The sequence below is a fragment of the Haloprofundus sp. MHR1 genome, from assembly GCF_005155585.1.
Classification (GTDB): Archaea; Halobacteriota; Halobacteria; order Halobacteriales; family Haloferacaceae; genus Haloprofundus; species Haloprofundus halophilus.
Genome location: NZ_CP039833.1, coordinates 893645 through 1001340, shown reverse-complemented (window position 1 = coordinate 1001340; position 107696 = coordinate 893645). Strand labels below are relative to the sequence as shown.

The 107696-nt window shown below is 66.1% G+C and carries 122 protein-coding genes and 7 tRNA genes; 49 read left to right on the top strand and 80 right to left on the bottom strand.

The annotated features are described in order from the left end of the window. From FCF25_RS05070 to FCF25_RS15930, 4 genes are all read left to right on the top strand, one after another. Positions 1-1062: an inositol monophosphatase family protein gene (locus FCF25_RS05070; RefSeq protein ID WP_157972747.1), complete on the top strand. Its 1062-nt coding sequence runs from the start codon at positions 1-3 to the stop codon at positions 1060-1062. A gap of 60 nt (positions 1063-1122) precedes the next feature. Continuing rightward, complete coding sequence (locus FCF25_RS05065; protein WP_137047524.1) at positions 1123-1926, top strand: MBL fold metallo-hydrolase; 804 nt, start codon at positions 1123-1125, stop codon at positions 1924-1926. A gap of 21 nt (positions 1927-1947) precedes the next feature. Next, positions 1948-2889, top strand: coding sequence for a DMT family transporter (locus FCF25_RS05060; RefSeq protein ID WP_137047523.1), 942 nt, complete (start codon positions 1948-1950; stop codon positions 2887-2889). A gap of 73 nt (positions 2890-2962) precedes the next feature. Next, positions 2963-3097 carry a hypothetical protein gene (locus tag FCF25_RS15930; protein ID WP_256360030.1) on the top strand — a complete coding sequence of 45 codons (135 nt, stop codon included), beginning with the start codon at positions 2963-2965 and terminating at the stop codon, positions 3095-3097. An 88-nt stretch (positions 3098-3185) separates the two neighbouring features. On the opposite strand, the gene FCF25_RS05055 is transcribed toward FCF25_RS15930, so the two are convergent. The 3 genes from FCF25_RS05055 to FCF25_RS05045 are packed head-to-tail and all read right to left on the bottom strand — an operon-like array spanning position 3186 to position 5797. Further along, on the bottom strand, positions 3186-3947 hold the full coding sequence (locus tag FCF25_RS05055) for an isopentenyl phosphate kinase (RefSeq protein WP_137047522.1): 762 nt from the start codon (positions 3945-3947) through the stop codon (positions 3186-3188). Further along, positions 3944-4993, bottom strand: a complete 1050-nt coding sequence (mvk, locus tag FCF25_RS05050; RefSeq protein ID WP_117595062.1) for a mevalonate kinase — start codon at positions 4991-4993, stop codon at positions 3944-3946. Before mvk ends, FCF25_RS05055 begins: the two co-directional genes overlap by 4 nt. A gap of 45 nt (positions 4994-5038) precedes the next feature. Beyond that, entirely contained in the window at positions 5039-5797 is a 759-nt protein-coding gene (locus tag FCF25_RS05045) for an acetoacetate decarboxylase family protein (RefSeq protein WP_168191208.1), read from the bottom strand. An 88-nt stretch (positions 5798-5885) separates the two neighbouring features. On the opposite strand from FCF25_RS05045, the gene FCF25_RS05040 reads away from it, so the two are divergent. Continuing rightward, on the top strand, positions 5886-6725 hold the full coding sequence (locus FCF25_RS05040) for a VOC family protein (protein WP_137047520.1): 840 nt from the start codon (positions 5886-5888) through the stop codon (positions 6723-6725). Between the two features lie 4 nt (positions 6726-6729). On the opposite strand, the gene FCF25_RS05035 is transcribed toward FCF25_RS05040, so the two are convergent. The 14 genes from FCF25_RS05035 to FCF25_RS04970 form a co-directional block, all read right to left on the bottom strand. Beyond that, positions 6730-7248 carry a hypothetical protein gene (locus FCF25_RS05035; protein ID WP_137047519.1) on the bottom strand — a complete coding sequence of 173 codons (519 nt, stop codon included), beginning with the start codon at positions 7246-7248 and terminating at the stop codon, positions 6730-6732. Between the two features lie 76 nt (positions 7249-7324). Further along, positions 7325-8113: a 30S ribosomal protein S2 gene (gene rpsB, locus FCF25_RS05030; protein WP_117595058.1), complete on the bottom strand. Its 789-nt coding sequence runs from the start codon at positions 8111-8113 to the stop codon at positions 7325-7327. Beyond that, the gene (eno, locus tag FCF25_RS05025) at positions 8110-9315 is read right to left on the bottom strand and encodes a phosphopyruvate hydratase (protein ID WP_137047518.1); all 1206 of its coding nucleotides are present in this window, start codon (positions 9313-9315) and stop codon (positions 8110-8112) included. Before eno ends, rpsB begins: the two co-directional genes overlap by 4 nt. Beyond that, the gene (locus FCF25_RS05020; protein ID WP_117595056.1) at positions 9316-9492 is read right to left on the bottom strand and encodes a DNA-directed RNA polymerase subunit K; all 177 of its coding nucleotides are present in this window, start codon (positions 9490-9492) and stop codon (positions 9316-9318) included. Beyond that, on the bottom strand, positions 9489-9683 hold the full coding sequence (locus tag FCF25_RS05015) for a DNA-directed RNA polymerase subunit N (RefSeq protein WP_137047517.1): 195 nt from the start codon (positions 9681-9683) through the stop codon (positions 9489-9491). The genes FCF25_RS05020 and FCF25_RS05015 overlap by 4 nt, the downstream gene beginning before the upstream one ends. A gap of 12 nt (positions 9684-9695) precedes the next feature. Continuing rightward, positions 9696-10094, bottom strand: a complete 399-nt coding sequence (locus FCF25_RS05010) for a 30S ribosomal protein S9 (RefSeq protein ID WP_117595054.1) — start codon at positions 10092-10094, stop codon at positions 9696-9698. After that, positions 10088-10525, bottom strand: a complete 438-nt coding sequence (locus FCF25_RS05005) for a 50S ribosomal protein L13 (protein WP_117595053.1) — start codon at positions 10523-10525, stop codon at positions 10088-10090. The genes FCF25_RS05010 and FCF25_RS05005 overlap by 7 nt, the downstream gene beginning before the upstream one ends. Continuing rightward, a complete protein-coding gene (locus FCF25_RS05000; protein WP_058582897.1) occupies positions 10522-10875 on the bottom strand; it encodes a 50S ribosomal protein L18e in 354 nt (117 codons plus the stop codon). Before FCF25_RS05000 ends, FCF25_RS05005 begins: the two co-directional genes overlap by 4 nt. Positions 10876-10902: 27 nt before the next feature. Then, positions 10903-10987 (bottom strand) — tRNA-Leu (locus tag FCF25_RS04995). 194 nt (positions 10988-11181) lie between these two features. After that, positions 11182-11931: a DNA-directed RNA polymerase subunit D gene (locus FCF25_RS04990; RefSeq protein ID WP_117595052.1), complete on the bottom strand. Its 750-nt coding sequence runs from the start codon at positions 11929-11931 to the stop codon at positions 11182-11184. 5 nt (positions 11932-11936) lie between these two features. Next, entirely contained in the window at positions 11937-12326 is a 390-nt protein-coding gene (locus FCF25_RS04985) for a 30S ribosomal protein S11 (RefSeq protein WP_117595051.1), read from the bottom strand. Next, entirely contained in the window at positions 12323-12850 is a 528-nt protein-coding gene (locus FCF25_RS04980; protein WP_117595050.1) for a 30S ribosomal protein S4, read from the bottom strand. Before FCF25_RS04980 ends, FCF25_RS04985 begins: the two co-directional genes overlap by 4 nt. After that, complete coding sequence (locus FCF25_RS04975; protein ID WP_137047516.1) at positions 12847-13371, bottom strand: 30S ribosomal protein S13; 525 nt, start codon at positions 13369-13371, stop codon at positions 12847-12849. The genes FCF25_RS04980 and FCF25_RS04975 overlap by 4 nt, the downstream gene beginning before the upstream one ends. A 17-nt stretch (positions 13372-13388) precedes the next feature. After that, positions 13389-13471, bottom strand: a tRNA-Ser gene (locus tag FCF25_RS04970). A gap of 573 nt (positions 13472-14044) precedes the next feature. Here FCF25_RS04970 and FCF25_RS04965 point away from each other — a divergent pair. Beyond that, positions 14045-14725, top strand: coding sequence for a DsbA family protein (locus FCF25_RS04965; protein ID WP_117595048.1), 681 nt, complete (start codon positions 14045-14047; stop codon positions 14723-14725). A 69-nt stretch (positions 14726-14794) separates the two neighbouring features. Here FCF25_RS04965 and FCF25_RS04960 read toward each other — a convergent pair whose 3' ends face one another. From FCF25_RS04960 to FCF25_RS04940, 5 genes are all read right to left on the bottom strand, one after another. After that, positions 14795-15931 (bottom strand): ABC transporter permease, encoded by a 1137-nt coding sequence (locus FCF25_RS04960; RefSeq protein ID WP_137047515.1) that lies wholly within the window; start codon positions 15929-15931, stop codon positions 14795-14797. Beyond that, the gene (locus FCF25_RS04955) at positions 15924-16604 is read right to left on the bottom strand and encodes an ABC transporter ATP-binding protein (RefSeq protein ID WP_117595334.1); all 681 of its coding nucleotides are present in this window, start codon (positions 16602-16604) and stop codon (positions 15924-15926) included. Before FCF25_RS04955 ends, FCF25_RS04960 begins: the two co-directional genes overlap by 8 nt. A 96-nt stretch (positions 16605-16700) precedes the next feature. After that, on the bottom strand, positions 16701-17900 hold the full coding sequence (locus FCF25_RS04950) for a hypothetical protein (RefSeq protein ID WP_137047514.1): 1200 nt from the start codon (positions 17898-17900) through the stop codon (positions 16701-16703). A gap of 160 nt (positions 17901-18060) precedes the next feature. After that, positions 18061-19020 (bottom strand): GTP 3',8-cyclase MoaA, encoded by a 960-nt coding sequence (moaA, locus tag FCF25_RS04945; protein ID WP_137047513.1) that lies wholly within the window; start codon positions 19018-19020, stop codon positions 18061-18063. Between the two features lie 173 nt (positions 19021-19193). Continuing rightward, positions 19194-20330: an acyl-CoA dehydrogenase family protein gene (locus FCF25_RS04940; protein WP_137047512.1), complete on the bottom strand. Its 1137-nt coding sequence runs from the start codon at positions 20328-20330 to the stop codon at positions 19194-19196. Positions 20331-20527: 197 nt separating this feature from the next. Here FCF25_RS04940 and FCF25_RS04935 point away from each other — a divergent pair, with 197 nt between their 5' ends. From FCF25_RS04935 to FCF25_RS04925, 3 genes are all read left to right on the top strand, one after another. Further along, a complete protein-coding gene (locus FCF25_RS04935) occupies positions 20528-21571 on the top strand; it encodes an Mrp/NBP35 family ATP-binding protein (protein ID WP_137047511.1) in 1044 nt (347 codons plus the stop codon). Next, the gene (locus tag FCF25_RS04930; protein WP_137047510.1) at positions 21568-21855 is read left to right on the top strand and encodes a hypothetical protein; all 288 of its coding nucleotides are present in this window, start codon (positions 21568-21570) and stop codon (positions 21853-21855) included. Before FCF25_RS04935 ends, FCF25_RS04930 begins: the two co-directional genes overlap by 4 nt. 75 nt (positions 21856-21930) lie before the next feature. Continuing rightward, the gene (locus tag FCF25_RS04925) at positions 21931-22566 is read left to right on the top strand and encodes a uracil-DNA glycosylase family protein (protein ID WP_117595041.1); all 636 of its coding nucleotides are present in this window, start codon (positions 21931-21933) and stop codon (positions 22564-22566) included. A 65-nt stretch (positions 22567-22631) separates the two neighbouring features. On the opposite strand, the gene FCF25_RS04920 is transcribed toward FCF25_RS04925, so the two are convergent. Beyond that, entirely contained in the window at positions 22632-22829 is a 198-nt protein-coding gene (locus FCF25_RS04920) for a hypothetical protein (protein WP_117595040.1), read from the bottom strand. A gap of 189 nt (positions 22830-23018) precedes the next feature. On the opposite strand from FCF25_RS04920, the gene FCF25_RS04915 reads away from it, so the two are divergent. The 5 genes from FCF25_RS04915 to FCF25_RS04900 all read left to right on the top strand — a co-directional run bounded on the left by FCF25_RS04915 (position 23019) and on the right by FCF25_RS04900 (position 25371). Continuing rightward, positions 23019-23429, top strand: coding sequence for a HalOD1 output domain-containing protein (locus FCF25_RS04915; RefSeq protein WP_137047509.1), 411 nt, complete (start codon positions 23019-23021; stop codon positions 23427-23429). Between the two features lie 172 nt (positions 23430-23601). Continuing rightward, complete coding sequence (locus tag FCF25_RS04910) at positions 23602-24357, top strand: DUF2064 domain-containing protein (protein WP_137047508.1); 756 nt, start codon at positions 23602-23604, stop codon at positions 24355-24357. A gap of 43 nt (positions 24358-24400) precedes the next feature. Beyond that, positions 24401-24483 (top strand) — tRNA-Ser (locus FCF25_RS04905). Between the two features lie 313 nt (positions 24484-24796). Next, complete coding sequence (locus FCF25_RS15515) at positions 24797-24973, top strand: hypothetical protein (protein WP_168191207.1); 177 nt, start codon at positions 24797-24799, stop codon at positions 24971-24973. Between the two features lie 80 nt (positions 24974-25053). Further along, entirely contained in the window at positions 25054-25371 is a 318-nt protein-coding gene (locus FCF25_RS04900; RefSeq protein ID WP_117595037.1) for a DUF5785 family protein, read from the top strand. 1 nt (position 25372) lies between these two features. Here FCF25_RS04900 and udk read toward each other — a convergent pair whose 3' ends face one another. Continuing rightward, the gene (gene udk / locus FCF25_RS04895; RefSeq protein ID WP_117595036.1) at positions 25373-26068 is read right to left on the bottom strand and encodes a uridine kinase; all 696 of its coding nucleotides are present in this window, start codon (positions 26066-26068) and stop codon (positions 25373-25375) included. A 159-nt stretch (positions 26069-26227) separates the two neighbouring features. Here udk and FCF25_RS04890 point away from each other — a divergent pair, with 159 nt between their 5' ends. Both FCF25_RS04890 and FCF25_RS04885 read left to right on the top strand, forming a co-directional pair. After that, positions 26228-26815, top strand: a complete 588-nt coding sequence (locus FCF25_RS04890; protein WP_137047507.1) for a cyclic nucleotide-binding/CBS domain-containing protein — start codon at positions 26228-26230, stop codon at positions 26813-26815. Between the two features lie 116 nt (positions 26816-26931). Further along, positions 26932-28308: an ABC transporter substrate-binding protein gene (locus tag FCF25_RS04885; protein WP_137047506.1), complete on the top strand. Its 1377-nt coding sequence runs from the start codon at positions 26932-26934 to the stop codon at positions 28306-28308. A gap of 26 nt (positions 28309-28334) precedes the next feature. On the opposite strand, the gene FCF25_RS04880 is transcribed toward FCF25_RS04885, so the two are convergent. From FCF25_RS04880 to FCF25_RS04860, 5 genes are all read right to left on the bottom strand, one after another. After that, on the bottom strand, positions 28335-28640 hold the full coding sequence (locus tag FCF25_RS04880) for a MazG nucleotide pyrophosphohydrolase domain-containing protein (protein ID WP_117595333.1): 306 nt from the start codon (positions 28638-28640) through the stop codon (positions 28335-28337). A 102-nt stretch (positions 28641-28742) separates the two neighbouring features. Beyond that, on the bottom strand, positions 28743-29447 hold the full coding sequence (locus FCF25_RS04875; RefSeq protein ID WP_137047505.1) for an ABC transporter ATP-binding protein: 705 nt from the start codon (positions 29445-29447) through the stop codon (positions 28743-28745). Further along, positions 29444-30307, bottom strand: coding sequence for an ABC transporter ATP-binding protein (locus FCF25_RS04870; RefSeq protein ID WP_117595332.1), 864 nt, complete (start codon positions 30305-30307; stop codon positions 29444-29446). Before FCF25_RS04870 ends, FCF25_RS04875 begins: the two co-directional genes overlap by 4 nt. 73 nt (positions 30308-30380) lie before the next feature. Next, a complete protein-coding gene (locus FCF25_RS04865; protein WP_117595032.1) occupies positions 30381-31751 on the bottom strand; it encodes a branched-chain amino acid ABC transporter permease in 1371 nt (456 codons plus the stop codon). Next, positions 31748-32686: a branched-chain amino acid ABC transporter permease gene (locus tag FCF25_RS04860; RefSeq protein ID WP_174786391.1), complete on the bottom strand. Its 939-nt coding sequence runs from the start codon at positions 32684-32686 to the stop codon at positions 31748-31750. Before FCF25_RS04860 ends, FCF25_RS04865 begins: the two co-directional genes overlap by 4 nt. Positions 32687-33073: 387 nt before the next feature. Here FCF25_RS04860 and FCF25_RS04855 point away from each other — a divergent pair, with 387 nt between their 5' ends. The 6 genes from FCF25_RS04855 to FCF25_RS15510 all read left to right on the top strand — a co-directional run bounded on the left by FCF25_RS04855 (position 33074) and on the right by FCF25_RS15510 (position 36216). Then, positions 33074-33532, top strand: coding sequence for an N-acetyltransferase (locus tag FCF25_RS04855; protein ID WP_137049359.1), 459 nt, complete (start codon positions 33074-33076; stop codon positions 33530-33532). Positions 33533-33542: 10 nt separating this feature from the next. Then, positions 33543-33616 (top strand) — tRNA-Thr (locus FCF25_RS04850). Positions 33617-34028: 412 nt separating this feature from the next. Next, on the top strand, positions 34029-34223 hold the full coding sequence (locus FCF25_RS04845) for a cold-shock protein (protein WP_058582868.1): 195 nt from the start codon (positions 34029-34031) through the stop codon (positions 34221-34223). Positions 34224-34361: 138 nt separating this feature from the next. Then, the gene (locus FCF25_RS04840) at positions 34362-34988 is read left to right on the top strand and encodes a class I SAM-dependent methyltransferase (protein WP_137047504.1); all 627 of its coding nucleotides are present in this window, start codon (positions 34362-34364) and stop codon (positions 34986-34988) included. Between the two features lie 262 nt (positions 34989-35250). Beyond that, entirely contained in the window at positions 35251-35874 is a 624-nt protein-coding gene (locus FCF25_RS04835; protein ID WP_137047503.1) for a hypothetical protein, read from the top strand. A gap of 183 nt (positions 35875-36057) precedes the next feature. Further along, positions 36058-36216, top strand: coding sequence for a hypothetical protein (locus FCF25_RS15510; RefSeq protein ID WP_168191206.1), 159 nt, complete (start codon positions 36058-36060; stop codon positions 36214-36216). 4 nt (positions 36217-36220) lie between these two features. Here FCF25_RS15510 and FCF25_RS04830 read toward each other — a convergent pair whose 3' ends face one another. The 7 genes from FCF25_RS04830 to FCF25_RS04800 form a co-directional block, all read right to left on the bottom strand. Beyond that, entirely contained in the window at positions 36221-36445 is a 225-nt protein-coding gene (locus FCF25_RS04830; protein ID WP_117595028.1) for a helix-turn-helix domain-containing protein, read from the bottom strand. A 249-nt stretch (positions 36446-36694) separates the two neighbouring features. Then, positions 36695-36792 (bottom strand) — tRNA-Pro (locus tag FCF25_RS04825). A gap of 70 nt (positions 36793-36862) precedes the next feature. After that, complete coding sequence (locus tag FCF25_RS04820; protein ID WP_137047502.1) at positions 36863-38719, bottom strand: FAD-binding protein; 1857 nt, start codon at positions 38717-38719, stop codon at positions 36863-36865. 45 nt (positions 38720-38764) lie between these two features. Next, positions 38765-39661, bottom strand: coding sequence for a succinate dehydrogenase/fumarate reductase iron-sulfur subunit (locus FCF25_RS04815; RefSeq protein WP_137047501.1), 897 nt, complete (start codon positions 39659-39661; stop codon positions 38765-38767). A gap of 1 nt (position 39662) precedes the next feature. Then, positions 39663-40034, bottom strand: coding sequence for a succinate dehydrogenase hydrophobic membrane anchor subunit (locus FCF25_RS04810; RefSeq protein ID WP_117595025.1), 372 nt, complete (start codon positions 40032-40034; stop codon positions 39663-39665). 1 nt (position 40035) lies between these two features. Next, the gene (gene sdhC, locus FCF25_RS04805) at positions 40036-40428 is read right to left on the bottom strand and encodes a succinate dehydrogenase, cytochrome b556 subunit (RefSeq protein ID WP_117595024.1); all 393 of its coding nucleotides are present in this window, start codon (positions 40426-40428) and stop codon (positions 40036-40038) included. A gap of 139 nt (positions 40429-40567) precedes the next feature. Then, entirely contained in the window at positions 40568-41593 is a 1026-nt protein-coding gene (locus FCF25_RS04800; protein ID WP_117595023.1) for a succinylglutamate desuccinylase/aspartoacylase family protein, read from the bottom strand. Positions 41594-41789: 196 nt separating this feature from the next. Here FCF25_RS04800 and FCF25_RS04795 point away from each other — a divergent pair, with 196 nt between their 5' ends. From FCF25_RS04795 to FCF25_RS04775, 5 genes are all read left to right on the top strand, one after another. Then, positions 41790-43151: a RimK/LysX family protein gene (locus FCF25_RS04795; RefSeq protein ID WP_137047500.1), complete on the top strand. Its 1362-nt coding sequence runs from the start codon at positions 41790-41792 to the stop codon at positions 43149-43151. Positions 43152-43292: 141 nt separating this feature from the next. Then, positions 43293-43886, top strand: a complete 594-nt coding sequence (locus tag FCF25_RS04790; protein ID WP_137047499.1) for a DNA-3-methyladenine glycosylase — start codon at positions 43293-43295, stop codon at positions 43884-43886. Between the two features lie 268 nt (positions 43887-44154). Further along, on the top strand, positions 44155-46128 hold the full coding sequence (locus FCF25_RS04785; RefSeq protein ID WP_137047498.1) for a 3-hydroxyacyl-CoA dehydrogenase/enoyl-CoA hydratase family protein: 1974 nt from the start codon (positions 44155-44157) through the stop codon (positions 46126-46128). Positions 46129-46188: 60 nt separating this feature from the next. Then, a tRNA-Glu gene (locus FCF25_RS04780) sits at positions 46189-46263 on the top strand. Positions 46264-46511: 248 nt separating this feature from the next. Beyond that, positions 46512-47039 (top strand): hypothetical protein, encoded by a 528-nt coding sequence (locus FCF25_RS04775; RefSeq protein WP_232819747.1) that lies wholly within the window; start codon positions 46512-46514, stop codon positions 47037-47039. Positions 47040-47083: 44 nt separating this feature from the next. On the opposite strand, the gene FCF25_RS04770 is transcribed toward FCF25_RS04775, so the two are convergent. From FCF25_RS04770 to FCF25_RS04745, 6 genes are all read right to left on the bottom strand, one after another. Continuing rightward, a complete protein-coding gene (locus FCF25_RS04770) occupies positions 47084-47599 on the bottom strand; it encodes a hypothetical protein (RefSeq protein WP_137047497.1) in 516 nt (171 codons plus the stop codon). 128 nt (positions 47600-47727) lie between these two features. After that, positions 47728-48273 (bottom strand): hypothetical protein, encoded by a 546-nt coding sequence (locus FCF25_RS04765; protein ID WP_117595017.1) that lies wholly within the window; start codon positions 48271-48273, stop codon positions 47728-47730. Positions 48274-48401: 128 nt separating this feature from the next. Further along, on the bottom strand, positions 48402-50426 hold the full coding sequence (locus FCF25_RS04760) for a SpoVR family protein (protein ID WP_137047496.1): 2025 nt from the start codon (positions 50424-50426) through the stop codon (positions 48402-48404). Continuing rightward, positions 50423-51745, bottom strand: a complete 1323-nt coding sequence (locus FCF25_RS04755) for a YeaH/YhbH family protein (RefSeq protein ID WP_137047495.1) — start codon at positions 51743-51745, stop codon at positions 50423-50425. Before FCF25_RS04755 ends, FCF25_RS04760 begins: the two co-directional genes overlap by 4 nt. Continuing rightward, positions 51736-54009: a PrkA family serine protein kinase gene (locus FCF25_RS04750; protein ID WP_137047494.1), complete on the bottom strand. Its 2274-nt coding sequence runs from the start codon at positions 54007-54009 to the stop codon at positions 51736-51738. Before FCF25_RS04750 ends, FCF25_RS04755 begins: the two co-directional genes overlap by 10 nt. A 4-nt stretch (positions 54010-54013) precedes the next feature. Further along, positions 54014-56086, bottom strand: coding sequence for a PrkA family serine protein kinase (locus FCF25_RS04745; RefSeq protein WP_117595013.1), 2073 nt, complete (start codon positions 56084-56086; stop codon positions 54014-54016). Between the two features lie 545 nt (positions 56087-56631). On the opposite strand from FCF25_RS04745, the gene FCF25_RS04740 reads away from it, so the two are divergent. Together FCF25_RS04740 and FCF25_RS04735 are read left to right on the top strand one after the other, a co-directional pair. Beyond that, positions 56632-57018: a DUF5820 family protein gene (locus FCF25_RS04740; protein WP_117595012.1), complete on the top strand. Its 387-nt coding sequence runs from the start codon at positions 56632-56634 to the stop codon at positions 57016-57018. A gap of 69 nt (positions 57019-57087) precedes the next feature. Next, positions 57088-57537, top strand: coding sequence for a UPF0179 family protein (locus FCF25_RS04735; RefSeq protein ID WP_117595011.1), 450 nt, complete (start codon positions 57088-57090; stop codon positions 57535-57537). A 45-nt stretch (positions 57538-57582) separates the two neighbouring features. On the opposite strand, the gene FCF25_RS04730 is transcribed toward FCF25_RS04735, so the two are convergent. From FCF25_RS04730 to FCF25_RS04720, 3 genes are all read right to left on the bottom strand, one after another. Then, positions 57583-58386 carry a succinylglutamate desuccinylase/aspartoacylase family protein gene (locus tag FCF25_RS04730; protein ID WP_137047493.1) on the bottom strand — a complete coding sequence of 268 codons (804 nt, stop codon included), beginning with the start codon at positions 58384-58386 and terminating at the stop codon, positions 57583-57585. Positions 58387-58477: 91 nt separating this feature from the next. Then, complete coding sequence (locus FCF25_RS04725; protein ID WP_137047492.1) at positions 58478-58957, bottom strand: DUF309 domain-containing protein; 480 nt, start codon at positions 58955-58957, stop codon at positions 58478-58480. 67 nt (positions 58958-59024) lie between these two features. Beyond that, positions 59025-60050: a DNA polymerase beta superfamily protein gene (locus FCF25_RS04720; protein WP_137047491.1), complete on the bottom strand. Its 1026-nt coding sequence runs from the start codon at positions 60048-60050 to the stop codon at positions 59025-59027. Positions 60051-60183: 133 nt separating this feature from the next. Between FCF25_RS04720 and FCF25_RS04715 the strand changes: the two genes are divergently transcribed. Continuing rightward, positions 60184-60267, top strand: a tRNA-Leu gene (locus FCF25_RS04715). 331 nt (positions 60268-60598) lie between these two features. Here FCF25_RS04715 and FCF25_RS04710 read toward each other — a convergent pair. Both FCF25_RS04710 and FCF25_RS04705 read right to left on the bottom strand, forming a co-directional pair. Next, entirely contained in the window at positions 60599-60895 is a 297-nt protein-coding gene (locus FCF25_RS04710; protein ID WP_137047490.1) for a hypothetical protein, read from the bottom strand. Positions 60896-60979: 84 nt separating this feature from the next. Continuing rightward, positions 60980-61603, bottom strand: a complete 624-nt coding sequence (locus FCF25_RS04705; protein ID WP_137047489.1) for an RNA ligase partner protein — start codon at positions 61601-61603, stop codon at positions 60980-60982. Positions 61604-62121: 518 nt separating this feature from the next. Between FCF25_RS04705 and FCF25_RS04700 the strand changes: the two genes are divergently transcribed. The 3 genes from FCF25_RS04700 (at position 62122) to FCF25_RS04690 (ending at position 64779) form a co-directional block, all read left to right on the top strand. Further along, positions 62122-62976: an inositol monophosphatase gene (locus tag FCF25_RS04700; RefSeq protein WP_137047488.1), complete on the top strand. Its 855-nt coding sequence runs from the start codon at positions 62122-62124 to the stop codon at positions 62974-62976. A gap of 83 nt (positions 62977-63059) precedes the next feature. After that, complete coding sequence (locus FCF25_RS04695; RefSeq protein WP_117595005.1) at positions 63060-63509, top strand: Lrp/AsnC family transcriptional regulator; 450 nt, start codon at positions 63060-63062, stop codon at positions 63507-63509. Positions 63510-63636: 127 nt separating this feature from the next. Next, the gene (locus FCF25_RS04690; RefSeq protein WP_137047487.1) at positions 63637-64779 is read left to right on the top strand and encodes a DUF63 family protein; all 1143 of its coding nucleotides are present in this window, start codon (positions 63637-63639) and stop codon (positions 64777-64779) included. Between the two features lie 29 nt (positions 64780-64808). Here the strand turns inward: FCF25_RS04690 and FCF25_RS04685 are convergent, their stop codons facing one another. The 13 genes from FCF25_RS04685 to FCF25_RS04625 form a co-directional block, all read right to left on the bottom strand. After that, positions 64809-65237, bottom strand: coding sequence for a universal stress protein (locus tag FCF25_RS04685; RefSeq protein WP_117595003.1), 429 nt, complete (start codon positions 65235-65237; stop codon positions 64809-64811). A gap of 146 nt (positions 65238-65383) precedes the next feature. Further along, entirely contained in the window at positions 65384-66757 is a 1374-nt protein-coding gene (locus tag FCF25_RS04680) for a bifunctional UDP-sugar hydrolase/5'-nucleotidase (RefSeq protein ID WP_137047486.1), read from the bottom strand. A 41-nt stretch (positions 66758-66798) separates the two neighbouring features. After that, complete coding sequence (locus tag FCF25_RS04675) at positions 66799-66993, bottom strand: dodecin (RefSeq protein ID WP_117595001.1); 195 nt, start codon at positions 66991-66993, stop codon at positions 66799-66801. Positions 66994-67150: 157 nt separating this feature from the next. Beyond that, on the bottom strand, positions 67151-67828 hold the full coding sequence (locus tag FCF25_RS04670; RefSeq protein WP_137047485.1) for a hypothetical protein: 678 nt from the start codon (positions 67826-67828) through the stop codon (positions 67151-67153). Beyond that, positions 67825-68472 carry a hypothetical protein gene (locus FCF25_RS04665; protein WP_117594999.1) on the bottom strand — a complete coding sequence of 216 codons (648 nt, stop codon included), beginning with the start codon at positions 68470-68472 and terminating at the stop codon, positions 67825-67827. The genes FCF25_RS04670 and FCF25_RS04665 overlap by 4 nt, the downstream gene beginning before the upstream one ends. Positions 68473-68566: 94 nt before the next feature. Further along, positions 68567-69517 (bottom strand): metal-dependent hydrolase, encoded by a 951-nt coding sequence (locus tag FCF25_RS04660; protein WP_137047484.1) that lies wholly within the window; start codon positions 69515-69517, stop codon positions 68567-68569. Positions 69518-69616: 99 nt separating this feature from the next. Then, the gene (locus FCF25_RS04655; protein ID WP_117594997.1) at positions 69617-70165 is read right to left on the bottom strand and encodes a mechanosensitive ion channel family protein; all 549 of its coding nucleotides are present in this window, start codon (positions 70163-70165) and stop codon (positions 69617-69619) included. A 55-nt stretch (positions 70166-70220) separates the two neighbouring features. Then, positions 70221-70574 (bottom strand): hypothetical protein, encoded by a 354-nt coding sequence (locus FCF25_RS04650; protein ID WP_137047483.1) that lies wholly within the window; start codon positions 70572-70574, stop codon positions 70221-70223. A gap of 180 nt (positions 70575-70754) precedes the next feature. After that, positions 70755-71000, bottom strand: coding sequence for a DUF5816 domain-containing protein (locus FCF25_RS04645; RefSeq protein WP_117594995.1), 246 nt, complete (start codon positions 70998-71000; stop codon positions 70755-70757). Positions 71001-71036: 36 nt separating this feature from the next. After that, the gene (locus tag FCF25_RS04640) at positions 71037-71402 is read right to left on the bottom strand and encodes an iron-sulfur cluster assembly accessory protein (RefSeq protein WP_117594994.1); all 366 of its coding nucleotides are present in this window, start codon (positions 71400-71402) and stop codon (positions 71037-71039) included. A gap of 190 nt (positions 71403-71592) precedes the next feature. Next, complete coding sequence (gene hisD, locus FCF25_RS04635; RefSeq protein WP_137047482.1) at positions 71593-72912, bottom strand: histidinol dehydrogenase; 1320 nt, start codon at positions 72910-72912, stop codon at positions 71593-71595. A 202-nt stretch (positions 72913-73114) separates the two neighbouring features. Continuing rightward, on the bottom strand, positions 73115-73330 hold the full coding sequence (locus FCF25_RS04630) for a hypothetical protein (protein ID WP_137047481.1): 216 nt from the start codon (positions 73328-73330) through the stop codon (positions 73115-73117). A gap of 49 nt (positions 73331-73379) precedes the next feature. Beyond that, on the bottom strand, positions 73380-74411 hold the full coding sequence (locus FCF25_RS04625; protein WP_254425888.1) for a Gfo/Idh/MocA family protein: 1032 nt from the start codon (positions 74409-74411) through the stop codon (positions 73380-73382). 99 nt (positions 74412-74510) lie between these two features. Between FCF25_RS04625 and FCF25_RS04620 the strand changes: the two genes are divergently transcribed. Then, a complete protein-coding gene (locus FCF25_RS04620) occupies positions 74511-75059 on the top strand; it encodes a Rieske 2Fe-2S domain-containing protein (protein WP_137047480.1) in 549 nt (182 codons plus the stop codon). Positions 75060-75193: 134 nt separating this feature from the next. Here the strand turns inward: FCF25_RS04620 and FCF25_RS04615 are convergent, their stop codons facing one another. Continuing rightward, on the bottom strand, positions 75194-75388 hold the full coding sequence (locus tag FCF25_RS04615) for a cold-shock protein (protein WP_058582823.1): 195 nt from the start codon (positions 75386-75388) through the stop codon (positions 75194-75196). Positions 75389-76011: 623 nt separating this feature from the next. Here FCF25_RS04615 and asd point away from each other — a divergent pair. Then, a complete protein-coding gene (gene asd, locus FCF25_RS04610; protein ID WP_137047479.1) occupies positions 76012-77046 on the top strand; it encodes an aspartate-semialdehyde dehydrogenase in 1035 nt (344 codons plus the stop codon). Between the two features lie 357 nt (positions 77047-77403). Here asd and FCF25_RS15505 read toward each other — a convergent pair whose 3' ends face one another. After that, positions 77404-77544, bottom strand: coding sequence for a hypothetical protein (locus tag FCF25_RS15505; RefSeq protein ID WP_157972745.1), 141 nt, complete (start codon positions 77542-77544; stop codon positions 77404-77406). 278 nt (positions 77545-77822) lie between these two features. Beyond that, positions 77823-78236, bottom strand: coding sequence for a hypothetical protein (locus FCF25_RS04605; RefSeq protein WP_137047478.1), 414 nt, complete (start codon positions 78234-78236; stop codon positions 77823-77825). 359 nt (positions 78237-78595) lie between these two features. On the opposite strand from FCF25_RS04605, the gene FCF25_RS04600 reads away from it, so the two are divergent. Beyond that, complete coding sequence (locus FCF25_RS04600; protein ID WP_137047477.1) at positions 78596-79063, top strand: N-acetyltransferase; 468 nt, start codon at positions 78596-78598, stop codon at positions 79061-79063. 79 nt (positions 79064-79142) lie between these two features. Here the strand turns inward: FCF25_RS04600 and FCF25_RS04595 are convergent, their stop codons facing one another. Beyond that, entirely contained in the window at positions 79143-79751 is a 609-nt protein-coding gene (locus tag FCF25_RS04595; protein WP_137047476.1) for a class I SAM-dependent methyltransferase, read from the bottom strand. Between the two features lie 198 nt (positions 79752-79949). On the opposite strand from FCF25_RS04595, the gene FCF25_RS04590 reads away from it, so the two are divergent. Both FCF25_RS04590 and FCF25_RS04585 read left to right on the top strand, forming a co-directional pair. Then, positions 79950-80570 carry a hypothetical protein gene (locus FCF25_RS04590; RefSeq protein ID WP_117594986.1) on the top strand — a complete coding sequence of 207 codons (621 nt, stop codon included), beginning with the start codon at positions 79950-79952 and terminating at the stop codon, positions 80568-80570. Between the two features lie 184 nt (positions 80571-80754). Continuing rightward, positions 80755-81465: a fumarylacetoacetate hydrolase family protein gene (locus FCF25_RS04585; protein WP_137047475.1), complete on the top strand. Its 711-nt coding sequence runs from the start codon at positions 80755-80757 to the stop codon at positions 81463-81465. Positions 81466-81489: 24 nt separating this feature from the next. Here the strand turns inward: FCF25_RS04585 and FCF25_RS04580 are convergent, their stop codons facing one another. Then, positions 81490-82446: a D-2-hydroxyacid dehydrogenase gene (locus FCF25_RS04580; protein ID WP_137047474.1), complete on the bottom strand. Its 957-nt coding sequence runs from the start codon at positions 82444-82446 to the stop codon at positions 81490-81492. Between the two features lie 132 nt (positions 82447-82578). Here FCF25_RS04580 and FCF25_RS04575 point away from each other — a divergent pair, with 132 nt between their 5' ends. Further along, a complete protein-coding gene (locus FCF25_RS04575; protein WP_117594983.1) occupies positions 82579-83049 on the top strand; it encodes a hypothetical protein in 471 nt (156 codons plus the stop codon). Between the two features lie 122 nt (positions 83050-83171). Next, positions 83172-84557, top strand: a complete 1386-nt coding sequence (locus tag FCF25_RS04570; protein WP_137047473.1) for an NAD(P)/FAD-dependent oxidoreductase — start codon at positions 83172-83174, stop codon at positions 84555-84557. Between the two features lie 17 nt (positions 84558-84574). Here FCF25_RS04570 and FCF25_RS04565 read toward each other — a convergent pair whose 3' ends face one another. The 6 genes from FCF25_RS04565 to cofD form a co-directional block, all read right to left on the bottom strand. Beyond that, positions 84575-85084, bottom strand: a complete 510-nt coding sequence (locus tag FCF25_RS04565; protein ID WP_137047472.1) for a GNAT family N-acetyltransferase — start codon at positions 85082-85084, stop codon at positions 84575-84577. Between the two features lie 84 nt (positions 85085-85168). Beyond that, complete coding sequence (locus FCF25_RS04560; protein ID WP_117594981.1) at positions 85169-85363, bottom strand: 30S ribosomal protein S17e; 195 nt, start codon at positions 85361-85363, stop codon at positions 85169-85171. 119 nt (positions 85364-85482) lie between these two features. Further along, complete coding sequence (locus FCF25_RS04555; RefSeq protein ID WP_254425901.1) at positions 85483-86031, bottom strand: DUF447 domain-containing protein; 549 nt, start codon at positions 86029-86031, stop codon at positions 85483-85485. Positions 86032-86192: 161 nt separating this feature from the next. After that, a complete protein-coding gene (locus FCF25_RS04550) occupies positions 86193-87050 on the bottom strand; it encodes a triphosphoribosyl-dephospho-CoA synthase (RefSeq protein WP_137049357.1) in 858 nt (285 codons plus the stop codon). Further along, positions 87023-87892 carry a tRNA-dihydrouridine synthase gene (locus FCF25_RS04545; RefSeq protein WP_137047470.1) on the bottom strand — a complete coding sequence of 290 codons (870 nt, stop codon included), beginning with the start codon at positions 87890-87892 and terminating at the stop codon, positions 87023-87025. The genes FCF25_RS04550 and FCF25_RS04545 overlap by 28 nt, the downstream gene beginning before the upstream one ends. Next, positions 87889-88884 (bottom strand): 2-phospho-L-lactate transferase, encoded by a 996-nt coding sequence (gene cofD / locus FCF25_RS04540; RefSeq protein WP_137047469.1) that lies wholly within the window; start codon positions 88882-88884, stop codon positions 87889-87891. The genes FCF25_RS04545 and cofD overlap by 4 nt, the downstream gene beginning before the upstream one ends. 132 nt (positions 88885-89016) lie before the next feature. Between cofD and FCF25_RS04535 the strand changes: the two genes are divergently transcribed. The 4 genes from FCF25_RS04535 (at position 89017) to FCF25_RS04520 (ending at position 93125) form a co-directional block, all read left to right on the top strand. Then, a complete protein-coding gene (locus FCF25_RS04535; protein WP_137047468.1) occupies positions 89017-90174 on the top strand; it encodes an HD domain-containing protein in 1158 nt (385 codons plus the stop codon). Between the two features lie 110 nt (positions 90175-90284). Then, positions 90285-91508 (top strand): HD domain-containing protein, encoded by a 1224-nt coding sequence (locus tag FCF25_RS04530; protein ID WP_137047467.1) that lies wholly within the window; start codon positions 90285-90287, stop codon positions 91506-91508. Positions 91509-91589: 81 nt separating this feature from the next. Next, a complete protein-coding gene (locus FCF25_RS04525; protein WP_117594975.1) occupies positions 91590-92603 on the top strand; it encodes an amidohydrolase family protein in 1014 nt (337 codons plus the stop codon). Between the two features lie 60 nt (positions 92604-92663). Further along, complete coding sequence (locus FCF25_RS04520; protein ID WP_174786367.1) at positions 92664-93125, top strand: universal stress protein; 462 nt, start codon at positions 92664-92666, stop codon at positions 93123-93125. Positions 93126-93323: 198 nt separating this feature from the next. Here the strand turns inward: FCF25_RS04520 and FCF25_RS04515 are convergent, their stop codons facing one another. Beyond that, complete coding sequence (locus FCF25_RS04515) at positions 93324-94286, bottom strand: biotin--[acetyl-CoA-carboxylase] ligase (protein WP_137047466.1); 963 nt, start codon at positions 94284-94286, stop codon at positions 93324-93326. Between the two features lie 301 nt (positions 94287-94587). Between FCF25_RS04515 and FCF25_RS04510 the strand changes: the two genes are divergently transcribed. Next, positions 94588-95820, top strand: coding sequence for an ATP-grasp domain-containing protein (locus tag FCF25_RS04510; RefSeq protein ID WP_168191205.1), 1233 nt, complete (start codon positions 94588-94590; stop codon positions 95818-95820). Between the two features lie 191 nt (positions 95821-96011). On the opposite strand, the gene pccA is transcribed toward FCF25_RS04510, so the two are convergent. The 4 genes from pccA to FCF25_RS04490 form a co-directional block, all read right to left on the bottom strand. Beyond that, positions 96012-97805, bottom strand: coding sequence for a propionyl-CoA carboxylase biotin carboxylase/biotin-carboxyl carrier subunit (gene pccA / locus FCF25_RS04505; RefSeq protein WP_137049356.1), 1794 nt, complete (start codon positions 97803-97805; stop codon positions 96012-96014). A 109-nt stretch (positions 97806-97914) separates the two neighbouring features. Next, a complete protein-coding gene (locus tag FCF25_RS04500; protein ID WP_117594971.1) occupies positions 97915-98280 on the bottom strand; it encodes a hypothetical protein in 366 nt (121 codons plus the stop codon). A 173-nt stretch (positions 98281-98453) separates the two neighbouring features. Further along, on the bottom strand, positions 98454-98789 hold the full coding sequence (locus FCF25_RS04495) for a hypothetical protein (protein WP_254425886.1): 336 nt from the start codon (positions 98787-98789) through the stop codon (positions 98454-98456). Further along, on the bottom strand, positions 98786-100330 hold the full coding sequence (locus FCF25_RS04490) for an acyl-CoA carboxylase subunit beta (RefSeq protein ID WP_137049354.1): 1545 nt from the start codon (positions 100328-100330) through the stop codon (positions 98786-98788). The genes FCF25_RS04495 and FCF25_RS04490 overlap by 4 nt, the downstream gene beginning before the upstream one ends. Positions 100331-100571: 241 nt before the next feature. On the opposite strand from FCF25_RS04490, the gene FCF25_RS04485 reads away from it, so the two are divergent. Beyond that, the gene (locus tag FCF25_RS04485) at positions 100572-101345 is read left to right on the top strand and encodes an SDR family oxidoreductase (protein ID WP_137047465.1); all 774 of its coding nucleotides are present in this window, start codon (positions 100572-100574) and stop codon (positions 101343-101345) included. 10 nt (positions 101346-101355) lie between these two features. On the opposite strand, the gene FCF25_RS04480 is transcribed toward FCF25_RS04485, so the two are convergent. Beyond that, complete coding sequence (locus FCF25_RS04480; RefSeq protein WP_137047464.1) at positions 101356-102783, bottom strand: sodium-dependent transporter; 1428 nt, start codon at positions 102781-102783, stop codon at positions 101356-101358. 318 nt (positions 102784-103101) lie between these two features. On the opposite strand from FCF25_RS04480, the gene FCF25_RS04475 reads away from it, so the two are divergent. After that, complete coding sequence (locus FCF25_RS04475; protein ID WP_117594969.1) at positions 103102-104430, top strand: sodium-dependent transporter; 1329 nt, start codon at positions 103102-103104, stop codon at positions 104428-104430. Positions 104431-104513: 83 nt separating this feature from the next. Here the strand turns inward: FCF25_RS04475 and FCF25_RS04470 are convergent, their stop codons facing one another. Both FCF25_RS04470 and FCF25_RS04465 read right to left on the bottom strand, forming a co-directional pair. Beyond that, on the bottom strand, positions 104514-105224 hold the full coding sequence (locus tag FCF25_RS04470) for an SDR family oxidoreductase (RefSeq protein ID WP_137047463.1): 711 nt from the start codon (positions 105222-105224) through the stop codon (positions 104514-104516). Between the two features lie 63 nt (positions 105225-105287). Next, positions 105288-106244 carry an NADPH:quinone reductase gene (locus tag FCF25_RS04465; protein ID WP_137047462.1) on the bottom strand — a complete coding sequence of 319 codons (957 nt, stop codon included), beginning with the start codon at positions 106242-106244 and terminating at the stop codon, positions 105288-105290. 52 nt (positions 106245-106296) lie between these two features. Here FCF25_RS04465 and FCF25_RS04460 point away from each other — a divergent pair, with 52 nt between their 5' ends. Both FCF25_RS04460 and FCF25_RS04455 read left to right on the top strand, forming a co-directional pair. Beyond that, a complete protein-coding gene (locus FCF25_RS04460) occupies positions 106297-106485 on the top strand; it encodes a hypothetical protein (protein ID WP_137047461.1) in 189 nt (62 codons plus the stop codon). Between the two features lie 61 nt (positions 106486-106546). Beyond that, positions 106547-106762, top strand: coding sequence for a hypothetical protein (locus tag FCF25_RS04455; RefSeq protein WP_117594966.1), 216 nt, complete (start codon positions 106547-106549; stop codon positions 106760-106762). 15 nt (positions 106763-106777) lie between these two features. Here the strand turns inward: FCF25_RS04455 and FCF25_RS04450 are convergent, their stop codons facing one another. After that, a complete protein-coding gene (locus FCF25_RS04450; RefSeq protein WP_137047460.1) occupies positions 106778-107554 on the bottom strand; it encodes an SDR family NAD(P)-dependent oxidoreductase in 777 nt (258 codons plus the stop codon). Between the last annotated feature and the right edge of the window lie 142 nt (positions 107555-107696).

The following is a 107696-nucleotide window of genomic DNA, read 5'->3' as shown; positions in this document are numbered from 1 at the left end:
ATGCGCGAACCGAATCGAGACCACGGAACCGACGGCGAACTCGACAGGAACCGACGACGCACGCTGAAAGCGCTCGGTGCGGCCGGCGCGACCGCCGGCGTCGGCGGCGCGGCGGGATGGAGCGACGTCGCGAGCGCGCTCGGCCGCCGCGGAGGCCAGTCGGCGGTTCCCAGACAGCAGACCGACGGCGCGGTACTGGAGGACCGTTACCTCCGAATCGCGCTGCTGGCCGCCCGCGAGGCGGCGGCGATCCACGACGAACAGTTCGGACAGATAAAGACCGCCGAGACGAAGGCCCCCCAGCAACTCGTCACGGAGGTCGACAGAAACGCCGAGCGGGCCATCCGACAGCGGATACGCGAGGAACTCGGCGACGAGTTCGAGGACGACAACCACGCGCTGTTCGGCGAGGAACAGGGCGGCACGCGCTCGGGCGACTTCGTCTGGATAATCGACCCGCTCGACGGGACGACCAACTACGTCCGCGGCATCCCGCACTTCTGCGTCTCCATCGCCGTCGTCAGGGAGGGCGAACTCCACGCGGGCCTCGTCTACTACTCGCCGCGCGACGAGGTGTACGCCGCCGTCGCCGGCGAGGGGGCGATAAAGTTCGAGGACACCGGCGGAAACCCGACGCAGGTCGAGTCAGTGGTACCGCTGTCGGTGACGAACGTCTCCACCATCGAGGAGTCGCTCAACTCGGTCGGCTTCTACAGCGGCGCGAGCGCCATCGACCCGCGCTACCTGCTCCTGTTCAGAGAGTTCGTCGCGGAGTCGCTCGGCATCCGGCAGCTCGGTGCCGCCGCGGTCGACATGGTGCTGCTCGCGGAGGGCGCGTTCGACACGTTCTCCTGCTGGGCGCTGAAACCGGTCGACGTCGCCGCCGGAACGCTCATCGTCCGGGAGGCGGGCGGCCGCGTCACCGACTTCCGCGGCGACGACGACGTCCAGACCGTCCTGCGGGGGAACGTGCTCGCCACGAACGGCGAACTCCACGGGTCGGTCCTCGGCCGCTACCGCAACCCGCGGGCGACTCTCGACGACTTGCTGCCCGAGAACTGACGGTCCGTTCTCCGGCTCTCCGCCCGAACCACTTTCGGGGTGTAGCGCGACCGTCTCGGTATGCGCGTCACCTTCCTCGGCACCGGGAGCGCGATGCCGCTTCCGGACCGCGTTCAGACCGGACTGCTGCTCGAACCGAGCGTCGACGGGGATAGCGACGGCGACGGCGCCGACGGGAGCGGAGCCGACGGCGGCGAACCCGACGGACGACCCCTGCTCGTCGACTGCGGCGCGGGCGTCCTCCACCGCCTCAGTCAGACCGACGTGGGCTACGAGGGCGTCGCCACCGTGCTCCTCACCCACCACCATCTCGACCACGTCTCGGACCTCCTGGCGCTCCTGAAAGCCCGCTGGCTGGCGGGCGAGGAACACCTCGAAGTCGTCGGCCCGCCGGGGACGAAATCGCTCGTCGACGACCTGCTGACCGCCTTCGACTACCTGGAGGGCCGAGTCGACCTCGCCGTCCGCGAGGTCGCCGCCGACGAACCGTTCGAGGTCGCCGGATTCTCCGTCGAAGCGCACGAGACCCGCCACTCGGTACCGTGTCTCGCCTACCGGTTCGGCGACGCGTTCACCTTCTCGGGCGACTCGGAGGCGTTCGAAGGGCTCGCGAACTTCGCCGACGGCTCCCGGGTGCTCGCGCACGACTGCTCCTTCCCCGACGAGGTCGACGTGTCGAACCACCCGACGCCGACGCAGTTGGGCGAGGCGCTCGCCGGCCGCGACGTCGACTGTCTCTACCTCACTCACCTCTACCCGCACACCGAAGGAAAGCACCGAGAGATGCTCGACAGCGTCGAGGCGCGGTTCGACGGCGACGTGCGAATCGCCCGCGACGGCCTACGATTCGAAACCGCTGAATAGACCCCGCCGAAACCGAAGGTAGTGAGTCGTCACGACGCCGCGCTGTTCGTCGGCATCGCCGCCGTCTGGGGGACCGCGTTCGTCGCCACCAAGGCGGCGCTCGACTCGTTTCCCCCGGTGACGCTGGCGGCGCTCCGGTTCTCGCTGGCGGCGCTCGCCCTCTTCGTCGTCGTTTTCGCCGCCCGAAAGAGCTGGGTGCCGAACGGACGCGGCGACTGGCTCCCGATTCTCACCGGCGGCGCGTTCAACATCGGCCTCCACCACGCGCTGCTCTTCGCCGGTCAGCAGTACGTCTCCGCCGCGCTCGCCGCGACGCTCCTCGGGCTGGTTCCGGTCGCGACGCCGGCGTTCGCACGCCTCACACGGCACGACGACAGCCTCTCGGTGACGGGTGCGGTCGGCATTCTCGTCGGCTTTCTCAGCGTCGTCCTCATGGCCCAGTTGGACCCGAACGACCTGTCGGCGAGCGTCGGTGCAGGGCTGGTGCTCGCCTCCGCCGTCGCGTGGGTGTTCGGGGCCGTCCTCACTCGCGAGGACGACGCGACGCTCTCGCCCGTCTCCCTGCAGGCGTGGACGCTCCTCGTCGGTGCCGCGCTCCTCGCGCTCGCGACCTTCGCGCTCCCGGGCGAGTCGCTCGGGCCGCTCGTCCTCGCCTCGGCGACGCCGGAAGCGCTCGGCTGGCTCGCGTACCTCGCGTTGATTCCCGGCGCGGCCGGATTCTTCGCCTACTTCCGCCTACTCGACCGTATCGGACCGATCCAGGTCGGGCTGCTGGAGTACGCCATCCCGCCCTTCGCGGCGCTGTTCGGCTTCGTCGTGCTGCAGGAGACGCTCGACGGGACGACGATTGCGGGCTTTCTCGGCGTCTTCGTCGCGTTCCTGCTGGTGAAGTCCGACAGTATCGCGGCGGCGCTCGACCGACGCCGGGACCGGGCGGGGTCGGCCGACTCGCGGTCCGATTGATTGCCGACGGTGAGTGTCACGCCGCTCGGAGCACGAAACCCACTTACCCGTCACCGACCAACCTTCTCGTGCCATGTGCCACCACTTCACTACCATCGACGAACTGAGCGAGAACGAGCGCCGCGAGTTGCTGGCAGAACACGACGAGGACGAACTCCGCGAGGAACACACCGACGAGGAGTTGACGAAACTCGGTCTCGAAGCCTGAGCGCAGACACGTCGGACGCTCGCTCGAAACCCTGCTTTTTCCGCCTGTACCCGCCAACAGCGTCGCAGCTACTGACTCGGAAAACCGCTCACCGACCGTCGATTTTCGTCCCCGGCGACTCTCCCGCCAGGAAGGGTCCGACACCGTCCGGACCGAACACGTGCGACGGGGCGTCCAGCGCCAACAGCGCCCGGACTTTGGCGGCCATCCCGCCAGTGACGTCCGTCGACTCGCTCCCGCCGAGCGCCGATTCGACATCTGCGAACGACCGAATCTCGTCGACGACGACTCCGTTCTCGTCGTAGACCCCGGGCACCGTCGAACAGAGGCCGACCCGGCCGGCCCCGAGGCCGTCGGCGAGTCGAACGACGAGTTCGTCGCCGGAGACGACGGTGACGCCGCGGCCCGCGTGCGCGACCACGTCGCCGTGGAGCACCGGGACGAACCCCTCGCCGAGCAGCGTCTCCGTCGAGTCCAGCGGGAGCGAGAGCGACGCGCCGTTCTCGCCGGTTTCGCCGGTGTCTCGCCGCGCCGCGACCGACAGCGGGTGGACCGGCAGCGCCGGGACGCCCCGCGACTGCAACCGGGAGACGACGGCGTCGTTCAGACGCTTCATCGCGGCGTGGATGGCGAGCGCGCCCGTCGCGTCGGCCGTTCCCTCGGTCGTGCTGACGCCGTAGTTGGCGGCGTGGTGGTGGCCGAAACTCCCGCCGCCGTGGACGACGACGAGCCGTTCGACACCCGACTCCGCGATGGCGTCGACGGCGGCGGCGAGCGCCTCGTCGTCGACGGTTTCGGGCGTGTCCTTGTCGGTGACGACGCTCCCGCCGAGTTTGAGGACGGTCGTCATTCGGCCGTCCCCTCGGCGGGCGCGTCGCCGCCGTTCTCGGCCTCTAGACGGACGCCTTCGGTCGCCAACTCCGCGCGGAACACGTCCTCGCAGCCGGGTGTGAAGCGGAGACCCGTCTCCGTCTCCGGCGTCGGGTCGAGCGCGACGATGCAGCCGCCGCCGCCCGCGCCGGTCAGTTTCGCACCGTGTGCGCCCGCGCTCCGCGCCGCCCACACCATGTTGTCGAGCGACCGCGAGGAGACGCCGAGCGCCTCCAGCAACCCGTGGTTGAAGTTCATCAGCTCGCCCAGTTCTTCCAGGAGCTCCTCGTCGGCCTCCGTGCCCTCGGCGTCCGTGAGCAGCGACTCGCCGTGACGGACGATGTCGCCGACAGTCTCGACGGTGTCGGCGGCGAAGCCGTAGCGCTCCTTCAGTTCGCGGACGCCCGCGACCAGCGCGCCGGTGTCGCCCGCGCCGCCGTCGAAGCCGACGACGAACGGGAGGTTCGGGGTGTCTATCGTCCGGCAGTCGTCGCCCTCGACGCGGACCGCGCCGCCCATCGCCGAGCAGAACGTGTCCGCGCGCGACGCCTGTCCGTCCTGGACCTCGTACTCGGCTCTGTAGGCCCGTTCAGCTATCTCCCGCGAGTCGAGTTCGACGCCGAGAGAGCGCGTCGCGGCGTCGATACTCGCGACCACCACCGCCGCCGAGGAGCCGAGCCCGGCACCGAGCGGAATCTCGCTCTCGATGGTGACGTCGAACCCCGCGCCGGAGTCGGAGACGGCGTCGCGCGCCTGCTCGACGGCGGCGTCGACGTAGCCGGTCGCCGCCTCGACGAGCGGCGTCGGCACGTCGACGTCCGGGCGTTCACCCGGCGACTGTCCGTACTCGACGGTGAAGCCGTCGAGGCTCAAGTCCTGCGCCTCGACGCGAATCCGATCGTCGTCTCGCGGTTCGACGGTGACGGTCGCCCGGCGTTCGATGGCGCAGGGCACCGCGGGTTCGCCGTAGACGACGGCGTGCTCCCCGAAGAGATACACCTTGCCCGGGGCGCTCGAAACGGTCATGGTCGAACAGAGAGAGAGAGTCCGCTTAAGGGTATGCGAATCGAGTCAGGCGTCGTCAGCGACTCGCTCTCGTTCGGGCGAGGGCGTCGGCGCGTGGACGTGTGCCTTCAGGCGAGGTGCGACGAACCGGGCGACCGCTCGCCCGACTCCTAACCCGCCGAGCGTCGTCCCCAGCGGGCCGTCTCCGATTTCGAGTCGCGCGCCGCCGACGCCGACGCGTCCCTCCCCGAGCAGGTCTATCGGCGCTCGTGAGAGGACGCCGTCACGGACGCCGTAGCTCGTCGCCCGAGCGTCGAGGGGGACCGGAACCGTCCGCCCCCCTCGAACCACCAGGGTCGTCGCCGTCGCTCCCTCTGTCTCGACGCTCACTCGCATCCCGCCGTCGGCGTCGACGACCGAGATATCGGCCACCGTCTTCGGGTAGCCCCACACCTCTCTCCCGAGCGCCTTCGACGCCTCGGTCGTCACGGGCAGCGCGTGGACGTAGCCGCCGATTTCGGTTACGGCTCCGACCCCGAGACGCGTCGCTCTCCGGCGACTGCCCGTCCGCCGGACGACCGGCACGACGACGGCGAACTCCTCGTAGGGGTCGAACCCCCCCACCGACCGGTAGCGAACGCCGGCGAGAACGACGAGACCCGACCGCGGCGCGACGCGAACCGGGCTCAGTCCGTCGGGAACCACGGAGCGGAGTCGCTCCCATCGCGCGGTGAACGTCGCCCCCGCGACGTCTGCCTCGCACCGCAACGGCAGCGAGACGGTGTGACCGGTCGAAAGCGTCGCCGTCTCCTCGTATCCACGCATACGTTCACGGAGGGACGCCGCACGCTTGAGCGTTCGCCGTCTCGCGGGCCGCAGGAACGTATTTCCCGGCACGGAACTCACGTGGCCCATGCGACTCACGCTCGACCACGTCCCGTTCGCCGGCACCGACCTCGATTCGCTCGTCGCGGCGTTCGACTCGGTGGGTCTCACGCCGGAGTACGGCGGCGTCCACGGCACCGGCACGACACACATGTCGGTGCTCGGCTTCGACGACGACTCCTACCTCGAACTCATCTCGACGACGCCCGGTACCAGTGCCGAAGCGGCGGGCTTCTGGCCCGAGTACATCGCCGCCGACGCGGGGCCGACTGCGTGGTGTATCGAAGTCGACAACCCCGCGACGGAGGCCAAGCGTCTCATCGACGCCGGCGCGTCGGTCGACGGGCCGAAGACGGCGAGTCGAGAGCGCGACGACGGCACAGTCGTCGAGTGGGACATGCTGTTCGCTGGCGACGGGCGAGAGCGGGAACTCCTGCCGTTCGCCATCGCCGACCGGACGCCGAAATCTCGGCGGGTGACCCCGACGCCGAGTGTCGCCGATGGCCCGCTCACCGGCGTCGCGGCAGTCGTCCTCGGCGTTCACGACGTGGGCGAGGCGAGCGAGTTGTTCCGTCAACTCTACCGATTTCCGTCGGCCGAACCCCTGGACGGCAGCCCGAGGGAGTGGTCGCTGTCGCGCGTCCCCGGTCAGCCGGTGTTCTTCGCCGAACCGAGTGGCGAAACGTCGTCGCTGGCGCGTCGACTCGCCGAGCTCGGACCGGGACCGTGCGCGTATCTCCTCGGGACCGAGAGCCTGGAGGAGGCGGCGGCGACGTACGCGCTGACGGATTCGGAGAACTGGGGCGACTCGTCGGTCGCCTGGTTCAACGCGCCGCGTCTCGACGGGTCGGTCGGCGTCATCGACTAACTCCCTACGAGTCGGCGAGCCGCCGCGAAACGTCCTCGGCGAGACGCGGGAAGAGAGCCGCGGAGAGCACACCCACGACGAACGCGAAGCCGACGGATTCGAGCGGCAGTGCGAGTTCGCCGGATATCGCCGCGCCGCCGTACCCCGCGAGCGCGAGCGCGGCGTTGAAGTAGAGGAAACGAAGGAGGACGAGCGACGGCGCGAGCGTCACCCACCCCGGAACGTCGGACCCCAGCGGCGTCACCCAGCCGCCGCGGATGACCGCCGCGACGACGACCATCGTCAGCCACGCGACCAGTGTGGCGGTTCTCGCGCCGAACGGGCGGATGTCGCCCAGCATGTACACCGCGAGTATCGCCGGGAGCGCCGACACCGAAATGTCCGCGAACGCGTAGGCGACGTCGTCGAGAAACAGCCCCACCGCGTCTTTCTCGACTTTCGCGCCCTCGCCGTGGCCGGACCAGCCCCACCGCTGTCGGCTCTCGGCGGTTTCGGTCGTTCGGCCGGGCGGCGGATCGTCCATGCGTTCGATAGGTGCCGCTATCGGCTTAGAATCGTCGGAAAATGGAACGGGAATCTCGTCGTCGAAATCGGGCCGCTCAGATGCCTTCCTCGAAGTCTTCGAGGGCGTAGACGGTGTCGGTGCCGCGGCGGTCGAGCGTCTCGTTGGCGAGCAGCCAGTAGACGACCGACAGCGCGCGGCGACCCTTGTTGTTCGTCGGGATGACGAGGTCGACGTTCGACAGCTGGTTGTTCGAGTCGCACATCGCGATGACCGGGATGCCGACCGTGATGGCCTCCTTGACGGCCTGCGCGTCACCGATGGGGTCGGTGACGACGACGACGTCGGGCTCGATGTAGCCGCGGTAGTCGGGGTTCGTCAGCGTGCCGGGGATGAAGCGGCCCGTGCGGGCGCGCGCCCCGATGGCGTCGGCGAACTTCTCGGCCGGGAACCGACCGTACTGACGCGAGGAGGTGACGAGCACCTGCTCGGGGTCGTAGTTGGCGAGGAAGTCCGCGGCCGTGCGGATGCGCTTGTCGGTCTGGCTGACGTCGAGGACGTAGAGACCGTCGTCGCGGACGCGGTGGATGAACCGCTCCATGTCCTTGGTCTTCTGCTGGGTCCCGATGTGGACGCCCGCCTGGAGGTAGTCCTCCACGGGGATGAGGAGGTCCGCCTCGTCGTCGGGCATGACGTCCTCGTCGAACATCGGACCGTCGTCTGTTTCTTCTTCGGCCTCGGGGGCCTCGTCGGCTCCCTCGGCGGGCAAGTCGTCGTCCGCCTCGATGTCGGGGTCGACCTCGGGTTCGGCACCGGCCTCGCCGGTGGCTTCCTCCTCGATCTCCTCCTCGGCGGTCTCGAGTGCTTCGTTGTCGTTTTCGGTCATACTGCGTCGTCCGCGATGCGGATGAGTTCGTTGAGTTTGGCAGTTCGCTCGCCGCCGACCGCGCCCGTCTTGATGAACGGGGCGGCCGTCGCCACGGCGAGGTGTGCGATGGTCGTGTCCTCCGTCTCACCGGAGCGGTGCGAGATGACGGAGTCGTAGCCGTGCTTCGTCGCCAGTTCGATGGCGTCGAAGGCGTCCGACAGCGTTCCTATCTGGTTCGGCTTGATGAGGATGCTGTTGGCCGCGCCCTCGTCGATACCCGTCTGCAGGCGCTCGACGTTGGTGACGAACAGGTCGTCGCCGCAGACGAGCGTCCGGTCGCCGACTCTGTCGGTGAGCTCGGCGAAGCCCTCGTAGTCGTTCTCGTCGAGGGGGTCCTCGACGTAGACGAGGTCGTACTCGTTCACGAGGTCGGCGATGTAATCTATCTGCTCGTCGGTCGAGCGCTCCTCGTCGCCGTAGCGGTAGACGTCGTCGTCCTCGTCGTACAGCTCCGCGGCGGCGACGTCGAGGCCGAACCGAATCTCGAAGCCGAGGTCGTCTTCGACGTCGGAGACGGCTTCCTCGACGATTTCGAACGCTTCGCTGTCGTCGACGGCGGGTGCCCACGCGCCCTCGTCGCCTTTCGCGGCGGCGATGTCTCGGTCGTCGAGAATCTCGGCGACGCGCGCGTGGACCGCGGCGTTGGCGAAGACGGCCTCGTCGATGCTCGGCGCGCCGACGGGCGCGGAGAGGAACTCCTGGATGTGCGTCGCTTTGGCGGCGTGTTCGCCGCCGCCGACGACGTTCCCGAGCGGCGTCGGGAACTCCTCGCCGCGGAACGCGCCGCCGAGGTGCTGGTACAGCGGCGCACCGAGCACGTCGGCGCCGGCTTTCGCGGCCGCCATCGAGATGGCGACGGCGCTGTTGGCACCGATCTCGGAGAAGTTGTCGGTGCCGTCGGCGGCGCGGAGCGCGTTGTCGACTTCGCGCTGGTTGCCGGCGTACACCTCGCCGACGAGTCGCGGGAGCGCGCGGTCGCGCGCCGACGCGATCGCCTCGCTCGGGGGCAGTTCGATGGCTTCGTACTCGCCGGTCGACGCGCCGCTGGGCGCGACCGCGCGGCCGAAGCCGCCGGACTCGGTGAGCACGTCGGCCTCGACGGTCGGGTTGCCCCGCGAGTCGAGCACGCGGCGGAGCCGAACGTCGGTGACGAGCGTCATCTACGTCTCTCCCCGCCGGACGGTGAACGGCAGCACGCCGGCGTCGTACTCCTCGGCCGCGATGAGGATCGGTTCGCTCTGTTTCGATTCGACGAGCACCGGCGCACCGTAGCTGATCTGCAGCGCTCGTGCGCCGAGGATTCGCGCCTTCTCGTACCGATTGTACTGTTGCATCATTGGTACGGGGCCACCACGTCGACGAGGTCTTTGTGCGACACCATCATCCGCCGGCAGCACGCCCGCTCGACGCCGAGTTCGTCGAGAACTTCGGCGGAGTCTTCGTCACCCTCGCGGGCGCGCGCTTTGAACTCTTCCCAGTGTTCGGCGACGACGTTGCCGCACGTGAAACACCGGACGGGTATCATCATGGTTGGGTCACCTCAGCGGTAGGACTTCTGGTAGCGGGCGCGAGCGCCTGGGCCGCCCCACTTTTTGGATTCGGACTGGCGAACGTCGTTGACCAGAAGCGACCGGTCGAACTCCATGTACGCGTCGCGGAGTTCGGCGTCGTTGAAGTACTGCACCAGTCCGCGGGCGATGGCCGTGCGGGTGGCGTCTGCCTGCCCGCTGAAGCCGCCGCCGTTGACGCGCACGTCGATGTCGACGTCGTCGCGGAGTTCGTCGCCGGCGATGCGGAACGGCTCCAGCATTTTCAGGCGCGCAATCTCCGGGTCGACCAGCTCGACGGGCCGGGAGTTGATTCGTACGCGACCCTCGCCCTCGCGCACGGTGGCGCGGGCGACGGCCGTCTTCTTCTTACCGCTCGTGTTGGTTACCATGTGACGTTAGCACCCAGTTTTTCGGAGATCTCTCCGAGGGAGATGAACTTGATGTTCGAGAGTCGGTCCAGCGACGTGCCGTCGAGCACTTCGCCGTCCTCGTCGTACGGGTTGTCGAGGTAGACGCGGACGTTCTCGAACGCCTCGCGGCCGCGCGGCGTCTTGTACGGAAGCATGCCGCGGATGCCGCGCTTGAAGATCCGGTCGGGACGCTTCGGGTAGTACGGACCGCGGTCGGAGCCGACCTCCGCGCGCTTCCGGTAGACGCTCATCACGTCCTCGTCGCGTCCGGTGATGACCGCGCGCTCGGCGTTGACGACCGCGACGCGCTCGCCGTCGAGCGCGCGCTGGGCTACCTCGCTGGCGACGCGACCCATGATGCAGTCGCGCGCGTCGACGATGACGTCGGCTTCGAATTCGGCGTAGCTCATCGAATCACCCGGACGTTGGATCCTTCGGGGTTCTGTTCTGCGACCTGTTCGAGCGTCAGCACGTCACCGACCTGTTCGATCTTCTTGCGGGCGGTGCCCGAGAAGTCGACGGCTGCGACCGTGACGTTCTTCTGCAGCACACCACTCCCCAGCACCTTGCCGGGGACGACTACGGTTTCGTCTTCCTGCGCGTACCGCTCGATGCGGCCGAGGTTGACTTCCGCGTGGGTGCGCCGTGGCTTTTCGAGGCGGTCTGCGACGTCACGCCAGACTGCGGCGTCAGCGTCGCGCGAAACCGCCTTTAGCTCGGCGATGAGACTCGTGAGTCTCGGGTTCGTCTTGCTACTCATGATGAAGTAACCTCCTGAGAAGGGGAGTGCAGGGAGCAGGATTTGAACCTGCGGACTCCTATGAGACAGCGCCCTGAACGCTGCGCCGTTGGCCAAACTTGGCTATCCCTGCACGCGATTTGGTGTTCTCTCCGCCCCTTCAAACCACTTTCGGTCCGACGCGCCGCCGACCCGGAGGTCGCCGCCGCGTCTGCCGACAGCACCGTCGCTCGTCGGGCCTCGGAGCCGCCACCGGAGCAGTGGCGCCGCCGAAGCGACCGAAGCGAACGTCGGTGCGTGGTTGAGGGGGTCATCTGTACTAGTTGCTTAGACCGCGACCGCGTCTTCGAGTTCCGCCGCGCGCGCGTCGATGGAGTCGATGGCGCGCAGCAGCAGTTCGTCGGCGCTGAACGAGCCGTCCGTCTCCACGTGGAAGACGAACGCGCCGGGGACATCCGTCACCTCGACTTCCTTGCCGGGGTAACGGTTCGTGAGGTCGTTGTCGAACTCGTCGGTTGCGACGAGTTCGCCCTCCTCCGTCTCGATGACGCCCCGGAGGATGTTCGGCTCCTCCTCGTCGAACTCGCCGGCGTCGCCGACGACCTCGACCTTCTGCAGGTGTCGGTAGCCGACGGCCACGCCGCCCTGGTGTTTGGCGTGGGACTTGCCGGTTTCGAGGACCGCGTCGGCCTCGAACTCGAGGCGCTGGCCCTCTTTCAGTTCGATGATGGGGATGTTCTCGTCGGCGGGCTGGACCAGCTCGTCGCTGGTCTCGATATCGCCGGAGTACGCCGTCGCCGGTCCTTCGACGTCGAGCGCCAGCGTCACTTCGTCGCCGACCTCGAAGTCGTCGAGGGGCGTCGTCAGCGGCACGAGGCCCAGTCGAAGTCCGATCATCTCGTCGAACATCACCGACGAGTTTTCGACGAACCGGACGGTGTCGATGGACAGCGTCGGGACGTCGGTGATCATCGCGCGGCGGATGCCGTTAGCTATCGCGGGCGTCAGCCCACGGACGACGAACCGCGCCGACCGTTCTTCGCGTTCGATGAACTCGACCTCGAACTCGTCTGCCATCGTTTTCAGAACCTACGGTTTTTGGGAGCGCGCGTGCCGTCGTGCGGAATCGGCGTCACGTCTTCGATGCGGCCGATTTCGAGTCCGGCACGGGCGAGCGCTCGGATAGTTGCCTGCGCGCCGGGGCCGGGGGACTTGTTGAGATTCCCGCCGGGACCGCGAACGCGGACGTGGACGCCGTCGATGCCCGCCGCCCTGACCTCCTCGGCCACGACTTCGGCCATCTGCATCGCCGCGTACGGCGACGCTTCGTCACGATTCTGCTTCACCACGGTCCCACCGCTGGACTTAGCGATGGTCTCGGCACCGGTCTGGTCGGTGATGGTGATGAGCGTGTTGTTGAACGATGCGTACACGTGGGCGATGCCCCACGTCTCTTCACTGGTTTCGCTCATTCTTGTCCCTCTGCGCGCTCAGGATGTAGTTCGTCCGCGAGCGGCGAGTTCTCCTCGAAGCTCACGGTGGACTCTTCGCCGACCTCGACCTTCTTCGAGGGGACGGTGACCCGTGCGCCCTCGACGGTGACGTGGCCGTGGGTGATGAACTGTCGCGCCTGCTTCGGCGTGTTGCCGAGGCCTTTTCGGTAGGCGACCGTCTGGAGACGGCGTTCGAGCAGGTCGGTGACGTCCAGCGAGAGGATCTCGCTGATGTCGTCGGAGTCGTTCAGGATGCCGAGTCGGCGCAGGCGGTCGAGGAACTCCGCGCCCTCGATGCCGGCCTCGTCGATGTCGCCCTGTGCGTCGCCGAGGAGGCGTCGGGCCTCGCGGCGGAACGAGCGCAGTTCCGACTGCGCGCGCCACAGTTCTTCCTTGTTCTTCAGTCCGTAGCGGCCGAGCAGGTCGCCCTCGCGGGCGATGCGTTCGCCCTGGTACGGGTGGTTCGGCGTCTCGTAGGACTTGGTGTTCTTGCCGGTACTCATTCGTCGTCACCGCCTTCCTCTGCTTCCGCTTCCTCGCGGATGGCTTCGACGTTGACGCCGATGGTTCCCTCGGTGCGGCCGGTGGACTTCGTCCGCTGGCCGCGGACCTTCTGGCCGCGCTGGTGCCGGATACCTTTGTAGGAGTTTATCATCTGCATCCGGTTGATGTCGTGGCGGCGTTTCTGCTGTAGGTCGTTACCGATTCGGTGCGTCGTCTCACCGGTGTAGAAATCGTTCTGCCGGTTAGTGAGCCACGGGGGAACCTCGTCTGCGAGGTTTTCGACGGCCGAAACGACGGCGTCGATGTCCTCCTCGTCGAGGCGACCGAACGTCGCGGTTCGGTCGACACCCGCGGTCTCGGCGACGATGCGCGCGGTGCGCTTGCCGATACCGTTCATCTCTGTCAGGCTCCGCTCGACCGTCTTCGTCCCGTCGAGGTCCGTCTGCCCGATGCGGACGAAGTATCGGAGGTTCTCCTCCTCCTCTTCGGTCGAGCCGTCCTGTGGTTCTTCTGCACTCATAGTGGAATGTGGATGAGCGTTGCGGCGGGGATTCGAACCCCGGAGGCATGACGCCACTGAGTTAGCAACCCAGCGCCTTGGGCCACTTGGCTACCGCAACCCTGTTTGTCGTATCGTCGCCCTTCCGGACTCGGGACTTCGCGCCCCTACAGTGACTGCACTCGGAGTAACCCGTGGACGGTACTTAAACGTCACGAAAGGGTCGGGAACGTGGGTTTCGGTGACACACCGCGTCGCGTGAACGCGGCGTCCGCCCGCCCGCCCGGACTCGCCGGCGTAATCGGGGGAGCGGACGACGGTCGGTCGTCTGACGAGCGAGTGCGGTGGTAGCTACCAACTCCCATTCTCGGGGGACCGCCCCATTAAACTGTCGCCTATACGTCTTACCGCCTCGACCTGTAGTTTCGAGGGCCGGAGGCCCGCCCGAGCGATGGACGCCCAACGTTCGAGCTCCGACCGCCGAACTGTTCCCTGACATGTTCGATTTCTGTGTGGACTATAGCTTCAGAGGCGGTCACAGACCATCTTTCGACCGAACCGTCGTGCCCGGTTGGCAACTCCACAACTGGGTGGCGTTCTCACCCACGTTTGTTCGCTCGAACCGGACGATACTGTTCGATTTCGGCGCTGATTGGGGCGTGGGTACTTACGAAGGTAGTCCCTGGATGGCAACATGCGAGATATCGAGGGTAGTGAGAACGGTGTAGGTCCCCCGACCAGTGTTCGAACCGACGATTCGCTCGTCGTGTACGCCGACTACGTCTGTCCGTTCAGTTATCTCGGCACCGAAGTTCTGTCCAACTATCTGACCGGCCGCGAGAACAGAGGGCTCCCGTCGCTCTCGGTGGAGTGGCGGCCGTTCGACCTCCGCGAACCGTATCGCGACTCCGACGGGACGCTCCGCCGGGAGGTGGACGTCGAGGAGTCGCTGGGCGCGCCGTGGTCGGCCGTCGAAGAGTTGGCGGGCCGCTACGGCGTCGAGATGAATCTCTCCTCGCCGAGATATCGAACCGTCGACTCGAAGAAAGCACAGCAGTTGGCCCTGTACGTTCAGGACGAGCACCCCGACCGCTTCGGGACCGTTCACCGGTGGCTGTTTTCGGCGTTGTGGCGCGACAGCGAGGACATCGGCGACGAAGAGACACTCGTCGACATCGCCGGTGCCGCCGGTATCGACCCGGCGTCGGTCCGGTCGGTGTTCGACGACTCGGCGCACCGACGACACCTCGAGGAAGCGCTCGAAGAGTCCGAACGCGAGAACGTCACCGGTATCCCCTCCTTCCTCTACCGGGGACGGACCGCCCAGGGTGCGGTCCCCGAGGAGTCGCTCCAGACGCTCGTCGAGAGTCAGTGAGGTGCGACGGGTTTACGGGCGGACGACTGGTTCTGTCGGCCGTATCGAGGACGGGAAACCGACGCAAAACTACCCGCGGAGCGCGTCGACGGGTCGCTGCCGCGACGCTTTCCACGCGGGGTAGAGACCGCCCAGCGCGCTGGCGGCGACGCCGAAGACGAACCCCGAGAGCGCGTAACGAAGTCCCTCGGCCGTAAACGCCAGCGGGTCGCCGAGCAGCGCATCGTTGATGACTAATCCCAACCCGAGACTGACGAGCACGCCGAGCAGTGCCCCGACGACGCCGAGCAGCGTCGCCTCGGTCAGCATGATGCGTAGCACGTCGCCTCGCTCGTAGCCGACGGCGCGGAGCACGCCGATCTCCTCGCGTCGCTCGATGGCGCTCATCAGCATCACGTTGGCGATGCTCACCCCGGCGACGACCAGCGAGATCGCACCCAACCCCACGAGAAAGAGGTTGACCTGCGCGAACGCCTGGTCGATCTGCTCGGAGACCTCGCCGCGCTCGAAGACGCTGACCTGCTGTTCGCGCCCGTTGAACGCGTCGCGGATGGCCATCGCCGACTCGTTCGCCGCCTCGACGTCGTCGGAGCGGACGACGACCTGTGCGTAGCCTTCGGAGTCGAAGGTAGCCCGCGGGAGAACCACTGCCTCGTTCGGACTGGCGACCGCCGCTTGGCCCTCGTCTTCGAGTACGGCGGCGACACGATACGTCTCGCCGTCGAGTTCGAGTTTGTTTCCGGGTTCGAGGCCGTAGCGGTCGGCGAGCGTCGCGCCGACGAGCGCCCCGCGTCGCCAGTTGCCCGGAATCGCCCCGTCGCGGACCGTGTACAACTCGTCGGGGTCGGCCACCCCGTACACCGTCACCGACCCGTCGGACCGTCCGACCGCGAGGTTCGCGTTGCGCTGTTTCAGCGGGACGAGTTCGGCGTCGCCGGTCGCGCGCTCCATCTGGCGTAGGTCGGCGTCGGTGAGGTAGCCGTCGTCGTCGTCCTCGCCGGCGAACACTTGGAGGTCGCTGCCGATGGAGCCGAGCGTCTCGAACTGGGCGTCTTTGAACGCGACGCCCGCGATTCCCAGGGTTGCGATGGCGACGACGCCGATGACGATGGCGGCGATGGCCAGCGCCGAGCGCGTCCGCGCTCGCGTCAGATTCCGTCGCGCCATCAGGACGACCGGGAACCGCCGCCACAGCGACTCAAACATCTGAGAGCCTCCCGTCGACGAGTTCGACCGTCCGGTCGGCGAACTCGCTGACGTAGTCGTCGTGGGTGACGGTGACGACGGCGACGCCCTCGTCGGTGATGCGGTCGAACTCGTCGAGAATCTGGTCGCCGGTCTCCCTGTCGAGATTTCCGGTGGGTTCGTCGGCGAGGACGATAGCCGGGTCGTTGACGAGCGACCGGGCGATGGCGACGCGCTGTTTCTGCCCGCCGGAGAGTTCGTTCGGGTAGTGGTCGAGTCTGTCGCCGAGACCCACTCGTTCGAGGAGGTCCGTCGCTCGCGCGGCGGTCTCCTTCGGTTTACGGTCCAAGAGTCGGGGGACCTCGACGTTCTCCACGGCGGTGAGCGTCGGGATGAGGTAGAAACTCTGGAAAACGAATCCGATGACGCGCTTTCGCAGGCGCGTCGCGGCCGTCTCCGACAGCGTCGACACGTCGTTACCGTCGACCGTCACGGTGCCAGACGTAGGCACGTCGAGCAGTCCGAGAACGTTCAGGAGTGTCGACTTCCCGCTCCCGCTGGGCCCGACGATGGAGACGAACTCCCCGCGGTCGATGTGAAAGTCGATTCCCTTCAGCGCGCGGAGCGTCTCGGCACCCGTCCGATACTCTTTGACTACGTCGCTGCCGTCGATGACGCGCGCTGTCGCGTCCATCGCCGCGTCCCTCACGTCCACCGTCGCGCCCCTCGCGTCCACCGTCGTCCTCCCTTCGTCCGCCGCGTCCGTCGTCGAATCTGTGTTCATCGACGACTACTCCCGTCGTCGCCAGAGGACGGCTCCGACAACGACGGCGAGAACGACGACGAGGCCACCGAAGAGCGGCAGCGACGTTCCACTCCGGTTCGGTCGGTCGCTGTCGCCGGCCGTCTCCGGTTCGTAACTCACCGTCGTCGTCGTCTCTTGGGTCACGCCGTCGACGCTGTAGCGCACCCGCACCGGTATCTCAGTCCGGTTGTTCGTCAGCCGCGCGTCGAGGTCGAAGGAGACGAAGTCGCTCGACTCGACGGTGCCGACGAAGTACTCCGGTTGGGGCTGCGCGGGCGCGACGTTCTCCTCGTCCACGACGCTGACGACGACGCTGTCGACACGTTCGCCGCCGAGGTTAGCCGCACTGCCCGAGATAGAGACGCGGTCGCCGGTCGCTCCCGACTCGTCGGATTCGACGCTCACGCCGGTGAGGTCGATGCTGCCGGGGTTCTCCGGCGGACGGAAGTCGGCGTCGAACGTCTCGGCGCTGCGGCGACGTTCGCCGTCGGGGTCGGTGTAGGTGAGCACTGCGCGCATCGGCGTCTTCTCGCCGGTGTCGGCGGTGGCGGCGAAGGTGAACGTTCTCGTCTCGCCCGCTCCGAGCGTCGCGGCGACGCGGTCGGCCTCGCGGAACTCGATACTCTCGCTCGCGAGCGAGAGCTTGACCTGCCGGACGCTGTCGTTCAGTCCGTTGGCGACGGTGACGTTCATACGGCGTTCGGCACCGGTCACCGCCTCCTCGGTGCTCACTTCCAACTGCGGATGCGGCTGCTGGACAGTGATGTCGAGCGGGTGGACGATTCGCCGGGTGTCGCCGTCGAAGCCACGGAGTTCGGCGTGGACGTACAGCGTCTGCGCGCCCGTCTCGTTCAGTGTGACGTTCAGATTCGGACGGATTGTCTCACCGGGGTCGAGTCGGCCGAGCGAGGTGCGTTCGGCGTACTGCTTGCTCGACCGGGCGGCCGTCTTTCGCAGTCGAACGCTGTCGACGACGTACGATTCGTCGCTGTCGTCGGCGTTTCGGAGCGTCGGAGTGACGGCGAACTCGCTCTCTGGAACCGGTTGGTCGGTCGAACTGTCCACGGTGACGGAGACGAACGTCCCGTCTGCGGCCGCGGGGGCGGCCAGAAGCGGGCCCGCGAGAACGCTCGTCAGGAGGGCGACGGCGACGATAGTCGCCATCGAGTTGCTGCGGAGATTCACGATGTTGCAGTATTCTACACACAGACCTTAGCCGTTTCTATGCGGCTGACTGGTCACCGAAATTGAAATTAGCTATCGGAAGAAGAAGCGAACGGTAGCGCGTCGCCTCGGTCGTCCAGAGACGGAGAATCGGAAAACGGCGAGACCGGAAGACGGCCGTTCAAGCGGACAGATACTTCTCGTTGAGCACCCACTCGTCGCTCTCGTCGCGGACGAGATACTCGCCGTAGTACGGAACCCGGTTTGCGACGACCTCGCGGAACGTCTCGCGGATCTCGGTTTTCGTCATGTCGCCCATCGGTCGCAGGTCGTCGTTGCGGTTGAGACAGCCCTTCAGGTAGCCCTCGTGGGTGACGCGCACGCGGTGGCAGTTCGCACAGAAGTTCTCGTTGCCGACGGGGTCGACGATTTCGACCATCCCTCCCCCGACGAAGTAGCGCTTTCTGTCGTGCATCTCGCGGTGTTCGACTCGGTCGGAGATGTCGGCGAGCCAGTCGTGGACGCGCTGGATGTCGATGCTCCACTCGGGTTTCCCCGTCAGTTCGGGCATGTACTCGATGAGCTGGAGCTGGAGGCCGTCGTTCTCGGCGACGTGGTCGACCATCCCCTCGACGTAGCCGGCGGTGTGCTCGAAGACGACCATGTTCAGTTTCACCGGGTCGAGACCGGCGTCGAGCGCGGCCTCGACGCCCTCCATCACGCGGTCGTACGCGCCCGATTTGGTGATATCGGCGAACGCCTGCGGGTCGAGCGCGTCCTGGGAGACGTTGACGCGTTCGAGTCCGGCCGCCTTCAGGTCCTCCGCGCGGCCGGGGAGGAACGTCCCGTTCGTCGTCAACGACGTCTCCATCGAGTCGGGCGTGCGCTCGATGATCTCTTCGAGGTCCTGTCGCAGCATCGGTTCGCCGCCGGTGAACTTCACCTTCCGGACGCCGAACTCCTCGACGACTTCGAGGAACCGAACCACGTCGTCGGCGCTCATCTCGTCGTCCTGGGGGTCCATCGGGCCGCGGGTGTCGCCCAACCCCTCGTTGTGGCAGTAGACGCAGTCGAAGTTACACCGGTCCGTGAGCGAGATGCGGACGCCGGTGACGTCCCTGCCGAAGTCGTCCGTGAGCATGTGTCGTGGTGTTCGTCCGAACGCGCTTAAATGAGCGGGAACGTTCGGCGCGGATGTAACTACATTCGGTTACTGCGCGGCCGCGGACGCTCGCCGCCCTCGGCCGCGGGGTAGTGTCGTCGCCGGTTGCAGAAGTCGGTGCTCACCGAATTACGTTTCGCGTTCGTACACCGTTACGTTTCGCGCTCGTACACCGCGTCTGCGACCGTGTCGCGGTGCCCCTCGTTCGGGCCGCCGGCGATGGTCAGGAGGCGCGCGTCGCGCAGGTATCGTTCGACCGACCGGTCCGTCGTGTACCCGACGCCGCCGTGGAGTTGGAGCGCGTCGTTCGTCACGTCGACGGCGGCCTCCGTGGCGTACACCTTCGCCATCCCGAACTCGCGGGTCGCGTCGCGGCCGCGGTCGGCGTAGTCCGCGGCTCGGAGCGTGAGCAGGCGCGCGGTGTCGACGCGACGAGCCATCTCGGCGACGCGCCACCGGACGCCCTGGTAGTCGCCGATTCGCCCGCCGAACTGCTCGCGCCCGCTCGTGTACGCGACGGTGTCTTCGAGCGCCGCGCGGGCCAGACCCACGGCGCGGGCGGGGACGTTGACGCCGGTCGTCGCGCTCCCGCGCTCGACGAGCGCTTCGTCCGCGTCGCCGATTCGTCGGTCGTCGGCGACCCGGACGTTCGAGAGCGTCACCTTCGGCGATTTCACGCTTCTCGCGCCGAGCGTCTCCCAGACGGTGTCGACCTCGAACTCGTCGGCGGGGACGAGAAACGCGGTGACGTTCCGGGGGGCGTCCTCGGGGGGACCGGTTCGCGCGTAGGTCAGCACGACGTCGGCGTCGTCGTAGTTCGTCACCCACCGCTTGTGGCCGTCGAGCACCCACTCGTCGCCCTCCCGCGTCGCCGTCGTCTCTATCCCTCGCTTGTCGCTGCCGGCGTTCTCCTCGCTGAGACCGAGCGCGCCGACGCGGTCGTAGCTCGCCATGTCGGGGAGCAGGCGGTCCTTCTGGGCGTCGGTCCCGAACCGTTCGACGATTTCGGCGACGCCGAGGTGCAGCGCGACTGCGCTCGCGACGGCCATCAGCCCGGCCGACAGCTCCTCGGTGACGAGCGCCAGTTCGACCATCCCCTCGCCGCGGCCGCCGTACGATTCGGAGACGGTCAGCCCCGCGTAGCCGCGCTCGCCGAGCTCGTCGAGAATCGAGGCGGGATACGCACCGTCTCGGTCGAGGTCGGCGGCCCGCGGAACGATGCTCGTTTCCACGAACTCCCGGGCGTCGTCTCTGAGTGCTCGCTGCTCGTTCGTGAGAGTGAATCGCATGGTTCACTGTGACGCAGAGTGAGTACTAGTAGCCCGCGGTGTGACGGACTTCTCGGTGGGTAGTGACGCCTCGGTAGTGCGGCGACGACTTCGATAACGCGGTGACGGCCCCGGTAGCGCGATGGAGGTTTCTCGGCCGCCGCGGCCTGCCGCCGCTTACATAACCCTTATTCGAGCGACGGACCCACCATGAGGGCATGGACGAAGCCGACGTACGAGACCTCCTTCGGGAGGTCGAAGACCCCGACCTCGGCGAGGACATCGTCTCGCTCGAGTTGGTCAACGCCGTCGACGTCGACGACGGCGTCGCTCGCGTATCGCTCGCGCTCGGTGCGCCCTACGCCCCGAACGAGACGCACATCGCGACTCGCGTCCGTGAAGTGCTCTCGGAGGCGGGACTCGAAGCCGACCTCTCGGCGAAGACGCCCTCGTCGCTCTCGCAGAGCGAGCAGGTGCTTCCCGGCGTGAAGAACGTCATCGCCGTCGCCTCCGGTAAGGGCGGCGTCGGCAAGTCGACCGTCGCGGTCAACCTCGCGGCCGGACTGTCGCAACTCGGCGCGCGCGTCGGCCTGTTCGACGCCGACGTCTACGGCCCGAACGTCCCGCGGATGGTCGCCGCCGACGACCACCCGCAGGCGACGGCCGAGGAGACCATCGTCCCGCCCGAGAAGTACGGGATGAAACTGATGTCGATGGCGTTTCTCGTCGGCGACGACGACCCCGTCATCTGGCGCGGGCCGATGGTCCACAAGATTCTGACGCAGTTGGTCGAGGACGTCGAGTGGGGCGAACTCGACTACCTCGTGCTCGACCTCCCCCCCGGAACCGGCGACACGCAGCTGACCATCCTGCAGACGCTCCCCCTCACCGGCGCGGTCATCGTCACGACGCCGCAGGACGTGGCGCTCGACGACGCCCGGAAGGGACTGCGGATGTTCGGCACCCACGACACGAGCGTCCTCGGTGTGGTCGAGAACATGTCGAGTTTCGTCTGCCCCGACTGCGGCAGCAGCCACGACATCTTCGGCTCCGGCGGCGGGAAAGCGCTCGCCGAGGAGACGGACCTCCCGTATCTCGGCGGGATTCCGCTCGACCCCGACGTGCGAACCGGCGGCGACGGCGGCGAACCCATCGTGCTGGAGGAAGACGACGAGACGGCCGACGCGTTCCGCGTGCTGACCGAGAACGTCGCCAACAACGTCGGCGTCGTCAACCGGATGAAGCTCCGGTCGCAGAAATGACGGAGGAGTCCGTGGACGCCGAGAACGCCGGAGACGACGAACCGGACTGGCAGATGGCTCCAGACTCCGACGCCGAGTTCCCCACCGACGACGAGCGCGTTCGAGTGCTCCGCGAGGTCGCCGAGGACGTGTACGGCGACAGCTCCGAGAGTCGGCAGTTGTCGGCGATTCTCTACCGCGTGAGCGACCTCTACGATCCCGACGGCGACACCTCGCCCGAGGAGATCTACCTGAACGTCCGCCACATCATGAACATCAAAGAACAGGGCGGGCTGCGGCGGTAGTCGTCGACCGCTCGGCGGTCCCGCTTGACGCCCTCGCCCCCGCACCGTTTTATCTCGTCCTCACCAACACCCGCCGTGGACGCCCACCAGCACACGCTGGAGAACCCCTTCAGCATGGACGAGAACTGTACGAACTGTCCGGCGCTCTGCGAGACGCGCGAGAGCATCGTCCACGGCTACGGCGACGTGGGCGCGGAGTTCGTGTTCGTCGGCGAGATGCCGAGCGCGGGGGCCGACGAGGCGGGGATTCCCTTCGTCGGCGACGCGGCGGGCGAGCGACTCCAGTACGTGCTCGGCGAACTCGGCTTCTCGCGGTCGACGCCGGAGTCGACCGAGCCGGACCTCCAGAACGTCTTTCTGACGAATCTGACGCGCTGTCGCCACCCCGAACGCGGGCCGACGGACGTTGAGATAGAGACGTGCGAGCCGTATCTCAACGCCGAGATACGGATGATAAACCCCCAGATTATCGTCCCCGTCGGCCAGCGGGCGCTCGAAGCGCTGGCGTTCGACTACACCACCCGGCGCGTCGAGAGCTTCGACGTCGACGAGGAACACGCGACGACGATTCGCGGCCGCGGTTTCGAACTCGTGCCGATGGTCGAACTCGACAGACAGACCGACGAGCAGACCGAGGCGTTCGTCGAACACGTCACGGAGAACGTCTTCGGCCGCGACTACCGCCAGACGAAGGGTCGACGCGGCCGATAGCGCGGCCCGACCGCACGCTCCGATAGCGCCGCCCGACCCGCGCGCTCCGACACCGCCGCCCGAGACTACCAGTACGGCGTCTCCGTCCTCCCCGCGCGTCGGACTGCAAACCGAACCGCCGCGGCGACGAACACCGCGACGAGGATCACCGTGACGACCGTCGCGGCGGTGAGTCCGGTTGCCAGAAACGTCAGCGCCGCGCCGAGGCCGACCGCCGCGACGCCGCCAACGGCGAGTCGTGTGACCTGTCCGAGGGGTTCCATACGGAACGCATCGGGAGTAGGGACAAAGAGCATTTCCTGTCACTCATCTATTTTGATACAATCGAATCAGTATCAACGAAAGACTGGACTCTGTTCAGCGAACGACGTTCACTAGTAAAATTGTCATTCACAACTCTAGGAAATAATCCATAAAGCATTTAAATTGGTACGCCGGCACAACTGACGGACATGGATGGACCGGGCAACTCGAAGGGAGATTCAACTGATGAACCGAGTCGGACGTCGAGCCCCGAGCGTTCGACCGATTCTGACTTCTCGGAGTCGAGTGCGTCGGTGGACGAGTTCGTCACCGCACGCCGCACGGAGGTCGCAAACGCAACGTACGACCCGGACGACCCGGACACGTTGACGTTCGCGGTCGCAAAAGCACTCGCACGGGCGAAGAACACCGAACCGCTCCAGCTACAGCCGCCGATCGGAAACGTCATCGACCTCGGGTTCGCGGAGGCGGTGTTGTCGAGTAACGCGACGCCGGAAGCGACGCCGATGCGCTACGTCGGGTTCACCTACGACGAGTACGAGGTCGTCGTCTTCAGCACCGGCGAAGTCGACGTCTACGAGCTCCCTCGACACCGATAACGGTTCGCGCTGCGACGGGCGCGCGCAGCCGCGAACTCTCACTCTCGATTCGGCTTCCTCCCGATTCGACGCCGACCAGTGACGACGGTCGGCGACGATGCGGTCGCCGGACGCACCAGGTCCGGCGACGCACACCAGCGGGTTCAAGGCGCCGCCGCGACGAGGACTGCGTATGACCGTCGTCGCCGTGTTCGCCGACCCGCCGCGACCCGGACTCGTGCTCCCCGAGCTCGCCGAGACGAGCCCGCTCACCGAGGACGAAACCGCGGAGTTCTACGCCGCGATGCTGAGAGACGCGTTTCTCGCCGCCGCCCGCTCTGGCGGCGAACTGCTCGTCAACTACCGCCCCGACGACCTGCTCCCCGACGAGTTCGTCACCGACGAACCGGCGGCCGCGGCGGTTCGCGCGCTCGCCGCCGACACGCTCGGCGACCTCTCGGACGTCCGCGTCGAAAAACAGGTCGGCTCGACGTTCGACGCCCGCGCGGGCAACACCGTCTCGCACCTCCTGAACGCCGAGGACGCGCGGTCCGTCGCCGTCGTCCGCGGGAACGCCCCGTTTCTGACCCGGACGCTCGTCGACTCGGCGGCGATGAAGCTCCGCACCACGCCCGTCGTGCTCGGCCCCTCGACGAACGGTCGGAGCTACTACGCGGCGTTCACGGAACCGATCGACTTCGCCGGGGCGTTCACCCACCCCGAGATAGAGACGCTCGCCGCGCACGGTCACGACGCGGGGCTCGACGTCGACTTCGTCCCGATGCAGCCGACCGTCGGGACGGGCGAGGACCTTCTCACCGTCCTGCCGATGCTGCACGCCCGACGCGAGGCGGGCCGCATCGTGCCCAAACACACCGCGGAGTTCGTCGCGGAACACGGGCTTCGAGTCGTCGCCGAGGACGGGGAACCGCGGGTCGTCCGTAACTGAGGACCGACAGGACTTAGAGGAGACCGCCGGTAGTACCGATGCTGGTGGGATGGCAGAGTGGACTATTGCGCCTGCCTTGAAAGCAGGTGGCCTTCGGCCTCCTGGGTTCGAATCCCAGTCCCACCGCTCCACCTTTTTCCGCCTCGGGTCGCGCTCCGCGCGACCACTCGGCGCAAAAATCTGTCTTCGCGAACGGAGTGAGCGAAGGCTCGTCAGAGCTTTGCTCTGACGGTGAACCAAAGAGGCCACTCTCTCGGCCTTTCGGCCTCGCTCGCGGTACGACAACTGGAAACGACCCGGATTCGAGCGGACGAGTCGCAGCGCGACCGAAGGGAGCGACCGTCTCGGCGAGTTCGAATCCCAGTCCCACCGCATTTTCGCGCGAACACTCAGAAAAACCACAACGAAGTTACAAACCGTCGGCCGACGACGAAATCGTATGTCACACGTACCCGAACGCCCGCGGGAGTTCGTCTGCGAGAACTGTCACCTCATCTACGTCGGTACGACTACCGGCGGCGAGGGTACCGACCGCCACTACGAACCGCCGACCGAGTGCGCCGCCTGCGGGTCGACGTCGTTCGTCGAACTCGACGCGTACCCGCACACACAGTGACGGTCGACGCATACCCGCACACGCAGTGACGGTGGGCTGAGAAGGGTAACGGTTTTGCGACCACCGCCCAACTGCCGGGTATGGACTGGCCACACGACCCCGACGGCGAACAGGGCAGCGAAGGACGTCGCAAGTACGGCCACGCCGTCATCGCCAAGAAGATAGACGAAGAGGAGGATTTCCCGCTGAACCGCGACGAGTTCGTCTCCGAGTACGGCGACGACCCGATTCGTCTCGACTACGAACGCGTCGTCGCGCTCCGCGACATCTTTGAGCACGTCGACCAGGAGGAGTTCTCGGACTTCGTCGACTTCCACAAGGCGGTCGGTCGAGCCATGCGCGACAACGGATTCTGGTTCTACGAGGGCGCGGAGAACTTCACCCGCACCCGGTCGTGAGCTAAGGTTCGGACTCGCTCAGCGTCACCGCGTCCGACACCTCGCGGTCGAACGTCTCCCGCTCCCAGTCGCGCGCGACGTCCCCGGCGACCTCCGCGCGCACCTTCTCCTCCAAGAGGTTGACAGCGACGCTGTTTGCCCCCTCCGGGATGATGAGGTCGGCGTGCTTCTTCGTGGGTTCGATGAACTGCTCGTGCATCGGTTTGACCGTCGAGAGATACTGGTCGATGACGCCCTCCAGGTCCCGGCCGCGTTCGACTACGTCGCGGTCGATGCGTCGGAGAATGCGGACGTCGGCGTCCGTCTCGACGTACAGACGCAGGTCCATCATCTCGTTCACCTCCTCGTCGTACAGCGAGAGAATCCCTTCGAGGATGATGACGTCCGTCGGGTCGACGGTCACGCGTTCGTCCTTTCGGTCGTGGGCCTCGAAGTCGTACTGCGGCATCTCGACGGACTGGCCCTCCGTGAGCAAGCGTAGCTGTTCGCGCAACAGCCCCCACTCGAACGCCGAGGGGTGGTCGTAGTTGACCTCGGTCCGCGCCTCGAAGTCGAGGTGACCGAGGTCCTCGTAGTAGTTGTCGAGCGGGATTCGCGTCACCGACTCGCCGACGCTCTCGGTGATGAGCCGCGAGACGGTCGTCTTCCCCGCCCCCGTACCGCCCGCGATGCCGATGACGAACGAGGGGATAGTCATTACTCGGTAGGCGTGCGCCGAGCGGTTTGAACTTACTGTTTCCGCCGTTCGGCGCGAGGGACCGCGGAAGTTCGAATTCGCGGGCCAGAAAGATAGCACGCCCGGCGGATTAACTCTACTGGAGGTAGATTTTAGCCCGATTCGGGCGAACACTGTACCATGAACACCGATGTCACGGTACGCGATGCCATGGAACGGGAGTTCGTCGGGGTGAGCGAGTCGGACTCGGTGCGGGCGGCCGCGGAGTTGATGTTCGAGGAGGACGCCGACTGCATCGTCGTCCTCCGAGGGAACGAACCGGTCGGTGTCGTCCCCTCGCGGACGGCGCTCGGCGTCGTGTTGGACGACGCCGACGACACGTCCGTCTCCGAGGTGATGGTCGACCCGGAGCCGACGGTCGAGTCGGAGACCGCGCTCGTCGTCGCCGAGGACCGGATGCGCTCGGAAGCGACGCCGTGGGCGCTCGTCGTCGACGAGGGCGAACTCGTCGGCCTGCTCACCGAACGCGACGTGTTGATGGCGGCGACGCTGACTCAAGAGGAGATGCGAACGGAGGGACAGGAGCGGACCCCCGCGAATCGCCCTGAGTTCGGCGACGCCGACGGCCCGCCGAACGCCGAGACCAACGGCGGCATCGACTCGGAGACGTACTCCTCGCAGAGCATCTGTGAAGTGTGCGGGTCGCTGGCACGAACGCTCTCGAACGTCAACGGGCAGCTCGTCTGTTCGGACTGCCGAGACGTGTAGCGGAGGAACCGCTCTCCATCGTTCGTACAGGAACCGCGGGACTGCGGCATGGCGCGCGGCGGGAAATGTCAGCTAAGAAGGCGTAACTTTATAAATTGTCCTTACCATGCGGTAACATGGCACGTGGTATCCAACGACGCAACTTCCTGAAAGCGGTCGGCGTATCCGGCGCGGTCGGCCTCGCCGGCTGTGTACAAGGCCCCGGTGACGACGGCGGAAACGGCGGTGACGGGGGTAACGGCGGCGGTGGTGGCAACGGTAGCGGCGGTGGCGGCGGCGACAACGGGGGCGGAGACGGTCCCGACTCTCTCGTCGTCATCGGCTACCCCGAGAGCGGCATCCAACTGTTCCGCGATTACTACAGCGCCAGCGACGGGGGCGAATCGATTCTCGTCCCCGACGGGTTGCAGGACGGAAATATGCCCGGTCAGGTCGGCAACGATATGGCGAACGTCACCGGCACCGCGCCGGCGGCGGGTGGGCCGAACCAGGACGCGTTCAACCAACTGTTCCAGGACGAGTACGACGCCGCTCCCAGCGTCTTCACCTCTCAGTCGTACGACTCGGTGGCGCTTCTCATCCTCGCGAACGTCGCCGCCGGCGAGAACAGCGGTCCGGCGATTCGCGACCAGCTCCGCCGCATCGCCAACCCCGGCGGCGAGGAGTTCGGACCGCAGAACTTCGTCGAAGCCGTCGAGGCGGCGGCCAACGGCGACGACATCAACTACCAGGGGGCGTCGAGCGCGACGAACTTCGACGAGAAGGGCGACCCCGCGTCCGCGGCGTACGCCATCTGGGAGTTCGCCGGTCAGAGTTCTCAGGAGACGCCGACGATCGAGACGCAGTCGTTCGAGGGCGACAACCCCGACGGCGCGGGTGACTCCGCCGACAGCGGACCCGGCGGCCTCGGGCGCGAGGTGTCGGTCGGCATCCTCCTCCCGGAGACGGGCGACCTCGCGTCGGTCGGTCAGCCGATGATTCGCGCGGCGCGACTCCCCGTGATGCAGGTCAACGACGCGAACGTCGACCTCACGGTTAACGCGCAGATCGAAGACTCGCAGACCTCGCCGGACGCCGGCGTCTCGGCGGCGAACTCGCTCGTCAGCGCGGGCGTCCCCGCGGTGTGCGGGTCGGCGTCCTCGGGCGTCAACGTCCCCGTCTCCCAGGAGGCGTTCATCCCGAACGAAGTCGTCGGCTGTTCGCCGTCGAGTACGGCGCTGTCGGTGTCGAACCTCGAGGACAACGACTTCATCTTCCGAACCGCGCCCTCGGACTTTCTGCAGGGCCGCGTGATGGCGCAGGTCGCCTCCGAGCGCCTCGACGCCGAATCCGCGGCGACGCTGTACGTCAACAACGACTACGGCCAACAGCTCTCCGAGCGCTTCGCCGAAGTGTTCGAGAGCGAGTTCGACGGCACGGTGACGAACCAGGTGTCGTTCAACATCGGCGAGTCGTCGTACTCGTCGGTCATCGACGCGGCGCTCAGTAGCTGAGCCCGGCGACAGATTCGACTCCGATTTTATTCGCCCGACGACGCACTTCCAGTGTCGACGATTCGCCGCTGATACTTCTCGAGCGACTCGCGGAGCGCGTCGCCCGCGTCGATGTCGAGCGACTCGGCGACCGTCAGAAGCGAAAAGAGCGCGTCGCCGAGTTCGTCGCTCTCCACGTCGAGTTCCTCGGGCGACGCGCCCCACTGCGAGGATTTCGTCGCGTCGGCGGCGAGTTCGCCGACTTCGGACGTCAGGTCGAGCAGTTGGTACGCCGGGTCGGCGTGCATCTCGTACTCGTCGAGAAACGCGGCGACCTGCTGTTGCTCGGGCATCGAACGGTGGTTCTCTCGCATGGAGTCTACACGTTCACGCGTCGAAAAAAGCCGTTTCGGAGTGTCCTCGTCTCGGTGACGACAAGGGGTTGAGGCGACCGACTACCCGCCGAGGAAGTCCCGTCTGACCTCGTCGTCGTTCAACAGCGCCTCTCCGGTGTCCATGTAGCGGTTCCGCCCGTTGACGAGGACGTAGCCACGGTCGCAGCGTCTGAGCGCCTCCTTCGCGTTCTGTTCGACCATCAGGATAGCCGTCCCGGCCTCGTTTATCTCGTCGATCTTGTCGAACATCTCGTCGACGAGGTCCGGCGCGAGTCCGGCGCTCGGTTCGTCGAGGAGGAGGAGGTCGGGGTCGAGCATCAGCGCGCGGCCCATCGCCAGCATCTGCTGCTGACCGCCGCTCATCGTTCCGGCCTTCTGCTCGCGTCGCTCTCGGAGGATGGGGAACCGCTCGTACACCATGTCGAGCGAGTTCTGTGGGACGTCGTCGAGGATGTACGCGCCCATCTCGAGGTTCTCTTGGACGGTGAGCGCCCCGAACACGTTGTCGTTCTGCGGGACGTAGCCCAAGCCGAGTCGAATGATGTCCTCGGGGTTCGCACCCGTGATGTCGGTGTCGTCGAAGCTGACGGTGCCGCCCATGTGGGCCGTCAGCCCGAAGACGGATTTCATCACCGTCGACTTTCCCGCGCCGTTGGGTCCGACGATGGTGACGTACTCACCGTCTTCGACGTTCAGGTCGACGTCGGTGAGAATCTGTAAGTCGCCGTAGCCGGCGTCGAGGTCGCGCACCTTGAGGAGCGTCATACGGTCCCCCCGAGGTAGGCCTCGACGACCTGTTCGTTCTGCTTGATGTCGGCCGGTGTCCCTTCGGTGAGCACCTTCCCCTGGTGCATGACGATGACGTGCTCGCAGTTCTCCATGATGAGGTCCATGTCGTGTTCGACCAACAGGAACGTGTAGCCCTGTTCGCGCAACTCGTGGACGTGTTCGAGTAGACGGTGTTCCAGCGAGGGGTTGACGCCCGCGAACGGTTCGTCCAGCAGGAGCATGTCGGGGTCGGTCAGCAGCGCGCGCGCCATCTCCAGCAGCTTTCGCTGGCCGCCCGAGAGGTTGCCCGCGTACTCCTCGGCGAGGTGGTCTATCTCGAAGAAGTCGAGCATCTCCCACGCCCTGTCGAGCAACTCTCCCTCCTGTTCGACCACGTCGTTGCGGACGCCCGGAGTCACCGACCGCCACAGCGCCTCGCCGCGCTGGTGCTTCGGCGCGAGCATCATGTTCTCCAGTACCGTCATCTCGGAGAGCTCTCGGGCGATCTGGAACGTTCGGACCAATCCTCGGTCGGCGACGCGGTGCGGCGGCAGTCCGGTGATCTCCTCGCCGTTGAAGACGACGCGTCCCCGGTCGGGCGTGTACATCCCGGTGATGAGGTTGAACGTCGTCGACTTCCCCGCGCCGTTCGGACCGATGAGGCCGGTGAGCGTCCCACGTTCGACCTCGAAACTCGCGTCGTCGACGGCGACGATGCCGCCGAACGTCTTGCGGAGGTTCTCGACGCGTAGCGGGTACTCGGCAGGGTCCGTCGACGTCGGGTCGTCGACCGCCTCCGTCGGTTGCTGTGCGGCCGTCGACTGCGTCGTCTCAGTCGTCTTCGTGGTCTCGCTCATCTCGTCAGTCTCCGCCTCGTTCGTCGATTCGTTCGGCACCGCCTCGTTCGTCGATTCGTTCGGTCCGGTCGTCTCACTCATCGCGCTCACCTCCGTCCGCGGCCGTCGCCGGCGTCGACGACCGCGTCGGCCGCGAGAGGTCGATACTCGCGGCGATCTCCTTACGGTGGCCGAGCAACCCTTCGGGCCGGTTGTGCATCAGCCAGATGAGCACGAGGCCCATGATGACCAACTGGAGCTGTCGGATGCTGTCGAGGGTGTACCAGACGAACGGGAGCACGTCGAACGACTGGAAGATGGGTGCCACCGCCGGGCCGAAACTGTTCGGCGCGTTCGTCTGCGGGAGCACCGCCTCCAGCACGTTTTTGAGGTACAGCGGTCCCTGGTACAGAACGCCCGCGAAGATGGCTCCGCCGAGGACGCTGCCCGTGTTCGACCCCGCGCCGCCGATGATGAGCGCGATCCAGACGAAGAAGGTGATGCGCGGGCGGAAGAAGTTCGGCGTCACCGCGCCCTGTCCGGCCAACCAGAGGATGCCGGCGAGACCCATGAGCGCACAGCCGAGCATGAACGATTTTACCTTGAACTGGTTGGTGTTCTTGCCGAGCGCGTTCGCCACGTCCTCGTCCTCTCGAATCGCCTTCAGCACGCGGCCGAACGGCGACTCGCCGGTCCGCTTCAGGAGCCAGTAGTAGCCCGCGACGAACAGCAGCAACACGCCGCCGTAGACGAGATTGTCGACGATGGGCTTCGGGTTGTTCAGGTTCAGTGGCCCGAACGTGCCGAACGCCCGCACGACGCCGAGGTAGGCGTCCCAGAGCCCGAACGTCCGGAAGAACGCCTCCAGCGGCGCGGTGTAGTCGAGGATGAGCCCCGAACCGCCGCCGAAGCCGACCGGGTTGCCGAACAGTTCGAAGCGCTGGAACTCGCTGGAGAGAAACGAGAAACGGACGATTTCGGACATCGCGATGGTGACGATGGCGAGGTAGTCCGCCCGCAACCGTAACGCCGGTAACGCGACGACGAACCCGAACACCGCCGCCGCGAGCATCCCGGCCAGAACGCCGACCCACAGCGGGAGTCCGAGTCCGCCGACCTGCGCGGCCCCGCCCGGGGTGTACACCGGCTTCGAGACGAGCGCCATCACGTAGATACCAACGGCCATGAAACCGACGACGCCGATGTTGAACAGACCGGTGTACCCCCAGTGGAGGTTCAGCGCCAGCGCCAACAGCGCGAAGACGCCGATGTAGAACGTCAGCGCGGCGATCGAGTTCAGCTGTCCGCGGAGCTGGTAGCCGAGGACGACGCCGCTGAGGATGTACGCGAGATAGATGCCGCCGAGGACGAGCAGAATCAGTCCCGCGTCGCCGTCGCGGAGCCTCCCGAGTACGTCGTCGACGCGACTCTTCGTCGCGCCCTCGTTCTCGCCGTCGGCGCTCATGCCGTCGTCCTCCCGGCGAAGATGCCCTGCGGGCGCACCAACAGGATGAGAATCATCACGGCGAACGCGGCCGCGCGGGCGAACGCCGACGGAATCCAGATGACGGCCATCGACGCGGTGAGGCCGATGACGATGCCGCCGGCGATAGCGCCGTACACCGAGCCGATGCCGCCGAGGATGACCGCCGCGAAGATGAGAAGCAGGAGCAGCCACCCGTCGTCGAAGGCGAGCGTCCCCTTCCAGAGCACGAAGATGTAGCCCGCGACGCCGGTGAGCGCGCCGCCGATAATCCACGTCCAGCGGACGACGTGTTCGGTCGGGATACCCGTGATGCGGGCGAGGTCACCGTTGTCAGACATCGCTCGCATCGCCTTGCCGAGTTTGCTGCGCTGGAGGAGCAGGTGAACGCCGACCATCAGGCCGCCGGCGACGACGAGGAGCGTCATGTCGTGGTAGTTGACGCGGACCCACCCGTCGACGACGTAGAACGAGTACGCCGGCGGCTGCGAGGTCGTCCCTCGAACGTCGGAGCCGAAGACGAACTGCATGAGGTAGCGAAGCGCGAAGGCGACGCCGATGCTCGCGATGAGCAGCGTGATACCGTCCTCGTCGCGGAGCGGTTTGAACACGGTTCGGTCGACGAACAGCGAGAGCAGAACCCCGCCGACGCCGGCGACGACGACGCCGAGGACGACCGCCAGCGGCGTCGTCGAGATACCGACGCCGAGCGCGCCGCCGAACACCGACCCGCCCGCCCCGACGAGCAACAGCGACCCGACGTCGGCGCGGCCGAGACCGGCGACGAGGTACGTCGTCGCCCACCCCGAGAACGCGCCGGCGGAGATGTAATCGCCGTGCGAGAAGTTCGCGAAGTTCAGGATGCTGTACGTCATCGACAGGCCGACGCCCGCGAGACCGATGACGAGTCCGCGCATCAGCCCGTCCCACATCAGTGCGCCGAGTTCGTAGATTCGCAACTCCCCGCTCGCCAACTGCGCGACGAGCACCCACAGAAGATACAACACGAGAACGACCCCCGCCGCGGCGCCGACCGTGTGCGTCAGCGGCCGTCTGTCGACGAACCGACGGCTCCGGGAGTAGGTTTCACCAATACCCATTGTTAACTATCACCATGATGTGTGCGGACGTGGAACACTTATAAGTATTTCTTCATTCCGACGCCGGAAGGCGCTCACGGATGCCGATTGCAGAAAACTCTATGGTGTGCGATGCTGAAAATATATTATCGAGTCGAACAGAGACGGTTTCGCACGTCGGGACGGAGACGAGGCCACGTGAGCGTCCAGATAGAACCTCCCGAGATGACCGAGGCGGCCCGTATCGCGGATCTCTGGGTGGCGCTCGCGGACGGACAGCGCGAGTTCGGGTCGCACCTCCGCGCCGAGGAGAACCGCGAGCAGATCTACGACGCCATCACGCGCCACATCATCGTCGGTGGTTTGCTCGTCGCTCGCGACTCCGACATCGTCGGTTTCGTCATGTTCGAACCGGAGGTCGACGGCTACGAACAGGACGTCTCCCGCGGCACGATTCAGAACGTCTACGTCGACCCCGAGTACCGCAACGACGGCGTGGGAAGCGCCCTGTTGGACGCCGCCGAGAGCGCGCTCGCCGGCGCCGGCGCGGACGTGATCCGACTCGAAGCGATGGCCGGCAACGACGCCGCCCGCAGACTGTACGAACGCCGCGGCTACCGCCTCCACCGCGTCGAGTTGGAGAAGCGTGTCGAAAACGATAATAACGACCCGGCGGACCGGTAACTGACGGCGCGCCAGGAGAGCATGGGCGGTTCATGCACTCGACTTGTAATCGAGACTTCGTGGGTTCGAATCCCACTCCTGGCTCTTCTGTCCGACCGTAACGAGGACGCACGAGCGAGACGGTGGGATTCGAATCAGGGAGTGACGCGAGCACCGTGAGCGGAACGACCGCGGTTCGAATCCCACTCCTGGCTCTCCCTCTTCGGAGCGCAGCGAGGACAGTTCACAGCAGAACGCCGGTGCAGGGATGACACTCGGTGTCGCCATCGGCGTTGCGATGGACCAGTCGGCTATCGGTACCGCGCTCGAATCGTCTTCGGCGTCGCGTTCGCCGCGACCCGGTCTGAGCGGTTGTCGACCATTAGCGGGCGGTGTGGCCGCGTCTATCGCCGACACGCGGCCGCGGAGAACCGCTCTCGACGACTCCAGGTGCGGGTCCGCACCCCCCGATTCGCTCAAAAGGGTTATGAGTGGGTAGCGACTCAGACTAGATGCAATGGCGAAAGGTACGGTCGACTTTTTCAACGACACCGGCGGTTACGGATTCATCGAGACTGAAGACGCGGACGAAGACGTTTTCTTCCACATGGAAGACGTCGGCGGCCCGGACCTCGAAGAGGGACAGGAAGTGGAGTTCGACATCGAGCAGGCCCCAAAGGGCCCGCGCGCGACGAACGTCACCCGACTGTAATCTCGAAGCCGCGGCAGCATCGATTCTCGACCACCGTTTTCATTTTTGACGACGACTCCGGAGCGCCTCGCTTCGAGCGACACCGGTCACCGCCCGTCGAAACCGGCTACTTAACCGCGCGGCCGTGCTCGGTTAGCTATGACCCCCGACGAACTCCGTCAGCGATGGGCCGAGCGTTCCGGCGAGTTCTCCCCGGACTACTACGCCCACTACGGTCCCGACGAGACCAGCGAGGCGATTCGTCGACACATCGAGCGCACCGTCGACTCCGAGTCGGAGCCGTCGATTCTGGAGCTCGGCTGTAGCTCGGGTCGACATCTCGCGCACCTGCACGACAACGGGTACCGAAACCTCCACGGCATCGACGTCAACGAGGAGGCGATGACGGTGATGCGACAGGCGTACCCCGAGCTCGCCGCCGCGGGAACGTTCTACATCGACGCCATCGAGAGCGTCGTCTCGGCGTTCGACGACGACGCGTTCGACGTCGTCTACTCGGTGGAGACGCTCCAGCACATCCACCCCGACAACGAGTGGGTGTTCGACGAACTCGCGCGCGTCGCGGCCGACTGCCTCCTCACCGTCGAGATCGAAGGCGACGCGGACGCGGAGACGCCCGAGGTGAACTACGTCGACGACGCGGTTCCGCTGTACCACCGCCGCTGGAGCCGGATTTTCTCCGCCCGCGGATTCACCGAAACGGCGTCGGAACGGCTCGACAACGACACGCTTCGACTGTTCCGGCGCTCAGCCGACGTCCGATAACCCGGACTACGCCGATGGCGGGCGCTCTGCGCCGACGACGGTTTCGAGAAGGTGTGTCAGGTGTCGCGGTGCGCCCGCGACGCTTTGTCGAGCAGTACAGTACTGCTGAGTGATACGTGGGCGAAGCAACGTTATATACCTACGTCAGACGGACGCACGACGCTCGTGCGCTGTTCGCTCGCCGTCGGTTCGGCGAGACGACGGGACGGCATTCGTTCACACAGTCGGTAGATATAAATAGTGAGAACAGAGACCCACCAGCGTGTCCGTCGAGGATCCGATTGCCGACGCGCTCTTGGGCGAATCCGCCTACGAGCGACTGCAAGCGGAGCGACACAGCCTCTTTCAGCAATCGCTCACCCGAAAACTCACCTGGCAGAGCTATCTGCTGTTCTCGCTGGCGGGGTTGTATCCGGCGCTCGCGGTCCTCCCGGAGGCGGTTCGGCGGGCGTATCTCCCCGAACGCATCGGTTTCGCGGCCCCGAAGGTTGCGTTCGTGGGTCTGGTCGCCGTCTCGCTCGTCGCGCTGACCGGCGCCGGCCACGCTGCGGTCGGCGTCTGGCGGCTTCGACTGGGTCGGACGATGAACGAGACGCAAGCGCGCGAGTTGCTCAACGCCGAAGCCGTCTGCTCGCTGCTCGGATTCTTCACCGGCAGTTTCGCGACGGCGATGGTCCACGCGTTCGTCCTGCTCGGGTTCGGCGGCGTCGACGCGGTCGAGAGATACGTCGCCGCCGGCGGCGGCAACCCCTTCGCGCAGACGGGTCTCGGCGTCACTGTCGTCGACGTCTCGGTTCTCGCACTCGTCTCCGCCGTCTGTCTGCTGGTGTCGGCGGCCCTGCTCTCGGTGGAGGCGTCGGTTCGCGGGTTCCACAGAGAGCCGTAAACGTTCACCGACCGGCGAACGTTTATGTCGAAACGGAGTTCACTCTCGGTACGATGGACAACGCAGACCGATTCTTCCTCGGCGTCGTATCGTTCCTGTTCGCCCTGATTCTCGTCGGCGTACTGCTGGCGTTGCTCTGAGTGCGGTAAATTTTATATATGGCTACCATCGAAACGTATCGACATGCCTGAATGTGCGAACTGCGGGGCGTTCGTCACCCGAGCGTACGCTCGCGTCTTCACGCCCGACGAAGTGGAAAATCCGCGGGTCTGCCCGCGCTGCGACGACATGGTGAGGGACGGAGCGACCGTCAGAAAAGCGCGCGCTCCGAGAAACCGATAGTCCGTCAGACCAGCGAGTAGCGGTCGGAACTGGCGTCGCGGCCGACGAGTCCCTCCCCCTGAAGCGTTCGAAGGATGCTGTAGAGTGTGAGCTTCGTCATCGCGAGGCTCTCTTGCAGTTCTGCGACGGTGGCCTCGCCGTGCGTCGAGAGGTACAGGTACACGAGTTTTGCGCGCGGTGAACGGAGCGTATCGGGAACGGTCGCCCGTTGGCTGGACTGCGACATCATCTTGTTCGACCCGATGGGTTCGACAATAATAAAATCCCTCTACGACAGTCGTCGAACCCGCCCGGAGCGGTCGATTTCGAGCGCCTCGGGGCGTCTCGAAGGATTACTGTGGATTCGAGTAACCTTTCACCCCGCCGGTAGGCTCCGCCTTCGGGCGGTGAGTTTTCGACTGTCGTCGTGAATCGACGCGATCTGTCCGAGCGTTCGTCGCCGATTCGTCGCCGACTCGTTGCCGTTCGTCGGCGCGAGCGGAAGGGGCGGGAGTCGAACCACGCGAAGCCTAAGTAATCCACCGTGGATGCGTGCGCACCCGAACGGCGGTTGCTCTACCACTGAGCCACCCTTCCGGACGATACTACAACCGGTGCGAACTAATAGCCGTTGGTCGGTTCGCTCGAAAAAACGGGCTGCCGCGTTTCAGTAGCTACGGATCTTCGGTTCGTACGTCTTCTCCTCGCCTTCGAGGATGACCGGCTTGTACCACAGTTCGGGCGCGCCGTCGTTCCACGACAGCATCGTGTGCTTCAGCCAGTTCTCGTCGTCGCGCTCCTGGTGCTCCTTGCGCCAGTGCGCGCCGCGGAACTCCTCTCGTGCGAGCGCGCCGAGCGTGATCGCCTCCGCGAGGTCGAGAATGTTGCGCGTCTCGATGGTCTGGATGAGGTCGGTGTTGTACGTCCGCGAGGGGTCGTTGACGTACACGTCGGTGTAGCGCTCGCGGGCCTCCCTGAGGTCGCGCAGCGCCTGTTTCAGGCCCTCCTTCTCGCGGAAGACGTTGACGTGTCGCGTCATCGACTTCTGGACCTCGGAACGAATCTCGGCGTGCTGGACGCCCTCGTCCTTGGTCATGAGGTGCTCGATGCGTCGGTTCTCGGCGTCGACGGCGCGGGTGACGATTTCGTCGCCAGTCGCAGCAACCGCTCCACCGTCGGCGGCCTTCTCACCGCCGTCGGCGACGGCGCTGTCGTCCGGCGACCGAACCGAACCGGGTGCGACGGGCGTGTCGACTTCGCCTGCCTCCCACTCGCCGCGCTTGCCGGTCGTGATTTCGGCCGTGCCCAGGTCCTTGCCCGCGGCGTGCGCGCCGGCGCGGCGACCGAAGACGATGAGTTCCGGCAGCGCGTTGCCGCCGAGCCGGTTCGAGCCGTGGACCGAGGCGCAGGCGCACTCGCCGGCGGCGTAGAGGCCGGTGATGCACGTCTCGCCGTTCTCGTCGGTCTCGACGCCGCCCATCGCGTAGTGCTGGCCGGGTTTGACCGGCATCGGCTCTTCGAGCGGGTCGACGCCCTCGAAGTCCTCCGAGAGGTGGACGATGTTCTCCAGTCGGTCGATGATGCGCTCCTCGCCGAGGTGGCGCATGTCGAGGTGGACGTACTCGTCGTCGATGCCGCGGCCGGCGTTGATCTCGGTCAACTCGGCGCGCGACACCACGTCGCGGGAGGCGAGTTCGCCGGCGTTGTTCGCGTAGCCGTACTCGAACATCAGGCGCTCGCCGTTCTCGTTGTAGAGGATGCCCCCCTCGCCGCGGACGCCCTCGGTGATGAGGACCCCCGTCGACGGCAGCGTCGTCGGGTGGAACTGGATGAACTCCATGTCCTCCATCGGGACGCCCGCGCGGTACGCCATCGCCACCCCGTCGCCGGTGTTGGCGACGGCGTTGGTCGTGTGGTCGTACACCTGACCGGGTCCGCCCGTCGCGAGGATGACCCCGTTGCGGGCGCGGAAGCCAGACACCTCGCCGGACTGGATGTCGTAGGCGACGATGCCGTGGCAGGTGCGGTCCTCGGGGACCTCCTCGTCGGAGACGGCGAGGTTGAGCACGTACCACTCGTCGTACACCTTGATGCCGCGCTTGACGAGCTGCTCGTACATCGTGTGGAGCAACTGGTGGCCCGTCTCCGCGCCCGCGTACGTCGTCCGCGGGAACGAGAGGCCGCCGAACGGCCGCTGACTGACGCGGCCGTCGTCGTCGCGGGAGAACGCCATCCCCCAGTGTTCGAGTTGGATGGTCTCTTTCGGGCTGTCCTGGCAGAGCGTTTCGATGGCCGGGGCGTCGCCGAGGTAGTCCGACCCCTTCATCGTGTCGTACGCGTGGTCCTCCCACGAGTCGCCCTCGCGGAGCGCGGCGTTGATACCGCCCTCGGCCGCGCCGGTGTGACTGCGTACGGGGTGGAGTTTCGAGACGATGGCCACGTCCGCCCCCTCTTCCTGCGCCGCGATAGCGGCGCGCAAGCCGGCGCCGCCCGCGCCGACTACGATTACGTCGTGTTCGTACATATCTAATTTCTGAGCGTTGTTAGGACTGGGTGAACTTGAGGTTCACTACCAGAACTTCAGGTTGTTCTTGACGGCCTCTCGCTTGAGTTCCTGGATGTGGGCCGTCAGCGGGATGTCTTTCGGGCACACCTCGGTGCAGGAGAACTGCGTCTGACAGCGCCAGACGCCGTGTTCCTGTTCGAGGATGCGCATGCGATGCTCCTTCATGTCCGAGCCCTCGCGTTCGTCCATCGCGAAGCGGTACGCCTTGTTGATGGCCGCCGGGCCGAGATACTGGTTGTCGCCGGCCGCGATGTTGCAGGAGGACATGCACGCGCCGCACCAGATGCAGCGCGTCGACATCTTCACTTTCTCGCGGTTCTCTCGGGTCTGGCGCTGCTCTTCGAGTTCGCCGTCGGGCAGGTCGTTCGTCTGGAAGAACGGCTCGACCGCCTCCATCTGGTCGTAGAAGTGCTCCATGTCGACGACCAGGTCCTTGACGACCTCCTGGTGCGGCAGCGGTTCGACGCGGACGGGCTCTTCGAGGTCCGACAGCTGCGTCTTACAGCAGAGCCGCTGGCGACCGTTGACGAACATCGCGTCGGAGCCGCAGATGGCCTGTCGACACGAATGTCGGAACGTCAGCGAGGAGTCGAAGTGGTCCCGCGCGTAGATGAGCGCGTCGAGGACGGTCATCCCCTTGTGGTAGGGGACGTGGAACTCGTCGAACCGCGGTTCCTGCTTCCCCTCGACTTCGGGGTCGTAGCGGAACACCTTCAGGTGGTAGCGACTCTCGTCGCTCGCGGCTTCCTCTTCGGTCCGCTCGCGTTCGCGTTCGGCGACGTGCTCGCGGCGCTCGGCCTTCCGCTGTTGGCGTCGCTGCTGTGCGACGGGGACCGACTCCGACTGGGTCTCCGCCTCCGATTCGTCCGCTTCCTGTGTTTCGGGTACTTGCGTGCTCATGTTAGAGTGGAATGCCTCCGGACCACGCGAGTGCGGTCCGAACGCCCTGGATGATGAGAACCGCGCTGGCGACGACGAGCGTCCACTTCACGACGCTCAGTTTCGTGCCGGTCAGCCCTTGGTTGACGAGTGCGTTGTAGACGCCGTTGACGCCGTGGAACGTCGCGGTGACGAGGAACAGAATCATCAACGAGAAGTACGTCAGCGACTCCATTCTCGCCTGACTCATCGCGAACGTCACCTCGTCGGCGTGGTTGACGAAGTGGAGCAGGAAGAAGTGGAACGCGAGCACGACGACGAGGAACGCCGCCGTGATGCGCTGCCAGAGCCACCGGCGTCCGCCGCGCTCGAACGAGGAGTAGCGTTCGGCCATCTCAGAACGCCCCCGAGACGAACGTCGGGATACTGGCGACGACGATCGCGCCCGTCAGTACCAGCGACGCGTAGAAACTCTTGTCCTGTGCCTCCAATCCGACGCCGAGGTCGACGAACAGCAGTCGGAGCCCGTTGAGGATGTGGAACACGGCCACCGCGAGCAGCCCCACTTCGAGGATGCGCACGACAGCGAGTGCTTCCAGCCCTTGGATGGTGTTGGTGTAGGCGCTCGCGCCCGTCAGCGCCGTCGAGAGGACGGCGATGTGGGTGAACAAGTAGCCCACCAGCACCCATCCGGTGAACTTGTGGAAAATCCAGGCCCACATGCCGGCCGAGAACTCCCGCCAGCGGCCGAAGTCCTCCACGAGGCCTCGATTGTACGATTGACTCATACTCCCGTGAGTCTCGGAACCGGGGTGCTATAGAAGTTACGTGTATCCGCGCGCCGAACCGGGGCGGTCGTCCTGTTTTGCCGCTTTCTATCTCGAACTGAAGAACGTTTCCAGCGACGACGAGACGCCCGCCGACACGTCAGGTCTCGGCCTCTGCGGCCGGCGACTGCTCGCGTTCGAGCACCCGCCGCGTCGACGTGCTCAGCTCGACGAGGTGGCAGATGGGGTTGCCCGGGTAGACGACCGGGTTCTCCAAGATACCGACGAGCAGCCCCGTGAACGGCGCTTCGACGGCGATGTTGTCGTCGAGAAACGGGTTCGTGATGGTGCAGATGCGGTCGCCCTCGTGGACGAGCGCCCCCCGCGAGTAGTGCATGTCGACGATGCCGCCGGCGTCGGCGCGGATCCACGTCTTCTCGCGGTCGCCCGTGATGACCGTCCGCCACCCCGGCCAGCGGACGCTGTCGGTCTCGGTGAGGCCGTACTCGGCGAAGACGCTTCGGACGCCGTCGAGCGCCTCGTCGATGAGCCCCCGCTGGAAGCGGTGCGCCTCGCCCATCTCCAGCGTGATGGTCGGGACGCCCGCGCGCGTCGCCTCCCCGCGGAGCGACCCGTCCGGCCCCTCGCCGTCGAGGATGACGTTCGAACCGAAGGCGCGCGCGAGTCGGTTCACGCCCTCGTCGGCGAGGTTACCGCGGACGTGGAGCATGTTCGTCCGACCGCGGGTGGAGGTGTGGAAGTCGAGGCCGACGTCGCACGGCTCGATGAAGTTCTGGAAGATCTGGTACGCCATCCGCTTCGCGCTCGTCGAACTCTCCGACCCCGGAAACGAGCGGTTCAGGTCGCGGTCGAGAATCGGGAGGTACCGCTGCTGGGCGAGAAAGCCCGGCACGTTCAGGACGGGCATGCAGACGAGCGTCCCGCGGAGCTCGTCGTGGTCCCACCCGTGGGCGACGGTCCGAACCACTTCGATGCCGTTCAGTTCGTCGCCGTGCGCCGCCGCCGAGAGAAACACCGTGGGCCCGTCGCGCTCGCCGTTGACGATGGTGACCGGAATCCGAACCGGGTCGCCGAGGTACGTCTCACTCACGCTGTACCGGAGGTTCTGCGTCTCGCCCGGGTCGACCCTCCCCCCGTTGTAGGTGAAGGACGAGTCGTCGCTCATGGGCTCCCTCGGGCGGGGTCATATATAAACACCAATATAAACGTCGACGGCGAGAACGTGTTCAAATTGCCAGCGGTTCGATTACACTCCGCCGCGCACCGTCGCGACGAGATGCCCGAGTCGTACTCCCTTTCGATGCCCCGAACAGGGGTCCGACCGGCATATCTTTGAAACTGGGTTCGGTATATCTGTCCACATGGCACTTTCAGACGACGAGGCGGTACGCGTCGGGGTTCTCTCGCTGCACAACAGCAAAGAGACGAAGGCGATCCTCAACGCCGTCGAGGAACTCGGTCACGAGCCCGTGTGGCTTCGCCGCGAGAACACCGCGATGAGCATCGAGGACAGCGAGGTGTCCATCGAACCCAGTGTCGACGTCATCGCGAACCGACTGCTCCTCTCGAACACCGAAGAACCCGCCGAAGGACTCGGTCTCGCGACGACGTTCAACCGCGTGCGGCCGATGCTGAACGAACCCGGCGCGGTGCTGACGGCCATCCACAAGTTCGCGACGGCGGCGACGCTGGCCGACTGGAACATCCAGGTTCCGGACGCGCTGCTGGCGCTCTCGAACGACCGACTGAACCAGGGCCGACAGCAGTTCGGCGACGTGGGCGTCTACAAGACCGCCATCGGCACCCACGGCGGCGGGACGTGGAAGGTCGACCTCACCGAACCCGTCAACCCGAAGGTCGGCAACCGCCAGGCGTTCCTGCAGGAGCTCATCGAACGCGACAGCGACCGACACCGGGACCTGCGCGTCTACGTCGTCGGCGAGGAGATCGTCGGTGCGATGCACCGCTACGCCCCCGAGGGCGACTGGCGGACGAACGTCGCCCTCGGCGGCGACGTCCAGAACGCCACCGAGACGATGCCCGACGAGGCGGCCGAAACCGCGCTCTACGCGTCAGAGGTCATCGGCCTCGACTACGCCGGCGTCGACCTCGTGGAGGGCAACGACGGCTGGTACGTCCTCGAAGTGAACCCGACGGCCGGGTTCAAGGGGCTGTACAAAGCGACCGGCAAGAGCCCCGCGCCGTACATCGCGCAGTTGGCCATCGAGCGCGCCGGCGGCGACGTCGACGACGTGCGCGTCGAGGAGTTGTCGAGCACGCTCGACGACTCCCGACCGTCGTGCATGCCGCGCATCGAACCCCCGGAGAACGAGGAGGTGCCGATGATCGGCTACATCGAGGACGTGGTCGTCAGCGGTACCAGCGGGTCGACGCAGGCGCTCGCCAAATCCGACACGGGCGCGACCCGGACGAGCATCGACACGTCGCTCGCCGCCGAAATCGGCGCGGGTCCCATCAAGAGCATGACGCGCGTCAAATCCGGCAGCATGAAGCGCGGGAAGGCCCGCCCGGTCGTCGACCTCGTCATCGGTATCGGCGGCAACCAGCACACGGTGACCGCGAGCGTCGAGGACCGCAGCCACATGGATTTCCCGCTCCTCTTGGGCCGCGACATCCTCGAACACTACCGCGTCGACGTCCGTCGCCGCGCAGACGCCGACGCCAAGGACGACGACGAACGCGAAGAGGAGTACCTCGAGTAACGGACCCGGTCGTCACGAGCCCCGTCTCTCACCCGCTGCTGTCTCTCCTTCTCTCTACTGCCGTTTCGCTGCGTCTCCCCTCGCGAGTGTCGGAATCGGGACGCATTTGCCTCCGCACCCCGTGATTCGACCATCCACAGTATGACCGACGAGGCCGAAACCGTGCTCCGCCGAGACCCTGTGATGGCGGAACTCATCGACAGACACGACCCCTACTCCGAACCGAACTGGAGCGAGTACGAGCGACTCTGCATCTCCATCATCAACCAACAGCTCTCCACCGCGAGCGCCGCCGCCGTCAGAGAGCGCGTCTTCGAGCTGCTGGAGGGCGACGTGACGCCGGAGGCGGTGCTGGACGCCGACGAGGCGGCGCTGCGCGACGCGGGGCTCTCGCGGATGAAGACCGAGTATCTGCGCAACGCCGCCCGGGCGTTCCGGCGAAACGACTACACGAAGGAGGGGTTGGCCGCACACACCGACGACGAGGTCGTCGACCGACTCACCGAAATCAAAGGCGTCGGCGAGTGGACCGCGCGTATGTACCTCCTGTTCGTCCTCGAGCGAGAGGACGTCCTGCCGCTGGGGGACCTCGCCGTCCGACGAGGTATCGAACTGCTGTACGGCGACGGCGAGGAGATGACGCGCGCGGAGATGCGAGAAGTCGCCGAAGCGTGGCGGCCGTTCCGTTCGGTCGCGACGAAGTACATCTGGGCCGAGTACGAATCCGACTCCTGAGCGTTCGCGCCGCGTCGCTCCCGACTCCTGCTGCGTCGCTCTCGGCTTCCACCGAATCGCCTCGGATTCTCGCAGCATCGTTTCCGACTCGCGCCGCATCACCCTCGACTCGCTCGGCCGGTCGGACGGTGCGTCGCCGTCCGCCGCGTTTTCCCCCGCTCTACCGGCCGACCGGCAGAATCTCCACGAACCATTTGCGTAAACTGAAACGGAGTTGTCCGAATCCACGAGGGAAACGTTGAAACTGACGGCAACCGAGGATTCGGCCATGGAACTGGATGACGTCAACAGTATCACCGTTCTCGGTGCGGGGAACATGGGCCACGGCATCGCGGAGGTCGCGGCGCTCGCCGGCTACGACGTGGTGCTGCGCGACATCAACGAGGAGTTCGTCCGGAACGGCTACGACCAGATCGAGTGGAGTCTCGGGAAGCTGGCCGAGAAAGACCAGCTAACCGAGGAGGAAGCCGACGCCGCGCTCGAACGGGTCACGCCCGTCGTCGACCTCGGCGACGCCGTCGCCGACGCCGACGTGGTCATCGAGGCCGTCCCCGAGAAGATGGAGATAAAGAAGGACGTCTACGGGGAACTGGAGGCGAACGCCCCCGACCACACCGTCTTCGCGACGAACACGTCGAGTCTCTCCATCACCGAACTCTCGGAGGTGACCGAACGACCCGAGCGGTTCTGCGGGATGCACTTCTTCAATCCCCCCGTCCGGATGCCGCTGGTCGAAGTCATCTCCGGCGCGCACACCGACGAGGAGACGATGGACCTCGTGGAAGGTCTCGCCGAGTCGATGGGGAAATCGCCGGTCCGCGTCCGCAAGGACAGTCCGGGCTTCATCGTCAATCGCATCCTCGTCCCGCTGATGAACGAGGCGGCGTGGATCGTCCACGACGACGTCGCCACCGTCGAGGAGGTCGACAGCACGACGAAGTTCGACATCGGCCTGCCGATGGGCAGCTTCGAACTCGCAGACCAGGTCGGTATCGACGTGGGCTACCACGTCCTCGAATACATGCACGAGGTGCTCGGTGACGCCTACGAACCGTGTCCCCTCCTCGCGGAGAAAGTCGAAAACGAGAACCTCGGCAAGAAGACCGGCAAGGGCTTCTACGACTACGAGAACGGCGGCGTCGACGTGCCGACGGACGCCGCCCGCGACGACGTGAAGCACCGACTGCTCGCCGTGATGGCCAACGAAGTCGCGGCGCTCGTCGAGAACGACGTCGCCGACGCCGACGCCATCGACCGCGCGGTGATGCTCGGCGGCGGCTTCCCGGACGGTCCGGCGAAGATGGCCGACGACGCGGGTCTCTCGACGCTCGTCGAGACGCTCGACGAACTGCGCGAGGAGACCGACGCGGAACGCTACGAGGTGGTCGACTACCTCCGCGAACTCGCCGAATCGGGCGAAGGGTTCCACGGCGGCGACGACGGCGAGGAGGGTTCCCTGGAGTTCGACAACGTCCGCGTCGAGATGGAAGGGACCGTCGCTCACGTCGTCCTCGACCGACCGCACCGCCTCAACACCATCAGCGGCGACCTGATGGACGACCTCTCCGACGCCATCGACGCGCTGAGCGAGGACGACGAGGTGCGCGCCATCCTCCTGACCGGCGCCGGCGACCGAGCGTTCTCCGCTGGAGCCGACGTGACGAGCATGGCCGCCGGCGGCGCGGACCCGATTCCGGCCGTCGAACTCTCGCGGAAGGGTCAGCAGACGTTCGGCAAACTCGAAGAGTGCGACAAGCCCGTCGTCGTCGGCATCGACGGCTACTGTCTCGGCGGCGGAATGGAACTCGCCGCGTGCGCGGACCTCCGCATCGCCACCGAGCGCTCCGAACTCGGCCAGCCGGAACACGACCTCGGCCTTCTACCGGGGTGGGGCGGCACCGTCCGCCTCCAGCGCATCGTCGGCACCGGCCGCGCGAAGGAGATAATCTTCACGGCGGAGCGCTACGACGCCGAGACGATGGCCGACTACGGCTTCCTCAACCGCGTCGTCGACAACGACGAACTCGAAGCCGAGGCGATGGAACTCGCGCAGTCGCTCGCCGGCGGTCCGCCCATCGCCCAGCGCTACACGAAGCGCGCGATGCACCGCGGCTGGGAGGACACCGAGGCCGGACTGGAGGTCGAAGCGCAGGCGTTCGGCATCCTGTTTACGACCGACGACCTGATGGAGGGAGTCATGGCCTTCTCCAGCGACCGCGAACCGGAGTTCGAGGGGAAATAACACGCACACCGACGGCGTAACGGAATCTTTAAACTTCTCTGGGCGACAGTTGAGAACGTCGCTCGGTTGGTGTAGTCCGGCCAATCATCTTGGCCTTTCGAGCCGAGGACAGGGGTTCAAATCCCCTACCGAGCACTTCTTCCGACGCCGCACTCGGAGCTACAGCGTCGATTCTCTCCGGTATCTTCTGTTTTGTAGTATACTATAACTATATTGAAATTCTCCCAAACAGATAATACTCGGTCACCGAATAGAACTGTCGATAGGGGAGTACAATGGCGAACACGGAGCTACTAACGGGTCGTCCAACCGAGCAGCCTTCCGAGGAGCGACTGTCGAGAGACGTCTCTTTTTCGATACTATCGAACCACCGGCGCCGGTACGTGTTGCACCACCTCAAGCGGGTCGGCGAACCGCTCACTATCCGCGAGTTGGCCGAGCAGGTCGCCGCCTGGGAGAACGACTGTCGCATCGAGGAGTTGACGTACAAGCAGCGAAAGCGCGTCTACACCTCGTTGCACCAGACGCATCTACCGAAGCTCGACAGCTACGGCATCATCGACTACGAACAGGGTCGGGGGGTGGCGACGCTCACCGAGCGAGCGACGGAACTCGACGCGTACCTCGAAGTCGTCGAGCGCGACGACGTTTCGTGGAGCCAGTACTACCTCGGGTTGGCGAGCGTCTCGTTGGCCGCGCTCGCGGCGACCGGTGCCGGAGTGCCGCCGTTCACGCAGGTCTCGGACCTCACGTACGCGGCACTCATCGCGGGGACACTGCTGGTCTCGGCGAGCGTCCACGCCTACCGGATGCGGCGGACGCGACTCGGCGCGACCGAGCTCCCGGCCGAACTCGCATCGACCGCTCCCGAGCGCGAGGGACGCTTGAGACGACTTCTCGATACGCGCTGAGTGGGTCCGGTTCGGCGCAGCACTCCGTACTTCCCGCGTCGGTATTACTCGTCCCGAGAGAGATACGTATGCGCTTCGTACGCCGTGAGAACGGCGAAGAGCAGTGCACATCCCGCGGCGACGACGGGACCGACGGTATCGGGGAGAGACATCCAGAGAGCGATAAGCAGTAAGCCCAACACACCGATGCCCAACGCGTACGGCGGGGCGTCGGGGTCGTCGGTTCCGGAGAATCGCATGTAGGCGAGCACTCGGTCGGCGTTGGCCTCCAGCGAGACGTTCTTCGAGTTGTCGTCGTAGTCGACGACGCCGAGGTCGTCGAGTTTCGGCAGGTGCGTCTGGTGCAAGGAGATGTAGACGCTCTGTCTCACGTTCCGCGGCGGCGGGTCTTCGCCGGACTCTATCGCGCCGATGTGCTCGGAGAGGTCCCGAACGGTCTCCTCGCCGGTTTCGGCGAGTCGTTCGAGCGTCAGCCGTCGCCGGTCGTTCCGAAGGACGTCGTGAACGTCGGCTTCGGAGAGTTGGTCGGCCGGTGGCTTCTCGGTCTCCGTTCGCGTCATCGGCGGGTTGTCATGTGTCGGGAGTGTCGGAACCGCGTACCGTGTTGGTGCGTTACGCCGTCTGGCAGGGGGCGAGGCGATACGACTGTACCCCGAGACCACGTTCGGGAGGTGACGAACGTCCCGTCTCAGCGTCGGAGCGCCGGAAAGCGACTACGGGCGACGAAAAAGCCGGCCGCGAGCGCCGTCAGCACCAGAAACGCCAACCCGACGACTGCCGGAGCGGCCGACAGGACGGGTGCGCCGAGTACGCCGGCGGCGACGAGCGCGGACCCGAGGACGCCGAAACCGAGATAGTACTCGTCGTGTCGAGACCGGTCGGCGGGCGTGTCCAGCAGATACGCGGCGACGGTCTGGGTGTGCTGTCCGGGAGCGACGTCTTTCGCGTCGGCGTCGTAGTCGACGATACCGAGGTCGTCGAGTTTCGGGATGTGCGTCTGGCAGAGCGAGACGTAGACGCTGTGACGGACGTTGCGTGGGGGAGTGTCGCTGTCCGTCTCGATCGAAGCGATGTGCTCGGAGAGCGCTCTGACCGACTGCGTCTCTGCTCGGTCCGCGAGCAGTTCGACGACGTGCTGTCTACGCTCGTTTTTCAACACGTCGTAGATGTCCGTCTCCGCGAGCGACTTCTGCCGGTCGCTCCCCCTCTGTCGCCGTCGGAGCGCTGCTCCCATGATAGCCATTCGTCTCCACTGAAATAACAAGAAGCTATCGGATTTCTTTGTGCTTTTCTCCGGGAAGAAAAATACGGGAAGGGGGGAACGACGGCCGAGAGTTCGGGGACAGTACGCCGAAGAGGTCCCTACGAGAGCCACTCGTCGGGTTTCGTGTCGTAGTCGATGTCGCCGGCGGCGATCCGCTCTCTCAGCTCCGGTTCGAGGTCGTGGTGCTCGAACGTCTCGCCGTCGTAGCGGATACGGATACCGTTCTCGACGGGCGTCGGTTCGCGGTTACGCCGGCGGGCCACCTCGACGTCGTGGTCGTCGTACTCTTTGATGATCGTCATCAGATTCACCGGGTGGCCCCACAGGTCGTACGTCCGCTTCAGCACCTGCTTGGCCTCGCCCAAATCGAGCATGATGCCGTTGTACTGGTGGCCCAAGAGCAGTTCGTTCCGGTTGCCGTAGTTGCCGTCGTAGACGGCGACGGTGGGTTTGCCGAAGTTCGTGAACTGCAGCAGCAGTTTCTTCTTCACGTCCTGGTAGTCGGTGCTCGTCACGCGGAAGTCACCGCTGGCGCGGGTGAACTCGTAGGTGAAGTAGTGGTTGGTCGTGACGAACTCCTGCGTGAGGAACGCGTCGAGGAACGTCACGTCGTTGTGACTCTCGCGGATCTCGCGCATCCGGTCCCACCCGGCGGCGTGGTCGATATCCGCGAGCGCCTCCTCGACCGTCGCGTACTGCTCGTCGTCGAACATGTAGCGCGAGAGCTGTTCGAGTTCCGAGCGCCGGATGCGGCCGAGGAAGCCCCGGTTTTGGGGTTTGACCAGCGAGAAATGCCGCTCGGCGAGTCCCTCGTAGGTGAGGACCTTCCACGGGTACTTGTCGACGTCGACGGTTCGTTCGTCCTCGTCGAGTTCGTTGTCGGCGTACTCGGAAACCGCTCGGTCGAGCGTCTCGGCGTCGACGCGCGGGTCGTCGCCCAGGGCGACGAGTTCGTCCAGCGTGTCCGGACGGATGCCGTCGAGCGCGGGGTTCGGTTGCAGGAGCTCCTGCACCTCGTCGAAGTCGACGACTTCGTGGAAGTTGCGCCACGAGACGCCCTCGACGCGGAGGAGTTTGTCGGCCACCTCCCGGCGGTTCGTCGTGTTCTCGATGTACTCCCACAGTTCCTTGCCGAGTTTGTACGGGTTCAGCCCCGGCGACCCGAGTACCTTCGCCTGGTGGTCGGCGTACAGCAGGAACTCGTTCTCGCCCGCGAACCGCTCTTCGCCCATCATCAGCGACTCCCAGTAGGCGGCCCACCCCTCGTTCATCACCTTCGTCATCTTCTGCGGGGCGAAGTAGTACGCCTCCGTCCGCAGCATGTCGAGCACGTCGCGCTGCCACGGCTCCATCTCGGCGGCTCTCCCCTCCTCCTCGTCGTACTGCATCCCGTGCTGCTGGAGGTAGCCGAGCACGTCCTTCTGCGGGTCGGTGAGGTCGGCGGCGGCCTCCTCGGCCTCGGCCAGTCGGTCGAGCCACTCCTCGTCGAACACCTGTCTGCGCACCTCGTCGGAGATGTTCATCCCCTCCAGTCGCTCGCGGAGGTCCTCGGGCGTCGTCCGCTCGCGGGGGTCGGCCGCCTCGTCGAACGGGCGGTGCTGGTCGATACAGTCCTCCAAGCAGAGCACCGCGTCGATGAACTTCTCGACCTCCGCGCGGTCGATTTCGGGGTCCTCCATGTAGTTCGCGATGGCCTCGGAGTGGCGTTCGAGCATCGCCGCGGCGTCGAGGTCGCCGCCGAACAGTCCGAACCAACTGTTGTTGGCAAAGAAGTCGGCGTGGGCCTCGACGTGGGTGATGACCGCCTTCTGGTCGGCCAGCGTGTTCGACTCCTGGAGGAACGCGTGGCTCGGGTCGTCGTTGTTGACGATCTCGAACGCCTTGCCCATCCCGAACTGGTCCTGTTTCTGCTGGCGGTCGTACGTCATCCCCCAGCGCCAGTGCGGGTACCGGGTCTGGAAGCCGCCGTAGGCGATGAGCGCGTTCATCTCGTCGTAGCTGACGACCCAGTAGTTCACCGGGTACGGTTCGAGGCCGAGCTTTCGCGCGAGTTTCGCCGCCTCGCGCGTCGGTTCTTCGAGTTTCGTCGCTTCCTTTCTCGCCGTCAGTCGGTTCGGTCTCATTGGTCGTCGTCCTCCGTGCTCAGGATGTCGTAGATGGCGTCGATCACGTCCTCGGGGCGCGAGACGCGCGCGACGACGACGTTCCCGTTGCCGCCGAGCGCCCGTTCGACCTCCTCGGCGTGCGTCGCGTTGATGGCGTTGCCGCCGGGTTGCGTCTCGACGTACGCGTGCAGGTTCGCCGGAATATCCTCCATCAGCGGCACGACGTTCTCGGTCGTGTCGTTCGAGGAGTTCTCGCTGTCGCCCGCCGCGAACACGTAGCGGTTCCACTCGTGCCACGGGTACTCCTCTTCGAGAATCGCCGCGGCGAGTTCGTACGCAGAGGAAATCTTCGTGCCGCCGCCCGAGCGGATGCCGAAGAACTCCTCGCGTTCGACCTGCCACGCCTCGGCGTCGTGGGCGATGTAGACGAACTCGGCGTTGTCGTACTTGCCGGTCAGATACCAGTCGAGCGGCGTGAACGTCCGCTCGACGAGTTCGCGCTTCTTCTCGCGCATCGACCCCGACACGTCGCGGATGTTGACGACGACGACGTTCTTCTCCTTCTTCTCGATTATCTCGGGGTGGCGGTAGCGCTCGTCCTCGCGGCGGAACGGCACCTCGCGCAGGCCCTCGCGGCGGATGCGCTGGAGCGTGGTCGTCCGTTCGACGTTCTCCTCCATCTCCTCGAAGCTCGACCACTTGTCGCGCTCGTCGTCGGGAACGTCGCCGTAGGCGTCGTCGACCCACGCCCACGAGACGAGGATGTTGTTCTCTCGGGCCCAGCGGAACACGTCTTCGGCGTCCTTGCCCTCGACTTTCAGCGCCTCTCTGACGTACTCCTCGTCGAAGTCCATCGAGAGCTTGCGCTTCAGCCCCTCCTTGAACAGGCGCTCGAAGTCGAGCGTGCTGTTCGGGCCGCTTCGCGTCACGTCGGTGAAGTCGCCCTCTATCTCCTCGATGACCTCCTTGCCTTTGGGTTCGAGGTCTAATCCGAGCTGCTCGTCGAGCTCCTGGGCGAACTCCTCGGGGTCCATCTGGTAGTACTCGTGGTCTGCACCCTCCTCGCCGGGGTCGCCCTCCTCGTCGCCGTCGCCGTCACCGGGTTGCGGCGGGCCGACGGGCTGGCCCACGTCGGGCGTCCCTCCCTGTCCCTGTCCGACGCCGCCGCGGTCGCGGACGTCGTAGGCGAACTCCGGGAGGTCCACCACCTTGATGGGGATGTTGATGCTGTTCGCGCCCGACCCGCCGAGGTCACCGTAGCTGATGAACTCTTCGAGGTCTTCGCGGCGCTCTTCGCCGACTTCGCGGAACCGTTCGAGGTCGTCTCTCAGTCCCATCTGTAGCTCACCTCTCGCATCACCTTCCGGCTGGTTAACTCGGCGCTGGCCGCCGAGTAGCCCGCTTTCGCCATCCGCTCTACGGTTTTCTCCTTCAGCCGCGCCGTCTCGGTGTTCGCCGGCGGGTCCTCCCACTGGCGCGGGTCGAAGTCCTCGAACAGGCGCTGCACGTCGCTCCACTCGTGGTTCTCTAAGACGGCCCGGATGACCGGAATCTCGGTGAAGTCGACCTTGTGGACCGCGAACCCTTCGTCGCGGTTCTCCCACGCGTAGCGGTTCAGCGCGGAGATGACCTTCTCGCGGCGGAATCGCGCCACCTGGGGCGACGGGTCGTTACCGGTGTACGCGTCGTCGTCGAACCGGCCGAGGTGTTCGGTCTCGAACAGTTTCATCAGCAGCGCGTCGGCTTCGACGGGGCCGCGTTCGGTCTCTATCTCCTCGTCGCCCGCCCACGCGTACACGTGTTCGACGTACTCGGCGACCGTCTCCTGTTCGACGTGTTTCTCCGCGAGGATGGCGTCGAGCACGTCGCGCTCCTGCTGGTCGAAGATGTAGCCCTTGACGCTCGCGAGGCGCGACTCGTACTCGGCGACCTCGCCGCGAGAGAACACCGGTGCGGCTCGGAGTCCGTCGGCCATCGCGTCGAGCACGTCGTCCGGCATGACGACCCGTTCGACCGGGAGGTCGGCGTGGGCGCGCTCGCTCTCGCGTTGGAGCAGGTCGGCGACGGTGTCTCGGGTGTACGTCACGGGGATGCCGTGGGTCCCCTCCTCGCCGTCGCGGTCGAACTCGAAGTCGTCGACGGTTCGCCGCTCGTCGCCCTCCTGCAGGTAGCCGCGGTCGAACAGCAGCGCCTTGTCGACCAGCGTCAGTCCCGAGGGGAGGTCCTCGCCGTCGAGGCGCGTGACGACGCTGTACAGCGCCGCCGCCTCGACGGCGTGGGGCGCGAGTTCGCGGTCGACGACGGTGCCGCCCTCGTCGCGCACCGAGACGGTGACCGGTTCGCGGATGCGCGCTTCGATTTCGCTGTAGTCGACGTCCTCCCACACCGCCGTCTCGCTCGTCAGCTCCCGGTGGATGAGCTGGCTTTCGAGACTCAGGTTCGTGAGGTAGCGGAACTCGTGTTTGTCGAGGCGGCGCTTCAGCGCCTTCAGCGGGTCGCGCCCGTTCCGGTCGGCGAACTTGTCGAGTTCGACGCCCAGGTCGGGGTTGGAGATGATGAGCAACTGCGTGTCGAGGTCCATCCCGATGCCCTTGTCCAACTTCACGCGCCCCTCGTCGGGGACGTTCAGCAGTTTCTGGAGCAGATCGGAGTGCTGGGTGGCGTCCTCGACGATGGTGAGGAGGCCGTTGCCCTGCGAGAGCACCCCGTCGTAGCTGAACGCCTGCGGGTTCTTTCGCCCCCGCGAGTCGAGTTCGCGGAGCATCCCCGGCATCCAACTGCCGACGAGTCGCTCCTTCGGACTGCCGTCGTCCTCGGAGTGCAGCACGCCGATGCCCTTGCCCACGTCGACGACGTAGTTCTTCACGCGGAGGTGGCGCGTGTCGGCCACCGCCGAGAACAGGTCGACCTTCCCGTTGCGGCGGTACTGCTCTTCGAGGTAGGAGTACGCCTCCCGCGAGAACGGGTCGAGCTCCTCGTCGACGACCGTCGGGATGTGGTCGCCCGACGAGTCGTTCAGATCCGTCAGGAGCGCTTCGCGCACGTCCGGCGGGAACACCGTCAGCGGGTGGACCTGCACCGGACTCTCGTACCAGTTGTCCTCGTTCTCGCCCGACTCGTCGCCGCCGTAGCTCAGTCCCCGGGTGTCGGAGGCCGTCGAGACGTTCCACTCGACGGTGTAGCGCCGTCCTTCGGGGGTCTTCGAGTACTCCCGAAGCCCGTTGATGAGACACCGCTTTAGCTCCGATTTCCCGGTCGCCGTCGGCCCGTCGAACCAGAGAATCTTCTCGCTCTTGCCGCGGTCGGCGGCGATGGTTCTGAGGTCGGCGACGAAGCCGTTGAGCACCTCGGTGTTGCCGAGGATGGCGTGCTCGCCGTCGTTGTGGGGGTCGTCGAAGAAACGGTAGCGCCGACGCTCCTCGCCCTCTTCGACGACGGTCCGCGTCCCCATCGACTCGATGGCCTCTAAGAGGTACTTCGAGGCGTGCGAGGCGATGGAGGGCGACTCGAACGCCGCGTCGACGTACGTTTCGAGGCTCATCGGCTCCTCGTACGCGCCGCGCAACTCGGCGTCGGCGGCGCGAATGTAATCTTCGCGCATGGGTTTACGTCTCAAGTTCGGCTTTGGCCACCTCCGCGCCGGCGAACTCGAGTACTTCGCGCGCCCCCTCGCGGGAGTAGCCCTGCTCTTCGAGCGCGTCTATCCAGGCGTTGCGCTCGTCGTCGTCCAGTTCGTTCGCCGACACCAGCGCGGAGAAGTTGATGTTGTGCTTCTTGTCCTCCCACAGTTTGCGCTCCAGTGCGCGGCGGAGGCGGTCGTTGTCCTGGGGGTTGAACGACGTGCCCTCGCGGGCGCGCCGCGAAACCCAGTTGCTCACTTCCTGGCGGAAGTCGTCCTTGCGGTCGCTGGGAATCTCCAGTTTCTCCTCGACGGAGCGGAGGAACTTCTCGTCGGGGTCCTGCTCGCGGCCGGTGAGTTCGTCGCGGACGGTGGCGTCGTCGATGTACGCCATCACGTGGTCCATGTACTTCTCGCCCTGCCGCTGAATCTCGTCTAAGTCGTAGGCGAGCGCGTGGCGCACGTCCTCGATGGCGCGCTCCTTGTACTCGTCGCGCACCATCTCCAGGTAGCGGTGGTAGCGCTCGACGTTCTCCTCGGGGATGGAGCCGTGGTTCTCCAGATTCTCCTCGAAATGCGTGAAGATGGAGAGCGGGCTGAGGTAGTCGCGGCCGCGGTGCGTCGAGTCCATGATGGCCTCGGCGATCTCGTCGCCGATGAAGCGGGCGGAGACGCCCTCCATCCCCTCGGCGATGTCGGCTTTCGACTCTCCCTCCTCGCGGAGCTTCTTCACGTCCACGTCGTCGCCGTCGTCTATCTCGCCGTTGTACGCTTTCGCCTTCTGCGTCAGCGAGATGCGCTCGCCGTCGGGTTCGGTGATGCGCGTCAGCACGCCGAACAGTCCCGCCATTTCCATCGCGTGCGGTTCGATGTGCATGTGCGGCACGTCGGCGTTGCGCAACATCTTGCGGTAGATTTCGGCCTCCTGGGTGTACTCGAGGACGTACGGGAAGTCGATGCGTTTCGTCCGGTCGTTGAACGCCTCCATCTTCTCGTCGCCCTTCTTGTCGCGGTACTCGGGCATGTTCGTCCGCCCGACGATGACCTGGTCGATGTCGATTCGGGGGTTGTTCTTCGGCTTGATGGTCTGTTCCTGACTCGCGTGCAGGAAGTCGTAGAGGAACTCCCGCTGGAGTTTCAGCAGCTCCTCGCCGGAGAACAGACCCCTGTTGGCGTTACAGAACGCACCCGAGTAGTCGAACGCGCGCGGGTCGGACTCGCCGTACACCGCGAGCTTCGAGTAGTTGACGTCGCCCGTCAGTTCCGTCTCGTCCTGGTTCTTCTTGTCCTTCGGTTCGAACGTCTCGATGCACTGCCGCTTGTTCTCGCTGGCGACGAGTCTGATGATCTCGACGTGGTTCTCCAACACCGACTGGAGGTCGTCGTCGTACTCCGCCAGCAGTTTGTCCATGTAGAACTCGCTGGCGGGGTCGAGCGACTGCTCGTTGCGGATGGTGTACGGCGCGTCGAGGTTCTCGTTCAGTCGCTCGATGACTCTGTCGCGCTGTTCCTGCGGAAGCAACACGATGGGGTCCTGGTTCATCGGCGACTGGACGGTGTCGTCGGCGGGGTCCTGGTCGCGGATGACGTCGCAGAGGTTCGTCCACCGGAAGGTGTACATCCGACCCTCGTCGCGCATCGTGTAGTCCTCGAAGTAGCGTCGGACCATCAGGTCGAAGTGCGACTTGCCGGACCCGACCGGGCCGAGAAGGAGTTTGATACGCTTCTCGGGGCCGAGTCCGCGAGCGCCGCTTTTCACCTTGTTGACGAACTCGTGGATGGACTCGTGGACCTCGCGGCCGTAGAAGATGTTCTCGCCCTCGTGGAGGGGGTCTTCCGACGCCATGAGGTACTCGACGACACCGGCGTCTTCGTCGTACTCGGTGCCGTAGTAGTCGAACATGTCGGCAACGCGCTGGTGGGCGTTGCGAGCGATGCGCGGGTCGTCGTACAGTTCGCGCAGGTACCAGTCGAACGTGTTCGCCTCGCGGAGGTCCGCTGGCACGGAGTCCTGGTAGTGCTGGCTCAGGTCTTCGAGGGTTTCGATTTCGCCGTTCATTGTATCACTGACGGAGTCTCGTGTAGTCTGCGGACGGGCGCCTGTCGCGGACGAAAGCTCCGTCGCGCGACGACCGGCCGCGACTCGCCGGTCCGCTGACGCGTCGCTCGCGCCGTGGGGCGTGGTAGTCGTGGCCGACAGTCGTTCGTCCGTGACATCGTTTGACACACCTCCTTCGCGCACGACGACGTTATCGGCGACTGCGAACGACACAGAACGGCTCTCGTTTGGCGAGCGGTGCGGGGAGGGTGATTGCTGCATCCACCTCGGAGTTGTCCGAGACTATTTAGAGTGTGAGTCAGTAGCATACATAAGTCTTTTCCCAATTTCGGGTCCGTTCACGAAATTGGAACGGAGAAATAGGCAGACGCAGCGACGATGGACGACGCTCCCGAACCTATCACGAGAGAGATTTATGTACTCGCTCGCACTTTCGAGGGGTAATACCGGGAGACGGGAGCCGCGACCGACCGGCGCCGAGCGTCGAACGCGACCCGCGACGACGAACGGGTCGGCTTAACCGCTCGGCGACCGAACTCCCTCGTATGAGCTTCGATGCGCTCCCCGACGGGTGGACCGTCTGGAACGACGAACCGGAGGGCCGGGCGATTCTCGCCTACCGACCGGACGTGTTCGACAGCCAGCAGTTCCCCGCCCCCTGTATGCCGACGGTGTTTCTCAGCAACGGTTCGCGGAAGCGGCGGCCGGGTGCCTCCCAGATAGAGACCGACACGTGGCACGTGACGCTCCTGTTAGAGCCCGAGATCGAGGCCGAGACCACCGAGTACGACTCCCGAGCGGCCGGCGTCGACGGCGCCGTCGAGTGCGCGCGTCGGTTCGCCGACGGCGAGGTGGAGTACCGGTCGCTGTACCAGGTTCCGCGCGAGGAGTACTTCGAGAAGCTCGACGAACTCACCGGCCGCGAGAGCTGAGCGTCGGCTCGGCCGACCCGGTGTCCGACGGACGCGAGGCTTAACACCGAGGCCGTCAAACGCCCGCTCATGTCGACCGTCACGCTCATCGGCACCCGCCTGGCGGAACCGGGCCGAGAGTTCGTCTACGAGGGCGAGTCCACCGCCTGCAAGGGGTGTCCGTACCGAAAGCAGTGTCTGAACCTCTCGGAGGGGACGCGCTACCGCGTCCTCGACGTCCGCGAGAACACTCAGACCCTCGAATGCGCGGTCCACGACGGGGGCGTCCGCGCCGTCGAAGTCGAACCCGCACCGGTTCCGGCGAACGTCCCCTCGAAGGGGGCGTACGCCGGGAGCAAAGCCCGCCTGCAGGGGCCGTGTCCGCACACCGAGTGTCCGAGCCACGAGTTCTGCGAACCCGACGGCGCCGACTTCGACGAGGAGTACCGCATCCAGTCTATCGTCGGCGACCCGCCGCACGACTACTGCCACCTCGACCGGTCGCTGACACTCGTCGAACTGGAACCGAAGGAGAACTGAGTCGACTCTCGGCGCGTCGGCGTCGGGTCGCTTTCTCTCGCCGTCTCACTCCAGGGTGCCGACCCGCTCGGCGGTGTAGCCGAACAGGTCGGGGTAACCGTACGGCGAGAGCAACACCGGGTAGAAGTCGACTTCCGCGGCGAGTTCTTCGCCGTCGTAGGTGGCGAACCGTGCGCCCGCCTCGACCGCCTCGAAGTTCGTCGCGAACACCTCGTACTCGCCGGCGGGCGGCTTCGGTATCTTGTCCGCCAGTCGGAAGACGGACACTTCGTCGCTCAGCCCCGCGTCCAGGCGGTCGGCGCTCTCGGGGGCGGGGAGGACGCCCGTCGCCGCGAGGAAGCCGCGAATCAGGTCGTAGGCGTTCTCGGCGGCTTCGTCGCTGCCCTGTAATCCGCACTCGACTTCGACGGTGTGGGCGTGGTCGATGAGCCGACCCTCCGCGAAGCCGTCGGTCTCGACGAGCACGTCGACCGGGAGGTGCGGGCAGACCGCGCGGGCGACGGCGTCGACCGAGTCGACGACGGCGAACGGTCGCGGCGTCGACTGCGTGGAGTGCAGCGCCAACACCGTGCAGTCGCGGAGTTCGGTGACGAGGTCGTACGCGAGGCGGCGCTCGTGGCTCTCGGCGTCGGCCGACCCCGGAAAGGAGCGGTTGAGGTCGTCGTCGAGGTAGCGAACGCCGCGTTCGAGCGCCTCCTCGTTGGCGACGACGAGTTTGACGGGGCGTTCGACGGTCGGCTCTTCGGCGAGCAGGCGTTCGACCGCGAGCGGACCGCACGGCTCGTCGCCGTGAATCCCGGCGACGACGGCGACTTCGGGTGTCCCCTCACCCAGTTGGTGAACACGCATGAACGTGGCCAAAGCGGGGGACGGTGATATCGTTTTAGAAACTCCCGGAGAGCTGTCATCGCGTCGACGCCACCGAGAGAACCGGGAAAGTTCAGTCGAGACGGTCGGCGTACTCGTAGTCGGATTCGTACGCCGTCGGTCGGTGGTCGTCGAGGCTGATGCGAAAGCCATCCAGCGCGGTCGGGTCCTCCAGCGCCGCCCGCATCGCCTCTCGGATCTCGGGCAGGTCGACGCCGTAGAAGTCGTCCGGGACGCCGCGGAGGTACTGGAGCGCGGTCCGGAACAGCGAGCGCATCCCGTCGTCGTCCTCGAAGTCGAAGTGCTTGTACGTCCCCGCGGCGACCTGCACCATCCCGTGGAGGAAGGCGCTCTCGGTGGTGCCGCTGCCGTAGTTGTACCACTCGTCCTCGAAGCAGTCGTGGCTCTCGTGGAACTCGCCGGCGTTGAACAGGCGGACGCCGTGTTCGACGGCGCGGCGGAGCGTAGCGTGTTCCCACCGGTTGTCCGCGCGCCACCCGGTCGGGTCGCCGAGCGGCGGGGCCACGCTCGGGTCGCGGGTGTGCTCGTCCATATCGGTGAGTCCGCGTCGAGACGGGTAACTGCATCGGTGGTCCGAAGCCCGCTCGACTCGCTCGGCGCTACGGCTCCGCCGCGGCGTCGAGCATCTCGTCGACGAACTCGTCTAACTTCGACGCGTCCGGACCGGGTCGAGCGTGCGTCTCGTAGTCGATTTTCTCGGGGAGCGTCGCCGTCTCGGGGCCGATTCGGTCGCCGATTTCTCCGTCGTCTCCCCGGCGCTTTCGCTCGACCAGTTCCTCGGCCAGCGCGAGCAGGTCGTCGTCGAAGACGTCCGGTGCTTGCTCGGCGAGGAACGTCGGGACGTCGACGTGCGGGAGTTCGTGTCTTCCTTCTTCGCCCGTGGCCAGGAGGTATCGCGCGCTCATCACCGCGACGAGCACCGCGAGGTTTCGCTTCACCGTCTGTCTGGTCTTCGTCGACCGGACGGTTCGCTCGACGAACTCGTGCGACGGACGTTCCGCTCCGCTCGCCGATTTCGACTCGACGTGTTCGGCGGGGATACGCGCCGGTTCCTCGCTATCGACGAGGTGGCGCGGAATCGTGAACTCCCCGTCGCTCCCGCGACTGCGGACGACGTACGCCTCGTCGGTGCGCTCGACGATGGGATACAGTTGCTTCTCGCTGTCGACGAGGTGCCACGAGAGATACTTCCGGTAGTTCGACTTCGCGATGCCGCGGTAGCAGTAGTAGAGACTCACCGGGTCGAACGTCGCCTCGACGTACTCGCGGAGCGTGTCGGCGTCGAACCGCTCGCGGTATCGAATCGGACTCCGGAGCGCGTCGATCGCCCCGTCGTTCGACTGCGAGAGGAGTGTGGCGAACTTCGTCACGCCCCACCCCGAGAGTTCGATGTCGGCCCCGAACGTCCGCTCGACGGTGTCGCGCGGTTTGGAGAGGTGAAACCCCGTCCGGAGGTCGCGGGGCGCGTAGACGACGCCCACGTCGTAGTCGCTCTCCGGCGAGTCGAGCCCCCACGCGTGGCTCCCGCGAGCGACGGCGAGCACGACCGAGACATCGCGTTCGGCTTCGAGTTCGCGGAGCGCGTCCTCGATTCGCTCTCGCGCCTCCGCCGGAATCGTCGTCACGGTTCCGGGATGGTTTCGGCGAGTGCGTAGGTGTTTCGGACGCTCGCTCTCCGTTCCCGAACCCGTATCTACCCCGGGTGTGCCGCGAGTTCCGGAACGTTTTAGCGTTCCGAGGTTCCACCGAAAACTGCGTGCGAGGGTAGCCAAGCCCGGAAACGGCGGCGGACTCAAGATCCGCTCCTGTAGAGGTCCGTGGGTTCAAATCCCTCCCCTCGCACTAATCGCCGCCGCACTCACGCGGCGGCGTGAACGTGCACAACGGGAGGATTTGAATGAGGCCGGTCGCCTCGGCGTCCGGACGTAGTTCAAATCCCTCCCCTCGCATCGTCGGGGTCCACCCCCGTGATGCGGAAGACCGCTCTCGGAGCGCTCTTCCCTCGCAAAACTTCTCGTCGAAATCGACCGCCGAGCGACTTCGCCGTACTGCTCTTGCCGAATCCTCGTCGCCAGCGACGCCGCTACGCAACTACTGAGCACCGAAAAAGCGGGAACCCTACTGCCTCGTCGCCGCCGACAACTCCTTCAGATTGCTTCTCGCCGCCGTCGCTTCACCGCGCTCGCGACGAGCTTCCGTTGCCGGAACCGCCGTCGGTCAGCGGTCGTCCGCCCTCGGTCACGAGGCTGTCGGCGAACATCTGCGCTTCGTCGGCGGTCGGTCGGCATCCGTCGTCCATCTCCTCGCAGATGCGACTGACCAGGTCGGTCATGTGCTGGCGCTCGCCGTTCTCGTAGACGTACTCGAACACGTCGTTGTAGGCGTACTCCTCCCAGTGACTGGCACTGTCCTCCTCGAAGCGCGTGTCGGCGAGGTACTTCAGCTGTCGAGCGGCAGTTTCTGGGTGCATGGGAACGCGTTCTACGTCGACGGGTATAAAACTACTCTATTTCAGAACTGAGTTAATTACTTCGAACGGCCGATGTGCGGCGTCTCAGACCTCGAAACTGGCGTCGAGGTACGCTTCGAGCAGGTTCGGGAAGTCCCGTCCGCGGAGGTAGCGGAGGCCGAAGTCCTCCGCCCAGTCGATGATACCCGTGTCCTCGGTGACGACGCCGGCGTCGAGTTCGCGGGCGAGTACCAGCAGGTCGAAGTCCTCCTGCGAGTCGACGACGCCGCGTCGGAGCGTCTTCCGGTAGTCGTGACGGAGGTCCGAGATGGCAGCGTCGGCGACGCCCGCCTCGGCGGCGTCGCGGACGGCGTCCTCGGCGACGCGCAGCCCGCTGTCGACGCGGGAGCTCATCTCGCGCATGAACCGCGAGACGACTTCGGCCGGAATCATCACCTCGAAGCGCGAGGGGTGTTTACGGATGACCCACGTGTTCAACTGGGCCGTCGCTTCCTCGTCGACGCCGCGGTTCCGGAGTACGACCATCAGTTCGTCGTGCACCGACGGCGGCATGTAACAGGAGATGTTGAGCCGGAGTTTCGCCAGCGCCAAGGTGTCCAGCAGTCGGACGAGCGCGTCCTCCATCGTCTCGCCCTCCGCGCGAATCTCGTCGGAGAGAAACAGCGAGGTGTCGAGAACGAACCGCTGTTTCAGCGGATAGTCGGCCATCGAGCGTCGATAGGCGGGGACGGTACATGAACCTCCGTGGCGACCCGACGGAAACTCGTCGGACCGACGGCGACGTATCGCCGGCCGTGAGAAAAGATTCATGTTGGTAGGTAGCATAGCACAGTATGCGAGGGTCGCAAGGATACACCGGACGACCGCACCCGTTCACACCGGACGCGGTTAGACGCAAACACCAAGAAATCCGTAAGAGGAAATCGAGGTCAACGCGTCGCAGGAGAACCGACCCCGCCCGCATTTGGCCGTACGAGGTCAGAAGAAGGTCAAGTAACGGACGACGTGAAAACGGCGTTCGCGAAACCGACGTGAGTCGGATGGGCCGTTAGGGCGGCTGAAAACGTCCCCCGTCCGAGTCCAATTTGTGATTCTCGCCTTCTCACACACCGAGACGCGGAGCGTCGCGTCGACGTAACCCGTTTTCACCGCGCAGAGTGCGCACCGCCGACGTATCGCGTATCGAAATCGACGCCTATTCGGTCCGGTCGGCCGCCGACCTACCAATGGCAGACGTTTCACTTCGCGCGGCCGTCGCCCGACGCGCCGCCGAGGCGGGCGCGGCAGTCGCGTTCGACCGCTTTCGACGCGGCATCGACGTAGAGACGAAAGAGGGCAAGACCGACGTTGTCACGCAGGCCGACAGAGACGCGCAGGCCCGCGTCGCCGACGTCATCGCTGACGCCTTCCCCGAAGACGAACTCGTGGGGGAAGAGAGCGTAGCGCCGCGGGCTACGGAAGAAGCGAGCGGGCGAGGCCCGCGGGCCGACGACGCGCTCAAAGCCGTCCCCGACGACGGCGACGCGTGGGTCGTCGACCCTATCGACGGGACGAACAACTACGTCCGGAACATCCGCATCTGGGCGACGGCCGTCGCCGCCGTCCGCGAGGGCGAACCCGTCGCCGCCGCGAGCGCACTCCCAGCACTCGGCGACACGTACGTCGCCGACGCCGACGCGGTTTACCGAAACGGACACGAGGTCTCGGTGAGCGACGAGACCGACCCCGAGAAGAGCACCGTCGTCCCCACAGTCTGGTGGGATTTCGACCACCGCGACGAGTACGCGGCCGCGACGCGCGAAATCGTCGAGCGGTTCGGCGACATGCGGCGATTCGGCTGTGCGCAGGCCGTGCTGGCGATGGTCGCCGACGGGTCGCTGGAGGGGACGATAACGAACATCGTCACGAACCCATGGGACACCGTCGCCGGCGTGTACATGGTCCGGCGCGCGGGCGGCACCGTCACCGACCTGGAGGGCGACCGCTGGCGACACGACTCGAAGGGACTCGTCGCCTCCAACGGCGCGGTCCACGACGAGGTGCTCGCCGCGGCCCGCGGTATCGAGAAACTGGACGACTGACCGGGAGGTCCGCCGAACGTCGACGATTGCCGACCGGTTGCACGATTCGGTAGGCAGAAGTCGCCGGCCGTCCAGTTGCGCGCATGGAACTCGACGACACGGACCGTGCGATTCTCCGCATCCTCCAGGAGGACGCCCGCACCCCGTTCAGCGAGATCGCACGTCGAATCGACATGTCGAGTGCGACCGTCCACGACCGGGTGGGTCGGATGGAGAACGCCGGCGTCATCGAGGGGTACCACGCCAAAGTCGACCCGAAGGCGGCGGGATACGGCACGTCGGCGCTGGTCGGCCTCCGAGTCGAACAGGGCCACGAGGCGGAGGCGCTGGAGCGCCTCGAAGAGCTCGACGCAGTCAAGGAGATCTACCTGACCACCGGCGAGTGGGACGTGATGCTCCGGGTGTTCGCCCCCGACACGGAGGGGCTGCGCGAACTAATGTTCGACCACATCGCGGCGATGGACGGCTTCTCGCGCTCGCAGACGATGGTCATCCTCGGCACGGAGTACGAACGCGCCGGAGTGCCGCTCTGAGCGTCGCTTCGCCCGTTCTGCCGCTCTGAGCGGCGACTCGCTCGTTCTGCCGCTCGGCAGTCCCGTCTATCCGTCTCGAACGCCCGAGACCGGAACCCTCAACACGCGTCACTCCGGCAGTTCGGGTATGTCAACGGTCGCAGACCGCGTGGAGGCGAACCCCGAGCGGACGTGGCTCGCGGCGATGGCCGCGCTCCTCGCCGCCCTCGTCGGCGGGTCGCTTCTCTTTCCCCGCATCGTCTACGATGGCTTCCTCTGGCACTACTTCTGGGGCCCGGTCGTCGCCGACGGCGAAGGCGCGACGTGCGCCGTCCGCGCCGACGGCACGACGACGCTCCTCGACAGCGCCGCGGCGTGTCAGTCCGCGACGGGCTTCGTCGCCTACCCCGGCTACACGCTCGTCTCGGAGGCCGGCTACGTCGTCACCCTCCTCCTGATGCTCGGCGGCGTCGTCCTGCTCCTTCGCCGCCTCGACATCGGCACGAGTCGTAAACTCTTCTACGCGCTGTTCCCGTTCATGCTGTTCGGGGGGGCGCTCCGCGTCGTCGAAGACGCGGGCATCGCGGCGATGCGCGCGGGCGTCGAACCCGCTATCCCGTTCCCCTGGAGCGCGCTCATCATCAGCCCGTTCATCTACTTCACCGTCTTCTTCGTCACGCTCGCGGCCGTCGTCGCCACCGTGACGCTCTCGCGCCGCGGCGTGCTCGACGAGTTCTACCGGCCGCTGGCGGCTATCGGGACGGTCGTCCTCGCGGTGACGCTCGCGTATCTCGGCTACCTCGCGGCGACGACGGAGTACGTCACGTTCTACCCCCAGGTCATCACCGTGATGCTCGTCGCGACCACCGTCGCCACCGCCGTCACGTGGTGGCTCGTCGAGACGTACCGGCCCGAACTCAACGCCGGAACCGCCTACATCGGTCTGCTGCTCATCTGGGGGCACGCCCTCGACGGCGTCGCCAACGTCGTCGGTCTCGACTGGATGCCGGCGCTCGGCGCGGGGCCGAACCTCGTCCCGAAGCATCCGGTGAACGCCGGTATCGTCGACGTCACCGCCGCGGTGCTGCCGGCGTCGGTGCTCGCGGTGACCGGCGACGCGTGGCCGTTCCTGCTCGTGAAACTCGCCGCCGCGGTGTTCATCATCTGGATCTTCGAGCCGGAGATATTCGAGGAGAGTCCGCGCTACGCGATGTTGCTCCTCATCGCTGCGCTCGCGGTGGGACTCGGTCCGGGCACCCGCGACATGCTCCGAGCGACGTTCGGTATCTGAATCGGCGCTGGCCCCGTTTTCCCGTCGTCTCAGCCCGCTATCGTACTCGTCTCGCCGTCGGCGCGGACGGTGATGACCGTACAGTCGAGCTTCTCGCGGAGGTACGACTCGATGTCGGGGTCGTCCAGGAACTTCCGGAGCATTCGTCGCCAGCGCCCGGCCTGTTTCGACCCGATGACGACGATGTCCGCGCCCTCGGCGGCGACCTCTTCGAGAATCGTCTCCTCGACGAGGAAGCCGCGGCGGATGACGTAACGGGCGCGCGACACGCGGCCGAACTCCGCCTGCGTGGCCCGTTTCAGCTCCGCTCGGGTGACGTTCTCGCCGTTCTGGTAGAGGTTCACGTGGAGGACGGTCAGCTCGGCGTCTCGTTCCTCGGCGATGCGCACCGCTTCGCGCAACGTCGCCTTCGAGTGGCTGGTCAACGGGTACCGAACCGGGACGACAACCAACGTCATTACAGAACGGTCAGCGTTCGCAGGTGTGAATATTTCTATCCGGTCCGCGATAGGTACTGGAGACGTACCGTCTCGCCTACCGAACGGACGCTCGGCGAACGTCGCCCGTCGAATCCGGTCACTCGCTCGCCGGCCGTCGACCCCGGTCACTCGCTCGTCGGCCGTCGAATCCGACCGTCGACGCTCGCGGAGACGCCGAACTCGCGGGCGTACTCGGCGAGTATCTCGTGTTGGATGCCGTACTCGCCCGCGCGGTGGCGCTGCTCGATAACCGGGAACTCGTGGTCGCTGTGGAGGAGATACTCCGCCGTCGCGACGCGGTACAGTCGGTCGGGGTCGACGGGGTCGCCGCCGACGCGTACCCCGTCGAGGTCGTTTCGGTCGTCGTCCCACCGGAGCGTCGCGCCGCTGACGTGGCCGTGCCACCAGTGCGGTTCGCCGAAGTCGACCGCGCCGCCCGCGGCCTGCCGGAACGCCGTCAACAGCTCCTCACCCGTGAGTTCGGCGACGACGACGGGTTCGGCGAAGGGGACGACGCTCACGAGGTCGGCGACGGTCACTTCGCCCGACAGCGGCGGACCGTTCCGGATACCGCCGCTGTTCTGCAGGCCCACGTCGGCGTCGGCGGCCCACCGGTACGCGTCGGCGACGAAGTTGCCGACGGCGCACTCGCCGCCGAAGACGACCCCCTCGCTCCGCCGCATCGGCGTCTCCGCCTCGCCGACGACGCTGTCGAGGCCGGACTCGGCGAGTCGGCTCCGAAGCGCCGCGACGAGCGCCCCGTCGACCGGCGCGTCTCGCTCTCCGAGCCGGTGGCGCTGCGCGCGTGCGCCGTCTCCGTCGAGCGTCACTTCGAGCACCGTCCGGCCGTTGACGCCGGGTCGCAGGAGGAGCGTGTCGTCGACGTACTCGGCTCGCGCCGAGTGGACGTGCCCGCCGAGAACCGCGTCGACGTTCACCCGCTCGGCGAGTTCGCCGTCGCCCGCACCGAGGTGGGAGACGGCGACGACGTAGTCGACGCCCTCGTCGCGGAGGTCGGCGACGGCGCGCTCGGCCGCCTCGTACGGGTCGGTGAACGTCAACTCGGCGGCCTGCGGGTTCAGCGAGTCGGTCGCGGGGTCGGTGAGGCCGAAGAAGCCGATATCGTCGCCCTCGACGGTCTCGACGGTCCACGGGACGACGCCCTCGTCGCTGCCGAACGGCTCGCCCTCCTCGTCGCGGACGTTCGCGCTCACCCACGTCTGCGGGGCGTCGACGACCAACCGACGGGTCGCGTCGGGACCGTAGTCGAAGTCGTGGTTGCCGAACGTCTCCACGTCGCTGCCGACGGCGCGGAAGAAGTCGAGCGCCTGTCGGCCCTTCGAGACCAGCGCGAGGACGCCCGGCGAGGTGTTGTCGCCGCTGCCGACGACGAGCGAGTCGGGGCCGCCGAGCGAGGAGAGCAGCCCCGCGAGCCGGCCCGCGCGCTCGGGGTCGTCGTAGACGTTCTCTATGTCGGAGTAGTGGAGCAACCGCGGCATTCACTCCGCGTCGGAGCGGCCGCGGTAAGAAGCCTGCGGCTTTATTCGAGCTTGAAGGCGACGGTCGCCTCGGCCTGGTACTGTCGCCCGTCCTGGGCCATCTCGACCATCAACTCGTCCACTTCGACCCAGTAGACGTTCTCCAGGGTCTCCTCGGCGCGGTCGACGGCGTCGTCGACGGCCGCTTCGAATCCCTCGTCACTCTGTCCGATGAGCGTGATCTTCTTGAACACCATCTCGGGTGCGACTACGGTTCGTGACGGTAAAAATGCACACGACGGTCACACGTTCCGAGAAACGGTGGCGACGCGTCCGTTCCTGTCGATGCACGTTCTCGGCGACGTGTCCGTCCCCATCGGTGCACGTTCTCGGCGACGCGTCCGCTCCGTTCGGTTACTTCGCCTGCTCCGACTTCGTCCGACTCCCGCCGAACCTCGCCGCCACCGCGCCGACGACATCCGAGAGGTGTGCGGTCCCCCAGATGGCGACGACGACGCCGCCGAGCGTGTTGAACATGATGTCGACGAGCGTGTCGCTGAGGCCGAACTGGGTCAACACCGGGTCGCCGCCGGTCATCGCGGCGACCTCGCCGATGGCGAACTCCAGTACCTCCCAGAACACGCCGAAGGCGACGGTGAACATGAGGATGAACACGAACACGAACCGCGGCGGGAGCTCGACCGCGTCAGTGTGGACGTCCAGCGCGCGGGTGACGGTGTAGCCGACGGCGGCGACGATGGACGCCGACAGCGTGTGCGTCATGTGGTCCCACCACCAGAACTGGCGGTAGAGCCCCGTCTCGACGCCGGGAAGCCCGCCGCTACCGATGGCGTGGAGGAAGACGGCCGTCGTCACCCACAGCGTCAGTCCCGCGTCCATCGGGATGTGGTAATCCCGTTCCAGAAGGGCCGGGAGGTACGTCACGCCGAGGCCGACGCCGGCGTTGACGACGACGCCCACGTCGCCGCGTTCGACGCCGATGGCGACCATCCCGACGAGAAACAGCTGCATCAGCCGCGCCAACTGGGTCTGCCGCCGACCGCTGATGCCGAGTTTCTCACGTACTCTCATCGGCTCTCACCTCCGCCGACGGTCGCCGGAAGCCGCTCGCGGGCGTGCGAACGGCGGCGGAAGTAGAACTCGAACAGCAGTCCGGCCCCGACGCCCGCGAGCGTCGCGGCGACGAAGTCCCACATCATCGCGGTGTGGACGACGTCTCCGGGGCGGCCGTCTAGGAGGAACTCGGTGCCGAGATAGAGGTCCGAGAGCCACTGGACGACGGCCCACACCCCGGCGGCGGCCATCGTCGTGACGGCGACGAACAGGACGGCGAAGGAGTCGTTCATCCGCACGGGCGTGAACACGTCGAGTTCGACGGCGACGACGAGCGCGACGGCGGCGACGGCGAAGTAACGGACGACGCGTCCGCTGAGCGTCACGCCGTCGATGGTCTGACCGCCGACGAACGCCTGTCCGACGACCGGGAGCACCGCCAGCGCCAGCACCTCCCACGGCAGCATCGCCCGCGGGTTCCGGTAGGCGACGGCCGGAACGGCGGCCAGTCCGGCGGTGGCGAGGACGAACCCCGCCTGAACGAGTTCGCCGGTCAGCAGTTCCCCCGTCCCGGCGGCGCAGAGAACGGCGACGAAGACCCACCCGACGGCCGCGTTCGTCCGCTCGTTTTCGACGACGTGGCTCAGTCCCGACCGATTCATGCGCCCCTATCGTTCTGTTCCGAGCAAAAGGCTTCCCACTACGGCGGCCGCTCGCGCGCCGAGTCGGGACCGCGGCCGTGCGGTCACGACCGACTCAGGCGACGAGATACGCGACCGTGTACGCGAATCCGGCGATACTCACCGCCGCGAGACCGGTACAGAGGGCAGCGACTCTGTCCGGTAGTTCTACTCGTCGACTCCGGATTCCGACGCGGGGGGCCGCACCGACCATCCCGACGGCGAGGACGCTGAACACGAACGGGTACGACAGTTCGAGCGTCGGCGCGGGGATGAGCAGCACGCTGACGGCGTACGCCGCACCCAGCGCCGCGCGCCCGTCGATGGCGTCACGGAGCGAGTAACCGGAGAGGGAGAGCGCGACGACGAGGGCCGTCCAGATGGTGAGCAGTTCGAGACCGAACGCGCCCAGCAGGTTCAGCGTCGGGTCGACGCTGAACGACAGTCGGTCCGCGAACAGCGTCGCGTCGAGCGGGTAGAACATCTCCGGCGGCGACCCGGTGAACAGGTCGCCGAACGGGTGCGAGACCAGTCCGACCAGCGCCGTCGAGAACGTCGCGCGCGGACTCAGGTCGGTCCAGCGCTCGACTCCCTCCGCGATGGCGACGGCGACGGCGACGAACAGCGAGACGACGACGGCGCCGAGGCCGCCGGAGACGGCGGCGGCGACGGCGACGACCGCCGCCAGCAGCGCGACGGCCGCGACGAGTTCCCGCTGCCGCCGCAGACGACGGCCGCGAAGCCACAGCGCCGCCGCGACGGCGACGACGGGCGCGACGAGCACGGAGTGCGTCATCGCTCGGTGGACGAGGTTGCCGGTTTGCCAGAACTGCGAGGCGACCGAGAGCGCGTCGGTCGTCTGCGCGCCGACGACGCCGACGAACGCGTAGGTGATGTCGACGTCGGGAGCGGCGGCGAACGCCGCGGCGACCGCTCCCAGGGAGAGCGCGCGCGTCGAGTCGACGCCGCGAATCGCGGCCGCACCGGCGACCAGCGCGAAGGCGAAAACCGCGTGCCCGACGAACATACCGGTGGTTGCGCGGCGGAACAGATAAGCAGTGCGGACCCGGGGGTCGCCGACGCGGGCAGCGGTCGGAGTTCGGGAGTCGCCGGCGCTCTCCGCGTCTCAGGCGTAGTCGTCGAGCTTCGTCCACTTCTTCTCTATCTCGGCGTTGCTGCGAACGACGGTGTCGTCTTCGACCCGCATACGGGTTTTGCGGAGTTCGATGCTCACGACCTCGCCGGTTACGTCGCCGGCGACGACCCGGTCGCCGGGGTTGAAGTCGGGGTCGCGCAGCAGGTAGACGCCGGCGACCGCGTCCGCGATCATCCCCGAGGTGGCGTAGGAGACGCCGAGGGCGACGAACCCCGCGGCGGTTCCGAGCGACGCGGCGATGCCTTCGAGACCGACGATGGAGAGGAACGACAGCGCGACGGCGAACCAGAGAAACACCGAGACGATGGTCGCGACGAACTGCCGGTAGGCCGGCGACTCGCCCGGGAGCGCTCGTCGCAACGCCACCCTCACGACGAAGAGGACGAGTTTGACGACCGTCGCCGCGATCAGCAGAAACAGCGCTCCGACGAGGAGCACCGGAATCGCGTCGACTAGCTGGGTGAGAAACGCCGCTACGGCGTCGTCGACGACGCCGGTCTGTAAGACGGGTGGCTGCATAGCCGAAAAGTAACCGCCGAACTGATAAATTCCGCCCCCGACAGTCGAGCGACCGTCAGGCGACGGCTGGAACGTCTTCGCGGATGACTCGATAGTTGTCGTCGGCGGCGTCGCCGTCGCCGACGCTGATGACCGCCCACTCGTAGGTCCGGGCGGTGCGTTCGAGTCGTCGACAGAGCGAGTCGGCGTGTTCGTCCCAGGTGACGAAACATCGGAACGGCGGGCCGTCGTCGCGCCCGCCGTCGGCGAGCGTGCGACCCATCGTGTCGTCGTCTGCGACGGCCGTCACTTGGACGGTGCGCCACTTTCGTTCGGCCCGTAGGTCCGTCCCCTCTCCGGATACGGTGTAGCCGAGGCGAGTGAAAATCGTCTTGGCTGCCTCGACTGGTGGCATGGTAACAGGGGCCATGTGAGCGAACGTACTCCCGCGTGTTTGATAAACCTTGTCACAGTCGCCGAAAACAGTCCCGAACTTCTGAGCGAGAGGTGTACGGTCGACACGCTGGTCCGAATCTACGCTCTGGTCCGAATCTACGCTCTGGTCCGAATCTACGCTCTGGTCCGAATCGACACACCTCGTCCGGCGGCCTCACTCGTGGGCGGCGTCCCACTCGTCGGGCTTCTTGATGTTCCCGCAGGTGTTGCACTCGATGCGGCCCATCGTGTCCATCGCGTTGTCGAACGTCTCGCAGTTGCCGCAGAGATACCCCCAGCGAACGTCGCGTGACTCTGAGACGTACGTGGTGAAAAACGGCGCTTTCGATCCGCGTTCGCCGTCGCTGCGGTCGACGTAGACGGTGTCGTCTGCGGGCGTCGTCGCGAGTTCCAGTTCCATGCGTTCGACTACGGGCGACTGGAGTTAATTACGTTTCTAGGTGCGGAAGCTCTCGCCGCAGCCGCATTCGGAGACGACGTTCGGGTTCTCGACGTGGAAGCCCGCGGCCTGCAGGCCGCCCTCGTAGTCGAGGACGCTCCCGCCGATGTAGCGGCGACTCGCCGGGTCGACGAAGATGCGGAGGCCGTGGTGTTCCGTCACCGCGTCGTCCGATTCGGGTTCGTCGTCGAAGCGCATTCCGTACGAGAGGCCCGCACAACCGCCCTGTTGGACGAAGAGGCGGAGCCCCGCGACGTCGGTGTCCAGTCCCTCACCCTCCAGAAGCGAGAGCGCTTCCGACGCCGCGCTCTCGGTCACCTTCACCGGTGTTTCGGCGTCACCATCGACGGATTCGGTACTCATGGCTGAGCGTATCGTCCGAAAGGTGTTAACTGTGACGCTGATTCACAGGGCCGAGCGACGCCGGCGAAACGTGGCTGGCGCGGCCCGCACGGTCCGAGACGTTTGCACTCTCTTCCAAAAGTTGTGAAAATCGAACAAGTTCTAGAATTTTTGGAATTCGTGGGTCCTCGAACAGTGTCCCTACGTTCCGCTATTCGTCGTCCGCGTCGTCCCCGCCGTCCGCACCGTCTCCGCCGTCCGTCTCGTCGAGTCGAACGCGGACGCTCTCGGCGTGGGCTTCCAGCCCTTCGGCCTCCGCGAGCGTCGTAATCGTCCCCGAGAGCGCGTTCAGCCCCGTTTCGTCGAGGCGTTGGACCGTCGTCGAGCGGACGAACGTGTCGACGGAGAGACCGCCGTACAGTTTCGCGCCGCCGTTCGTCGGCAGCACGTGGTTCGTTCCGGAAGCGTAGTCGCCGGCTGCGACGGGCGTGTACGGCCCGAGGAACACGCTTCCGGCGTTGGTGATGCGGTCGAGCAGTTCCTCGTCGTCGCGCGCCTGAATCGAGAGGTGTTCGGCGGCGTACTCCTCGGCGAAGAGGACGGCCTCGGGCATCGAGCGCGCCAGGAGAATACCGCTCGCGTCGTTGTCGAGCGCCTCGGAGATGACGCCACTGCGCTCGCGGTCGTCGACACCGGCTTCGACCGCCTCGGCGACGGCCTCGGCCGTCTCCTCGTCGTCGGTGACGGCGACGACCGAGGCCTCGGGGTCGTGTTCGGCCTGCGCGAGGAGGTCGGCGGCGACGAATCTCGGCGTCGCCGTCTCGTCGGCGACGACCAGAATCTCGCTCGGTCCGGCGAGGAAGTCGATTTCGACGTCGCCGCGGACCTCGGCCTTCGCCGCCGTCACCCACTTGTTACCCGGGCCGACGACCTTCTGAACCGAGTTGACCGTCTCCGTGCCGTAGGCGAGCGCGGAGATGGCCTGCGCGCCGCCCGCGGCGTACACCACGTCCGCGCCGGCAGCGTGAATCGCCGCGAGCGTCACCGGGTTGATCTCGTCGGCGGGCGGCGTGGCGACGGCGACGTGCTCGACGCCCGCGACTTTCGCCGGGATGACGCCCATCAGCGCGCTCGACGGGTAGGCGGCCGCGCCGCCGGGAACGTAGACGCCGACGCGTTCGAGCGGGCGAAACCGGCGGCCGAGTTCCCTCCCCGAGAAGTCGGCGCGCCAGTCCTCGGGGACCTGCCGTTCGTGGAACTCGCGGACGTTGTCGGCGGCCGTCTCGATGGCCTCGCGCATCCCCTCGTCGATGTCGTCGTACGCTCGCTCGGCGAGGTCCGTCACGTCGACGTTGCCGACTTCGACGCCGTCGAACTCGCGGGAGAACTCCCGGAGCGCCACGTCTCCCTCCTCGCGTACGCGGCCAACGATGTCGCGCACGTCGCTGCGGACGGCGTCGACGCCCGCGTCGCGCTCGAACAGCGCGTCGCGCTCGTCGGGGCCGAGATCCGCGATTCGCTTGACTTCCATGGGCGCGCTTCGAAGGCGGTGCGAAAAGACGTTCCGATAGTGAGAGACGCGCTCTCACGAACGTTTATCCGGGAGAGCGCGACCACTCCCGCCCGTGCGCTGACGACGTGACGCGCGGGGAACGAGGCGGTTGTGCGGCGACCCTCCGCGTGCTGGGAGCCTCGCCGCCTGCCAGCCCCCGATAGACGTCTTCACTCCTTCGTCACGTCTCTTCGATGGGAACGACGCCGAAAAACGAGAGCGCGGCGCGAACGAACAGGTAGACGACGAGGCCGAACGCCGCGAAGAACGTCGGCGCGGCGAGCAGCCGCGCGACGCCGTACGGGAGAAATATTCTGCTCGTCCCCATGACGACGAAACTGACGAGGATGAGGCCGAACGCCAGAAACGAGAGTTGGACGAAGCGATCGCGGTTCACACGTCCACGAGTGCGAAGCAGCGATATGGCTGTTCCGCCCTCGGCGGACTCAGTCGTCGCCGAGTTCTCGCATCGTCCCCTCGGAGGCGAACACCGCGTCGACGACGCGCTGCACCCGCTGTGCCTCCTCGAAGGAGACCAGGTTTCCGTCGCCGCCGTCGAGCGAGGTGACGAACTCGTCGACGAGCGTCAGCGTCGTCTGCTCGCGCATCTCGTTGAGCGTCGTCACGCCCCCCGCTTCGGAGTCACCGCGGTTCTCGACGAGTTTGTACCACTCGGTCAGCGTCAGCGACGACTCGGACCCGACGACCGTAATCGAGTTCTCCTCCGACTGCTCGTGGTCGCAGAGCAGGTCGAGCGTTCCGTGGACGCCGTCGACCTCGAAGTAGCCGACGATGGACTCCTCGTACGTCTCCGGACCGGTGTAGGTGACCTCGGCGCTGAGTCGCTCCACGGAACCGAAAATCTCCTGCACGCCGAACAGGAAGTGCGTTCCGACCTCGCGGAGCGGACCGCCCTGTTCTCTGCTCTTCAGCCACTCCACGTCCTGCCACTCGCGGGGCCACTGCGGGAATCTGAAGTCGAGATTGATTCGCTTCGGACGGCCCACGTCCCCGGCGTGGATGCGTTCTCGCATCTCGACGAACCCGGGCGTGTACCGGAACGGGAGGTTGACGGCCGTCGTCCGCTCGGAGGACGCCTCGAGTTCGACCATCTTCTCGCCCTCCGCGGCGTTCTCGGCGAGCGGTTTCTCGCAGATGACGTCTTTCTCCTGTTCGAGCGCGACCCGTGCGACTTCGAGGTGGCCGGTCGGCGGGATACCGACGTAGACGACGTCGACGGCCTCGGTTCCGATGAGCTCTCGGTAATCGGTGAACGCGGCGCAGTCGTACTCGTCGGCGAACGCCTCGACTTTCGACTCGACGAGGTCGCAGGCCCCCCAGACGTTCGTCCGTTCGTGAGCGGAGAACGATTCGGCGAGTCGGTTCCCGATGACGCCGCAGCCGACGATTCCCACGTCGTAAACCGGTTCGGTCGACATGGCGTCGAAGAGTACCGTCGCGGCAATGATTCTGGTCATTCCGGAACGGGTCGCGTCGCTCCCTGCGTCGACCTCGCGAGAAGACGAGAGGCGTGTCGCCGACAAGCTATCGTTGCTCGCGCCCGTGAACACTCGTGCATGGACGACTCAATCCGAGTCACCGTCGAGAGCGACGGCGAAGAGGAGGCGTTTCGAGTTTACGACACCGACGGGTCCGTCGAAGTCGGCGACGCGACGTTTCGGTTCGCTGTCGACGACGAGCGCCTCGGAACCGACGCCGACGCCACCGACGAGACCGGCTCGTCGTCCCCGAAAGCCGACCCGCCGACCGATCCGCGTCGACTCGTCGCCGTCGGCGACGTGCCCACGAACGGGACGGTCCGGTTCGAGGCCATCAACGGACAGCGCGGAACCGAGGGGATACTCGAACGCAGCGGCGACGACGTGTACGCGTGGCGCAACTCCTGTCCGCACAAACCGCACGTCAGACTCGACCCCGGATTCGGCGCTCGCACGACCGACGACCACATCGTCTGTCACGAACACGGGGCGCGGTTCGTCCGCGGCGACGGGTTCTGTACGCGAGGGCCGTGCCGCGGGCAGTCGCTCGACGCCATCGAGGTCGAGTGTCGAGACGGCGAGGTGTATCTCACCGACGACCGATTCGACTCGGGCCGTCGCCTCTAATCGGCGCGGAGGCGATAGCTGCGCCTCACCGTGTCGTTCGCCGACGGGCGCTCGTTACCCAGCGTCACCGCTACGGACTCGAAAATAACAGAATGTGGGGTCGTTTTGCCGCGAAAGCGGCGTACTAAACTGCTTTACAGGCGCGTGAGGTTCGTCGCGCGCGGGCCCTTCGGGGCCTGCTCGATGTCGAACTCCACTTCCTGTCCCTCTTCGAGGTCAGGGCCGCCAACGTCCTCCATGTGGAAGAAAACGTCGTCGTCCGCGTCGTCCGTCGAGATGAAACCGTAGCCGCCAGTGTCGTTGAAGAAATCAACTTCGCCTTTCGCCATTGCTTTTGAAACCAGTCGCCGTTCACGAATAAGGCTTGCGAATTTGTAGCGCCGCCACGTTAGATAAATTGACCATCAGTGGCCGAACTGGAAAAACGGTGGACGAGCGTGTTTCGTTGACCACGATTACAGGGTGTTGGCGACAGGTTTGACGGTTATCGAACGGTTTTCTGTAGTATCGGTCGTTCCGGTGTGGAGGAAGTCGGGGCTGGTCGTGGAACTCACCGGTCGGAGCTGTAGAATGTTGCCCGGGACACTAACGGCCGGCCTCATCCCGTGGCGGCATGCCGCGTCGGCCGGGAAACCCTCGTGCCAGGCAGCCGTCTCTTTGGGCCGGACGGCGGTTGCACTGATGTTGCGCGCCCGGGTTCGCCGCGCGGTCATCGCTCCCGAAGTGGGAACACTCGGGCGGGGACTAAAGGCACGCAGTCGACGTACTCTCCGCGCCCTCATACGGGTTTCGACCCGCTTCGCCGACGGACTCGAACTCGACTCGGTCGACCGCCGAGGGTCTCTCAGTAAATGGCCAAAGCAGGCGTCAAACCCCCCAATGTTCACGAATTTACGAGAAAATGCGACAGAATCCGAACCCACTTATGCGAGTGTCACCCACCCACACGCTAATGGCAGTACGCGTTGGCATCCTCGGCGCAACCGGTGCGGTCGGACAGCGATTCATCCAACTTCTCGACGGACACCCGAGCTTCGAACTCGCGGCGGTCACCGCGAGCGACGAGAGCGCGGGCGAGAGTTACCGCGACGCGGCGAAGTGGCGCGTCGACACGCCCATCCCGGACGACGTCGCCGGGATGGAAGTCCGACGAACCGCCGTCGACGACGTGCCCGACGACCTGGACCTCGTCTTCTCCTCGCTCCCCTCCTCGGCGGCCGCGGACGTCGAACCCGACTTCGCGGAGGCCGGTTACGTCGTCTCCTCGAACTCCTCGAACGACCGAATGGCCCCCGACGTTCCGCTCACCATCCCGGAGGTCAACGCCGACCACCTCGGACTCATCGAGGTCCAGCGCGACGAGCGCGGCTGGGACGGCGCGCTCATCAAGAACCCGAACTGCTCGACTATCACGATGACGCCGACGCTCGCCGCGCTCGACGCGTTCGGCCTCGAACGCGTCCACGTCTCGACCCTCCAGGCGGTCTCGGGTGCGGGCTACTCCGGCGTCACCTCGATGGAGATCATCGACAACGCCATCCCACACATCGGCGGCGAGGAGGAGAAGATGGAGAGCGAATCTCGGAAACTGCTCGGCTCCTTCGACGGCGCGGAGCTCTCGCTGCACGACGCCGACGTGTCGGCCTCGTGCAACCGGATTCCGACGCTCGACGGCCACCTCGAGAACGTGTTCGCCGAACTCGAAGCCGACCCCTCCGTCGACGAGATTGCCGACGCGATGCGCGAGTTCCCCGGCATCGACCTCCCGAGCGCGCCGGACCCGCTCATCCGCGTGTTCGAGGACCCCCACCGCCCGCAACCGCGTCTCGACCGGATGCACGGCGACGGGATGGCCATCTCCGCCGGCGGGATTCAGGAGACGAGTTCGGGTATCAAGTACAACTGCCTCGCGCACAACACGATTCGCGGTGCGGCGGGCGCGAGCGTGCTGAACGGTGAGTTGCTGGTTGAGGAAGGCTGGGTCTAGAACCCACCTTTTGCGCTGCGGGCCGCCTTCGGCGGCCCTCGGCAAAAGCTCTCTTCGCGGTTCCACCGCGAAGGCTTAGCAGACACTTCGCGTCTGCTCTCGGACCAAAAGCACCGTCAGAGACAAGCTCTGACGAGCCTTCGTTCGCTTCGCTCACGAGGACACTCCTCCTTCGCTTCGACGCTTCGCGTTTCCGCTCAGTCGTCGGCCGAAAATCGCTCCGCGATTTTCGTACACCAGGACCCGTTGAAGCCTATAGTTGGTGACAGTTTGGTGAGACCGTGCTGAATAGAGAGCGCTTATCGGTCACAGTGTTACCTTCTGGTGGACTCCTCAACGAGTGGCCGTACACATTCGTCATTGGTTCTGCTCTTCCATCCCTGTAACTGGATTGTTTTGTCCGAAAAACATCTGAAGGGCCAGATATACCCCAGCGTAAACCGCTGTCATAATAGCAATCCACAGTAGAAGGACCGAGGATAATGTTAAATCAACCATAGGAGCAATCTACCAACAGTTGAGCAAAAACTTTCGGGTACTAAGCATTTGTACCGAACAAGTGTTTCTTCATCAATCGGCTAAAACTGGCGATGGTCGCTTGATAAATACAACCTCTGTATCTTGCATCCCGTTACTGACAGCCGTCGAGGAGTTCGCTTACCGATTGCTGAATACATAGCGCGTATCGGTCGTAAATTTGGTACTCGTGGTAACCTAATCGTATTACTACAGGCTCCCGACCCCGCATGATTCGAGGGGGTTTCGCTAAACCGAATCTACTTTTTCACGCAGTCGCCAATTTGAAGATCATTAAACTTCTCCCGTGATACTTCGACAGCATTGCCCCCTTCATCACCGGGGATACCATTGCAATCATGGCCTTCGTATCGAATGAGATAATAGGGTTCGTCGGAGCCGAACTTGTGTTTGAGAGCGCGGTGGAGGTCCTTCGAGACATACGTTCCGTTGTCGAACGCGTCTGTATACTTGTCGTGAATTGTATGGCTCACTGCTCCATCGGGCTTACGCGACTCGGTCAGTACAATCAACGACCCTGGTTCTCCGCCAGCATCGGCTGCCATCTGTCGCCAGTAGACCCGTCCCTCTCGACCGGACTGGAATCGGCCATATCCAATCCATCCAGCGCCACCGACGACACCGAGTACAGCGAGAATCGACCGCCGTTTCATTATCCCATACTTCAAACAAAGCCATTTAATTCATAGGAAATTTCTCCTGAGGTCGATCGGAGTCGGAATTAAACAAGCAATTCGCATGCGCTACTTCGCGAGGATTCATATTCGCTGAGTCGGAATAAACTGCGTCTCTATGCGAAATACATCCTCTGAGTCGGTCACGTTGATCCTGACGGAAGTTGAGCAGTTTGAATCGTGCGTGCTGTATACATAGCGCGTATCGGTCAACCGAAGCCCTCGGTAGTGGACATAGAGAAGCCGTTCCCCCCGTTCGCCGCCGCTGGTGTTCCAAGACGTGCTAGAACGAAGCACACCGAGCGAAATCTAAAGAGCCAACGTTGAGGAGTTTCCGTATGGAACTCGTCGAAGCCACCGCTGACGACCTTAATGCGCTTGTCGGTCGCTGGTACGACCTCGCGAAAGCGATGGAGGATTACTCCGAACTGAACGAACTCACGTACACGGACGTCAACGAGGTCCCCGACGGTGGCTTCCGCGCTCACCTTGACGACGAGGATATCACTGACTACCTCATCGTCCACACAGGTGATACAATCGGGTTCGTCACGCTTCGTGAGGGCAACCATGGTTCCCGTCAGTACTCACGGTACCTCCGAATCGTGAACCTCGCTATCGACGAAGACCACCGAAATCGAGGCCACGGAACAGAGGTCGTCGAGCGGGTGAAAAAAATGGCTCGCGAGCAGGGTTGTGATCTCCTCAAGGTCTCCTGTGAATGGCAGAACGAGGGCGCACGCCGGTTCTACCGTGATCTGAGCTTCCAGCCAAAGCAAATTGACTACGCACAGCCGTTAGAGTGAGTCGAAAGCCGCATCCGGTACAGGGGAAAATTCGTCTGATGAGAAGTGATGTTCAAATCACTTGACATCGATGCGATACTCAAACCCGTTCGACGACGGCGAGGAGCCCTTGCTCGGAACGTACTCGTGTTTCAAACACACTCTCCTGGGTCTCGTGGACCGTCCACTGATTTCCGAACGCAGAGTGAATATCTTCTGGAGTGAGTGGATTCGGCCCCGCGTTCTCGGTAGCGCCCTCGGCGAAGCCGACGAGAAAGAGGTGTCCACCCGACGAGACGGCGGCGGCGAGTTCACGAGCGTAGGTTTCCCGTTCGTCTGTCTCGAAGGCGTGGAAGAGCCCACTATCCAACACCGTCTTGAACGGCCCGAGATTGCTTGGGAGGTTCAGCGCATTTGCAACACGAAAATCGGCGTCCAGACCTCGCTCTCTGGCCCTCTTTTGTGCCACTTCAATACCTACCTCGGAGAAATCGATGCCGAGAGCTGTGTATCCTCGTTCTGTAGCCCAGAGTGCGTGTATCCCGGTGCCACATCCAACGTCGAGGATTGGGCCGGTCAATTCATAACTTTCGATGGCATCCACGAGCGCTGGTTGTGGGTGACCGATGTCCCACGGTGGAACTGTCTCACTTCTATACACCTCGTTCCACCAATCCGCTTCGTCTCCTGTTTCGGACCGATCGCCCATGGCCTTTCACTATATCCAATTACCTATCATGAATCTGCGGTACACATCCTCTGTATCTTGCACTCCGTTACTGACAGCTATCGAGGGGTTCGCTCACCGGCTGCTGAATACACAGCGCGTATGCAACAGCAGTCTGACTCGGAAGTGGCCGGGGCGTACCGCCGAATGGTTATCAGAGAGTGGTGATTATCTGGTCCAATGACCTGCGAAACTGCATGGGAACATGTAGAAAACGCCGAGGCTCACCGTAGGCGCGGCGAGTTCTCTGCTGCTGGCGATTGGTTCACGGCGGCAGCTTACGAGTATCTCGGTGACTCTCCGCCTGGGTTCCCCGCGACGACCGCTTGCAAAGGGGAATACATGTTTCTTCTCGCTGGCGTCTGTTATCGTTTAGCTGGAACTCGTGACCAGTGTGTCAACCGTTGCAAGCAAGGGATTCTGGTCGCTGAAGACCTCAACGCTCGCCATCTACCCGTCCCTGAAGATGAGTATTGGTTCGAGAGGGCCCGTCGAGGCGTCTGGTACGAATATATCGGTGACTTTCGGTTGGTCGGTGAGCTGGCTGGAGTAGAGGAGGCGTACACCGAGGCAAAGCGAATTTACAGGCTGGGGGAAGACCCTGAGTCAGGGATGGCGGAGCAAGAACATCTCTACCTCTTCGAATTCTTTGAGCGTGTAGTGCAGGTGAGTGCGGAAACAGACGACGAGTGGAGAGAAATCAGGCACCACACGCCGTTCACTAAGTGGGTAGACTACAAGCTCAACACTCTCCCTGACGCCCTTGATGACCTATTCACACGGAATGAGTGGCCGCTCTGATAAAGGAGTCAGAGATGCATCCTCTGTATGCAGCACGCAATTTCTGTCAAAATCCAGGGATAGCCACAGACGCCACACTTCAATCGAGTGGACTGGGGTCGCGGAATAGTGGGCTCACCGAACTCTGAGGCGCAGTCTCCGCCGTTTCCGGTACGCCTTTCGAGACGCAACAAGACGAACAACCATGCGAATCGCCCGTATCCAGACCCCTGACGGCCCGCGCGAGGGCGAGTACCGAGACGGAACCATCCTCGCAGACGACGGCGAGTACGTCGTCGGTGAAGACGGCGACCTGCTCGCGCCGTGCGAGCCGTCGGCGCTGTACTGCGTCGGTCGCAACTACGCCGCGACGCTCGACCAGATGGAGTACGAGCGACCCGAGGAACCCGACTTCTTCATCAAACCGCCGACCTCCGTTATCGCCCACGAGAAACCGATTCCGTACCCCGAGTTCACGGAGGAACTCACGTACGCGGGCGAACTCGTCGCCGTCGTCGACGAGGAGTGCCACGACATCTCGGTCGACGAAGTTCCGGAGTACGTCCGCGGCTACACCATCATGAACGACGTGGACGCCCTCGACCAGCAGGGCCGGACGGCCAGAAAAGCGTTCGACGGCTCCGGTCCGTTGGGGCCGTGGATTGAAACGGAGCTGGACCCGCGAAACCTCGACATGCACACCGACGTGAGCGGCGAGCGCCGACAGGAGGCGAACACCGAACTGATGCTGTTCGGTCCGTACGAAATCGTCTCCTACCTCTCGAAGCGATTCACCTTCCAGCCTGGCGATGCAATCGCGTTCGGCAGTCCCGCGAACCCCGGCACTGTCGAATCGGGCGACGTGGTCGAAATCACCTACGAGGGAATCGGGACGCTGCGGAACGCGGTAGAGTAGCGAGCGAATTGTAACCGGTCTGCTCTAATCCGCCTGATTCTCCAAGTTTTCGAACTCGCCCGTCTCCTCGACCTTGTCGAGGTTCCGCGCGATAATGTCCGCGCGGCGTTCCCAGTACTTCGGCGTGTGGCCCGCGTTGTGCGGCGTGATGAGCACGTTGTCGAACGACCACAGCGGATGTTCCTGCGGGAGCGGTTCGGGGTCGGTCACGTCCAGCGCCGCGCCGCGGAGACCGTTCGTCTGGAGTGTCGAAACGAGCGCGTCGGTGTCGACGATGGGACCGCGGCCGACGTTGACGAGCACCGCGTGCGGCGGCAGCGTCCGGAACGCCTCCGCGTCGATGAGTTTCTCTGTCGTCTCGGTCAGCGGCGCGGCGACGACGACGTAGTCGCTGTCGGCGAGCGCCTCGTGTATCTCGTCGAAGCCGTACACTTCGTCCGTCGGGCCGTCCTTCTCCGGCGAGTAGCGGACGCCTGCCGTCTCGACGCCGAACGGGGCGAGGCGGTCGACGATACTCTCCCCGATAGCGCCGAGGCCGACGACGGTCACTCGGCTTCCCTGGAGTTCGGTGGCCTGGTACGACCGCCACTCGGCGCGCTCCTTGCGTCGCCACGCCGTGTCGAACCCGCGGGCGAACGAGAGAATCGCGCCGAGGGCGTACTCCGCGATGTTGGGCCCGTGAACGCCCGAGGCGTTGGTGACGGCGACGCCCCGCTCCGCGAAGGCGTCGAGGTCCAGATGCCCCGTCCCGGCGTAGACGCAGGCGAACAGTTCGAGGTTCGGCGCGGCGTCCAGCTCGTCGGCGTCGAGCGAGAAGCCGGTGGCGACGCGCGCCGTCCGAAGGAACTCGCGCTCTTCGGCGGGCGTCTTCGCCAGCGCGACGTCGTAGTCGGGGAGCCGCTCGCGCAGGGTCTCGGCGTACGCCTCCGCAGAGAGGCCGTGAATCTTCTGTCGCAGCACGACGATATCCGGGTCGGTCATGCGTCCCCGTTTTCCGACCAGCGGTATGAGTGCACCCCCTTCGGCAGTCGCGGCCTACTTCGACGGAGGGGCGGGAGAAAACACATCACTCGCTCGGAACGTATTTATCCGAAGACTGTTTCGGTGGTGCGTATGTCACGGTCGCAGACGACGCGGCGGCGTGTTCTGGGCGCGTTCGGGGTGGGCGTCGCCGGCCTCGTCAGTGGATGCGCCAGCGCGGGCGTTCTCGGTGAGTCCGAGGGGTCGGCGCAACTGGGTGAACTCCACCTCAGCAACTCGCACGTCGACTCCCACAGCATCGACCTCATCGTCCGCCGCGACGGCGAACTCGTCCACTGGACCTCGCACGACCTCGACGGTGTCGAGAACAACGTCTCCGACGGCGAGACGGTTGACCTCTCTTGGAGCGAGACGCCGGGGTCGTACGTCATCTCCGCGCGCCTCGACGACGCCGAGAGCTGGGAGACGTTCGCGCTGTCGGACCTCGGCGACGCGCCGTGTTACCGACTGCTGGTGAAAGTCGACCACGAGGGACGACTCGGTATCTGGTCGATGTCGAGTCCGGACGCCTGCGGCGACGACTCGGCGACGCCCGCGGAGTAGCCGCCGCCCACCCTCCCGAATCCCCGCAACCTCCGACAGCCCCGGCGTTCGCTCGCTGAGTGACTGTTCGCCGCGCGGAACGTTCCGGACCTTTAATGGCGGAGTACTGCCGGATACGAGGTATGCAGCGCGTAGACGTAGCCATCGTCGGCGGCGGTCCGGGCGGTACGGCAGCGGCGCACGCGGCCGCGTCCGCCGGAGCGACGGCCGTCGTGATGGAGAAAGGCGTCCCGCGGGCCGACCGGGAACAGCTCGGTCCCGACTCGACAGACGCCGCGGGTATCCTCGACTACTGGGTGGACATCATGGGAATCCACCCCGACGAGATGCCCGACGGAATCGTCCTCCAGACGCTCGACCGCGCGGAGTTCGTCGGTCCGAACGAGTCGCTGACGCTCCGGGCGACGGGCATCGAATCGTCGTACGACGAGTTCGGCTACACGTTCCACCGCGCCCGGTTCGACGACTGGATGCGCCAACGCGCCGAGGACGCGGGCGCGGAGTACCGCGTGAAAGCCTCGGTGAAGAACGTCGAGACGAACCTCGCGGCGACGGGCGACGACCCGCGACACACCGTCGAACTCAAAGACGGCGAGAACGTCGGTGCCGACTTCCTGATTCTGGCCGACGGCCCCCAGCGAACGGTCACTAACCGCGTGCTCGACCGCTACCTCCCCGACGGCGAGAAAGCCTCGGAACGCCTCTCCTCGCGGCGGTCGAACCACATCGCCTACCAGGAGTACCGCCGCTTCCCCGAGGAGCTGTTCGAGGAGATCAAATCCGCAATCACGTTCTGGTGGGGGTACATGCCCGGTCACACCGCTTACCCGTGGGTGTTCCCGAACGACGACAACGTCTGTCGCGTCGGCCTGACGATGCCCATCGGGATGGACATCGACGAGGTGAAAGACAGAGAGAAGTACGCGCTCCTCCGCCCGGAGGACGAGCGCATCCCGCAGGGCAAAGAGTACATCCGACGGCTGCTCGACCACGTCTACGGCGACGAGTACGACCTCGACGACTTCCCGCTCGTCGAAGACCGCGGCAAGCGCGGCGGGACGGAGACGTACGCCATCTCCTCGACGCGACCCATCGACTCGCCGGTCGGCGCGGACATCGCCGTCGTCGGCGGCGCGATGGGCGCGACCTCCGCGTTCCACGAGGGCGGCGACCACGTCGCCGTCCGCACCGGCGCTATCGCGGGCGAACTCGCCGCCTCCGGCGACCTCTCGGCGTACAACCGGCGCTGGAAGGACGCGATAGACGACGAGATTCTCCGAAACGTCTCCATGGCCGACCTCGTCCACGACTACGGCCCCGACGACTGGGACTGGGCGTTCGAAACGGCGCGAAAGCTCATGGACAGCGGGGGCGCCATGCAGGTTCTGGAGGGTGCCGGTCGGACGGGTATCAACGCCGCCCGCCTCGCGGGCGCGTACAAGAAACGGAAGTTCAAGTTCCGCAACGGACGCTACGTCCAACTGAAAGAGTCCGAGTACACTATCTGAGTCAGGCGTTTTCGGATTTACAACGGTTTTCGATACTTGTACCGTTCGGCATCGAACTGTTCTTGATATGTTGTGTCGACCTGCTCGAACCCCCGCGTCTGATAGAATGCGATAGCGCGTTCGTTTTCGGATAGAACCGACAGATTGAGCCGCTCAATCCCGTCTTCGCGGAGCTGCTGCTCGACCTGTTCAAGCAGTTTTGTCCCCACTCCATCCCGCCAGTGCGCCGGGTCGACGTAGAGACGATAAAGAACGTACGACTCCGGCGTGTCGGCGGGCACACACTCGGCGAATCCGACGATATTACCACCCGTTTCGGCGACGGCGAACGGCCGCGACGCCGGACGAATGTCATCACTAACGAGTCTCTGGGGGTCAAACCACGCGTCGATACACCCCGTTACCGTCTCCGACCCAAGTATCGAATCGTAGGTGTCGTGCCACGACCGACGAGCGACTCGCTGAATTGACGATGCGTCGGCTTCGACGGCTTCGCGAATGTGTATTTGTGTGGTCATCTTGTCCATTGGTTCGAGTGTCGCCGACCAAAGTGTATCGCTACTTACCGCTATCGGAGGTTAGTGTCGAATCCGAACTCGAAAAACGGACGTTTACGCTGCGGCCGCCTGCGACTGCTTCTTGCGCGTGACGTAGCCCGCGATGCGGTTGCGGACGCCCTTCGAATCGACGTTGGTCAGTTTGTCGACGTTCTCCTTGTTCGTCTCGAAGTCGGTGTTGAACGCCTGCGGGTACTTCTCCAGCAGCAGCGTTCCCATCTGCTTGACGTACTTGGGTTTGATAGCCATACGGAAATCTTCCGTCGTAGCCCACTAAAACGATTCGTTCCGCGCCCGCGGTGTGGACGACGGTGACACGGTTCGTGGCCTCGGGTCCCCTCGACGACAGCCGGGTCGTCTGCTCACCGTCAATCGCGTCGCTTCCGCCATCCCGTCTCGGCGCTCAGCCGCTCGAACGCCTCCCGCTCGGCGTCGCCGCCGCACTTCTCGACCGTCTCCTCGAAGTAGGTGAGACGGTCTAACAGCGCGTCGGTGTCGTAAGCGGACACGTCCAACCGCGACGCCGCGACGGTCGCGTCGACGACGGCGTAGAACCCCCGATTGATGGTTCGCACGCCCGTCTCGACGACTTCGGCTTCGACGGGGCGGAGCTCCCATCGCTCGACCGTCGTCTCTCCGCGCTCCTCGCTGTCGACGCAGTCGGTTTCCACGCGAACCCACGCGTCGGCGCTGTCGAGAACTGGCTCTGTCTCCTCGCGTATCGTCACCGCGGCGGCGACGAACGTCCGCGGGTCGGTGACGAACTGGACGACGCCCTCACCCTGCCGGTGGAAGTTCCGGCGCGTCCGGGTGTTTCCCCACGTCGTCGCCGTCGCGGGTGTATCCGAAGCGGCGGGCGCGCGAACCCCGAGCGCCGCGACGTTCCACAGGTCGTTCGGCCCGAGCGTCGTCACCACCGACTCCGTGACGCCTCGGAGTTCGGCGGGCCATTCGGCGTCCGTCTCGTCGTCGCTTCGGTCGCTTCCGCCGCTTCGGTCGCTTCGGTCGCTCCGGTCGCTTCCGCCGCTTCGGTCGCTTCGGTCGCTCCGGTCGCTTCCGCCGCCCCCGCGTTCGTCACTCACACGCGCAGCCCCCGTTCGAGCGCGACGAACAGCGCCGCGGCGGTGATGTCGGCGGTCGTTCCCGGATTCACACCTTCGGCGACGAGTGCCTCCGCCAGTCGCTCCGTCGCCGCCTCGTCGCCGCGAGCGTCGGCGGCCCACCCCGAAACCGCGGCGGCGACCTCCTCGCCGTGGCGGGTGGCGACGAGCGTGTCCGGTTCCTCGACGAGCAGGTCGAGAAACGCCCGCGCCGCGCGGTCCGGAACGGGCCCGTCGTCGTCGCAGATCGCGTCGGCGGCGGCGAACGTCCGCCGGAACCCGCCGGTCCACTCGCGGGCGTTGCCGTCGCGGCCGGCGCTCAGTTTCATCACGTCGTACAGCGTCAGTCCCCGGGACTCGAGCGCGGGAATCGCGTCGCTCCCGCGTCGAACGTCCAGTTCGGGGGCGTCGTGCGGCGGGTCGTCGACGGCGACGTCGACGTGTTCGAACGAACGGTAGAACGCCGCGGCGTCGGCGACGGTGGTCGATTCGACGACGCTCGTCGCCGTCTCGGGCGTGAGGTCGCCGTTCTCCGCTGCGGCTCTCACCAGCGGTACGAGCAGCAACAGACACCCGAACTGCGTGTTGCCGCCGCTCTGTCGACTCATCCCCTCGACGGCGCGCTCGAACGCCGCCCCCACGGGGGCGCCGTCGGCGGCCATCCGGAGCCCTTCGCTCGACCCGACGGCACCCGCGAGGAAGTGTTCGAACCGCAGGTCGTCCAGATCTCGATTTCGGTCGACGTTGCCCGGTTTCGGCGTGCTCGCGACCTCTAGGAGGAGCGCGAGCTCCGCGTTCTCGGCGGGCGTCACGCCGGGACCTCCGATTCGTCGAATCCGTCTGACTGGTCGGATTCGTCGGAATCGTCGAAATCGCCGTACTGGTCGGATTGCTCGTCTCCGTCGGGGCCGTCCGTGTCGAACCGCTCGTCGACGGCGGCGCGCACCCGCTTCAGAACGCGGGGGTCGTCGCTCGGCCGCCCGACGCTCACCGCGTCGGCGCCGTAGTCGAGGTACTCGCGGACGCTGGCGGCATCGCGGACGCCGTTGTTGGCGACGAGGTAGAGGTCGTCGCCGACGGCCGCGGCGACCTCGCCGACGACGTGCTCGGAGTCCATCGCGTCGACGTGGAACAGCGTCGCGCCGGCGTCGGCCACGCGCCGGGCCGTCTCCGGGAGGTCGACGCCCGAGACCTCCGTTCTGGCCTTCACGCCCACGGTCGCACCGGTCTCGGCCGCGGCGGCGACGTACCGACAGAGGCGGTCGGTGTCGGCCAAAAGCGCCTCGCCGCATCCCACTGCGAGGAGTTCGTCCTGGCGACAGTGGGCGTTGAGTTCCAGTATCGCACCGTGGTCGCTGCAGACGGTCGCGACCGCCCGAACCGGCGAGACAGTCGCGCTGCGGACGTTGACGCCGACGCGAATCGGCGCGTCGGAGAGCGCTCGTAGCTCGGCGTCGACGAACGAGAGCGGGTCGTCGGGGAGGAACTCCGAGCGCCCGCGGTCGACGAGTTCGCGCGCCGCCTCCCGCGAGACGCCGTCCAGCGCGATACCGCCGAGAAATGCCGCGTCGACGTACGGAGCGGCCGCGTTCGCCCACTCGGAGTCGGACTCGCCGCTGAGGCTCGCGGCGGCGAGGCGGAGCGACGGTCGCTCGGCTCTCCGGTCGGGAGCGCTCACGAGACCGCCTCCAGTGCGGTCTCGACCGCACCCAACACGCGCGCGGCGTCGTCGGGACCGTCGAGTTCCGTGTCGGTTCTGACGACCGGCCGGTCGAGTTCGGTTCCGTCGTCGTCGTCGAGGACGAACGCGTCGGCGAACGGGTACGCCTCGGCGACGCCGGCAGTACTCGCCTCGTAGCCGACACCGCGCATCAGTTCGGCGGCGGGGCCGGAGAACACCGTGTCCTCGACGAACGGCGAGACGGCGACTACCGGCGTCGACTCCAGCGCCTCGCAGATGCCGGGAACCGCGAGCATCGGACCGATGCTCGTCACGGGGTTGGAGGGACCGACGACCACTGGCGCGGCGAGCGCGTCGAGCACCGCGTCGGTCGGCCCGGCGTCGTCGGCTCCGCGGAACTCCACGTCGCGGACCGCGGGGTCGGCGCGGCGAGCGACCCAGTACTCCTGGAAGTGCATCGGTCCCTCGTCGGTGTGGACGACGGAGGCGACGGGGTCGTCAGACATCGGGAGCAGCGTCACGTCGAGGCCGAACGCGTCGGCCAGTATCCGGGTGACTTCGGTGAGGCTGTGGCCCTCGTCCACGAGACTCGTCCGCGTCACGTGGACGGCTCGGTCCCTGTCGCCGAGTTCCATGAACTCCGCGACGCCCGAGAAGCGTCGCCAACGGGCGATCTCTCGTCCGCTCGTCTGCGCGCCGTCGGGGAGGTACCGCGGGCCGTCGTCGAGTCCGGCGGCGTCGGCGAGACGGCGGAGCTCCTCGTGGGTCTCGGTGGTGTCGCCGTCGATTCCCCACCAGCGCTCGCGGTCGAGGACGCCGCCGCCGTCGAACAAGACAGTGTCGAGGTCCGGGCAGACGAGCACGCCGCCGAGTTCGACGTCGTCGCCGGTGTTGCCGACGACGGCCGTCTCGCTCGGGTCGAATCTCGACTCCCCGAGCCCGTCGAGCAGTTTCGGGGTGCCCGTCCCGCCGGCGAGAAAGGTGACCATTTGCCGGAGGTTGACCGGGCAACGATTTGTATCTGGCCTTCACGGCGACGCCTTCGACGCCGACTCGCCGCCGATTCACCCCCGACACCGAGTGAGACGGCTATTTGTTCTCCGATTACGAAGTCGGGCGTCATGAACGCGATCAAGGACAGCGTCCACGACTACATCTCGGTGGACCCCGTCGCCCGCGCCCTCCTCGACACGCCCGAACTGCAGCGGCTTCGACACATCAAACAGCTCTCCACCGTGCGTCTGGTCTACCCGTCGGCGAACCACACGCGCTTCGAGCACAGTCTCGGCGTCTACCACCTCGCCTCCCGCGCGCTCGACCACCTCGGCGTCGACGACGACCGGGCGGCGCACGTCCGCGCGGCCGCGCTGCTGCACGACATCGGTCACGGCCCCTACGGCCACCAGACCGAGGAGGTCATCATGCGCCGGACGGGCGAGCACCACGACGAAATCGGCGACCTGCTCGCCTCGTCGGCCGCCGGCGACGTACTCCGGGCCCACGGCCTCGACCCCGAGCGCGTCGCCGAACTCGTCCGCGGCGAGGGCGACCTGGGCCAGCTCGTCTCGGGCGAACTGGACGTCGACCGGATGGACTACCTCGTCCGCGACGCCCACCACTCCGGCGTCCCCTACGGCACTATCGACCACGGCCGCCTCGTCCGCGCGCTCCGACTGCGCGAGGGCCGTCTCGTCCTCGCCGAGGGCAACGTCCAGACCGCCGAGAGCATGCTTCTCGCGCGCAGCCTCATGAACGGAGTCGTCTATCGCCACCACGTCTCGCGAATCGCGGGCGCGATGTTGGACCGCGCCTCCGAGCGCCTGCTCGACGAGACCGACCTCAGCGTCCGAAAGTTCCGCCGGATGGCCGACCACGACCTGCTCGTCGAACTCGGCAGGGAGGTGCCCGACTTCGGTCGACGAATCGAGCGCCGCGACCTGTACAAACGCGCAGTCTGGGCCGGCCTCTGGGAAGTCCCGGCGTGGGTCCCGGACATCGGCCACGACGACGTTCGCGCCGCCGAGCGCGACGTCGCCGACGCGGCGGGCGTCGACCCGGACGACGTCATCGTCGACGTTCCCAGCCGACCGACGCTCAAGGAGTCCGAGACCCACGTCGTCGTCGACGGCACGGTCCGGTGGCTGGAGGAGGCCTCCGAACTCGTCGGCGCGCTCAGAAACACCGAACGCGCGCAGTGGCGACTCGGGGTGTACGCGCCCGACGAACACGTCGAGGCCGTCGGCGACGCCGCGGCCGCGATACTCGACGTCGACGACTGAGCCTGCCGAGCGGTTCGCCCGACTGAAGGGGGCGAGGGGGGCGAGGGCGGACGGGAACGACGACCCGCACCTCCGACCGTTTTTAAGCGGTGACGCCGAATCGCCCACCAATGATCACCATCAAGGACAGCGTCCACGACCACATCGAGGTCGACGGCGTCGCCGCGGCGCTGCTGGACACGCGGGAGGTCCAGCGGCTCCGCCACATCAAGCAGCTCGGGACGGTGCAGTTCGTCTACCCCTCCGCGAACCACACGCGCTTCGAGCACAGCCTCGGCGTCTACCACCTCGCCTCCCGCGCGCTCGACCACCTCGGCGTCGAGGGTATGAACGCCGAGCGCGTCCGTGCCGCCGCCCTCCTGCACGACGTCGGTCACGGCCCGTTCAGTCACAACGTCGAGGCGCTGACGCACCGTCACACGGGCAAGTACCACGACGACGTCGACGAACTGCTCGCCGAGGGAACCGTCGGCGAGGTGCTGCGCGACCACGACATGGAGCCGGCACGCGTCGCCGAACTCGTTCGCGGCGAAGGCAAGTACGGCCAGGTCGTCTCCGGTGAACTGGACGTCGACCGGATGGACTACCTCGTCCGCGACGCCCACCACACCGGCGTCCCCTACGGCACCATCGACCACGAGCGGCTCGTCCGCGAACTGACGTTCGTCGACGGCGAGTTGGTGCTCGCGGAGGGGAACGTCCAGACCGCAGAGAGCCTGCTCGTCGCCCGCGCGCTGATGAACCCGACCGTCTACCAGCACCCGGTCGCGCGCATCTCGAAGGCGATGCTGCGACGCGCCGCCGAGCACCTCCTCGCCGACACGGACTGTACCGCCGAGCGACTCCGGCGGATGGACGACCACGACCTGCTCGTCGCGCTCCGGAACATCGACGAGACCGCCGAGTTCGCCCGCCGCCTCGACGGCCGGGACCTCTACAAGCGCGGCGTCTGGGCCGAGCTCTCCGACGTGCCGGAGTCCGTTCTGGACGCGCCTCACGGGGAGATTCGCGAGGTCGAGGCGAGCGTCGCCGCCGCCGTCGGCGTCGAGCCCGAACACGTCGTCGTCGACGTCCCCGCCAAACCGTCGATGAGAGAGTCGACGAGTCGAGTCGTCGTCAACGGCGATATTCGACAGTTGGGTCGACAGTCGCCGCTGGTCAACGCGCTCCGGACCGCCCAGAAGAACCAGTGGCGACTCGGCGTCTACGCGCCGGCCGACGTGGCGGGGGCGGTCGGCCGCGCCGCGGCCGACGAACTCGGCCTCGACATCGAGGGCGCGCTCGTCAACGACGTCCGCGCCGGCGAGGCGACGACGCTCGACCAGTTCGACTGATTCGCGGCCCCGTAGACCGGTCCGTGCGGGCCGCGCGACGGAACGAGGGTTTCAAGCCACGGCACCGTCTCGCCCCAGACGATGGAACTGGAGGGAACCGTCCTCGTCGGTCGGGAGTTCGACCCGATAGAGGGCCGAGTCGTCGTCGAAGACGGCACGATACAGGCAGTCGAGGAGGCGTCGACGGACTCCACGTCGATAATCGCCCCCGCGTTCGTCAACGCGCACACCCACATCGGCGACTCGATAGCGAAAGAGGCCGGTGGCGGTTTGAGCCTCGACGAACTCGTCGCCCCGCCGGACGGCCTCAAACACCGCCTGCTCCGGCAGGCGAGTCAGTCCGAGAAGATTTCGGCGATGCGCCGGTCGCTGCGGTACATGCAGTCGGGCGGCACCGCCGCCTGCATCGAGTTCCGCGAGGGCGGCCGCGAGGGCGTCGACGCGATTCGCGCGGCCGCGGCGGACGTCGACCTCCTGCCGGTCGTACTCGGCCGAGAGACGGCCGACGCGATGGAGATCTCCGACGGGTTCGGGGCCAGCGGCGCGCGCGACGGCGAGTTCGGCAGCGTCCGCAACGCGACCCGCGAAGCCGGGAAGCTGTTCGGCATCCACGCGGGCGAGCGCGACCCCGACGACATCAACCCGGCGCTCGACCTCGAACCGGAGTTCCTCGTCCACATGGTCCACCCCGAACCACTGCACCTCGAACGCGTCGCCGACCGGAAAGTGCCTATCGTCGTCTGTCCGCGCTCGAACCTCGTGACGAACGTCGGGGTGCCGCCTATCCGCGAACTGGTCGACCGGACGACAGTGGCGCTCGGCACCGACAACGTGATGCTGAACAGCCCGTCGATGTTCCGCGAGATGGAGTTCGCCGCCAAACTCGCCGACGTCTCCGCCGCCGAAGTGCTCCGGATGGCGACGGTCAACGGCGCGGAGATCGCCGGACTGAACTGCGGACTCGTCGAGGAGGGCCGCGACGCGAAACTGCTCGTCCTCGACGGCGACTCCGACAACCTCTCGGGCGTCCGCGACCCCGTCCGCGCCGTCGTCCGCCGCGCGGGCGTCTCGGACGTCGAACGCGTCGTCCTCTGAGCACCGCCTCGCCGCGCGAACAGTTATTAACCCTCCGGCAGTAGCTTGGTACGATATCGCATGGGGATGTACGAACGGATTCTCGTTCCGACCGACGGCTCCGACGGCGTCCAGCGTGCGGTCGGCCACGCCGTCGACCTCGCCGAAGCCCACGACGCGACCATACATGCCATCTACGTCGTCAACACGGCGAGCTACGCGGGTCTGCCCATGGAGTCGTCCTGGGACGGCATCGACGAGATGCTCCGCTCTGACGCCGAGACGGCCGTCGAGGACGTTCGACGAATCGCCACCGAGCGCGGCGTGCCGGTCGAAGCCGCCGTCGTCGACGGCTCGCCGAGCCGCGAAATCGTCAGCTACGCCGAGCGCGAGAACTGTGACCTCATCGTGATGGGGACGCACGGCCGCGGCGGCATCGACCGCCTGCTGTTGGGCAGCGTCGCCGAGAAAGTCGTCCGCGGGTCGAACGTCCCGGTGTTGACGGTCCACGTCGCCGACGAACCGCCCGGGCAACCCGCCTGAGCGCCGTCGACTTCGGCGTCTCGTCGGGCCGCGCTCCGCCGAGCGGAGGTTCTCTCGGTCGCCAGACTACGCCGAGCGGAGGTGCTCTCGGTCGCCAGACTACGCCGAGCGGAGGTGCTCTCGGTCGCCAGACTACGCCGAGCGGAGGTGCTCTCGGTCGCCAGACTACGCCGAGCGGAGGTGCTCTCGGTCGCCAGACTACGCCGAGCGGAGGTGTTCGCAGTCGCCGGCGTGGACGGTCACCTCGCCGTCGTCGGTGTCGACGACGAGCGCACCCGGGTGCACCACATCGACGGCCTCGCCCTCGACGCTCCCTCCCGGCGTCTCGACGCGGACGCGCCGGCCGAGCGTCGCGCTGTACTCTCGCCACGCCGGGAGTACCGACTCCGGGTCGTCGCGGAGCGCGTAGAACTCCTCGATGAGGCGCTGGGCGAACAGTCGACGGTTCACGTCGCCGGCTCGCTCGCGGATCGTCGTCGCGCCCGCCGGAAGCGCCTCGGCGTCGACGTTGGCGTTGACGCCGATGCCGACGACCAACCACGAGACCCGGTCGGCTTCCCCCTCCATCTCGGTGAGGATGCCGGCGAGTTTTCGACCGCCGCGGCCGAGCGTCTCACCGTCTGCCGCGCCGTCAGAGACGGGGACGAGCACGTCGTTCGGCCACTTGATCTCGGCGGGTACGCCCGCCTCCCGCGCCGCCTTCGTCGTCGCAACGGCCGCGGCGAGCGTGAACAGCGGCACGTGTGCGGGGGGCCGCGACGGACGGAGGACGAGACTCAGCCAGATTCCACCGCTCGGCGCGGTCCACTCGCGGTCGAGTCGACCTCGACTGCCGACCTGTTCGTCGGCCAGCACGGCGACGTCGGCCGCGCCTTCGGCGGCGAGTTCGCGGCCGCGGTCGTTGGTGCTGCCGACGCGTTCGTGATACTCGACGGCTACCGGCGCGTCGAGGCCGAGTTCGACCGCCGACGCGCCGTACTCCGGAACGTCTCTCAGTTCGTATCCGGCGTCCGTACTCTCGACGACGAACCCGTCGGCCCGTAACGCCTCTATCTGTTTCCACACCGCCGCTCGTGAGATACCGAGCGCTTCGGCGAGTGCCGGGCCGGAGACGACGCCGTCGGCCAACGCGTCCAGAACCGCCCGCCGCGTGTCACTCATGCGGGCGACTCGGTGGGCAGTCGCAATGAACGCGGCGGTCACGGACCGTCGGCGCTCGCCTCGGCGCCGAGGCCCAGAGCGAGCGCATCGGTGGGCTTGCTGACAGGAAGATGCTACTTTCAAATTTAGAAATGGTTCGCGTTTTCGGGGGCGGTCGGCCAGTACGCTTATACCTATGTCAACAACCTCTCATGCTGGCTTTTTCACCTTCCGCGACGTTCTGTCCCACATGCCAAATCGGCAGCACCCCGAGTCACAACCGACCGCTCCGAAGACAGCGTCTGACCCCCCGCGGGTTCTGGTGCTGGACGGTGACGGACCGGCGGCGTTGCGCGTCGTGCGCTCGCTCGGTCGACGGGGCGTCGACGTGACTGTCGGCGGGACGAGTCGGACGGGCCTCGGCATGTTTTCGCGGTACGCCGACGGCAGATACGTCTACCCGGACCCGGCGTCGGATTACCGTCAGTTCGTCGACGACCTCCGGGGATATCTGGCGGCCAATGACGTATTCGCCGTGATTCCGGTCTCGGACACGAGTTCGCTGGTGTGCTCGCACCACAAAGCCGAACTGGAGGAGACGGGCGCGAAAGTCGCCGTCGAGGACCCCGAGACGTTCGACAAGGCGTACGACAAGGGGGCGCTGTTCGACCTCGCCGCGGACCTCGACGTGCCGACGCCGGAGACCCGTCAGCGAGACGACTACGCGGGTGTCGTCGACCTCGCCGACGGGATGTCGCTGCCGGCGGTCGTGAAGTACCGCAGCAAGACGGTGCTCGACGACGGGCAGGCGCACACGGACCTCATCGACGACGTGAACTACGTCGAGACGGAGGCGGCGCTCGTCTCGACGTACCAGGTGCTCGTCGGCCGCAACAGCCATCTGAAGGGCCACGAACCGATCGTCCAGGAGTACGTCCCCGGCGAGACGACGGCGGCAGTCGTCCTCGCGGACGAGGGCGAGGTGCTCGCACAGTTCCAGGAGCGACGCGTCCGGACGTTCCCCTCCTCCGGCGGGAACTCCGCGGTGCTGGAGTCGATGCGCGACGAGAAGATGCGGCGTTACGCCGAGGAGGTCGTCGGGGCGCTGGAGTGGACGGGTCCGGCGATGGTCGAGTTCATGCGGACCGACGACGACGAGTACTACCTCATCGAGGTCAACGGACGGTACTGGGGGTCTGTCCCCTTCGCCGTCTCCTGCGGCGTCGACTTCCCGTGGCTGCACTTCCAGCAACTGCTTGGCGAGACGCCTCACCACGACGGCGAGTATCCCGCCGGCGAGCGGATGCAGCGACTGTTCTACGAGGACCTCAAGTGGCTCGGCGAGAACGTCTCCGAGCGCCCCGTCAGTTCCCTCGGCACGTTCGGACGCGCCCTCGGCGGCTACCGACACAGCATCCCGGCGTGGGACGACCCCGCTCCCGCCGCCGGCGCGTTGATACAGTCGGCGGTGTTGGCCTCGCGGCGACTCACCGACGACCGGAAAAAGCGTTCCGCCGAGCCCGAAGACCCCGCGTCGACGCCGAACACGAGCTGAGAGGCGACTGGACCGGTCCGTTTGCGGTCGCTCGCCGGGTGATGACAGAGAGACGAGACGGGGCGAGAGCGTACGGCGAACGAACGCAGTACGAGTCGGAAACGACGGACGCAGTGCGAGTCGGAAACGACGGATGCAGTGCGAGTCGGAAACGACGGATGCAGTGCGAGTCGGAAACGACGGACGCGGCGCTACTCGATGACGACGAGCGCGTCACCCATGTCGACGCTCTCGCCCTCGGAGACGACGACCTGCGTGACCGTCCCGCCGCGCTGGGTCGTCACGTCGTTCTCCATCTTCATCGCTTCGAGCACGCAGACCACGTCGCCGGAGGCGACCTCGTCGCCCTCCTCGACTTCGACGGAGAGAATCGTCCCCTGCATCTCGGCGGTGACCGTCTCGCCGTCGCCCTCAACGACGACCTCGTCGTCGCCGCCGTCGTCTTTCGCCTGCGGCGGCCGGCTGGCGCTGTTGCCGCTGGAGTTCCCCGAGACGGGGATCGCGGGTGCGCCGCGCTCCTCGAGGTTCACCTCGAAGCGCTTGCCGTTGACTTCGACGGTGAACTCGCGTTCGGTCACTTCCTCGTCTCCGTCGTCGCCGCCGGCGTCGGCGGGGCCCCACTTCTCGACGGCCTGCTCGATGCGCTCGCGGTCGAGTTTCTCGTCGAGGTACTTCGTCGTGTGCTCGCCCTCGATGAACGCCTCGTCGGTGAGCATCAGGCGGTGGAACGGGATGATGGTCTCGAGGCCCTCGATGTCGTACTCGGCGAGCGCGCGCTCGGAGCGGACGAGACACTCCTCGCGGTCGGAGGCGGCGACGATGAGTTTCGCTATCATCGAGTCGTAGTCGCCGCCGATCTCGTCGCCCTGGCGGACGGCGTCGTCGATGCGGACGCCGATGCCGCCGGCGGGGTCGTACGTCTTGAGTTCGCCCGTCGCGGGGGCGAACTCCTGGGCGGCCTTCTCGGCGTTGATGCGGAACTCGATGGCGTGGCCCTCTATCTCGACGTCGTCCTGTTCGAAGTCGAGCTCCTCGCCGGCGGCGACGCGCAGTTGCCACTTGACGATGTCGAGGCCGGTAATCTCCTCGGAGACGGTGTGTTCGACCTGAATCCGGGTGTTGACCTCCATGAAGAAGAACTCGCCGTCCTCGACGAGGAACTCCACCGTCCCGGCGTTGGTGTAGTCGGCCTCGGCGACGCCGCGGCGGGCGGCCTCGCCGATGCGCTCGCGCAGGTCGTCGGTGAGCGCGGGCGACGGGGCCTCCTCGATGACCTTCTGGTGGCGGCGCTGCAGCGAGCAGTCGCGCTCGCCGAGGTGGCGGACGTTGCCGTGGTGGTCGGCGAGAATTTGGACCTCGATGTGCCGCGGCGCTTCGAGGTACTTCTCGACGTAGACGGAGGCGTTGTCGAAGTACGCCTCGCCCTCGCGCTGGGCGGTTTCGAGTTGCTCCTCGACTTCCTCCTCGCTTCGGACGACCTTCAGCCCGCGGCCGCCGCCGCCGCCCTCGGCTTTGATGGCGACCGGGTAGCCGTACTCGTCGGCTATCTCCTTCACCTGGTCGGGCGACTCGACGGGTTCGGTCGTCCCCGGAACGACGGGCACGTCGGCTTCCTGCATCAGCGCGCGCGCCTTCGTCTTCTCGCCGAGGCGCTCCATGGCGTCCGAGGAGGGGCCGACCCACGTGAACTCGCTCTCCTCGACGTTGCGGGCGAACTCGGCGTTCTCGGCGAGGAAGCCGTAGCCGGGGTGGATGGCGTCGGCGCCGGCCTTCCGGGCGGCGTCGAGGATGGCCTCCTGGTCGAGATAGGAGTCGGCCGCGCGGGCGGGGCCGACGTTGTACGCTTCGTCGGCGTAGCGGACGTGACCGCCGTGTTTGTCCGCGTCGCTGTAGACGGCGACGGTTCGGACGCCGAGTTCCTTGCAGGCGCGCATCACGCGCACCGCGATTTCACCACGGTTGGCGACGAGAACCTTACTGAACATTTCTTGCCTTTCCATATTCGGATGCGGAACCTCATTCTATCGGTCCGGAGTCGATGTCGTCAACTTCGAAGAAAAAGCTCGTTTACGGCGCTCGGCGCCGCAGCGACGGCTACCGCTCGAGCGCGTCCGAGACGGCGACGTTCACCGCGTACATCCCGGCGAGGATGACCGAACCGTAGCGGAGCGACTCCGCGAACGCCCACGCGAGGCCGACGGGCCACCCCGCGCCGACCGAGAGCATCAGTTCGGGGAGGACGACGAAGCCGACGAGCAGAATCCCGCCGACGTACAGCGCGTGGCGGAACAGCCACCCCGCAGTGGAGCCGGTTCGGTTCCGTTCGGTCGTCCCGACGAGGTCACCGAGGGTCAGCGCGGTCGGCTCTGCCGACTCCGACGAGGTCGAAGTCGAGGTCGTTGGCTGACCGCCGTCGCTCCGGGAGGGCGTCTCTTCGGTCGGAGCGTCTGTGTCTGCCATACTGTGTGGAACTCGGCGTCGACTACCAAAAGCGCTCGGTGAACTGTCGTCTCCGTGGAGTGGTCAGCGTATCTACGTGATGGAGAGGGGAATCGAACCCGAACGGTCGAGAGACGCTACGTGAGGTTCCGGTCACGTACTGCAGTCAGAGAACCCCCGGCGACCGTCGTCGGTCAGAACCGGTCGGTTCGACCCGCGGCGGTCCACGCGTCGGTCGGCGCGCCGTCGGGGACGCGGACGGTCCGGCCCTGCAGCGCGTCGACGCGCCCGGCGAAGCGCCACCGACTCCCGTCCCACGTCTCCTCTGACTCCGACGCGGCGGCGGCCGCTGCGGCCGCCTGCTGGTCCCGGAGGTGTGCGCCGACGACGGCGGCGATGGCCGCGGCTTCGTCGGCATCCGCGTCGGCGGGAATCACGAGGTCCGCCGAGGCGTCGGCGAGGCGCTGGCGGGTCGCCTCGCCGTTCGCGTCTCCGGCTTGCTCGCCTTTCGCGTCCGCGTCGAGGCTCATATCGGGAGGTTCCCGTGCTTCTTGTCGGGCGTCTGCTCGCGTTTCGACTTCAGCATGTGCAGGTCGTCGACGAGTCGCGCCCGCGTCTCCGTCGGTTCGATGACGTCGTCGAGGAAGCCGCGGTCCGCCGCCGTGTAGGGGTTGGCGAACTCCTCGCGGTACTCCTCGATGAGTTCGTCGCGGCGGGCGTCGGGGTCGTCGGCCTCGGCGAGTTCCTCGCGGTAGAGGATGTTCACCGCTCCTTGCGGCCCCATGACGGCGATTTCGGCCGTCGGCCACGCGTAGTTGACGTCCGCGCCCAGATGTTTGGAAGCCATCACGTCGTACGCGCCGCCGTAGGCTTTGCGCGTGATGACCGTCAGGAGCGGGACGGTTGCCTCGGAGTAGGCGTACAGCAGTTTCGCGCCGTGGCGGATGATGCCGTTGTGTTCCTGGTCCGTGCCGGGGAGGAAGCCCGGTACGTCGACGAACGTGAGGATGGGGATGTTGAACGCGTCGCAGAAGCGGACGAAGCGCGCGCCCTTCTCGGAGGCCTGGATGTCGAGCGTCCCGGCGTTCACGCGCGGTTGGTTGGCGACGATACCGACGGCGTGGCCGTCGAGGCGGGCGAACCCGACGACGATGTTCTTCGCGAACCCCTCGTGGACCTCGAAGAACGAGTGTTCGTCGCAGACGCGGTCGACGACGTCGTGCATGTCGTACGGCTTCCGAGGTTGGTCCGGAACGATGTTCGTCAGTTCCTCGTCCGCGCGTTCGGGGTCGTCCCACGGGTCGACGCGCGGCGGGTCCTCGACGTTGTTCTGCGGGAGATACGAGAGCAGGCGCGCGATCTTGTCGAGCGCCTCCTCCTCGGAGTCGACGGCGAAGTGCGAGACGCCGGAGGTCGACCCGTGGGTGACCGCGCCGCCGAGCTCCTCGAACGTCACCTCCTCGCCGGTGACCGTCTTGATGACGTCGGGGCCGGTGATGAACATGTGGCTCGTGTCCTTCACCATGAAGATGAAGTCGGTGATGGCCGGCGAGTACACCGCGCCGCCGGCGCACGGTCCCATGATGGCCGAAATCTGCGGGACGACGCCGCTGGCCTTCTGGTTGCGCGTGAAGATGTCGGCGAACCCGCCGAGCGACGTGACGCCCTCCTGAATCCGCGCGCCCGCGGAGTCGTTGAGACCGACGATGGGCGCGCCCACTTCCATCGCCTGGTCCATCAGTTTGCAGACTTTCTCGGCGAACACCTCGCCGAGCGACCCGCCGAAGACGGTGAAGTCGTGGGCGAAGACGAAGACGGTTCGACCGTCGACCTCGCCGTAGCCGGTGACGACGCCGTCGCCGTACAGCTGTTTCTCCTCCATCCCGAACTTGTGGGTTCGGTGGGTGCGGAACTGGTCGAACTCGTGGAACGTCCCGTCGTCGAGGAAGTAGTCGATGCGCTCGCGCGCCGTCATCTTCCCCTTCTCGTGTTGGGACTCGATTCGGTCCTCACCGCCGCCCTTGCGGGCCTCTTCGCGTTTCTGGCGGAGTTCTTCGATACGGTCGTCCATCGTCATACCGGACCACCAACGTGCATTGTCACGAACGTCCGTTCGATGTGCAAAAGGGTTTCCGCAATACGGCAAAACCTAGTTCGACAGTCGTCGATATCTCACCCCGCCGGCGACCGACACCCCGTCAACCGTCTCGACGCCCGGTTCGTCAGTCTCGATGCCCGGTTCGTCACCGACCCGACGTATCAACCCGCGTGTGCCAAGTGCTATGGTACCATTCGACGTTATCTTCACCGCGATGACACTCTTAGACGGAAAGACAGCGGTAGTCACGGGCGCATCGAGCGGTAACGGACGCGCAATCGCCGAGCAGTTCGCCGAACACGGGGCGTCGGTCGTCGTCGCCGACATCCGCGAGGACCCGCGTGAAGGCGGAACGCCGACGCACGAACTCGTCGAGGAGTACGGCGGGGAGGCGACGTTCGTCGAGTGCGACGTCTCCGACTACGACGACTGCGTCGCCGCCGTGGAGGCCGCGGACGAGTTCGGCGGCGTCGACGTGATGGTGAACAACGCGGGCATCGTCGGCCCGCAAGCGCCGCTGATCGAGTTGGACCTCGACGAGTATCGAAATCTGCTCCGCGTCAACCTCGACGGCGTCGTCAACGGGTCGAAGGCGGCGGCGATTCGGATGGTCGAGCGCGGCGAGGGAGGGAGTATCGTCAACATGTCGAGCGTCGCCGGCATCGTCGGCTACGGCGGCATCACGCCCTACGCGGCGTCGAAAGGCGGCGTTCGGCTGTTCACCTACTCGCTCGCGGCCGAACTGGGGCCCGACGACATCCGCGTGAACGTCGTCCACCCCGGCGTCATCGAGACGGCGATGACGACGGAGGACTCGCCGATGGTCGGCACCGAGGAGGGCGAACAGCTGAAAGGAACGATTCCGCTCCGACGGTTCGGGCAACCCGAGGAAGTCGCGGGCATCACCACGTTCCTCGCGAGCGACCTCGCGTCGTACGTCACCGCCGAGTCCATCGTCGTCGACGGCGGGGTCGTCAACACCGCCTGAGCCGAGCGAGTCAGTTCGCCCTCGGGAGCCGCCGCGAGGCGCGCGCGCCGAGGATAGTGGCGGCGGCGACGACGGCCGCGAGAGCGACGGTGGGCCAGAACCCGAACGCTCCGTCGACGCCGAACGTCGTCAGGAGCGTGAACACCAGAAACAGGGGGATGACGACGCCGACGGCGACGCGCCACGGGTCCGCGAGCGCGCGGGCGAACAGCCCGCTCCCGGCCCGGAACTCGCCGAGGGCGTCTCGGCCCATCACCCAGCCGACGAAGACGAGGAACACCGCGAGGCCAGCGGTGAGAAGGATGTCGACGAGCGTCCCGGCGACGAAGCCGAAGACGCTCGGCCGAAGCGCACAGACGCTCCCCGTCACCGCGACGAGGGCCGACAGGAGACCGACCGCGTTGCGGCGCTGCATCCCGTGTTCGTCGACGAGATACGAGACGGGGATTTCGAGCATGCTGATGGAACTCGACAGCGCCGCCAGCGTGACGACGGCGAAAAAGGCCGTCGCGATGACGATGCCGCCGGGCAGTTGCGAGAACGCGCCCGCGAGGCCGACGAACAGCGCACCCTCGCCGGTTCCCGTCGACGCGGGGTCGATACCGAGCGAGAACAGCAGCGGGAAGACGACGAGCCCCGCGAGAACGCCGACGGCCGTGTTGAGCACGGCGATGGTCGTCGCGTCCGCGGGCAGCGAGCGGTCTTCGCCGAGGTAGGAGGCGTACGTGACCATCGTCCCCGCGCCGAGCGAGAGAGTGAAGAGCGCCTGCCCGGCCGCCGGACCGAGCACTTGGAAGAAGTTCTCCCGCACGGTCGCCGCGTCGAAGCGCAGGAAGAACTCGTACCCGGCGTCGGCCCCGGTGCGCGTCGACGCCCACACTGCGAGCGCGACGAGGAGCACGAACACCGCGGGCATCATCACCGTCGTCCCGACTTCGATGCCGCGGCGGACGCCCGCGAGGACGATACCGGCGGTGAGCGCGAGAAACAGCACGTGGAAGAAGACGGCGTCGAGACCGAACGCGGCCGCGCCGAAGTACTCCCCGGGGTTCGAGAAGTACGGCGCGCCGCTGCCGAGGAGCGCGGCTCCGCTCTCGACGAAGTAGCGGAGAATCCACCCGCCGACGACGCTGTAGAACGACAGCAGCGCGACGGAGGCGACGACGCTGAAGAAGCCGATTCGGCCCCAGTTCTTCGACCCCGACAGCGAACGAAGCGCCCCGACGGGGTTACGGTTCGACCGTCGCCCGATGACGAACTCGCCGAGCAGTCCGGGGACGCCGACGGCGAGCACGACGAGGAGGTAGACGACGAGGAAGGCGCTGCCGCCCTGTTCGGCGGCGACCCAGGGGAACCGCCAGATGTTGCCCAACCCGACCGCACTCCCCACCGCCGCGAGGATGAAGCCGATTCGCGTCCCCCACGTCTCTCGTGTCATGTGCGCATCGCCCGTCCGTCTCGTGTCATTGCTTGGCATTGGCCCGACATCGCTAAAGTGCGTTTCGAGTCGAAGAACTCTCAGCGCGCAAAAATAACGGATTATAGGCGCTCTTCCGGCGGTTTCGGGACCGATTTTTCGCTCGAAATCCGTCTCCGGTGACGATTTGACACATGAATACGAAGTCACATATTCTGCGAATGTGCAGACGCGAAAAAGTGTTCACGGTAGTGACTGTTAAAAATACGGACGTTACCACGTGCCACTGTGCGAGAAGATAACGCGGGTTTATAAGATAGTTCTTAGATATGGCATCACATGCCTGCACGAGAAACCTGGGCCACACGGCTCGGATTCATCTTGGCAGCGGTCGGTAGCGCAGTGGGATTAGGTAACATTTGGCGCTTCCCCTTCCTGACGGGGGAAGCGGGTGGGTCGGCGTTCCTCGTCGTCTACCTGCTCTTTATCGCCGTCGTCGGACTACCGGTTCTCCTCGTGGAGTTCGTCATCGGGAGGCGGTCGCAGCGCAATCCGGTGAACGCCTTCGAACGGCTCGGGAAACCGGCGTGGACGTTCATCGGCGCGATCGGCGCGTTAGCCGGATTCATCATCCTCTCGTACTACAGCGTCGTCGGTGGGTGGGTGCTACAGTACATCATCGGGAGCGTCTCCGGGGCGTACTTCGGCGCACCCGAGGAGTACTTCCTCTCGACGGCGTCCGGAACGAACGCCGTCATCTTCCACGCCGTCTTCATGGGCCTCGTCGCCGGCGTCGTCGCACTCGGCATCCGCGACGGCCTCGAACGCGCGGCCAAGGTGATGGTTCCGAGCGTCATCGTGCTGCTCGCGATTCTCGCCGCCTACGGCGCGACGCTCGACTCGGCGGGCGAGGCGTACTCGTACTACCTCTCGCCGGACTTCGCCGAGATCTCCGCGAACATCTTCTCTATCATCCCCGACGCCGCCGGACAGGCGTTCTTCACCCTCTCGCTCGGGATGGGCGTGATGATTACCTACGCGTCCTACCTCGGTGAGGACCGCAACCTGCTCGGCGACGGACTGACCGTCGTCGCCATCGACACGTTCATCGCGTTCCTCTCCGGTCTCGTCGTCTTCCCGTTCCTGTTCGCGCAGGGTACAGAACCCGGCTCCGGCGGTGCCGGCGCGGTGTTCATCAGTCTCGCCGCGGCGTTCGGCGAACTGCCGGCCGGTAACGTCATCGGCTTCGTGTTCTTCTTCATGCTGGGCATCGCCGCGCTCACGAGCGCGTTCAGCATCCTCGAAGTCGTCGTCTCCTACGCCATCGACAACTTCGGCGTCGACCGGAAGGTGGCGACGGTCGTCATCGCGGGCATCCTGTTCGTCGTCGGCATCCCGACGGCGCTGGACCTCACGTACCTCGACACGTACGACCTGTTCGCCAACAACATCCTGCTCGTCCTCGGCGGCACGCTGATGGCCATCTTCGTCGGCTGGGCGTACGCGGAGGATTCGCTGGCGGAGCTCGCGCAGGGTCGCAACGGCGACGGCGCGTTCGAGACGTACTGGATCTGGATGCTCCGCATCCCGGTCATCCTCATCCTGCTCGTCACGCTGGCGCTGGGCACGATGGACTACATCGGCTTCCTGCAGGAAACGTACTTCTGAACGCGCCCCGCCGGGCGCTTCGCGGTGTTTTTCGACGGTACTCGCGGTAGCGATGTCGCCGCGACGGCGCTCGCGCTGCGAGTCTACGCTTCGCCGTACACCGGCACTGCCGCACCGCTGGTCACCGCCGCACCGTCCGAGCAGAGGAACATGACGACCCGCGCGATCTCCTCCGGTTTCACCCACTTGTCGAAGTCGGCGTCCTCCATCATCTCCCGATTCTGCGGCGTATCGATGACGCTCGGCATCACCGCGTTCGCTCTCACCGTCCCCTTGTTCTCCTCGGCGATGGTCTCGGTCAGGAGTCGCACGCCCGCCTTCGACGCCCGGTAGATGCCGTCGCCCTCGCCGCCTTCGAGCGACGACCGCGCGGAGACGGAGACGATGGCACCCTCCTCGTCCTTCAGGTGGGGAATCGCGTGCTTCGAGGCCAGAAACATCGTCTTCAGGTTCACGTCGAAGAGGAAGTCGAACGTGTCCACCTCCGTCTCCTCGATTGGCGACCCGCCGCGCCACGTCCCCGCGATGTTGGCGAGGTAGTCGATTCGCCCGTGGTCGTCGGCGATCTGTTCCATCGTCTCCGAGACGGCCGCCTCGTCGGTGAAGTCGGCTTTGTAGAACTCGATGCCGTCACCGGCGTCGAGTCGGGCGTCGTCGTTGCTCGGTTCCACCACGTCGCAGGCGGCGACGGTCGCGCCCGCGTCCCGGAACGCCTCGGCGACGGCGCTGCCGAGCGCCCCCGACGCGCCGGTGACGACGGCGACTCTGTCGCTGAAGTCGAAGCTCACTGTCATACGGGGAAGGAGTCGGCGGCGAGCGCCATAAAGTCGCGGCGGCGAGGCCTCACTCCGAGCCGCTCAGGTCGTGATGACCAACTTGCCGAGGAAGCTCTCCTCCAGCACCGCGCGCTGCGCCTCGCCCGCCTCGTCCAGACTGTACGTCTGCTCGATTTCGGGGACGACCTCACCGCGGGCGAGCAGGTCGCCGAGGCGCGCCAACACCGCCGCCTTGTCGGGCGTGTTGTACATCGTCATGAACTGGAAGCGAACGTCTTTGCTCTTGGCCGCGCCGACCGCGGAGAGACCCGCCTGCTCGGTCGAGTTGCCGAGGCAGACGACTCGCGCGCCTTGCGCGGCCACGTCGGCGTCGAACTGCATGTACTCGTCCATCCGCGTGTCGACGACGACTTCGGGCGCGCCGACGCGCTGGACGGACTCCGTGAGGTCGCTTCGACCGTAGTCGAACACCGTCTCCGCGCCGAGCGCTTCCAACCTATCGCGGTAGTCGGGATTCGCCGTCGTGAGGACGCGCGCGCCCATCGTCTCAGCGAGTTGGATGGCGACGTGGCCGACGCCGCCGTTTCCGCCGTGGACCAGCGCCAGCTCTGCGGGCTCCAGCTCCGCGTGCGCGACGAGCGCCTGCCACGCGGTCATCCCGACGAGCGCGAGCGCCGCGCCGTCCTCGAAGGAGGCCCCTTCCGGGAGCGTTGCGAGGAACTCGGCGGGCGCGGCGACTTCCTCGGCGTAGGTGCCGTGCATCCCGTTGCCGAGGCCGGTACCGAAGACGCGGTCGCCCGGCGCGAACCGGTCGACGCCGTCGCCGACCGCCGAGACGACGCCCGCGAGGTCCGAACCGGGCGTGAACGGTAGCGACGGGACGGGATATGCGCCCTCTCGGAAGTAGGTGTCTACCGGGTTGACGCCGATGGCGCGAACGTCGACGATTACGTCGCCATAACCGGGTTCGGGCGAGTCGACGTCGTCGACGGTCAGTACCTCGGGGCCACCGTGCTCGTGAAATCTGGCTGCGCGCATACAGAGAGCGAAGACCGCAGGAGCGATAAAAGGGGGCGACGTGCGCCGGCGCATGGCCCCCCGCTGTCCCGACTGCGACGTTTCGATGGAGGACGTGAACCACGAGACGACCTACAACGGCGACGGGATCCGCGTCGACTCCGGCGGCGGAATCCTCGGTGCGCTGGATTTGAAGGGTTCGTACGTCGACGCGATGCTCTGTCCGGAGTGCGGACTCGTACGATTTTACGCCGACGTGTAGCCTTCGCGCGCCCACCCGAAACGGCGTAAACCCCTTTCGCCCGGCGACGCGTATCTCACCTATGCCCTCGGATACGCACCGTTGCCCCGACTGCGGCGTTACGATGGAGCGCGCGGACCCGGTGACGACGATACAACAGGAACGACTGAAGCTGCGGACCGACCACGCGCGCGAGGGGCTACTTGGGAGACTCGGACTCAGACGGACGCCGACGGTTTACGGTTACGTCTGCCCGGAGTGCCGTTTGGTGCGACTGTACGCCGACGAGGACGAGTGAACGTAGGTCCGCCGACTATCTGACCGTGTAGCCGCCGTCGACGACGAGCGACGCGCCGGTGACGTACGAGGAGGCGTCGCTGGCGAGGTACAGCGCCGCGGGCGCGACGGCCTCGGGGCCGGGAATCTCGTCCATCAGCATCTCCGAGCGCCACACCTCGTCGATGTTCGGGTCCACGTCGTCGGCTTGGTCGGTGTTGTCCGTGCGGATGTAGCCCGGCGCGAGGCAGTTCACCCGGATGTCGTGTTCGGCCCACTCGGAGGCCAGCTGTCGGGTGAAGGATTCGACCGCGCCCTTCGAGGCGTTGTAAGCGACCTGCCGCTGCGGGTAGTTGGCGACGCGGGCGGACATCGAGGAGACGTTGAGGATGGTCCCACCGGAATCCATCATCTCGATGCCGGCGTACTTCGAGCAGAGAAAGACGCCTCTGACGTTGACCTGCATCACCGCGTCCCACTCGTCGACGGTCATCGACTCCGCCGCCTCGTGGACGACGATGCCCGCGTTGTTGACGAGCACGTCGACGCCGCCGAAGCGGTCGACCGTCGCATCGACCATCGCGCGAACCTCCGCTTCGTCCGCCACGTCGACGGGGACCGCGAGCGTCTCGACGCCCCAGTCGTCTTCGAGTTCCTCGGCGGCCACCGTCCCCGACTCTCCGTCGCGGTTGGCGACGACGACGTTCGCGCCCGCCTCCGCGAGCGCGTCGGCGATTTCGCGACCGATGCCGCGGTTGCCGCCGGTGACGACGGCGGTGCGTCCGTCGAGTCCGAAACTATCGAGTACTGACATAGGTGTGGCTCTCGCCGAGAACGAATAAAGGCTCAGTCCGACGCGGTGGTCACACGTCGCGGACCACCGCGGGTCGCCGAACCGAGGCGCCCCGTAGCGGGATGTATCGTGGGCGCGAGTGACCGGACACTACGAGGCGTCG

Bases quoted from the DNA above. Each gene is read 5' to 3' on its own strand.
- FCF25_RS05070 (WP_157972747.1), top strand. From the start codon at position 1: ATGCGCGAACCGAATCGAGACCACGGAACCGACGGCGAACTCGACAGG.
- FCF25_RS05065 (WP_137047524.1), top strand. From the start codon at position 1,123: ATGCGCGTCACCTTCCTCGGCACCGGGAGCGCGATGCCGCTTCCGGAC.
- FCF25_RS15930 (WP_256360030.1), top strand. From the start codon at position 2,963: ATGTGCCACCACTTCACTACCATCGACGAACTGAGCGAGAACGAGCGC.
- FCF25_RS05055 (WP_137047522.1), bottom strand. From the start codon at position 3,947: ATGACGACCGTCCTCAAACTCGGCGGGAGCGTCGTCACCGACAAGGAC.
- mvk (WP_117595062.1), bottom strand. From the start codon at position 4,993: ATGACCGTTTCGAGCGCCCCGGGCAAGGTGTATCTCTTCGGGGAGCAC.
- FCF25_RS05045 (WP_168191208.1), bottom strand. From the start codon at position 5,797: ATGCGTGGATACGAGGAGACGGCGACGCTTTCGACCGGTCACACCGTC.
- FCF25_RS05040 (WP_137047520.1), top strand. From the start codon at position 5,886: ATGCGACTCACGCTCGACCACGTCCCGTTCGCCGGCACCGACCTCGAT.
- FCF25_RS05035 (WP_137047519.1), bottom strand. From the start codon at position 7,248: ATGGACGATCCGCCGCCCGGCCGAACGACCGAAACCGCCGAGAGCCGA.
- rpsB (WP_117595058.1), bottom strand. From the start codon at position 8,113: ATGACCGAAAACGACAACGAAGCACTCGAGACCGCCGAGGAGGAGATC.
- eno (WP_137047518.1), bottom strand. From the start codon at position 9,315: ATGACGCTCGTCACCGACGTTCGGCTCCGCCGCGTGCTCGACTCGCGG.
- FCF25_RS05020 (WP_117595056.1), bottom strand. From the start codon at position 9,492: ATGATGCAACAGTACAATCGGTACGAGAAGGCGCGAATCCTCGGCGCA.
- FCF25_RS05015 (WP_137047517.1), bottom strand. From the start codon at position 9,683: ATGATGATACCCGTCCGGTGTTTCACGTGCGGCAACGTCGTCGCCGAA.
- FCF25_RS05010 (WP_117595054.1), bottom strand. From the start codon at position 10,094: ATGGTAACCAACACGAGCGGTAAGAAGAAGACGGCCGTCGCCCGCGCC.
- FCF25_RS05005 (WP_117595053.1), bottom strand. From the start codon at position 10,525: ATGAGCTACGCCGAATTCGAAGCCGACGTCATCGTCGACGCGCGCGAC.
- FCF25_RS05000 (WP_058582897.1), bottom strand. From the start codon at position 10,875: ATGAGTAGCAAGACGAACCCGAGACTCACGAGTCTCATCGCCGAGCTA.
- FCF25_RS04990 (WP_117595052.1), bottom strand. From the start codon at position 11,931: ATGGCAGACGAGTTCGAGGTCGAGTTCATCGAACGCGAAGAACGGTCG.
- FCF25_RS04985 (WP_117595051.1), bottom strand. From the start codon at position 12,326: ATGAGCGAAACCAGTGAAGAGACGTGGGGCATCGCCCACGTGTACGCA.
- FCF25_RS04980 (WP_117595050.1), bottom strand. From the start codon at position 12,850: ATGAGTACCGGCAAGAACACCAAGTCCTACGAGACGCCGAACCACCCG.
- FCF25_RS04975 (WP_137047516.1), bottom strand. From the start codon at position 13,371: ATGAGTGCAGAAGAACCACAGGACGGCTCGACCGAAGAGGAGGAGGAG.
- FCF25_RS04965 (WP_117595048.1), top strand. From the start codon at position 14,045: ATGCGAGATATCGAGGGTAGTGAGAACGGTGTAGGTCCCCCGACCAGT.
- FCF25_RS04960 (WP_137047515.1), bottom strand. From the start codon at position 15,931: ATGTTTGAGTCGCTGTGGCGGCGGTTCCCGGTCGTCCTGATGGCGCGA.
- FCF25_RS04955 (WP_117595334.1), bottom strand. From the start codon at position 16,604: ATGGACGCGACAGCGCGCGTCATCGACGGCAGCGACGTAGTCAAAGAG.
- moaA (WP_137047513.1), bottom strand. From the start codon at position 19,020: ATGCTCACGGACGACTTCGGCAGGGACGTCACCGGCGTCCGCATCTCG.
- FCF25_RS04940 (WP_137047512.1), bottom strand. From the start codon at position 20,330: ATGCGATTCACTCTCACGAACGAGCAGCGAGCACTCAGAGACGACGCC.
- FCF25_RS04935 (WP_137047511.1), top strand. From the start codon at position 20,528: ATGGACGAAGCCGACGTACGAGACCTCCTTCGGGAGGTCGAAGACCCC.
- FCF25_RS04930 (WP_137047510.1), top strand. From the start codon at position 21,568: ATGACGGAGGAGTCCGTGGACGCCGAGAACGCCGGAGACGACGAACCG.
- FCF25_RS04920 (WP_117595040.1), bottom strand. From the start codon at position 22,829: ATGGAACCCCTCGGACAGGTCACACGACTCGCCGTTGGCGGCGTCGCG.
- FCF25_RS04915 (WP_137047509.1), top strand. From the start codon at position 23,019: ATGGATGGACCGGGCAACTCGAAGGGAGATTCAACTGATGAACCGAGT.
- FCF25_RS04910 (WP_137047508.1), top strand. From the start codon at position 23,602: ATGACCGTCGTCGCCGTGTTCGCCGACCCGCCGCGACCCGGACTCGTG.
- FCF25_RS15515 (WP_168191207.1), top strand. From the start codon at position 24,797: ATGTCACACGTACCCGAACGCCCGCGGGAGTTCGTCTGCGAGAACTGT.
- FCF25_RS04900 (WP_117595037.1), top strand. From the start codon at position 25,054: ATGGACTGGCCACACGACCCCGACGGCGAACAGGGCAGCGAAGGACGT.
- udk (WP_117595036.1), bottom strand. From the start codon at position 26,068: ATGACTATCCCCTCGTTCGTCATCGGCATCGCGGGCGGTACGGGGGCG.
- FCF25_RS04890 (WP_137047507.1), top strand. From the start codon at position 26,228: ATGAACACCGATGTCACGGTACGCGATGCCATGGAACGGGAGTTCGTC.
- FCF25_RS04885 (WP_137047506.1), top strand. From the start codon at position 26,932: ATGGCACGTGGTATCCAACGACGCAACTTCCTGAAAGCGGTCGGCGTA.
- FCF25_RS04880 (WP_117595333.1), bottom strand. From the start codon at position 28,640: ATGCCCGAGCAACAGCAGGTCGCCGCGTTTCTCGACGAGTACGAGATG.
- FCF25_RS04875 (WP_137047505.1), bottom strand. From the start codon at position 29,447: ATGACGCTCCTCAAGGTGCGCGACCTCGACGCCGGCTACGGCGACTTA.
- FCF25_RS04870 (WP_117595332.1), bottom strand. From the start codon at position 30,307: ATGAGCGAGACCACGAAGACGACTGAGACGACGCAGTCGACGGCCGCA.
- FCF25_RS04865 (WP_117595032.1), bottom strand. From the start codon at position 31,751: ATGAGCGCCGACGGCGAGAACGAGGGCGCGACGAAGAGTCGCGTCGAC.
- FCF25_RS04860 (WP_174786391.1), bottom strand. From the start codon at position 32,686: ATGCGCGGACTCGTCATCGGTCTCGCGGGCGTCGGCCTGTCGATGACG.
- FCF25_RS04855 (WP_137049359.1), top strand. From the start codon at position 33,074: ATGACCGAGGCGGCCCGTATCGCGGATCTCTGGGTGGCGCTCGCGGAC.
- FCF25_RS04845 (WP_058582868.1), top strand. From the start codon at position 34,029: ATGGCGAAAGGTACGGTCGACTTTTTCAACGACACCGGCGGTTACGGA.
- FCF25_RS04840 (WP_137047504.1), top strand. From the start codon at position 34,362: ATGACCCCCGACGAACTCCGTCAGCGATGGGCCGAGCGTTCCGGCGAG.
- FCF25_RS15510 (WP_168191206.1), top strand. From the start codon at position 36,058: ATGCCTGAATGTGCGAACTGCGGGGCGTTCGTCACCCGAGCGTACGCT.
- FCF25_RS04830 (WP_117595028.1), bottom strand. From the start codon at position 36,445: ATGATGTCGCAGTCCAGCCAACGGGCGACCGTTCCCGATACGCTCCGT.
- FCF25_RS04820 (WP_137047502.1), bottom strand. From the start codon at position 38,719: ATGTACGAACACGACGTAATCGTAGTCGGCGCGGGCGGCGCCGGCTTG.
- FCF25_RS04815 (WP_137047501.1), bottom strand. From the start codon at position 39,661: ATGAGCACGCAAGTACCCGAAACACAGGAAGCGGACGAATCGGAGGCG.
- FCF25_RS04810 (WP_117595025.1), bottom strand. From the start codon at position 40,034: ATGGCCGAACGCTACTCCTCGTTCGAGCGCGGCGGACGCCGGTGGCTC.
- sdhC (WP_117595024.1), bottom strand. From the start codon at position 40,428: ATGAGTCAATCGTACAATCGAGGCCTCGTGGAGGACTTCGGCCGCTGG.
- FCF25_RS04800 (WP_117595023.1), bottom strand. From the start codon at position 41,593: ATGAGCGACGACTCGTCCTTCACCTACAACGGGGGGAGGGTCGACCCG.
- FCF25_RS04795 (WP_137047500.1), top strand. From the start codon at position 41,790: ATGGCACTTTCAGACGACGAGGCGGTACGCGTCGGGGTTCTCTCGCTG.
- FCF25_RS04790 (WP_137047499.1), top strand. From the start codon at position 43,293: ATGACCGACGAGGCCGAAACCGTGCTCCGCCGAGACCCTGTGATGGCG.
- FCF25_RS04785 (WP_137047498.1), top strand. From the start codon at position 44,155: ATGGAACTGGATGACGTCAACAGTATCACCGTTCTCGGTGCGGGGAAC.
- FCF25_RS04770 (WP_137047497.1), bottom strand. From the start codon at position 47,599: ATGACGCGAACGGAGACCGAGAAGCCACCGGCCGACCAACTCTCCGAA.
- FCF25_RS04765 (WP_117595017.1), bottom strand. From the start codon at position 48,273: ATGGGAGCAGCGCTCCGACGGCGACAGAGGGGGAGCGACCGGCAGAAG.
- FCF25_RS04760 (WP_137047496.1), bottom strand. From the start codon at position 50,426: ATGAGACCGAACCGACTGACGGCGAGAAAGGAAGCGACGAAACTCGAA.
- FCF25_RS04755 (WP_137047495.1), bottom strand. From the start codon at position 51,745: ATGGGACTGAGAGACGACCTCGAACGGTTCCGCGAAGTCGGCGAAGAG.
- FCF25_RS04750 (WP_137047494.1), bottom strand. From the start codon at position 54,009: ATGCGCGAAGATTACATTCGCGCCGCCGACGCCGAGTTGCGCGGCGCG.
- FCF25_RS04745 (WP_117595013.1), bottom strand. From the start codon at position 56,086: ATGAACGGCGAAATCGAAACCCTCGAAGACCTGAGCCAGCACTACCAG.
- FCF25_RS04740 (WP_117595012.1), top strand. From the start codon at position 56,632: ATGAGCTTCGATGCGCTCCCCGACGGGTGGACCGTCTGGAACGACGAA.
- FCF25_RS04735 (WP_117595011.1), top strand. From the start codon at position 57,088: ATGTCGACCGTCACGCTCATCGGCACCCGCCTGGCGGAACCGGGCCGA.
- FCF25_RS04730 (WP_137047493.1), bottom strand. From the start codon at position 58,386: ATGCGTGTTCACCAACTGGGTGAGGGGACACCCGAAGTCGCCGTCGTC.
- FCF25_RS04725 (WP_137047492.1), bottom strand. From the start codon at position 58,957: ATGGACGAGCACACCCGCGACCCGAGCGTGGCCCCGCCGCTCGGCGAC.
- FCF25_RS04710 (WP_137047490.1), bottom strand. From the start codon at position 60,895: ATGCACCCAGAAACTGCCGCTCGACAGCTGAAGTACCTCGCCGACACG.
- FCF25_RS04705 (WP_137047489.1), bottom strand. From the start codon at position 61,603: ATGGCCGACTATCCGCTGAAACAGCGGTTCGTTCTCGACACCTCGCTG.
- FCF25_RS04700 (WP_137047488.1), top strand. From the start codon at position 62,122: ATGGCAGACGTTTCACTTCGCGCGGCCGTCGCCCGACGCGCCGCCGAG.
- FCF25_RS04695 (WP_117595005.1), top strand. From the start codon at position 63,060: ATGGAACTCGACGACACGGACCGTGCGATTCTCCGCATCCTCCAGGAG.
- FCF25_RS04690 (WP_137047487.1), top strand. From the start codon at position 63,637: ATGTCAACGGTCGCAGACCGCGTGGAGGCGAACCCCGAGCGGACGTGG.
- FCF25_RS04685 (WP_117595003.1), bottom strand. From the start codon at position 65,237: ATGACGTTGGTTGTCGTCCCGGTTCGGTACCCGTTGACCAGCCACTCG.
- FCF25_RS04680 (WP_137047486.1), bottom strand. From the start codon at position 66,757: ATGCCGCGGTTGCTCCACTACTCCGACATAGAGAACGTCTACGACGAC.
- FCF25_RS04675 (WP_117595001.1), bottom strand. From the start codon at position 66,993: ATGGTGTTCAAGAAGATCACGCTCATCGGACAGAGTGACGAGGGATTC.
- FCF25_RS04670 (WP_137047485.1), bottom strand. From the start codon at position 67,828: ATGAGAGTACGTGAGAAACTCGGCATCAGCGGTCGGCGGCAGACCCAG.
- FCF25_RS04665 (WP_117594999.1), bottom strand. From the start codon at position 68,472: ATGAATCGGTCGGGACTGAGCCACGTCGTCGAAAACGAGCGGACGAAC.
- FCF25_RS04660 (WP_137047484.1), bottom strand. From the start codon at position 69,517: ATGTTCGTCGGGCACGCGGTTTTCGCCTTCGCGCTGGTCGCCGGTGCG.
- FCF25_RS04655 (WP_117594997.1), bottom strand. From the start codon at position 70,165: ATGCAGCCACCCGTCTTACAGACCGGCGTCGTCGACGACGCCGTAGCG.
- FCF25_RS04650 (WP_137047483.1), bottom strand. From the start codon at position 70,574: ATGGCCCCTGTTACCATGCCACCAGTCGAGGCAGCCAAGACGATTTTC.
- FCF25_RS04645 (WP_117594995.1), bottom strand. From the start codon at position 71,000: ATGGAACTGGAACTCGCGACGACGCCCGCAGACGACACCGTCTACGTC.
- FCF25_RS04640 (WP_117594994.1), bottom strand. From the start codon at position 71,402: ATGAGTACCGAATCCGTCGATGGTGACGCCGAAACACCGGTGAAGGTG.
- hisD (WP_137047482.1), bottom strand. From the start codon at position 72,912: ATGGAAGTCAAGCGAATCGCGGATCTCGGCCCCGACGAGCGCGACGCG.
- FCF25_RS04625 (WP_254425888.1), bottom strand. From the start codon at position 74,411: ATGACCAGAATCATTGCCGCGACGGTACTCTTCGACGCCATGTCGACC.
- FCF25_RS04620 (WP_137047480.1), top strand. From the start codon at position 74,511: ATGGACGACTCAATCCGAGTCACCGTCGAGAGCGACGGCGAAGAGGAG.
- FCF25_RS04615 (WP_058582823.1), bottom strand. From the start codon at position 75,388: ATGGCGAAAGGCGAAGTTGATTTCTTCAACGACACTGGCGGCTACGGT.
- asd (WP_137047479.1), top strand. From the start codon at position 76,012: ATGGCAGTACGCGTTGGCATCCTCGGCGCAACCGGTGCGGTCGGACAG.
- FCF25_RS15505 (WP_157972745.1), bottom strand. From the start codon at position 77,544: ATGGTTGATTTAACATTATCCTCGGTCCTTCTACTGTGGATTGCTATT.
- FCF25_RS04605 (WP_137047478.1), bottom strand. From the start codon at position 78,236: ATGAAACGGCGGTCGATTCTCGCTGTACTCGGTGTCGTCGGTGGCGCT.
- FCF25_RS04600 (WP_137047477.1), top strand. From the start codon at position 78,596: ATGGAACTCGTCGAAGCCACCGCTGACGACCTTAATGCGCTTGTCGGT.
- FCF25_RS04595 (WP_137047476.1), bottom strand. From the start codon at position 79,751: ATGGGCGATCGGTCCGAAACAGGAGACGAAGCGGATTGGTGGAACGAG.
- FCF25_RS04590 (WP_117594986.1), top strand. From the start codon at position 79,950: ATGACCTGCGAAACTGCATGGGAACATGTAGAAAACGCCGAGGCTCAC.
- FCF25_RS04585 (WP_137047475.1), top strand. From the start codon at position 80,755: ATGCGAATCGCCCGTATCCAGACCCCTGACGGCCCGCGCGAGGGCGAG.
- FCF25_RS04580 (WP_137047474.1), bottom strand. From the start codon at position 82,446: ATGACCGACCCGGATATCGTCGTGCTGCGACAGAAGATTCACGGCCTC.
- FCF25_RS04575 (WP_117594983.1), top strand. From the start codon at position 82,579: ATGTCACGGTCGCAGACGACGCGGCGGCGTGTTCTGGGCGCGTTCGGG.
- FCF25_RS04570 (WP_137047473.1), top strand. From the start codon at position 83,172: ATGCAGCGCGTAGACGTAGCCATCGTCGGCGGCGGTCCGGGCGGTACG.
- FCF25_RS04565 (WP_137047472.1), bottom strand. From the start codon at position 85,084: ATGGACAAGATGACCACACAAATACACATTCGCGAAGCCGTCGAAGCC.
- FCF25_RS04560 (WP_117594981.1), bottom strand. From the start codon at position 85,363: ATGGCTATCAAACCCAAGTACGTCAAGCAGATGGGAACGCTGCTGCTG.
- cofD (WP_137047469.1), bottom strand. From the start codon at position 88,884: ATGGTCACCTTTCTCGCCGGCGGGACGGGCACCCCGAAACTGCTCGAC.
- FCF25_RS04535 (WP_137047468.1), top strand. From the start codon at position 89,017: ATGAACGCGATCAAGGACAGCGTCCACGACTACATCTCGGTGGACCCC.
- FCF25_RS04530 (WP_137047467.1), top strand. From the start codon at position 90,285: ATGATCACCATCAAGGACAGCGTCCACGACCACATCGAGGTCGACGGC.
- FCF25_RS04525 (WP_117594975.1), top strand. From the start codon at position 91,590: ATGGAACTGGAGGGAACCGTCCTCGTCGGTCGGGAGTTCGACCCGATA.
- FCF25_RS04520 (WP_174786367.1), top strand. From the start codon at position 92,664: ATGGGGATGTACGAACGGATTCTCGTTCCGACCGACGGCTCCGACGGC.
- FCF25_RS04515 (WP_137047466.1), bottom strand. From the start codon at position 94,286: ATGAGTGACACGCGGCGGGCGGTTCTGGACGCGTTGGCCGACGGCGTC.
- pccA (WP_137049356.1), bottom strand. From the start codon at position 97,805: ATGTTCAGTAAGGTTCTCGTCGCCAACCGTGGTGAAATCGCGGTGCGC.
- FCF25_RS04500 (WP_117594971.1), bottom strand. From the start codon at position 98,280: ATGGCAGACACAGACGCTCCGACCGAAGAGACGCCCTCCCGGAGCGAC.
- FCF25_RS04495 (WP_254425886.1), bottom strand. From the start codon at position 98,789: ATGAGCCTCGACGCGGACGCGAAAGGCGAGCAAGCCGGAGACGCGAAC.
- FCF25_RS04490 (WP_137049354.1), bottom strand. From the start codon at position 100,330: ATGGACGACCGTATCGAAGAACTCCGCCAGAAACGCGAAGAGGCCCGC.
- FCF25_RS04485 (WP_137047465.1), top strand. From the start codon at position 100,572: ATGACACTCTTAGACGGAAAGACAGCGGTAGTCACGGGCGCATCGAGC.
- FCF25_RS04480 (WP_137047464.1), bottom strand. From the start codon at position 102,783: ATGACACGAGAGACGTGGGGGACGCGAATCGGCTTCATCCTCGCGGCG.
- FCF25_RS04475 (WP_117594969.1), top strand. From the start codon at position 103,102: ATGCCTGCACGAGAAACCTGGGCCACACGGCTCGGATTCATCTTGGCA.
- FCF25_RS04470 (WP_137047463.1), bottom strand. From the start codon at position 105,224: ATGACAGTGAGCTTCGACTTCAGCGACAGAGTCGCCGTCGTCACCGGC.
- FCF25_RS04465 (WP_137047462.1), bottom strand. From the start codon at position 106,244: ATGCGCGCAGCCAGATTTCACGAGCACGGTGGCCCCGAGGTACTGACC.
- FCF25_RS04460 (WP_137047461.1), top strand. From the start codon at position 106,297: ATGGCCCCCCGCTGTCCCGACTGCGACGTTTCGATGGAGGACGTGAAC.
- FCF25_RS04455 (WP_117594966.1), top strand. From the start codon at position 106,547: ATGCCCTCGGATACGCACCGTTGCCCCGACTGCGGCGTTACGATGGAG.
- FCF25_RS04450 (WP_137047460.1), bottom strand. From the start codon at position 107,554: ATGTCAGTACTCGATAGTTTCGGACTCGACGGACGCACCGCCGTCGTC.